Origin of the sequence: Micromonospora arida (genome assembly GCF_042873195.1) — a bacterium.
Lineage (GTDB): Bacteria > Actinomycetota > Actinomycetes > Mycobacteriales > Micromonosporaceae > Micromonospora > Micromonospora arida.
The window spans coordinates 169,210-256,797 of the sequence record NZ_JBIALC010000002.1 but is presented as its reverse complement, the minus strand read 5'-3'; the positions used below and the strand labels follow the sequence as shown (position 1 = coordinate 256,797).

The 87,588-nt window shown below is 71.2% G+C and carries 75 protein-coding genes, 1 tRNA gene and 1 pseudogene (1 of these 77 only partly in view); 49 read left to right on the top strand and 28 right to left on the bottom strand.

Annotation, left to right across the window (positions count from 1 at the left end; all coding sequences use genetic code 11):
• Positions 1-20: 20 nt before the first annotated feature.
• Together ACFYP0_RS07810 and ACFYP0_RS07805 are read left to right on the top strand one after the other, a co-directional pair.
• Complete coding sequence (locus ACFYP0_RS07810) at positions 21-581, top strand: hypothetical protein (RefSeq protein ID WP_386995484.1); 561 nt, start codon at positions 21-23, stop codon at positions 579-581.
• Between the two features lie 102 nt (positions 582-683).
• Entirely contained in the window at positions 684-2,015 is a 1,332-nt protein-coding gene (locus ACFYP0_RS07805; RefSeq protein ID WP_124857748.1) for an NAD(P)/FAD-dependent oxidoreductase, read from the top strand.
• Between the two features lie 109 nt (positions 2,016-2,124).
• Here ACFYP0_RS07805 and ACFYP0_RS07800 read toward each other — a convergent pair whose 3' ends face one another.
• Positions 2,125-3,984: a hypothetical protein gene (locus ACFYP0_RS07800; protein ID WP_124857750.1), complete on the bottom strand. Its 1,860-nt coding sequence runs from the start codon at positions 3,982-3,984 to the stop codon at positions 2,125-2,127.
• 101 nt (positions 3,985-4,085) lie between these two features.
• On the opposite strand from ACFYP0_RS07800, the gene ACFYP0_RS07795 reads away from it, so the two are divergent.
• The 4 genes from ACFYP0_RS07795 to ACFYP0_RS07780 all read left to right on the top strand — a co-directional run bounded on the left by ACFYP0_RS07795 (position 4,086) and on the right by ACFYP0_RS07780 (position 6,350).
• Positions 4,086-4,166, top strand: a tRNA-Leu gene (locus ACFYP0_RS07795).
• Positions 4,167-4,272: 106 nt separating this feature from the next.
• Positions 4,273-5,088, top strand: a complete 816-nt coding sequence (locus ACFYP0_RS07790) for a Bax inhibitor-1/YccA family protein (RefSeq protein ID WP_091394231.1) — start codon at positions 4,273-4,275, stop codon at positions 5,086-5,088.
• A 136-nt stretch (positions 5,089-5,224) separates the two neighbouring features.
• Entirely contained in the window at positions 5,225-5,983 is a 759-nt protein-coding gene (locus ACFYP0_RS07785) for a Bax inhibitor-1/YccA family protein (protein ID WP_386995052.1), read from the top strand.
• Between the two features lie 46 nt (positions 5,984-6,029).
• Entirely contained in the window at positions 6,030-6,350 is a 321-nt protein-coding gene (locus tag ACFYP0_RS07780; RefSeq protein ID WP_124857754.1) for a hypothetical protein, read from the top strand.
• A gap of 11 nt (positions 6,351-6,361) precedes the next feature.
• On the opposite strand, the gene ACFYP0_RS07775 is transcribed toward ACFYP0_RS07780, so the two are convergent.
• Complete coding sequence (locus tag ACFYP0_RS07775; RefSeq protein WP_124857756.1) at positions 6,362-7,624, bottom strand: acetyl-CoA C-acetyltransferase; 1,263 nt, start codon at positions 7,622-7,624, stop codon at positions 6,362-6,364.
• 226 nt (positions 7,625-7,850) lie between these two features.
• On the opposite strand from ACFYP0_RS07775, the gene ACFYP0_RS07770 reads away from it, so the two are divergent.
• From ACFYP0_RS07770 to ACFYP0_RS07755, 4 genes are read left to right on the top strand one after another with little or no spacing between them, the layout of a single operon-like run.
• The gene (locus tag ACFYP0_RS07770) at positions 7,851-8,774 is read left to right on the top strand and encodes a caspase family protein (protein WP_386995049.1); all 924 of its coding nucleotides are present in this window, start codon (positions 7,851-7,853) and stop codon (positions 8,772-8,774) included.
• Positions 8,743-12,699: an HD domain-containing protein gene (locus ACFYP0_RS07765; protein ID WP_386995047.1), complete on the top strand. Its 3,957-nt coding sequence runs from the start codon at positions 8,743-8,745 to the stop codon at positions 12,697-12,699. Before ACFYP0_RS07770 ends, ACFYP0_RS07765 begins: the two co-directional genes overlap by 32 nt.
• Positions 12,692-13,018: a hypothetical protein gene (locus ACFYP0_RS07760; protein ID WP_386995045.1), complete on the top strand. Its 327-nt coding sequence runs from the start codon at positions 12,692-12,694 to the stop codon at positions 13,016-13,018. Before ACFYP0_RS07765 ends, ACFYP0_RS07760 begins: the two co-directional genes overlap by 8 nt.
• On the top strand, positions 13,015-13,620 hold the full coding sequence (locus ACFYP0_RS07755; RefSeq protein WP_386995042.1) for a hypothetical protein: 606 nt from the start codon (positions 13,015-13,017) through the stop codon (positions 13,618-13,620). The genes ACFYP0_RS07760 and ACFYP0_RS07755 overlap by 4 nt, the downstream gene beginning before the upstream one ends.
• Positions 13,621-13,629: 9 nt before the next feature.
• Here the strand turns inward: ACFYP0_RS07755 and ACFYP0_RS07750 are convergent, their stop codons facing one another.
• Complete coding sequence (locus tag ACFYP0_RS07750; RefSeq protein ID WP_357003642.1) at positions 13,630-14,442, bottom strand: SGNH/GDSL hydrolase family protein; 813 nt, start codon at positions 14,440-14,442, stop codon at positions 13,630-13,632.
• Positions 14,428-15,491 (bottom strand): annotated as a pseudogene (locus tag ACFYP0_RS07745) (SGNH/GDSL hydrolase family protein); the annotation flags it as partial. The gene ACFYP0_RS07750 and the pseudogene ACFYP0_RS07745, both read right to left, overlap by 15 nt.
• A 150-nt stretch (positions 15,492-15,641) precedes the next feature.
• Here ACFYP0_RS07745 and ACFYP0_RS07740 point away from each other — a divergent pair.
• Both ACFYP0_RS07740 and ACFYP0_RS07735 read left to right on the top strand, forming a co-directional pair.
• Positions 15,642-15,998 (top strand): YkvA family protein, encoded by a 357-nt coding sequence (locus ACFYP0_RS07740; RefSeq protein WP_112582466.1) that lies wholly within the window; start codon positions 15,642-15,644, stop codon positions 15,996-15,998.
• Positions 15,999-16,071: 73 nt separating this feature from the next.
• The gene (locus ACFYP0_RS07735) at positions 16,072-17,442 is read left to right on the top strand and encodes a cystathionine beta-synthase (RefSeq protein ID WP_112679028.1); all 1,371 of its coding nucleotides are present in this window, start codon (positions 16,072-16,074) and stop codon (positions 17,440-17,442) included.
• Positions 17,443-17,615: 173 nt separating this feature from the next.
• Here the strand turns inward: ACFYP0_RS07735 and ACFYP0_RS07730 are convergent, their stop codons facing one another.
• From ACFYP0_RS07730 to ACFYP0_RS07715, 4 genes are all read right to left on the bottom strand, one after another.
• Complete coding sequence (locus tag ACFYP0_RS07730) at positions 17,616-18,125, bottom strand: GNAT family N-acetyltransferase (RefSeq protein ID WP_124854715.1); 510 nt, start codon at positions 18,123-18,125, stop codon at positions 17,616-17,618.
• On the bottom strand, positions 18,122-19,051 hold the full coding sequence (locus tag ACFYP0_RS07725; protein ID WP_124854716.1) for a ribonuclease Z: 930 nt from the start codon (positions 19,049-19,051) through the stop codon (positions 18,122-18,124). The genes ACFYP0_RS07730 and ACFYP0_RS07725 overlap by 4 nt, the downstream gene beginning before the upstream one ends.
• Positions 19,052-19,419: 368 nt before the next feature.
• A complete protein-coding gene (gene msrA / locus ACFYP0_RS07720) occupies positions 19,420-20,082 on the bottom strand; it encodes a peptide-methionine (S)-S-oxide reductase MsrA (protein WP_355494430.1) in 663 nt (220 codons plus the stop codon).
• Positions 20,083-20,153: 71 nt separating this feature from the next.
• Positions 20,154-20,579 carry an HIT family protein gene (locus ACFYP0_RS07715; protein ID WP_355494429.1) on the bottom strand — a complete coding sequence of 142 codons (426 nt, stop codon included), beginning with the start codon at positions 20,577-20,579 and terminating at the stop codon, positions 20,154-20,156.
• A gap of 169 nt (positions 20,580-20,748) precedes the next feature.
• Here ACFYP0_RS07715 and ACFYP0_RS07710 point away from each other — a divergent pair, with 169 nt between their 5' ends.
• The 3 genes from ACFYP0_RS07710 (at position 20,749) to ilvA (ending at position 24,603) form a co-directional block, all read left to right on the top strand.
• Complete coding sequence (locus ACFYP0_RS07710) at positions 20,749-21,891, top strand: cystathionine gamma-synthase (protein WP_091394199.1); 1,143 nt, start codon at positions 20,749-20,751, stop codon at positions 21,889-21,891.
• A 13-nt stretch (positions 21,892-21,904) separates the two neighbouring features.
• The gene (locus ACFYP0_RS07705; protein WP_355494428.1) at positions 21,905-23,314 is read left to right on the top strand and encodes an amidase; all 1,410 of its coding nucleotides are present in this window, start codon (positions 21,905-21,907) and stop codon (positions 23,312-23,314) included.
• Positions 23,315-23,382: 68 nt separating this feature from the next.
• A complete protein-coding gene (ilvA, locus tag ACFYP0_RS07700) occupies positions 23,383-24,603 on the top strand; it encodes a threonine ammonia-lyase (protein ID WP_355494427.1) in 1,221 nt (406 codons plus the stop codon).
• 97 nt (positions 24,604-24,700) lie between these two features.
• On the opposite strand, the gene greA is transcribed toward ilvA, so the two are convergent.
• Together greA and ACFYP0_RS07690 are read right to left on the bottom strand one after the other, a co-directional pair.
• Complete coding sequence (gene greA, locus ACFYP0_RS07695) at positions 24,701-25,198, bottom strand: transcription elongation factor GreA (protein ID WP_124854723.1); 498 nt, start codon at positions 25,196-25,198, stop codon at positions 24,701-24,703.
• Between the two features lie 156 nt (positions 25,199-25,354).
• Entirely contained in the window at positions 25,355-25,795 is a 441-nt protein-coding gene (locus ACFYP0_RS07690; RefSeq protein WP_355494426.1) for a DUF4307 domain-containing protein, read from the bottom strand.
• Between the two features lie 203 nt (positions 25,796-25,998).
• On the opposite strand from ACFYP0_RS07690, the gene mca reads away from it, so the two are divergent.
• The 6 genes from mca (at position 25,999) to purE (ending at position 33,843) form a co-directional block, all read left to right on the top strand.
• The gene (gene mca, locus ACFYP0_RS07685) at positions 25,999-26,880 is read left to right on the top strand and encodes a mycothiol conjugate amidase Mca (RefSeq protein WP_124854725.1); all 882 of its coding nucleotides are present in this window, start codon (positions 25,999-26,001) and stop codon (positions 26,878-26,880) included.
• Positions 26,881-26,928: 48 nt separating this feature from the next.
• Positions 26,929-27,222, top strand: coding sequence for a hypothetical protein (locus ACFYP0_RS07680; RefSeq protein WP_124854726.1), 294 nt, complete (start codon positions 26,929-26,931; stop codon positions 27,220-27,222).
• A 179-nt stretch (positions 27,223-27,401) separates the two neighbouring features.
• Positions 27,402-29,933 carry a putative bifunctional diguanylate cyclase/phosphodiesterase gene (locus ACFYP0_RS07675; RefSeq protein ID WP_124854727.1) on the top strand — a complete coding sequence of 844 codons (2,532 nt, stop codon included), beginning with the start codon at positions 27,402-27,404 and terminating at the stop codon, positions 29,931-29,933.
• A 52-nt stretch (positions 29,934-29,985) separates the two neighbouring features.
• Complete coding sequence (locus ACFYP0_RS07670) at positions 29,986-32,022, top strand: thioredoxin domain-containing protein (protein WP_355494425.1); 2,037 nt, start codon at positions 29,986-29,988, stop codon at positions 32,020-32,022.
• A 121-nt stretch (positions 32,023-32,143) separates the two neighbouring features.
• The gene (locus ACFYP0_RS07665) at positions 32,144-33,319 is read left to right on the top strand and encodes a 5-(carboxyamino)imidazole ribonucleotide synthase (RefSeq protein ID WP_355494424.1); all 1,176 of its coding nucleotides are present in this window, start codon (positions 32,144-32,146) and stop codon (positions 33,317-33,319) included.
• A gap of 32 nt (positions 33,320-33,351) precedes the next feature.
• On the top strand, positions 33,352-33,843 hold the full coding sequence (purE, locus tag ACFYP0_RS07660) for a 5-(carboxyamino)imidazole ribonucleotide mutase (RefSeq protein ID WP_386995034.1): 492 nt from the start codon (positions 33,352-33,354) through the stop codon (positions 33,841-33,843).
• A gap of 171 nt (positions 33,844-34,014) precedes the next feature.
• Here the strand turns inward: purE and ACFYP0_RS07655 are convergent, their stop codons facing one another.
• Together ACFYP0_RS07655 and ACFYP0_RS07650 are read right to left on the bottom strand one after the other, a co-directional pair.
• Positions 34,015-38,910 carry an SCO7613 C-terminal domain-containing membrane protein gene (locus tag ACFYP0_RS07655; RefSeq protein ID WP_355494423.1) on the bottom strand — a complete coding sequence of 1,632 codons (4,896 nt, stop codon included), beginning with the start codon at positions 38,908-38,910 and terminating at the stop codon, positions 34,015-34,017.
• Between the two features lie 151 nt (positions 38,911-39,061).
• Positions 39,062-40,489, bottom strand: coding sequence for a UDP-glucose dehydrogenase family protein (locus ACFYP0_RS07650; protein WP_124854737.1), 1,428 nt, complete (start codon positions 40,487-40,489; stop codon positions 39,062-39,064).
• A 250-nt stretch (positions 40,490-40,739) separates the two neighbouring features.
• Between ACFYP0_RS07650 and ACFYP0_RS07645 the strand changes: the two genes are divergently transcribed.
• Positions 40,740-41,909 (top strand): acyl-CoA dehydrogenase family protein, encoded by a 1,170-nt coding sequence (locus ACFYP0_RS07645; protein ID WP_355494422.1) that lies wholly within the window; start codon positions 40,740-40,742, stop codon positions 41,907-41,909.
• Between the two features lie 63 nt (positions 41,910-41,972).
• On the opposite strand, the gene ACFYP0_RS07640 is transcribed toward ACFYP0_RS07645, so the two are convergent.
• The 5 genes from ACFYP0_RS07640 to ACFYP0_RS07620 are packed head-to-tail and all read right to left on the bottom strand — an operon-like array spanning position 41,973 to position 46,155.
• On the bottom strand, positions 41,973-42,587 hold the full coding sequence (locus ACFYP0_RS07640) for a hypothetical protein (RefSeq protein WP_355494421.1): 615 nt from the start codon (positions 42,585-42,587) through the stop codon (positions 41,973-41,975).
• Positions 42,584-43,969, bottom strand: a complete 1,386-nt coding sequence (locus tag ACFYP0_RS07635) for a hypothetical protein (protein WP_355494420.1) — start codon at positions 43,967-43,969, stop codon at positions 42,584-42,586. Before ACFYP0_RS07635 ends, ACFYP0_RS07640 begins: the two co-directional genes overlap by 4 nt.
• Positions 43,966-44,766, bottom strand: a complete 801-nt coding sequence (locus ACFYP0_RS07630) for an ABC transporter ATP-binding protein (RefSeq protein ID WP_355494443.1) — start codon at positions 44,764-44,766, stop codon at positions 43,966-43,968. The genes ACFYP0_RS07635 and ACFYP0_RS07630 overlap by 4 nt, the downstream gene beginning before the upstream one ends.
• A gap of 34 nt (positions 44,767-44,800) precedes the next feature.
• A complete protein-coding gene (locus ACFYP0_RS07625) occupies positions 44,801-45,604 on the bottom strand; it encodes a zf-HC2 domain-containing protein (RefSeq protein WP_355494419.1) in 804 nt (267 codons plus the stop codon).
• A complete protein-coding gene (locus ACFYP0_RS07620) occupies positions 45,601-46,155 on the bottom strand; it encodes an RNA polymerase sigma factor (protein ID WP_355494418.1) in 555 nt (184 codons plus the stop codon). The genes ACFYP0_RS07625 and ACFYP0_RS07620 overlap by 4 nt, the downstream gene beginning before the upstream one ends.
• Positions 46,156-46,464: 309 nt before the next feature.
• Here ACFYP0_RS07620 and ACFYP0_RS07615 point away from each other — a divergent pair, with 309 nt between their 5' ends.
• Positions 46,465-47,757, top strand: coding sequence for a multidrug effflux MFS transporter (locus ACFYP0_RS07615; protein WP_355494417.1), 1,293 nt, complete (start codon positions 46,465-46,467; stop codon positions 47,755-47,757).
• Between the two features lie 49 nt (positions 47,758-47,806).
• On the opposite strand, the gene ACFYP0_RS07610 is transcribed toward ACFYP0_RS07615, so the two are convergent.
• A complete protein-coding gene (locus ACFYP0_RS07610) occupies positions 47,807-48,478 on the bottom strand; it encodes a hypothetical protein (protein ID WP_124854745.1) in 672 nt (223 codons plus the stop codon).
• Between the two features lie 23 nt (positions 48,479-48,501).
• On the opposite strand from ACFYP0_RS07610, the gene ACFYP0_RS07605 reads away from it, so the two are divergent.
• Together ACFYP0_RS07605 and ACFYP0_RS07600 are read left to right on the top strand one after the other, a co-directional pair.
• On the top strand, positions 48,502-49,020 hold the full coding sequence (locus ACFYP0_RS07605) for an acyl-CoA thioesterase (RefSeq protein ID WP_091394150.1): 519 nt from the start codon (positions 48,502-48,504) through the stop codon (positions 49,018-49,020).
• Between the two features lie 143 nt (positions 49,021-49,163).
• Positions 49,164-51,173: an acetoacetate--CoA ligase gene (locus tag ACFYP0_RS07600; RefSeq protein WP_356978012.1), complete on the top strand. Its 2,010-nt coding sequence runs from the start codon at positions 49,164-49,166 to the stop codon at positions 51,171-51,173.
• A gap of 311 nt (positions 51,174-51,484) precedes the next feature.
• On the opposite strand, the gene ACFYP0_RS07595 is transcribed toward ACFYP0_RS07600, so the two are convergent.
• Complete coding sequence (locus ACFYP0_RS07595) at positions 51,485-52,174, bottom strand: TIGR03089 family protein (RefSeq protein WP_355494415.1); 690 nt, start codon at positions 52,172-52,174, stop codon at positions 51,485-51,487.
• A 153-nt stretch (positions 52,175-52,327) separates the two neighbouring features.
• Here ACFYP0_RS07595 and ACFYP0_RS07590 point away from each other — a divergent pair, with 153 nt between their 5' ends.
• Positions 52,328-53,473, top strand: coding sequence for a glycosyltransferase family 4 protein (locus ACFYP0_RS07590; protein ID WP_124854751.1), 1,146 nt, complete (start codon positions 52,328-52,330; stop codon positions 53,471-53,473).
• A gap of 63 nt (positions 53,474-53,536) precedes the next feature.
• Positions 53,537-54,628, top strand: a complete 1,092-nt coding sequence (locus tag ACFYP0_RS07585) for a mannose-1-phosphate guanylyltransferase (protein WP_124854753.1) — start codon at positions 53,537-53,539, stop codon at positions 54,626-54,628.
• On the opposite strand, the gene ACFYP0_RS07580 is transcribed toward ACFYP0_RS07585, so the two are convergent.
• Positions 54,597-55,214, bottom strand: coding sequence for an NUDIX hydrolase (locus ACFYP0_RS07580; protein ID WP_208740952.1), 618 nt, complete (start codon positions 55,212-55,214; stop codon positions 54,597-54,599). The genes ACFYP0_RS07585 and ACFYP0_RS07580 overlap by 32 nt on opposite strands.
• Before the next feature lie 39 nt (positions 55,215-55,253).
• Between ACFYP0_RS07580 and ACFYP0_RS07575 the strand changes: the two genes are divergently transcribed.
• Together ACFYP0_RS07575 and ACFYP0_RS07570 are read left to right on the top strand one after the other, a co-directional pair.
• Positions 55,254-56,300 carry a hypothetical protein gene (locus ACFYP0_RS07575; RefSeq protein ID WP_355494414.1) on the top strand — a complete coding sequence of 349 codons (1,047 nt, stop codon included), beginning with the start codon at positions 55,254-55,256 and terminating at the stop codon, positions 56,298-56,300.
• Between the two features lie 278 nt (positions 56,301-56,578).
• Entirely contained in the window at positions 56,579-57,571 is a 993-nt protein-coding gene (locus ACFYP0_RS07570) for an ArsR/SmtB family transcription factor (RefSeq protein ID WP_355494413.1), read from the top strand.
• 49 nt (positions 57,572-57,620) lie between these two features.
• Here ACFYP0_RS07570 and ACFYP0_RS07565 read toward each other — a convergent pair whose 3' ends face one another.
• Positions 57,621-58,706 (bottom strand): coenzyme F420-0:L-glutamate ligase, encoded by a 1,086-nt coding sequence (locus ACFYP0_RS07565; RefSeq protein ID WP_355494412.1) that lies wholly within the window; start codon positions 58,704-58,706, stop codon positions 57,621-57,623.
• The gene (gene cofD / locus ACFYP0_RS07560) at positions 58,703-59,650 is read right to left on the bottom strand and encodes a 2-phospho-L-lactate transferase (protein WP_112582431.1); all 948 of its coding nucleotides are present in this window, start codon (positions 59,648-59,650) and stop codon (positions 58,703-58,705) included. The genes ACFYP0_RS07565 and cofD overlap by 4 nt, the downstream gene beginning before the upstream one ends.
• Positions 59,651-59,748: 98 nt before the next feature.
• Between cofD and ACFYP0_RS07555 the strand changes: the two genes are divergently transcribed.
• The 6 genes from ACFYP0_RS07555 to ACFYP0_RS07530 all read left to right on the top strand — a co-directional run bounded on the left by ACFYP0_RS07555 (position 59,749) and on the right by ACFYP0_RS07530 (position 66,601).
• Positions 59,749-60,717, top strand: a complete 969-nt coding sequence (locus ACFYP0_RS07555) for a hypothetical protein (RefSeq protein WP_386995024.1) — start codon at positions 59,749-59,751, stop codon at positions 60,715-60,717.
• Between the two features lie 388 nt (positions 60,718-61,105).
• Positions 61,106-63,649 (top strand): bifunctional FO biosynthesis protein CofGH, encoded by a 2,544-nt coding sequence (locus ACFYP0_RS07550; protein WP_355494410.1) that lies wholly within the window; start codon positions 61,106-61,108, stop codon positions 63,647-63,649.
• 163 nt (positions 63,650-63,812) lie between these two features.
• The gene (locus ACFYP0_RS07545; protein ID WP_124853463.1) at positions 63,813-64,091 is read left to right on the top strand and encodes a hypothetical protein; all 279 of its coding nucleotides are present in this window, start codon (positions 63,813-63,815) and stop codon (positions 64,089-64,091) included.
• Between the two features lie 51 nt (positions 64,092-64,142).
• A complete protein-coding gene (locus tag ACFYP0_RS07540; RefSeq protein ID WP_355494409.1) occupies positions 64,143-65,537 on the top strand; it encodes a DUF4331 domain-containing protein in 1,395 nt (464 codons plus the stop codon).
• An 18-nt stretch (positions 65,538-65,555) separates the two neighbouring features.
• A complete protein-coding gene (locus tag ACFYP0_RS07535) occupies positions 65,556-65,885 on the top strand; it encodes a phospholipase (protein WP_355494408.1) in 330 nt (109 codons plus the stop codon).
• A 458-nt stretch (positions 65,886-66,343) separates the two neighbouring features.
• Positions 66,344-66,601 (top strand): WhiB family transcriptional regulator, encoded by a 258-nt coding sequence (locus tag ACFYP0_RS07530; RefSeq protein ID WP_007455784.1) that lies wholly within the window; start codon positions 66,344-66,346, stop codon positions 66,599-66,601.
• A gap of 170 nt (positions 66,602-66,771) precedes the next feature.
• On the opposite strand, the gene ACFYP0_RS07525 is transcribed toward ACFYP0_RS07530, so the two are convergent.
• Positions 66,772-67,221, bottom strand: coding sequence for a metallopeptidase family protein (locus tag ACFYP0_RS07525; protein WP_074316962.1), 450 nt, complete (start codon positions 67,219-67,221; stop codon positions 66,772-66,774).
• A 153-nt stretch (positions 67,222-67,374) separates the two neighbouring features.
• Between ACFYP0_RS07525 and ACFYP0_RS07520 the strand changes: the two genes are divergently transcribed.
• Positions 67,375-67,743 (top strand): DUF3499 domain-containing protein, encoded by a 369-nt coding sequence (locus tag ACFYP0_RS07520; protein WP_091394110.1) that lies wholly within the window; start codon positions 67,375-67,377, stop codon positions 67,741-67,743.
• 110 nt (positions 67,744-67,853) lie between these two features.
• On the opposite strand, the gene ACFYP0_RS07515 is transcribed toward ACFYP0_RS07520, so the two are convergent.
• Positions 67,854-69,200: an aspartate aminotransferase family protein gene (locus ACFYP0_RS07515; protein ID WP_124857009.1), complete on the bottom strand. Its 1,347-nt coding sequence runs from the start codon at positions 69,198-69,200 to the stop codon at positions 67,854-67,856.
• 681 nt (positions 69,201-69,881) lie between these two features.
• Entirely contained in the window at positions 69,882-70,394 is a 513-nt protein-coding gene (locus tag ACFYP0_RS07510) for an Lrp/AsnC family transcriptional regulator (protein WP_091394101.1), read from the bottom strand.
• 214 nt (positions 70,395-70,608) lie between these two features.
• Between ACFYP0_RS07510 and ACFYP0_RS07505 the strand changes: the two genes are divergently transcribed.
• From ACFYP0_RS07505 to ACFYP0_RS07470, 8 genes are all read left to right on the top strand, one after another.
• Positions 70,609-71,793: a polyamine ABC transporter substrate-binding protein gene (locus ACFYP0_RS07505; protein ID WP_386995018.1), complete on the top strand. Its 1,185-nt coding sequence runs from the start codon at positions 70,609-70,611 to the stop codon at positions 71,791-71,793.
• A 5-nt stretch (positions 71,794-71,798) separates the two neighbouring features.
• Entirely contained in the window at positions 71,799-72,950 is a 1,152-nt protein-coding gene (locus ACFYP0_RS07500) for an ABC transporter ATP-binding protein (protein ID WP_124857015.1), read from the top strand.
• A complete protein-coding gene (locus tag ACFYP0_RS07495; protein ID WP_112582421.1) occupies positions 72,947-73,855 on the top strand; it encodes an ABC transporter permease in 909 nt (302 codons plus the stop codon). The genes ACFYP0_RS07500 and ACFYP0_RS07495 overlap by 4 nt, the downstream gene beginning before the upstream one ends.
• Positions 73,856-73,913: 58 nt before the next feature.
• Positions 73,914-74,750: an ABC transporter permease gene (locus ACFYP0_RS07490; protein WP_124857005.1), complete on the top strand. Its 837-nt coding sequence runs from the start codon at positions 73,914-73,916 to the stop codon at positions 74,748-74,750.
• Positions 74,751-74,832: 82 nt separating this feature from the next.
• A complete protein-coding gene (locus ACFYP0_RS07485; RefSeq protein WP_355494407.1) occupies positions 74,833-76,299 on the top strand; it encodes an NAD(P)/FAD-dependent oxidoreductase in 1,467 nt (488 codons plus the stop codon).
• Positions 76,299-77,480, top strand: coding sequence for a saccharopine dehydrogenase family protein (locus tag ACFYP0_RS07480; protein WP_355494406.1), 1,182 nt, complete (start codon positions 76,299-76,301; stop codon positions 77,478-77,480). Before ACFYP0_RS07485 ends, ACFYP0_RS07480 begins: the two co-directional genes overlap by 1 nt.
• 271 nt (positions 77,481-77,751) lie before the next feature.
• Positions 77,752-78,516 (top strand): G5 domain-containing protein, encoded by a 765-nt coding sequence (locus tag ACFYP0_RS07475; protein WP_355494442.1) that lies wholly within the window; start codon positions 77,752-77,754, stop codon positions 78,514-78,516.
• Positions 78,517-78,827: 311 nt separating this feature from the next.
• Positions 78,828-79,640 (top strand): DUF559 domain-containing protein, encoded by an 813-nt coding sequence (locus ACFYP0_RS07470; protein WP_386995014.1) that lies wholly within the window; start codon positions 78,828-78,830, stop codon positions 79,638-79,640.
• A gap of 180 nt (positions 79,641-79,820) precedes the next feature.
• Here ACFYP0_RS07470 and ACFYP0_RS07465 read toward each other — a convergent pair whose 3' ends face one another.
• From ACFYP0_RS07465 to ACFYP0_RS07455, 3 genes are read right to left on the bottom strand one after another with little or no spacing between them, the layout of a single operon-like run.
• On the bottom strand, positions 79,821-80,165 hold the full coding sequence (locus ACFYP0_RS07465; RefSeq protein ID WP_373861031.1) for a DUF779 domain-containing protein: 345 nt from the start codon (positions 80,163-80,165) through the stop codon (positions 79,821-79,823).
• Positions 80,165-81,670: an aldehyde dehydrogenase gene (adh, locus tag ACFYP0_RS07460; protein ID WP_356975917.1), complete on the bottom strand. Its 1,506-nt coding sequence runs from the start codon at positions 81,668-81,670 to the stop codon at positions 80,165-80,167. The genes ACFYP0_RS07465 and adh overlap by 1 nt, the downstream gene beginning before the upstream one ends.
• Before the next feature lie 48 nt (positions 81,671-81,718).
• Entirely contained in the window at positions 81,719-82,996 is a 1,278-nt protein-coding gene (locus ACFYP0_RS07455) for a GAF domain-containing protein (RefSeq protein ID WP_356975919.1), read from the bottom strand.
• 239 nt (positions 82,997-83,235) lie between these two features.
• On the opposite strand from ACFYP0_RS07455, the gene ACFYP0_RS07450 reads away from it, so the two are divergent.
• From ACFYP0_RS07450 to ACFYP0_RS07430, 5 genes are all read left to right on the top strand, one after another.
• A complete protein-coding gene (locus ACFYP0_RS07450) occupies positions 83,236-83,901 on the top strand; it encodes a response regulator transcription factor (protein WP_124856999.1) in 666 nt (221 codons plus the stop codon).
• Complete coding sequence (locus ACFYP0_RS07445) at positions 83,898-84,962, top strand: sensor histidine kinase (protein ID WP_244218948.1); 1,065 nt, start codon at positions 83,898-83,900, stop codon at positions 84,960-84,962. Before ACFYP0_RS07450 ends, ACFYP0_RS07445 begins: the two co-directional genes overlap by 4 nt.
• A gap of 74 nt (positions 84,963-85,036) precedes the next feature.
• Positions 85,037-86,047: a threonine ammonia-lyase gene (locus ACFYP0_RS07440; RefSeq protein ID WP_124856997.1), complete on the top strand. Its 1,011-nt coding sequence runs from the start codon at positions 85,037-85,039 to the stop codon at positions 86,045-86,047.
• On the top strand, positions 86,044-87,174 hold the full coding sequence (locus tag ACFYP0_RS07435) for a D-alanine--D-alanine ligase family protein (protein WP_124856995.1): 1,131 nt from the start codon (positions 86,044-86,046) through the stop codon (positions 87,172-87,174). Before ACFYP0_RS07440 ends, ACFYP0_RS07435 begins: the two co-directional genes overlap by 4 nt.
• A protein-coding gene (locus ACFYP0_RS07430; protein ID WP_124856993.1) for a M15 family metallopeptidase crosses the window boundary here: on the top strand, positions 87,171-87,588 show its 5' portion. Its footprint extends 260 nt past the window's final position; 418 of the gene's 678 nt are visible here — the first part of the coding sequence; it begins with the start codon at positions 87,171-87,173; the stop codon falls past the right edge of the window. The genes ACFYP0_RS07435 and ACFYP0_RS07430 overlap by 4 nt, the downstream gene beginning before the upstream one ends.

Below are 87,588 nucleotides of genomic sequence, written 5' to 3'. Positions count from 1 at the left end.
GCGAACGAGAGGCGGGTGCGGTGAGCGCTGTCGTGGAGCGGGTTCGGGCGGTGCAGTACGCCGTCGCTCGCGTCAGCGTGGCCCCGCTGCTGGTCCGGGCCGGGATCTTCGTCATCGTGTTTGCCGGGTTCGCCCTGGCGTTTCCCGCGGAGGTGCTTTCCGGCCGGCCGATCTTCTTCCTGGCGGTGGCTGCCCTGTTGCCCGCGTTCGGGCCGCGCAGGGTCTGGACGACCTTCACGGCGTTGGTCACGGTCGGCGGCTGGCTGCTCGCCACCGACGGGTACGGCCGTCCGGTCGCCCTCTGGCGGCTGCTCGCCGTCGCGGCCCTGCTCTACCTGGGTCACACCCTCTGCGCGCTGGCCGCGCTGCTGCCCTATGACGCGAGGGTGGACCCCGAGTTGATCACCCGTTGGTTGGTGCGGTCGGCCGCCGTGCTGTTGGGTTCCGCCGTGCTCGGCGTGCTGTTGTTGCAGGCGACGGGGACGGGTGGGGGCGCCGGATACCAGTGGGTGACAGTGCTGGGGCTGCTGGTGGCGGTGGGGATGTCAGTGTTGCTGGGCTGGCTGCTGCGGCGTCGGTGACCACCGCGACTTGAGGGTTACGCAGGTCACATGGGTTGTGCTCCGTCACAGATGGGGGGCGCGAGCGGGATTACCTGAGCCGGCCGGGGAAAGATAGACAACGTGAATCCGAAGCGGATCCTTGTGGTTGGTGCCGGGCACGTCGGTCTGTACGCGGCCCTGCGCCTGTCGAAGAAGCTCAGCTCCCGTGAGGCTGAGGTCATGGTGGTTGACCCCCAACCGCACATGACCTATCAGCCGTTCCTGCCCGAGGCGGCGGCGGGCAACATCTCCCCGCGGCACTCAGTGGTGCCGCTGCGGCGGGAGTTGCGCCGGTGCAAGATGGTGGCCGGCACGGTCACGCGGATCGAGCATGACCGCAAGGTGGCCACCGTGCAGCCGATCAGTGGCCCGGCCCGGGAGATCACCTACGACCACGTGATCGTGGCTCCGGGTTCGGTCTCCCGCACCCTGCCGATCCCCGGTCTGCACGAGCAGGGCATCGGGTTCAAGACCATCGGCGAGGCGATCTACCTGCGCAACCACGTGCTGGATCGGCTCGACGTGGCGGCCGCCACGCCGGATCCGGACGTCCGCCGTTCGGCGCTGACCTTCACCTTCGTCGGCGGTGGGTACGCCGGCATCGAGGCGCTCGCCGAGATGGAGGACATGGCTCGCGACGCCCTGCGTTACTACCCGGAGCTCAAGCAGGACGAGGTCCGCTGGGTGCTGGTCGAGGCCACTCAGCGGGTGCTGCCCGAGGTCGACCGGGACATGGGTGCGTACACCGTGCAGCAGTTGCTGAAGCGCAACATGGACATCCGGCTGGACACCCGCCTCGAGTCCTGCGTCGACGGGGTGGTCAAGCTCTCCGACGGTGACAGCTTCCGCTCCGACACGATCGTCTGGACGGCCGGCGTGAAGCCGTCGCCGATGCTGGACTCGACCGACTTCCCGCGCGACGACCGTCGACGGATCACCTGCCTGCCCACGCTCCAGGTGGTCGACGGTGACCAGGTGCTCGAGGGTGCCTGGAGCGCCGGGGACTGCGCCGCCGTGCCGGACCTGACCAAGGAGCCGGGCAACTTCTGCTCGCCGAGCGCTCAGCACGCGGTGCGCCAGGCCGCCCGGATGGCCGACAACATCGCGGCCGTGATCCGGGGTCGCGAGCCGGTGAACTACAAGCACAAGCACGTCGGCAGTGTGGCGAGCCTCGGCCTGCACAAGGGCGTGGCCCAGGTGTACGGGATCAAGATGACCGGTTGGCCGGCCTGGGTGATGCACCGGACGTACCACATGAGCCGGATCCCGTCGTTCAACCGGAAGGTCCGCGTGGTGGTGGACTGGTCGCTGGCGTTCTTCCTCAAGCGTGAGGTGGTCGCTCTGGGTCAGCTGCACGACCCGCGCGAGGAGTTCGTCGAGGCCTCCCAGCCGGTCGGCGCGCCCCGCGTCTGACCAGAGACCGACGCCAACCCCGTCGATCTTGCACTTTCGGATGTCGTGATGCGCCTTCTGGTGCGTTTTGTCCGGGCAGAAAGTGCAAGATCGGCGGGGTTTTTGGTGTCTAGACCCGCCACGTCCACGCGTCGGCGATGCGGGTGGGTGGGCCGTAGAGCTGCTCCAGGGTGGCGCGCAGGCTTTCCGCGTGGGGGGCGTCGTCGGTGAGCGCCACGCAGGAGGCGCCCCAGAAGTCGGCGTCGCGAACGGCCTGGCGGCGCTGCTCGTCGCCGATGGCCGGCTGGTCGCCGCGCCGTGCGACATCCGCCAGAAGCGCGGAGGTGGGCTGTTTGAAGGTGCCCATCGCCGCGGTGCCACCCCTCCCGTACGGGCCGATGAAGAAACCTTCCGGCAGCCCGAAACCGGCGCCGGCGGCGGTCGCCCAGCGCATCGGCCAGGGCTCCTTCGGGGTGGGCAGTGGCACCGGGACCAGCACCCCGCCCGGCGGTACGCACTGCCGCCAGTGGCCGCCGGTGATGAACTCCGGTACGGCGGGTCGTCCGGCGGTCGGCAGGGGGGTCGGGAAGATCGGCAGCAGCGCCACTCCGACGGCCAGGGGCACCAGCCGCCGTGCCCGACCGGAGCTGCGCAGGGCCCGGTCGACCGCGAGCACCAGCAGCGTCGCGACGATCGGCAGCAACGTCAGCGCGAATCGCATCGGCAACGCCCCGTCCACCACCGGCAGCCCTCCGATCAGGGCGTACGGGCCGGGGATCGCCGTCCTGGTGCCGCCGAGCACCACCTCGGGGCCGAGCGAGAGCGCCCCCATCACCAGGCCCGCCGCGACGCAGGCGAAGACCAGCCGGCGTCGCCCGGCCCAGATCGCGCAGACCGCGGTGACCAGCAGCAGTGGCCAGCCGAGGAACGTGTTGTATTCGGCGGGGCCGGTGGTCAGCCGGGCGGACTCGTCGCTGCCGGCCACCGACAGTGGGGAGAGCGTCCACCAACTGCTCAGGTCGGCGGAGAAGTAGGCCGGGGTGAACATCCCGTCGGCGACTCCCTGTGGCCCGGCGAACTGGAACCACAGCGGGTAGCCGAGCACCAGCAGGGCGAGCCCGGCGGCGATCGCCAAGCCGCCGGCGAACCCGGGGAGCGCCCGACGGGCCAGGTCCCGGTCTGCCACGGCGTAGCTGATCGCCATCACCAGCAGCGTGATCGCGGCGAGGAAGAGCACCTCCTCGCCGATGAAGACCTGCGCGCTGATGGCGCCGGCCAGCCCCGCCGCGGAGGTGAACAGCCGACGACGGTCCGGCCCGGTGGCTCGGGTATTGCCGGCCTGGTCAGGGGTGCCGGGCCCCGGGTCGGCCGCACGGAGCAGCCGCACCACCAGCCAGACGATCACCGGCACCAGCCACTGGGCGGTCATGTGCAGGTGGCTGTTGGTCTGCGACACCATGCCGGGTCCGAATCCGCACAGCCCGCCGCCGAGTGCGGCGGCCACCCGGCGGACGCGCAGCGTCCGGTGGAAGAGCAGGTACCAGGCGAGTGCGGTGCCGGCGAGGTTGCCGGCGGCGAGCAGCGCGAAGGTGACAGGTGCGCCCAGCAGCAGGGTGACCGGCGCGAAGAGGACGCCGAGGGCGATCACCGTGGTGTTGGCCATCAGGTTCACACCGTCGGGAGCGTTGAGCCGGTCGGTGAGCAGGTCGAAGTCTCCGAGCAGCGCGCGGGCGTCCACCGCCAGGAACCACTCGTAGAGGGTCTGGTCCTCCGGGTTGAGCGCCAGGATGCGGGCGCCCGGGTCGGGCCACAGCCCGTGGGTGAGCCAGCCGGCCAGCACCGCGAAGATCAGAGCGGCCAGAAGGTCCGCCCGGTGGCGGCGGACGGCGGCCAGCAGCCGGGTGGCCCGGGGTCGGCGGTTGACCTGATCGGCGAGGCGGAATGCCTGCTCAGGCGCGGCGTCGGGGGCCGTGGGGGCTGCGCTGCTCACGGCATCGACCCTAGTGCGGCCAGGCCGGCGGGGTACGCCGGGTCGCCGCAGACCGGCTACGGTGACACTGCACCAGGCGTGTCGGCGCGCCGGTGCCACTCGCCCGGGTGGTGGAAAGGCAGACACGGCCGCCTTAAAAGCGGCTGCCGAAAGGCGTGCGGGTTCGACCCCCGCCCCGGGCACCGGCCGACTCACACATTCTCATTCGTGATCTCCAGGACTTGGGTGTGCCGTCTACTCTTGGAGGGCACGTTCACGTGCAAACGACCCCCTGAGGGAGGCCAGACAGTGAAGACCTCGAACCCGGTGCTCGCCCGGCTCGGCCAAGCGGCCGAGCGGGAGCGCTCCGCCGGGTACGCCCCGGCCGGGCCGTACGGACAGCCCGGCATTCCCCAGCAGTACCCGTCCCAGGCCGGTTACCCGGCCGCGCCGCCGACCGTGGCGCCGATGACCGTCGACGACGTGGTCGTCAAGACGGTCGCTCTGCTCGGCATCCTCGGCATCACCGCCGCGGCCGCCTGGGTGCTCGTGCCCGACGCGCTGGTCGGTACCGCGTGGATCGGCGCGGCGGTGGTCGGCCTGGTCCTCGGCTTGATCATTTCGTTCTCCCGGATGGCCAACCCGGCGCTCGTGATCGCGTACGCGGTCGTCGAGGGTGTCTTCGTCGGCATGGTCAGCAAGGCGTTCGAGACGCGTTACGACGGCATCGTGCTCCAGGCCGCCGTGGCCAGCTTCGGCATCTTCTTCCTGATGGCGATGCTCTACAAGGCGAAGGTCATCCGGGCCACCCCGGCCTTCGTCAAGGGCATGATCGCGGTGATGGTCGGCCTCTTCGCCGTCATGATGATCAACCTGGTGCTGGCGCTGTTCGGCGTCAACACCGGTCTGCGTGACGGCAGCCCGTTGGCCATCGGCTTCAGCCTGGTCTGCATCGTGGTCGCCTCGCTGAGCTTCGTGCTCAGCTTCAAGGAGATCGAGGACGGCGTCCGGATGGGCCTGCCCCAGCGCTACTCCTGGGTGGCCGCGTTCGGCATCCTGGTCAGCCTGGTCTGGCTCTACATCGAGATCCTGCGCCTGCTGAGCTACTTCCAGGGCGACGACTGACCTCGTCCGCACTGTCGACCGGCGCCCGTCCCCACTCCGGTGGGGGCGGGCGCCGTCGTCCGCGCCGTTTGCCCGCCGCCGCCGGTCCGCCCGGGGCAGAGTGACTTCGGGGGGTACGCGGGCGAAGGAGGCGGCGGTGCGCAGCAACAACCCGGTGCTCAACCGGCTGGATGAGCCCGGCCGGGTGGAGGCACGGGTGCTCGGCGCCCGTGACGTCGAGCCGATGACCGTCGACGACGTGGTGGTCCGTACCGTCGGGTTGCTGCTCGTGACCGGCGCGGCCGCCGCGGTGTCCTGGGCGGTGATCCCCGACGCCGTGTGGCTGGGCGCCGCCCTGGCCGGCAGCGCGCTCGCCTCGATCGCGCTGGTCCTGGTCATATCGTTGCGAGCGATCACCAACCCGGTGCCGATCATCGGCTACGCGGTCCTCCAGGGCCTGCTGCTGGGGGTGGCGAGCCGCACCTTCGAGCAGGTCTACCCGGGCATCGTGGTGCAGGCGGTGGCCGGCACCTTCGGCGTCTTCCTCGGCATGGCGGCGCTCTACCGGGCCCGGGTGATCCGGGCGACGCCTCGGCTGGCCCGCCTGGTGATCGGCACCCTGCTCGGCATCGCCGTGCTCAGCGTGGTCAACCTGGTGTCGTACCTGATCAGCGGGCGACCGGGCCTGGCGGGCTACAGCGTCAGCGGGGAGGTCGGCTGGCTGCCGTACGCCATCTCGGTGGTGGCCATCATCGCCGGGGCGTTCAGTTTCATCCTCGACTTCGATCTCGTCGAGCGCTCGGTGCGCGACGGCCGAGCCCGTCGGTACGCGTGGCTGAGCGCGTTCGGCCTGCTCACCGGGTTGGTCTTCCTCTACTGGCAGTTGCTGCGGCTGCTCAGTTACCTGCGCCGCTGACCGGCCCCACCCGGCGCGGTCGGTGCCGGCCGTAGACTCGGCGGCGATGAGCGCAGCGGAGTTGGACAAGGCCGTGCAGTTGCTGGTCCGTCAGATCGCGCACTGGCAGCAGCCCCGGTGGGCGGCGGTCGCGACCGCCGGCAACGTGTCCCGCGCTGACCTGGTGCACCGCCTGGTGCAGGAGATCGCCAACCTGGCTGCCGACGCCGAGGGGGAGCCCCGCCGGGTCGTGCCCCGGCTCGACAACGACCTGGCCCTGCCCGACCAGCTGCGGGTGGTCACGGCGGACCTGCTCGCCGCCGACCCGGGGGCCGAGGCGCTGAGCCGGGCCGCCGCCGAGGTGACGGCGACCCGCAGCGCGCTCTGAGGCAGCTCGGCTCAGTTGAGCCGTTCGAGCACCATGGCCATGCCCTGGCCACCGCCCACGCACATGGTCTCCAGACCGATGGTCTTGTCGTGCCACTCGAGTGCGTTGAGCAGGGTGCCGGTGATCCGGGCGCCGGTCATGCCGAACGGGTGGCCGACCGCGATGGCACCGCCCATCACGTTCAGCTTCTCCTCCGGGATGCCCAGCTCGCGGTAGGAGGGGATGACCTGCGCGGCGAACGCCTCGTTGATCTCGACGAGGTCGACGTCGTCGATGGTCATGCCGGCTCGGCGCAGGGCCTGCCGGGACGCCTCGACCGGTCCGAGACCCATGATCTCCGGCGACAGGGCTGTCACACCGGTCGAGACGATCCGGGCCAGCGGGGTGAGCCCGAGCTCCTCGGCCCGCTGGGCGCTCATCACCACCACGGCGGCGGCGCCGTCGTTGAGCGGACAGCAGTTGCCGGCGGTGATTCGACCGTCTGGGCGGAACACCGGCTTCAGGCCGGCGACCGCGTCGAGGGTGACACCGGCCCGGGGCCCGTCGTCGGTGCTCACCACGGTGCCGTCCGGCGTGGTGACCGGGGTGATCTCCCGGGCCCAGAAACCGTCGGTGATGGCCTTCTCGGCGAGGTTCTGGCTGCGTACGCCGAACTCGTCCATGTCGGCGCGGGTGACGTCGTACACCTGGGCCAGGTTCTCTGCGGTCTGCCCCATGGTCAGGTAGATGTCGGGCAGTTCGCCGGCCTCACGCGGGTCGGTCCACACCTCGGCACCGCCCTGTGCGCGGCGCTTCGAGCGCTCATTGGCCGGCCCGAAGCGGGGGTTCTCCCAACCGCCGCCGACCAGGGCCTGCGCCTCGGGCGGCAGCCCGTCGGAGCTGCCCCGGGCGTAGCGGGAGACCATCTCCACCCCGGCGGAGACGAACACGTCGCCCTCGCCGGCACGGATCGCGTGCATCGCCATCCGGGTGGTCTGCAACGAGGAGGCGCAGTAGCGGGTCAGCGTGGCGCCGGGGACAGTGTCCAGACCGAGGAGGGTGGACACCACCCGGGCCATGTTGAAGCCCTGCTCGCCGCCGGGCAGGCCGCACCCGAGGTAGAGGTCGTCGATCGTGGTCGGATCGAGCGCGGGGATCTTGTCCAGTGCGGCCTGGACGATGGTCGCGGCGAGGTCGTCGGAGCGGACGTCGCGCAGGGACCCCTTGTGCGCCCGGCCGATGGGGGAGCGGGCGGTGGCGACGATGACGGCGTCGCGGGACGACTCAATCGGCATGGACCAACGTTAACCCGCCGGTAACATGGCGCGGAAGAAGCCGGGGTGGCGGGAAATGTCACCCGTCCTGGGGTCTGAAGGCGCGGTCCGTGGCTTGGGGTGTCCAAGACCGAAGGGCACTTCTGTCCGGACTATGACTCGCGCTTGCGTACGGCACGCGTCGTGCTCGGGCTGTGACATGATGTCGCTCCGTCGATCGGCGTCCACCCCCTCGGAGCGACTTCGTATGCCGGAACGTCACGCGCTACTCATCGGAGTGCCGGGCTGCGACGAAGACCTGCTCGGCCCGATCCCGGAAGCGGTGGTGGCCGCCGACGTGACCCGCATGCGAGACGTGCTGGTCGACTCCGACTACGAGGTGACCACGCTGGGTGTCTCACCGGAGCCGCCCGGTGGCGAACGTCGAATAGAACACTCAAGCGCGAGCTGGATCAAGGCCGAGATCAAAGAGGCGTGCCGTCGGGTGCCAGCCGGCGGCACGGTATTGGTCTATTTTTCCGGTCACGGAGTTAACCTTGGCGGTCACGACTATCTCGTACCTTCGGATGCGCGGCAGCTGAGCGGGGACGACGACTTCGATCCCGACACGCTGGTGCCGCTTGACCCCGCCCGTTACCTGGATCGTTCTCGGGCGCGGCTGGTTGTCTTCGTAGTCGATGCTTGCCGGGATAACAGGGAGTCCGGATTCGGAGGCCAGGCCCTGGCAGCGACTCGGGCCAACGTCGCCGCGCGGCCCGCCGAGGGAGCCTTCGTGCTAATCACCGGCTGCGCTCCCGGTCAGGTGTGTGGCTACGACGACCACGGGAGCTACTTCACCCAAACGCTTGGCGACATCCTCGACAAGCGGCACCGAGCGCGCACCGTTGAGGAGATCTTCCGGCACGTCCAGGAGCGGATGCGACGACGATCGCAGCGCTCGGAGGGGCCCGGACAACTGCCGGAGATGAGCGTGGCGCTCTCCGATGCCAGTCTCGACGTGCCCGCTGGTCTGCCGATCTGTTCAGGCGAACAGGTCTTCGAGGCATGGCAGGAGGCGATTCGTGAGTCTCCATTGTGGCAAATGTGCAGGGAGGAGGGGGGGCGACCGGCTGGACCGGCTTCGGATCGGTCTAGCCGAGTTGGTCGAGGATTACGCACGGCAGTGGCGTGATGCTCAGCATCAGTTGGCGCGAGCGGGCCTGACCGACGACTGGGTCGACCACGACTATCCGGTCCGGGTCACCGAGCGTGTGTGCCAACTTGTAGAGGTGACCGGCGGCGAACCGCCCAGAATTTCCATAGCGGAATTGGGGCTGCTGGTGGCGGCTCCTTTCCTCCGCGAGGCGGTGCTTGCCGAAGGGCTGGCCGAAGCAGCGATGATTCAGCCTGCTGACTTCAGCCGCAGCCATGCCGCCGGTGCACGTTCTGACCTGGAAATAACTCACTCCATCCACCAGCACACCTGCCACCGGGCGGAGGGTTTGGCCAGCCGTGGCCGGGACGCCGAGCGGGACATGCTGGCGATGTGGCTGGTGCACCGGTGGCTCGCCGGTCGTCAGGACATCTGGGAGAGCCGACGCTCCTCAGAATTGTGCAAAGGCCTCGCGGCACTGGTACTCGACGAACCGCCGACCGGTCAGGGGCTCTGGACGGCGACTCTGGCTGGCCTCCTGGTCGATGTCCTCTCCGGGCTGGGGTCGGTGCCCGGCGGTCAGACCGGGTACCCCGCCGGCTCCGAAGTGCCTGGCGTCCGGCCCGCTGCCCTCGGAGCGCTGCTCTCCCTCGCGGGCGTACTGGCGGTGGACATCCGTCGTCTTGCCCCGGTGGTCGCCGACCATATAGGCATCCGAGACGCGATTGACCTGGACGAGCTCCGGACCACCGTGACACGGCTCATTTGGGAACCGGCAATGGAGGGGGACACCCGTACGCTCGACCTGCGGACGGTCTGCGCCCATCCAGCTTCCCATGCCGCCCTGCTGGAGGTGAAAGCTCAGGCCGAGCAGGTAAGGGCCGCCGCGGCCCGGCTGGCCACTCTGTCGGATGTGGACGCCGTCTTGCTGGGCGGTCTTCCAACTGCGATCACGGCCAATGGGGTCGTCCCCGCCGGGACCGACGTACGCGGTCAGCGACGCTACGAGACGCCCCTGCTGCGCTTCCGGCTCTCGAACGACAAGATCAAAGAGCTTCTGATGGGACGCCAGCTTTACGGTGATCCGGCCCTGGCGCTACGCGAGCTGTACCAGAACGCACTCGACGCCTGCCGGTACCGGCAGATGCGGCACCGTTACCAGCAGGCGATTGGTGGCCCGCTGCCGCGCTGGCGCGGCACCATCGTGTTCAGGCAAGGGCTGGAGAATGGGCAGCCGTACATCGAATGCTCCGACAACGGCGTGGGGATGGACGCCGAGACCCTGAAGAACACCTTCGCCCAAGCGGGTCAGCGGTTCATTCACGGCGAGACGTTTCGGCAGGAGCAGGCACGCTGGCAGCGTGTCGACCCTGAGCTGCGACTCATCCCCAACAGCCAGTTCGGCATCGGTGTGTTCAGCTACTTCATGCTGGCGGATGAGATTTCCCTGCTCACCCGCCCGACTGACGAGTTCGCCGAGCCGGTGGGCGAGACGCTCAGGATCGACATCAGCAGCAGCGGCAGTCTGTTCCGCCTCCAGCGAGGGCGTGGGGTGCCTGAGGGTGGCACCACCGTACGGCTCCTGCTCACCGGCGAGGAACCCGTCTCCGTCCGTCGTACGCTCGGCGACCTGGTGTGGCTGCCGGAGTTCGACGTAGAGATCCACGAGGCGGGGCGGGGAGTTGAGCGGTGGCGCGCCAACGAGCTGCGACACCGCTCCGGGTTGCCGCCCGTCAAAGTCACCGAGCGGATTTGGTGGGTTGCCGGTGACGGCGGCCTTACCGCCGACGGCATCCGGACCGAGGAGACCGGGTACGGCTATGTTGTGGATCTCCGGGACCAGCAGCGCCCTCGATTCAGTGTGGACCGCAAGACCCTGCGGGACTGGGACCGCGCCTGGGTTGCAGAGGGCTTGAGTCGCGGCATGCCGCGACTCAAAGGGTGGCCTGGCCTGACCCTGCGATGGTTGTGGCACGTCACCGAATCCCGACCCGAGGTGGCTCAGGACATTTATGAGTGGATGACCGCGGAGGGGATGAAAATTTCTCTCGGCGGCGGGTTCGTGACTGGAGGCGTCGAGGTCGATCTGGGTGAGATGGGTTGCGTTCCTGCAGACCGGCACGTGTTGGTGGAGGAGGAGGAGTTGCAACGGTCGATCCCGATCTGGCTCCGTCGGTGGCGGCGTGCCCTTTGGGCGCAAACGGCGCAAGACGGCTATTCGAACGCGATCCAAGATGTGTCGCGTTTTCCAGTGCTGGACCCCTTCGATGGTCACCTCCTGTCAAGGCTCCCCTCGGAGGCAGAAGTCACCCTTGAGGGGTTCGCCAGCCTGGTCAGCGAGGTCGGTTGGCCGGCGGGCGTCGTCCATCGCCGGCTGCTCCGGTATGTCATGGCCGGTCTGGACCTTTCACCCCTGCGCGGGGTGCTGGCCGTCGACTTGGACAACTGTCCCGATCACCTGCTCGACGTTGTGTTAGCGGCGGCAGTCCGTCCGCCCCGGGAGGCCGAGACCGCTTCTGTTCCGATGGCCGTGAGCCTGGTCCTTGCCTCCGCGCGGGAACAGATGCCGCTTCGGGAGGTCATTGAGGAAGCGCGTCCGCTGCTGCCACCGGAACACCCACTGCTCGAAACTGATCTCGGCGTTCTCGGTGATCACATTTGCGAGCAGACGGACGCAGAAATGCTCTCTCAGGACCTGGACGGGTTCTCCCCTTGGATTGGAAGCCAAGTGTCCTTCGTGCATCTGCTGCACGTGGCCTCGCTGACTGGCCAGGTTCTTGAGGATGTGTGGGCGAATTTTGAACGGTTCCGCCCGCTGGGCTATCGGACCCCGATTCCAGCCGAGGTTGTGGCGAGTCTGACCCGAGTGGAGCGACGGGCACTGATCAACGCGGGGGCGACAGCGACGCTCAGCCCTCTCGCCCTCTTCGTCACCGCCGGCCTCGTCGGAGTGAGCACCCACGACGTCTCCCGCCAGCTGAGCCGGCTCGAGTCGCTCGGGATGTTACGCCTCCCAGACCCGTCGACTTTGCCCGACCTGATCCCGGACCCGGCCGCATCCAACTTCGTGCAGGCGATGGGCACTGCGAGCCTGGGGAGGTGGCAGACAGCCGGCGCGGTCGTCGCCTCACTCCTGCTGGAGGACGAGGATAGCGGCGCGTCAATCGGAAAAGGTGGTAAGCGGACAATCCTGGCTTTTGCCCTGCCGGACTGGACGGTGTCGGGAGCCCAGCTGATCTGGCTGGCGGCCTACACCGAGCTTCCACTGTTCGAGTGTCTTGATCGGCTTCAGGAACACCGCGGCCGGGGGGTAGTGCCCGAATCGCTAGTCGACCTCGTGAACCAGGATCCGGACCTCCGGCCACGGCGTCAGGATCTCGAACTGCTTTTCGTGAATGACGCGGCCGGGCCGGTATGGCAGCTTGTCAGTCCGGCGCAGCTGGTCCATGACGCCGTGCGATCGGGCACCACCGTTGGTGAACGGCTCAAAGTCCTTCAGCGGTACCGGCATCTCGGCGCTCTGCTCCCGCAACCACCGGCAGATCGGTTGGCCGCCCTCCACGAGCTCTTGCCGAACAGCCTGGATCTCAATCTCCTGCGAATTAAAAAGGGGGAGGATCGATTCCGAATCTCGCCGCTTACCCTGTTGCGGCGGGCCGGGAGCCTGGGGCTGAGGCTCCGGCAGGCGCAGGAGCGGTTGGACCTCTACACGCTGCTCGGCCTTGAGTTCGACTATGACCCCGCCGACGTTCCGGACGACCTCGTCGGATGGGAGGACGTGATTCTGCTCACCACGCATCTTGACGGTGCCGCGCCTGCCGTCGAGGGGCCGGTCTCAGAAGAGCATATATGTCGCGCAGCGGACCTGCTCGGGGTTTCTCGGGACTGGATTTCTGAGCGGCTCCAGCATTACGCCCCACTATTCGGGCTCTCCGTGCCGGACGGAAAGGATATCGATGGCTAACCCGATTCCCGCCCATCGTGACGTCTGCTATGCCGAGCAGGCGTATGGCCTGCTACCTGGCTTTGAGGTCCTGGTGGACGACAACGGGATTGGCGTCAGCGGCACCTGTCCCGCCTGCCAGGGGCGGACCAGCAGCGACCACGAGGTCGGTAGCCCGCAGGGTTACAAGGGGGTGTTCCCGCGTAGTCGCAACGTCGTCCCGGTCCTGCCCCCTGGCTCCTTCACGGTCATTTGCGCCTGCGGCTATCCGCACGCGGAACGCCCTGCCGAGGCCGGCGAGTCCGGATGTGGGGCGTACTGGAAGGTGAAGGTCGAGTGACCATCGCGGAGAAGCGGTGGGCGCAGTTGGCGCAGGAGGCCCAGTTCCATCAGTTGGCGACGGCCCGCAAGCAGGCGGAGGGGTGGCGGACAGGGCTGGCAGGGCTGACCGCCCTGCTGGGTGCCGTGTTGATCGTCAAGGGGCGGAGCGACATCGGCGATCTCCGTCCGGGGGTCCGCTATCTGGTCGTGGTTCTGCTGGCGGTTGCCTTCGTCCTGCTGGTCAGCGCCTCGTTGGTGGCGCTGCGGGCCGCCTCCGGCTGGCCGGACGAGCGGATCTACCTCACCGGAGAGTCGCTGCGAGCCTGGCACGGCGTGGAAAGCTGCCGGATCCAAGGGCGGGTACGCGATGCTGCCCGGCTGATGGTCGTCGGACTGCTCGTCCTCGCGGTCGCAGTCGGGACCACCTGGCTCGGGCCGGCGGAAACGAAGACCGGTGTGCCGCTGTTACGGCTTGACACCCCAAGCGGCCCGGTCTGTGGCGCGCTGGTCGGAGCTCGGGACGGGCAGATCGTGCTGACGGTACCGGCGGGCGGGAAGGGCAACGCTCGGGTTGTCCCGCTTGCAGAGATCGCGCACTTGACCGTCGTCTCGGCTTGCTGACCCGTCTGCCTAGCGCCGCGTCGTGGCCGCCGCCGCGGCGACGACGGCGGGCAGCAGCGCGTGCGCCCACACCCGGTAGCCGTCGGCGGAGGGGTGGAAGCCGTCCCGGCAGAGCGTCCCGGCGTCGGCCCGGAACACCGGCCCGGTCTCGGTGGCCAGGTCGACCACCGAGCCGCCCGCCTCCAGCACGGCCGTGGTCTGCGCGCGGGCCACCCGACGCCCGGACCAGCCGACCACCTGGCGTAGGGGAGGCGCGATGGCACGCACGGCCCCGAGGTCGGGGCAGGTGCCCACCACCACCTCGACGCGCGCCTCACGCAGGCGGTGCACCGCCGCGCCGAGATAGGCCGCCGCGTCGGAGGGTCGGCGCAGCCCGGTGGCGTCGTTCGCGCCGATCAGGATCAACGCCACGTCGGGCCGCTCACCGAGCAGGGCCCGGGCCACCTGGGTGGCGAGGTCCGTCGAGCGGGACCCGGAGACGCCGACGCTGGACAGGTGCACCCGGCGGCCGGTCGGGCCCTCGGCGAGCAGGTTGGCCAACTGCCCGCCGATGGTGTCCTCCAGACGGTCGACACCGACGCCCAGTGCCGACGAGTCGCCCAGCAACACCAGTCGCAGCGGGGCAGCGCCCGCCCGCCCGATCGTGGCGCGCAGGGCCAGACCGAGCTCCGGTTCGGCGTAGCGTCGGTGCCGGGCGATGAACGCCTCACCAGCGAGGACGGCGGCGCCTCCGACGGTGCCGGCGAACAGCGAGATCGCCGCCGCCCGACCCAGTCGGCCGGCGAGGCCGGAGGTCACGCTCCGTGCGCTGCGCTCGTTCATGCCAGTCCCTCCACTGTCGAGGTGTCCGAGGCGGACCCGTGCTGAGGCACCGCGCCGACACCGAAGAACGCCCGTCGGCGCAGCTGCGCCCACCGGCCGGCCGGCCCTCGGTCGCGGCCCCGGACCTGGACGCCACTGACCTCCGTGCCGGCGTGTCGAGCCGCCTCCTGCGCGGCCTTCGGCAGCGACCGTACGCCGTCGCCGAGCCTCAGTGTGGCCCGTCGTTCCGGCGTCGCGCCGAGGGCGGAGAGCATCGTCGGTAGGAGCGCGGCGGCGGCCATCGCGTACCCCTCGGCGGAGGGATGGAACCGGTCCCAGGCGAACATCCGGGTCGGCTCGGCCGCGAACCGGGGGCCGAGCAGGTCACCGAGGGAGACCGTCCGCCCGCCCGCCTCGACCACGGCCACCGTCTGGGCGGCGGCGAGTTGGCGGCTCCAGCGGTGCGCCAGCCAGCGCAGAGGTGGCTGGATCGGTCGGATGGCGCCCAGGTCGGGGCAGGTGCCGACGACCACCTCGCACCCCGCGTCGCGCAGGGTGTGCACCGCCTCGACCAGGTAGCGCACCGCCAGGCCGCGCGGGGTGCGGTTGGTGATGTCGTTGCCGCCGATGAGGATCACCGCGATGTCGGGTCGGCACTCCAGCGCCGCCTCCACCTGGTGGCGCAGCGCCGCCGAGATGGCGCCGACCACCGCGAAGCGGTGCAGCTGCACCGGCCGGTGCAGTCGACGGGACAGGCCGGTGGCGAGCAGCGCCCCGGGCGTCTCCCGCCGGCGGTGCACCCCGTAGCCGGCGGCGGACGAGTCACCGAGCACGACCATGGTGAGCGCCGGGCCGGGGAACTTCGCGCCGTACATCCCGTCGCAGCGGGGCGGCGGCGCCTCGGCCATCGGGATGGTCCGTCGAGCCTGGCGTGCCTGGCCGACCAGCACCCCGCCGGTCGCCACCGCCGCCGCCGCGGTGGCGCCTGTCCCGATGGCGGCCAGCCGGACGAACCGCCGGGCCTGCCGCCAGCGCTCACCACCGGGTACGACGGAATGTGCCACCCCCATACCGCGACATTATCGCGCTGGCCCGACACACCGCTGTCGTCGTGACGGCACCGGGGTGCCTGGAAACCGACGCGACGGGGTATCTGGGTTCCAGAGGCCGGCCGACTTGCGCCGACCCGCCACGCTGATCCGGCGGAGAGGAGCGCGACGATGGGTAAGACACTGAAGCGCAGCGCGGCGTTCACGGCCCTGGCGCGGGCCCTGGCGGCAGGGGCGCGCAACGGGCCGTCGATCGGCACGCGGTTGGCCGCGCTGCCCCGGATGATCCGGGCCACCACCAAGGGGGAGTACGACGGCGGCCTTCGGCTGGCCCTGATGACCGCGGCGACGGCGTACATCGTCTCGCCGATCGACCTGCTCCCGGAGATCCCGCTGGCGATCTTCGGGCTGGCCGACGACGCGGTCATGGTCACCTGGTTGGCCGGCAGCGTGCTCGCCGAGACCGACCGGTTCCTGGAGTGGGAGGCCCGCCGCAGCTCGGTCATCCCCGGGGGGCTGGTGCCCTGACGACACGTACGCTGGGCGGTGAGCAAACGTCTTCCCGGCCGCCCACCGCCGGCGCCGCAACGAAGGGCACACCGTGCAGTACTACGACAACGTCGTCGACATGATCGGAAACACCCCGCTGGTGCGTCTGCGTAACGTCACCGAGGGCATCCAGGCCACCGTGCTGGCCAAGGTGGAGTACGTCAACCCGGGCGGCTCGGTGAAGGACCGGATCGCGCTGCGGATGGTGGAGGACGCCGAGGCCGCCGGCCTGCTCAAGCCCGGCGGCACCATCGTCGAGCCGACCAGCGGCAACACCGGCGTCGGGCTGGCCCTGGTGGCCCAGCTAAAGGGCTACAAGTGCGTCTTCGTCTGCCCCGACAAGGTCAGCCAGGACAAGCAGGACGTGCTCCGGGCGTACGGCGCCGAGGTGGTGGTCTGCCCGACCGCCGTCGCGCCGGAGGACCCGCGCTCGTACTACAACGTCTCCGACCGGCTGACCCGGGAGATCCCCGGCGCCTGGAAGCCCAACCAGTACAGCAACCCGGCCAACCCGCGCTCGCACTACGAGACGACCGGCCCGGAGCTGTGGAAGCAGACCGACGGCGAGCTCACCCACTTCGTGACCGGCGTCGGCACCGGCGGCACCATCTCCGGCATCGGCCGGTACCTCAAGGAGGCGTCCGACGGGCGGGTGCGCGTCGTCGGGGCCGACCCGGAGGGCTCGGTCTACTCCGGCGGCACCGGCCGGCCGTACCTGGTGGAGGGCGTCGGCGAGGACTTCTGGCCGGAGACGTACGACCGGGGTGTCGCCGACGAGATCGTGGAGGTCTCCGACAAGGCGTCCTTCGAGATGACCCGGCGACTGGCCCGCGAGGAGGGGCTGCTGGTCGGCGGTTCCTGCGGAATGGCGGTGGTCGCCGCCCTGGAGGTCGCCCGCCGGGCCGGCCCGGACGACGTGGTGGTGGTGCTGCTGCCCGACGGCGGTCGTGGCTACCTTTCCAAGATCTTCAACGACTCGTGGATGGCCCGGTACGGCTTCCTCGACAACTCGGGCGCAGAGCCGACGGTGGCCGACGCGCTGGCCAGCAAGCCGGGCGGGCTGCCCGAGCTGGTGCACGTGCACCCGACCGAGACCGTACGCGACGCGATCGACTACATGCGCGAGTACGGCGTCTCGCAGCTGCCGGTGCTCAAGGCCGAGCCGCCCGTGGTGACCGGTGAGGTCGCCGGTTCGATCGCCGAGCGGGACCTGCTCGACGCGCTGTTCACCGGCCAGGCCCACCTGCACGACACCATCGAGCGGCACATGGGCGACCCGCTGCCGATGATCGGTGGTGGTCAGCCGGTGAGCGAGGCGGTGGGCATGCTGGAGAAGTCCGACGCCGCCCTGGTGCTGGTCGACGGCAAGCCCAAGGGTGTGCTCACCCGCCAGGACCTCCTGTCCCACCTGGGCGCCCACTAGTACCCCCACCCGCCCCGTCGCTCCCGCCCCGCCCGCCGCCGCCGCCGATCTTGCACTTACTGTCGCCTGAACGTCGCTATTGCGGCGCTTTGTCCCGACAGGAATTGCAAGATCGGCGAGGTGGGGGCGGGGTGGGGGCGGGGTGGGGACGGGGTGGGGGCGGGGTGGGGCGCTCAGAGGGGGCGGGTGTAGCGGAGTTGTCGGGTCGGTGCTGAGCCGATCGCCTCGTCTCGTTCGTCGCCGGTCGGGGTCCAGCCGCCCCGCTCGTAGAACGAACGGGCGTGGGCGTTGTCCCGCAGCACCCAGAGCACGGCACGCCGCCAGCCTTGCGCCCGCATGGCGTCCAGGGCGTCCACCATCAGGGTGCGGCCGACGCCGCGCCCCTGCTCGGCCGGGTCGAGGTGGATCGCGTTGAGCAGCCCGGTGGCGGGGTCGTCCTCGTCGTCCGGGCCCAGGTGGCTGAACCCGACCAGCGCCCCGGCCCGCTCGGCCACTGTCATCCGGTGGGTGTCCCGCTCCCAGATCCACCGCTCGACCCAGTACCGCCCCATCGCCTCCGGTGTCGGGTCGGCCAGCGCCTCGGCCGGCAGGAAGGCGGAGTACGCGGCGACCCGGGAGCGCTGGTGCAGGGCACCCACCGCCATCAGGTCGCCTTCGGTCGCTGGGCGGAGCGTGACGGTCACCCGGCCGAGGCTACCCGGCGCGGCGGGAGCTGCACCGTGGTCAGATCCTCGGCGATGATCAGATCACCGTCGAAGTGCGCGCGCGCCTCGTCGTGGAACCGGCGCGGGTCCGGGTAGCGCTGGGAGAAGTGGGTGAGCACGAGTCGGCGTACCCCGGACTCGGTCGCCACGCGCGCGGCCTGCCCCGCGGTCAGGTGGCCGACCTCGGCGGCGAGCGCGGCCTCCGACTCCAGGAACGTCGACTCGATGACCAGCAGGTCGGCGTGCTCGGCGAGGGCGTACACCCCGTCGCAGAGGCCGGTGTCCATCACGAACGCGAACCGCTGCCCCGGCCGGGGCGCGCTCACCTCGGCCCGGGTGACGCGGCGTCCGTCGAGGTCCAGGTGCCCGACGCGGATCAGCTCGCCGACGGCCGGTCCGGCGATGCCGTACGCGGCCAGCTTCTCCGGCAGCATCCGGTGCCCGTCCGGCTCGACCAGCCGGTAGCCGTACGTCTCGATGGGGTGCCGGAGCCGGCGTGCCTCCAGCGTGCCGCAGCGCAGGGCGATCCGCTGCCCGTCCGCCTCGATGGGCTCGACCCGCAGCTCGGCCGTCTCGTAGAAGGAGGTGGCGTACCGCAGCCGGGCGAAGTATTCGGCGCCGCCGGCGGGGAAGTGCACGGCGACCGGGTGCGCCACCCGGTCCAGGGAGAGTCGCTGGATGGTGCCGGGCAGGCCCAGGCAGTGGTCGCCGTGGAAGTGGGTGACGCAGATCCGGGTCAGGTCGGTGGCGGTGACCGTCGTGTGCAGGAGCTGACGTTGGCTGCCCTCACCCGGGTCGAAGAGGATCACCTCGTCGTCCCAGCGCAACACGTACCCGTTGTGGTTGCGCTGACGGGTCGGCGCCTGGCTGGCCGTCCCCAGCACCACCAGCTCGCGCATGGACATGGCCACTCCCGCGGATATGGAGCGACCCCCGGGGCGCTCCGCGCATGTGCGCGGGCCGGCTGGACTTGGCCGGCACCCCGGGGGTCGGGTGGCTGTCGTGGATTCGCCGCACCGCTGCCACACGGTCTCGACGATGGTGCTTTTTGCCCGCCTCGCGGCAGGCCGATCACTGTCGAGGACAGCGGCTAGCTGACAGCCACCTCACGAGTCCGATTGCTATACAAGTCTGGACCACCTCCTTTCACGTGTACGGCCACGTTATCGAGTTCTCGTCGGGCTCGGCAACGGATTTCGATCACAGGCCGAACGGGAATGCCCGGCACACCTCATCGGCGGCCGGGCATCACACGTGTGGTGGTACGTCGTGGTCAGCCGCCGACTCGGGCGACTCCGACCGGGCAGCTCAGCCCGTTCGGGCCGTGGTTGCAGTACCCGTTCGGGTTCTTGGTCGGCGCCAGGTACTGCTGGTGGTAGTCCTCGGCGAAGTAGTAGCTGCCGAGCGGGGCGATCTCGGTGGTGATCTCACCCTTGCCGGCCCGCGTCACGATCGGCTGGAACGCGTCCCGGGACGACTCCGCGATGGTCCGCTGCTCGTCGGTGGTCGTGTAGATCGCCGAGCGGTACTGGGTGCCGACGTCGTTGCCCTGGCGCATCCCCTGGGTCGGGTCGTGGTTCTCCCAGAAGACCTTCAGCAGATCCTCATAGTTGATCTTGCTGGGGTCGTACACCACCTGGACGACCTCGGCGTGCCCGGTCCGGCCGGAACACGTCTCCTCGTACGTGGGGTTCTTGGTGATGCCACCCGCGTAACCGGCGGAGGTGGTGTAGACGCCAGGCAGCGTCCAGAACAGCCGCTCGGCACCCCAGAAACAGCCCATGCCGAAGACCGCGACCTGAAGGCCCTCAGGGAACGGGCCCTGCAACGGGGTGCCCAGCACCTCGTGGCGGTCGGCGACCGGCATGGCGATCGGACGGCCCGGCAGGGCCTGGTCGGGCGAGACCATATCGGCGTTCATTCGGCGCAAAAACACGGTGGGATCTCCTCTCGTACCACTCCCAGCGTGTAACACCGGAGGGTCCACCTTCCTTACCCGCGTGACCGTCAGTCAGGCCCACCGGGGAGCGCCGCCGCGATCCGGTCCGCGTACGTCTGGGCCTCGGTGTCGTCGCCGTACCGGGTGCGCGGCCAGAAGAAGCCCCGCAGTCCGTCGCCCTTCGTGCGTGGGACCACGTGGGTGTGCAGGTGGGGCACCGATTGGGACACCTTGTTGTTCATCGCCACGAACGTCCCACCGGCACCGAGAGCGGTTTCCACCGCCACCGCCAGCCGCTGGACCATGGCGAAGTAGTCGGGCAGCAGGTCGGCCGGCAACTCCGCCAGGGTCACCAGGTGCACCCGGGGCACCACCAGGACATGCCCCTTGAACACCGGCCGGGTGTCCAGGAACGCCACCCCGTCCGGGGTGTCGGCCACCCGGAACGCCGGCACCTCGCCCGTCACGATCCCGCAGAACACGCAACCGCTCATCGGGCCAGGCTATGTCGGCGGCCTCGCGGGTCGCGGTGCCCCCCACGCGTCAATCGACTGTGGTACTCATCTACGTGAATGGATGAGCTCGGGCGATCCCGGCCATCGGCTCCCACCGGGAGCGCGGGTTCCGTTCCAGCCCTCGGGACGGGGCACTAGCCTCACCAGAATGAGTCACGGCTTCGAGACGCTCGCCATCCACGCCGGTCAGGACCCCGAGGCCCGCACCGGCGCGGTGATCCCACCGATCTACCAGACCAGCACGTACGCCCAGGACGCCGTCGGCGCACCTCGCCTCGGCTACGAGTACAGCCGCTCCGGCAACCCGACCCGTGATGCACTCCAGGAGTGCCTGGCGGCGCTGGAGGGCGGGCCGGTGGGGCTCGCCTTCGCCAGCGGCCTGGCGGCGGAGGACACCCTGCTGCGGGCCGTGTGCCAGCCCGGCGACCACGTGGTGATCCCGGACGACGCGTACGGCGGCACGTACCGGCTCTTCGCCCGGGTCGCCCAGCGCTGGGGCCTGGAGTTCAGCCCGGCCAAGGTGTCCGACCCGGACGCGGTCCGGGCGGCCGTGCAGCCCGGCCGCACGAAGATCGTCTGGGTGGAGACGCCGACCAACCCGCTGCTCGGCATCGCCGACATCGCCGCCCTGGCAGCCGTGGCACACGATGCGGGCGCCCTGCTGGTGGTGGACAACACCTTCGCCTCGCCGTACCTCCAGCAGCCGATCGCCTTCGGCGCGGACGTGGTGGTGCACTCCACCACCAAGTACGTCGGCGGGCACTCCGACGTGGTCGGTGGCGCTCTCGTCGTCGCCGACGCCGGGCTCGGCGAGGAGTTGCGCTACCACCAGAACGCGATGGGCGCGATCAACGGTCCGTTCGACGCCTGGCTCACCCTGCGGGGCATCAAGACCCTCGGGGTACGCATGGACCGGCACTGCGACAACGCCGAGCGGCTCGCCGCGTACCTCGACGGTCACGCCAAGGTCGCCCAGGTGCTCTATCCGGGGCTGCCCTCGCACCCCGGTCACGAGGTGGCCGCCAAGCAGATGCGCCGGTTCGGCGGCATGATCTCGTTCCGCGCCGCCGGTGGTGAGGACCACGCCGTGGACATCTGCAACCGGGCCAAGCTCTTCGTGCTCGCCGAGTCGCTGGGCGGTGTGGAATCCCTGATCGAGCACCCGGGTCGGATGACACACGCAAGTGCTGCCGGCTCGCCGCTTGAAGTTCCCGGCGATCTCGTGCGACTGTCTGTCGGCATCGAGACGGTCGACGACCTACTCGCCGATCTGGAGCAGGCGCTGGGCTGACCGCTGGGGGAGGATGGCCGTGCAGGACATCATGGCGACCTGGGTCGGAGCGACCGCAAAGCAGATTGCCCGGGGCGTACGCCGAGGTGACGTCTCGGCGACCCAGGTCGTCGCCGACCACCTCGAGTACATCTCCCGAGCCGACCGTGAGCTGGCCGCGTTCCGCGCCGTTCGCGGCGGTGAGGCGATCACCGAGGCGGAGAAGGTCGACGAGCAGGAGGACCTGGCCAACCTGCCGCTGGCCGGGGTTCCGGTGGCGGTCAAGGAGAACACCCCGGTCGCCGGCCTCCCCACCTGGAACGGGTCGGCCGCCGCCCGCACCGACGTGGCGGAGGCCGACCACGAGGTGGTGCGTCGGCTGCGTGGTGCCGGTGCGGTGATCCTCGGCGTGACCCGGATGCCCGAGCTGGGGCTGTGGGCACTGACCGACGACGACAGCGCGGTGACCCGTAACCCGTGGGACAGCACGCGTACCCCCGGTGGGTCCTCGGGTGGTGCCGCCGCCGCGGTCGCCGCCGGGCTGGTCCCGATCGCGCACGCCAACGACGGTCTCGGCTCGATCCGGATTCCCGCGGCCTGCTGCGGGCTCGTCGGGCTCAAGCCCGGTCGGGGCGTGGTCCCCTGCCAGCTCGGGGCGGACGACTGGTTCGGTCTCACCGAGCACGGCATGCTGACCAGCACCGTCGCCGACGCGGCGGTCGGCTTCTCGGTGCTCGCCGGCCGGCGTCCCGAGAAGCTGGTTCCCCCGCAGCGGCTGCGGGTGGGTGTCTCGCTGCGCTCCCCGGTGCGCGGTGTCGCACCGGACGCGCCCAACCGGGACGCGGTCGCCGCCGCCGGTCGGCTCCTCGCCGCCGCCGGGCACGACACCGTGCCGGCCGATCCGGTCTACCCGACCGCGCTCGGCCTGCAGGGCATCGCCACCTGGTTCGCCGCTGCCGCAACCGACGTCCGGGCCTCCGGTCTGGACCGGCGTGGCCTGCAACGGCGTACCCGGCGGCACGTCGCGTTCGGCGAGTGGGCGCAGCGTCGCGGCTACGTGCGGGAGGCGGACCGGGCCGCCTGGCGGCAACGGTCGGTCGACTTCTTCACCGATCACTCGGTCGACCTGCTGCTCACCCCGGCGCTGGCCAGCGCGCCACCGGAGGCGGCCCGCTGGTCGGAGCGGTCCTGGCGGGCGAACATGACAGCCAACATCCGGTACGCCCCGTACGCCGCACCCTGGAACATCGCCGGCCTGCCGGCGGTCGTCGTGCCGGTCGGCCGCCGCCCGGACGGCCTGCCGGTCGCCGTGCAGCTGGTCGGTCCGCCCGGCTCGGAGCTGCTGCTGCTCGGTGTGGCCGGTCAGTTCGAGATGGCCGCCCCGTGGACGCGCCACGCTCCCGGTTATCCCCGCGTCGAAACGGGGTCGTCGGCCACCGCGTGATCGTCTCCCGCACGCCTCGCAGCGGTGTCGCCGCAGGGTGCCCCGGGGGCGAATGGCACGATCGGGGCATGACGGAACTGGTCGGTCTCGACGACGTGCGGGCCGCACGGGAGTTGCTCGCTGGCGTCACCCGCACCACCCCACTGGAGCCCTCCCGGCCGCTCAGCGCGGCGCTGGGCGGGCCGACGTGGCTCAAGTGCGAGAACGTGCAGCGCGCCGGCTCGTACAAGGTGCGGGGCGCCTACGTGCGGATCTCCCGGTTGTCGGCGGCGGAGCGGGAGCGCGGCGTGGTCGCGGCGAGCGCGGGCAACCACGCGCAGGGAGTGGCTCTCGCCGCCGGCCTGGTCGGCACGCACGCCACCGTCTTCATGCCGGTCAACGCGCCGCTGCCGAAGGTGGCCGCCACCAAGGGGTACGGCGCGCAGGTCGAGTTGGCCGGGAACACCGTCGACGAGTCGCTGGTCGCGGCGCACACGTACGCAGAGCGCACCGGCGCGGTGCTGATCCACCCGTTCGACCACCCCGACGTGATCGCCGGGCAGGGCACGGTGGCGCTGGAGATCCTCGAACAGTGCCCGGAGGTGAAGACGATCATCACCGGGGTGGGTGGCGGCGGTCTGATCTCGGGCATGGCGGTGGCGGCGAAGGCGTTGCGCCCGGACGTCCGGATCATCGGCGTGCAGGCGGCCGGTGCGGCGGCGTTCCCGCCCTCGCTGGTGGCCGGGGAACCGGTCCGGCTGCCGGTTTTCTCCACCATCGCCGACGGCATCGCGGTCGGCCGGCCGGGCGAGATCACCTTCAATCACGTGCGCAAGCTGGTCGACGAGATCGTCACGGTCTCCGAGGAGGACATCTCCCGGGCCCTGCTGATGCTGCTGGAGCGGGGCAAGCAAGTGGTCGAGCCGGCCGGTGCGGTCGGTGTGGCCGCGCTGCTGGCCGGTGTGGTCGAGGTGGAGACGCCGGTGGTCGCGGTGCTCTCCGGCGGCAACATCGACCCGCTGCTGATGATGCGGGTGATCGAGCACGGGTTGGCCGCGGCGGGCCGCTACCTGCGGGTGACCGTGCGCTGTTCGGACCGGCCGGGGCAGCTCGCGTCGCTGCTCAGCCAGATCGCCGAGCACCGGGCCAACGTGGTGGACGTGGAACACCAGCGGGCCAACCCGCACCTCGGCCTCGGCGAGGTGGAGGTGGCGCTGTCGGTGGAGACCCGTGGTGTCGAGCATTCGGACACCCTGATCAGCGCCCTGCGGGCCAGCGGCTACCAGGTGGTCTTCGCGGCCGAGGCGTGACACCTGTGGGTGCCACGCCTCGGATGCGCAGTGTGTCGGCAGCGGGGTGCCGGCGTCGGTCGACCCGGCCAGCAGCGGGTGACGCGATCGGCGACGGTCAGCCGGAGAACGGCTCGAAGCTGACCACTGTCACCTTGATGTCGGCGCCGCTGGGCGCCGTGTAGGTGCAGGTCTGCCCGGCGCGGCCGCCCAGGATCGCCTTGCCCAGCGCGGACTCGGGGCTGTAGACGGTCAGGTCGGTGGTGGCGGCGATCTCCCGGGAACCGAGCAGGAAGGTCTCGGTGTCGTTCGTGTCGTCGTCGAAGTAGATCGTCACCACCATGCCGGGCGACACCGCGTCCGCCGTCGGCGCCGCGCCGACCTTCGCGGTGCGCAGCAGCTCCTGGAGGTAGCGGATGCGGCCCTCGGCCTTGCCCTGCTCCTCGCGGGCGGCGTGGTAGCCGCCGTTCTCCTTCAGGTCGCCCTCCTCGCGCCGAGCGTTGATCTCAGCTGCGATCGCCGGACGGTTGGCGATGTGCTCGTCGAGCTCGGCCTGGAGGCGGTCGTACGCGTCCTGCGACAGCCAGGTGGCGGGCGCCTCGTTGCCAGTGGACACAGGCGTTCTCCTCAGTTGTGCGTGGCTGGCTGACAGGTGAACTACCAAGTTACCAGTGCGGAACGACACAGCGTGTCGGCCAACACCGCCGGTGTCCGGATCCGACACCGCCGCTAGGCGCCCCGTCAGCCCCGCTCTTGGCGCTGTTCGGGCAGCTCAGGACGGTGGTAGGCAGCGCAGGACCTCGCCGATGAACGGCCGCGCGGTGGTGGCCAGGCGGTGCTGGGTCGTGACGTGCCGATCCCCGGGATCGGCGGTCACGGTGACCTGTTCGCGGCCGACCTCGGCACCGGCACGGTCCCGGGCGCGCAGCACGCAGACCGCTGATCCACCGGCCGGGACGGTCACCCGAAAGTCGACAAGCACCTGCTTGTCGGTGATGTCGGTGTACGTGATCACCTGGGCGTCGTAAACCGGGTCGCCGTACTGGTGGTAGAGCCGGACCGAAATCGCGGTCAGCGTCGCCACGAGCGCCAACAGCGCCAGCGCGGCCAGCAGCGTACGGCGGCGCTTTCCGCCCGGCGCCCGACGGCGGCCGTAGCGTCCGGCCGGGAATACCGGCGCGCCTGGTGAAATTGTGGCGTGCGTCTCGGTCACCGGCGGGTATCTCCTGGCGTTGTTGTCGGCGGCATCGGCAAGAATGACAGAGCCCCATCCTCCCACCCCGTCCAGCGGCAGGAATGGCAGGTCATGCCCGGCGCTGGTGGCCGGTGACAGGGTGCGGTGAGGAAAGATCCCGGCAGGTCAGCCGGTCGAGCCCGGTCGGGTCCACCGTCCGGCACAGACGAGGAGCGCCGAAGTTGGCAGAGCAACTGCGTCTCATGGCCGTGCACGCGCACCCGGACGACGAGTCGAGCAAGGGCGCGGCGACGACGGCGAAATATGTCGCTCAGGGGGTGGACGTCCTGGTCGTGACGTGCACCGGTGGCGAGCGCGGGAGCGTGCTCAACCCCAAGCTCGACCGACCCGACGTGTGGGCCAACATCGGCGAGATCCGGCGCGCCGAGATGGACGCCGCGCGGGCGATCCTCGGCGTCGACCAGGCCTGGCTGGGCTTCGTCGACTCGGGTCTGCCCGAGGGTGATCCGCTGCCGCCGCTGCCCGAGGGCTGTTTCGCCCTCCAGGACGTCGAGGTCGCCGCGGGCCCGCTGGTGCGGCTGATGCGCGAGTTCCGTCCGCACGTGGTGACCACGTACGACGAGGAGGGTGGCTACCCGCACCCGGACCACATCATGTGCCACAAGGTGAGCGTGGCCGCGTTCGAGGCCGCCGGTGACCCGGAGCGCTACCCGGAGCTGGGCGCGCCCTGGCAGCCGCTGAAGCTCTACTACGACATCGGCTTCTCCAAGGGCAAGATCATGGCTCTGCACGAGGGCATGCTGGCCGCCGGTCTGGAGTCGCCCTACGAGGAGTGGCTCAAGCGGTGGGAGGATCGCCCCGACAAGGGCCCGCGGATCACCACCCGGGTCGAGTGCGCCGAATACTTCCCGGTCCGCGATGACGCGCTGCGCGCCCACGCCACCCAGGTCGACCCGGACGGCTTCTGGTTCCACGTGCCGATGGAGCTCCAGAAACGCGCCTGGCCGACCGAGGATTACGAGTTGGCCCGCTCGATGGTCGACAGTCCGCTGCCCGAGTCCGATCTCTTCGCCGGGGTGCGGGAGACGGCGCACGCGCGCTGATTCCCGGCAGGGCTACCCTGGTTACCAACCGCACATCGGAGGAACGCCATGCTGACCGCTGCCCAGGTGCTCGCGGAGAACAACTTCGGGGACACCCGCACGGGTGGTCTGGCCGGGCCGATGGGCCTCTTCCTCATCCTGCTGCTGGCCACCGCGACCATCCTGCTGATCCGCAACATGAACGCTCGGCTGCGCCGTCTGCCGGACCGTTTCCCCCAGCAGTCCGGGCCGACCGACCCGACCAGGGTCGATGCGGCAGTCGTCGATCCGACAGACGGGACCGGGGGGCGTGATTCATCCCCGCCCGCTCCCGACGGGCACCAGCAGCACCTGAACGGGTAGTCCGCGCGTGAATCACGCTGAACCGGGTGGTCGCCCCCTGTTGCGGCCACCCGGTTTGGCTTAGCCTTCCGCCGGGGGGACCAAAAGTCTCCGAGCCGTGTGCGGGAGGGGGCGCCGATGACCAGCACAGCACCGGCCGCCCACCGCGACGTCGGTCGGTCGGCTGACGGGGGAGGTCGATGACCTCCGGTCCGGCCGACGACCCGTTCGATCGGCTCGGGGTGCGTGGCACACCGGGCCGGCTGCTCGTGCTCACCGCCGCCGTCACGCTGACCGCCCTGGCCGCCGCCGCGGTCGGGTTGACCCTTCCGGTCCGGCTGCCGGCCGACGACCCCCTCGGCGGTCCGGCCCGCTTCGGCATCGCCGTCGCCGTCCTGGCCCTCGCCCAGCTCGCCCGGCTGCGCTTCCGCTCGGCCGCGGGCATGGTCAGCATCACCTGGGGCGAGGCGGCCCTGATCGTCTGCCTCTACCTGACTCCAGCCGGCTGGCTCCCGTCCGCCACGCTGCTCGGCACCGGGCTGGCCTGGACGTTGCTGTCACTGCACAACGACCGCCGTCCGGCCCTGGAGATAGTCCGGATCGCCGCGTCGCTGGCCGCCGCGTCGGCACTGGCCGTCTCCGTGACCACCGCGCTCGGGCGGCCGCTGCTCTCGCCACCCACCCCGATCCTGGCGCTGGCCGTGATCGCCGGTTCGGTGACGTACCTCCTGGTGACCGCCTGGCTCGGCGGCGTGACGCTGGGCCTGCGGCACGGGCTGCCGATCGGGCCACCGCTGCTCGCCGCGCTGCGCGGCAAGCTGCTGATGTTCGTCGGCAACGTGGCGGTCGGCCTCGTTGTGGTCGCCCTGCTGGAACTCGACCCACGCTGGTTGCTGTTGCTGCCGCCGCTGCTGTGGCTGTTGCAGCAGACCTACCGTTACCGGCTGCGCTCCGATCAGGAGCGCCGCACCTGGCGTGCCTTCGCCGAGGCCACCGCGGCCCTCAACCAGCTCGACGAGCGGGGCGTGGCCAGCGCGGCGGTCACCGGGGCGCTGACGCTGTTCAACGCCGAGCTGGTGGACGTCGACGTGGCCCGGGCCGACGGCCGGTGGCACCGCTACCGGGGCGACGCCAGCGGTCAGCTGGTCGACCGGGAGACCGGCTCACCGGACCAGTCGGAGCCGGACGAGCACGAGCTCAGCCGGGCGCTGTCGGTCGGCGCCACGCCGGTCGGTCGGCTGCGGGTGCGGTTCCCCCGCTCGGCCCCGCCCACGGCCCGGGAACGTGACGCGGTGGCCGCGTTCGGCGACGCCCTCGCCGCCGCGCTGCACGACGCCGCGACCCACCACGAGCTGCGGCTGGTGACCGCCCGTTCGTCGTACGAGGCGGTGCACGACCCGCTCACCGGGCTGGCCAACCGGGCGGCGATGCTGAGCAAGGGCGACCAGTCGCTGCGACAGCTCAGCCACGACCACCCGGTGGCGCTGCTGCTGCTGGACATCAACCAGTTCAAGGAAGTCAACGACACCCTCGGCCACGCGGCGGGTGACCAGCTGCTGCGACTGACCGCGAACCGACTCAACGCGCTGGTCCGCGCCGGTGACCTGCTCGGTCGACTCGGTGGCGACGAGTTCGCCCTGCTGCTCACGGCGGTGCCGGTGCTCGGCGATCGGACCGCCCCGATGGCCCACGCGTTGCGTCAGGCCCGCGAGATCGCCGAACGGCTGGCCGCACCGACCGAGGTGGCCGGCGTGCGGATGTCCATCGAGGTCTCGGTCGGGGTGGTGGTGGCCGCCGCGGGCACTGCGGACCTGACCGAGCTGCTGCGTCGGGCCGACATCGCGATGTACCAGGCCAAGGAGGGCGGCGGCAACGTCGCCGCGTACGACGGCGCGCGCGACGCGGCCAGCACCGACCAGCTCGCCCTGCTGGCCGAGCTGCGTGAGGCGTTGAAAGTCGACGATCAGCTGGTGTTGGCGTTGCAGCCGGCGGTCGACCTGGCCACCGGTGCGCCCACCGGGGTGGAGGCGCTGATCCGCTGGCAGCACCCCCGGCGTGGGTGGCTGAACCCGGCCGACTTCATCCGGCCGGTGGAAAACAGCGAGCAGCTCGGCACCTTCACCCGCTACGTGCTGAACAAGGCGCTCAGCGTGGCCGCCAGTTGGGCCCGGGAGGGGTTGGACGTCCCGATCTCGGTCAACCTCTCGGCGCGCAGCCTGCTCGACCCCCGGTTACCGGCGGAGATCGCCGAGGCGTTGCGCCGCCACCAGGTGCCGCCGCACCGGCTCGTTCTGGAGATCACCGAGACGGTGGTGATGAGCGAGCTGGAGGTCATCGACGAGGTGCTGGCGACGCTCCGGTCGATGGGCGTGCAACTCGCGGTCGACGACTTCGGCACCGGCTTCTCGTCGCTGACCTTCCTCACCCGGATCGCGGTGGACGAGTTGAAGGTGGACCGTTCCTTCGTCATCCGGATGGCCGACTCGCCGGAGGCCGCCGCGATCGTCCGGACGACCGTCGGCCTCGCTCACGAGCTGGGGCTGCGGGTGGTCGCCGAAGGGGTGGAGACCGCCGAGCAGCGGATCGCCCTGGCCGAGCTGGGTTGCACCTCCGCGCAGGGCTACCACTTCTTCAAGCCCATGCCGGCGGACAAGATCGGCGCGGTGTTGGGGTCGCTGCGCGACTCGGCGGAGTCGAACGTGTTCCGGCTCCGCGCCGACGGCGCGTCCTGACCGTCCGGGTGGACCCCGCGCGGTCCGCGCCGAGGCTGGCTATGGTCGTCAGGTGAACCGACTCGCCGACGCCACCAGTCCGTACCTGCTCCAGCACGCCGACAACCCGGTCGACTGGTGGCCCTGGTCGGACGAGGCGTTCGCCGAGGCGAAGCGGCGGGACGTACCGGTGCTCATCTCGGTGGGCTACGCGGCCTGCCACTGGTGCCACGTCATGGCGCACGAGTCGTTCGAGAACGAGCAGGTCGGCGCTCTGATGAACGACAACTTCGTGTCGATCAAGGTGGATCGTGAGGAGCGCCCGGACGTGGACGCGGTCTACATGACCGCGACCCAGGCGATGACCGGCCAGGGCGGTTGGCCGATGACCGTCTTCGCCACCCCGGACGGCACCCCGTTCTTCTGCGGCACCTACTTCCCGCGACCCAACTTCGTCCAGTTGCTCCAGTCGGTCGCCACCGCCTGGCGGGAGCAGCGCGAGGCGGTGCTGGGCCAGGGGGCCGCCGTGGTCGAGGCGATCGGCGGCGCGCAGGCCGTGGGCGGCCCCACCGCGCCGCTGGACGCCCCGCTGCTCGACGCGGCGGCCGCAAAGCTGGCCAGCGAGTACGACGCCACGAACGGCGGGTTCGGCGGCGCCCCGAAGTTTCCGCCGCACATGAACCTGCTCTTCCTGCTGCGCCACCACCAGCGCACCGGCGAGCCGGGCAGCCTGGAGATCACCCGGCACACGGCCGAGGCGATGGCCCGGGGCGGCATCTACGACCAGCTCGCGGGCGGCTTCGCCCGGTACTCGGTGGACGCGCACTGGACGGTGCCGCACTTCGAGAAGATGCTCTACGACAACGCGCTGCTGCTGCGGGTCTACACCCAGCTGTGGCGACTCACCGGTGACCCGCTGGCCCGCCGGGTGGCCCGGGACACCGCCCGGTTCCTGGCCGACGAGCTGCACCGGCCTGGGCAGGGGTTCGCGTCCGCGCTGGACGCCGACACCGAGGGCGTCGAAGGGCTCACCTACGCCTGGACGCCCGCCCAACTCGTGGAGGCGTTGGGCGAGGAGGACGGCCGGTTCGCCGCCGACCTGTTCACCGTCACGGACGACGGCACCTTTGAGCACGGCATGAGCGTGCTCAAGCTCGCCCGGGACGTGGACGATGCCGCGCCCGAGGTGCGTGCCCGCTGGCAGCAGGTGGTCGGGCGGCTGCTCGCCGCCCGGGACACCCGCCCCCAGCCGGCCCTCGACGACAAGGTGGTGGCCGCCTGGAACGGTCTGGCGATCACCGCCATCGCCGAGTTCCAGCAGGTCGCCGCCGTGTACGTGTCCCCGCAGGACGAGGACGCCAACCTGATGGACGGCGTCACCATCGTCGCCGACGGGGCGATGCACCAGGCCGCCGAGCACCTGGCCACCGTGCACCTGGTGGACGGCCGGCTGCGCCGGGTCTCCCGGGACGGCAAGGTCGGCGAGCCGGCCGGTGTACTGGAGGACTACGGCTGTGTTGCCGAGGCCTTCTGCGCGCTGCACCAGCTCACCGGTGAGGGCCGCTGGCTGACCCTGGCCGGCGAACTGCTGGACACCGCACTGGCGCACTTCGCCGCGCCCGGCGGCGCCTTCTACGACACCGCCGACGACGCGGAGCGGCTCGTCGCCCGGCCGGCCGACCCGACCGACAACGCCACCCCGTCCGGCCGGTCGGCGTTGATCGCCGGGCTGGTGGCGTACTCGGCGCTGACCGGGGAGACGCGCTACCGGGAGGCCGCCGAAGCGGCCCTCGGCACTGTCGCGCCGATCGTCGGCAAGCACCCCCGGTTCACCGGGTACGCGGCCGCCGTCGGGGAGGCGTTGCTCTCCGGGCCGTACGAGATCGCCGTGGTCACCGACAACCCGGCCGGCGACCCCCTGGTGGCCGCCGCCCGCCGGCACGCGCCGCCCGGAGCTGTGGTCGTCGCGGGGCGTCCGGACCAGCCGGGTGTGCCGCTGCTCGCCGACCGTCCGCTCGTCGAGGGGCAGTCCGCCGCGTACGTCTGCCGGGGTTTCGTCTGCCAGCGGCCGGTCACCTCGGTCGAGGAGCTGGTCGCCGAGCTGGGCTGAGCGCACGGCCACGCCCGGTAGTCGCCCGCGTCGCCCGTCGGGTGGTCCCGCCAGCGCAACCGATGCGGGTCGCCGGCCCTCCCGGTGGGCCCGTCGGCGGCCCGGATAGGCTGGCCGCGCTATGGATTCCCGTACCGGTCTGCCAGTTGTCGGAATGGTGGGTGGCGGCCAGTTGGCCCGGATGACCCACCAGGCCGCGATCGCCCTCGGCCAGTCACTGCGTGTGCTCGCGACCGCCCCCGACGACGGCGCGGCGCTGGTCGCCGCCGACGTCCAGTACGGCGACCACACCGACCTGGCCGCGCTGCGCACCTTCGCCAAGGGCTGTGACGTCGTCACCTTCGACCACGAGCACGTGCCCTCCGAGCACATCCGCACGCTGGCGGCCGAAGGGGTGTCCCTCTACCCGCCGGCGGACGCGCTGCTGCACGCCCAGGACAAGCAGGTCATGCGGGAACGCCTGACCGAGCTGGGTGCGCCCAACCCGGCCTGGCGGCCGGTCGGGGAGCCCGCCGACCTCGTCGGCTTCGGCGAGCAGGTCGGCTGGCCGGTGGTGCTCAAGGCGGCCCGCGGTGGGTACGACGGTCGGGGCGTCTGGATGGTCGACGACGCCGCCCAGGCCACCGAGTTGGCGACCACACTGCTCGCCGGCGGCACCCGGCTGATCGTCGAGGAGCGGGTGCCGCTGCGGCGGGAGTTGGCCGTGCAGGTGGCCCGTTCGCCGTTCGGTCAGGTGGCCGCGTACCCGGTGGTCGAGACCGTGCAGCGCGACGGCATCAACGTGGAGGTTCTGGCCCCGGCGCCCGGCCTGGACGAGGAGTTGGCGGTCGCCGCTCAGCAGCTCGCCATCGACCTGGCCACCGCGCTCGGTGTGATCGGCCTGCTGGCCGTGGAGTTGTTCGAGGTGCGCGACGACGCCGGCCGGCCCGCGATCGTGGTCAACGAGCTGGCGATGCGTCCGCACAACTCCGGGCACTGGACCATCGAGGGTGCCCGGACCTCGCAGTTCGAACAGCACCTGCGGGCCGTGCTGGACTACCCGATGGGTGACACCGCGCTGACCGCCCCCGTGGTGGTGTCGGCGAACGTGCTCGGCGGTGAGCCGGGCGGAATGTCGATCGACGAGCGGTTGCACCACCTCTTCGCCGCCGAGCCGGGTGCCAAGGTGCACCTGTACGGCAAGCAGGTGCGACCCGGCCGCAAGATCGGGCACGTCACGGTGCTCGGTGACGATCTGGACGACCTGCGGGCGCGGGCCGCGCGGGCCGCGCGCTGGCTGCGCGAGGGCCACGAGTGAGTCACGGTTTCGGGAACGAGGAGAGGGCCGCAGTGAGCACGGTTGGCTTGATCATGGGCAGCGACTCGGACTGGCCGACCATGCGGGCCGCGGCCGAGGTGCTCGACGACTTCGGTGTGACGTACGAGGTCCGGGTGATCTCGGCGCACCGGACTCCGGTCGCGATGATCGAGTACGGGCGCGACGCCGCCCACCGGGGCCTCAAGGTGATCATCGCGGGGGCCGGGGGTGCCGCCGCGCTGCCCGGCATGGTCGCGTCGGTGACGCCGCTGCCGGTGATCGGTGTGCCCGTGCCGCTGAAGCACCTCGACGGCATGGACTCGCTGCTGTCCATCGTGCAGATGCCGGCCGGGATCCCGGTCGCCACCGTGTCGATCGGCAACGCCCGCAACGCCGGCCTGCTCGCCGTACGGATCCTCGGTGCCGGCGACGAGGCCCTGCGCGCCAAGATGACGACCTACCAGCAGGACCTTGAGAAGCTGGTGGCAACCAAGGAAGCCGCCCTCCAAGCAACCCTCCCGTAGCCTTCCCGCGCACCCCATCGCATCCGCGATCTTGCACTTTCGGTCGATGCTTCGCGGCTTTTACCCCTAGTGTCGCAACAGAAAGTGCAAGATCGCGCGAGAGGGACGCGGGTGACGCGAGCCCGGCCCACTCACCGCGCCCACTCACTCAGACCGCCGTGACCCTCCGATTCATCTCATGCCGCGCAGGGCGGTCTGTAGGCGTTCCTGGGCGCGGCGGCGGCGCTCGTTGCTCGCGCCGAGCACCAGCAGCAGGATGCCCACCGGGATCAGCGCCAGCCAAGGGCCCAGGCTGAACAGGGCGTGGATCGCCGTGATCGCGGTGACCGACGCGCCGACGATCACCGGGGCCTGCTGCTGGCTGGACGAGCCGAAGATCAGCACCGCTACCGCGCCGAGCAGCAGCAGCATCTGCCGCAGCGTGCTGGACTCGGTGGCCAGCACGATGGCCAGCGTCGGCACGAAGGCCGCGACCAGCGCCGGCCCGTACGCCACCCAGCTGCTCATGTCGGGTCGGTGGCGCAGCTCCAGGACTCCGACGAGGAGGGCCAACACGGCGAACGGCAGCGTGTACGCCTCGGGCAACGCCACGTCGGCGACTCGCATCAGGATCCACCATGCGGTGATCTCACACACCACCACGGCCCAGAACAGGATCCGGCGTTCCACCGGCCGGCGACCGGGTCGGGTCGCCGCCACCCCGAGGACAGCCCCCCAGGCAGCCAGCAGGGCGGCGATGTGGCGGGGCGAGTCGAAGGCGAGGGCCAACGCGATCAGCGCGGCAGCGTACCCGGTCCACTCCACAGTGGAGGCCTCACGCTGCGCCTCGGGGCGACGCAGCCGGGGCAGGGTCGCGGCGAGCACCTGTAGGACCGCGCCGACGGCGAGCACCCCGAACGCGGACCAGACCGCTGCCAGCCCGGCGACCAGGCCGGCGGTGAGCACGAAGAGCTGCGCCATGAGTGAGGCGAAGAGCCAGCCGAGGATGCGCGCCCGCTGGGTGGTGCCGAACAACGCCGCCACCGCGCCCACCCCGACCGCGCTGCCGAGGGTGAACAGGGTCATCTGCCGGTCGGCCAGGCTGCCGGCGAGCCCGGCGCTGCCACCGGCCAGACCGATGGCGAACACCAGCACCCGGGCCAGCCGCAGTGAGCGGGCCCGCTCGACCAGCGGCGGCGGTGGGGTCAGTGCGAGACCGAGCATCGCGATGGTGAAGACGGAGAGTGCGGCAACGGTGCTGGCGGGCCAGCCCTGGCCCAGCGCGATGGGTGCGATCAGCAGCGTGACGGCCGCCCCGGGCAGCACCACCGGCACGGCCCGGGACCGTCGCCCACCGCTGAACCCGGTGGCGGCCAGCGCGGCGGTCGCGGTGAGCAGCAACGCCGTCAGCACGTGGGTCGGGTTGACCACGTCCGACGGTGGGGTGAGCAGCTCCGGCGGCGGGCCCTGCCAGATCCGGGTCAGTGTGCGGTGCGGCTCGACCAGGGCGGTGACCAGCGCGGGTGCGATCGAGGCGAGCGCCAGGGCGGTCGGCAGCGCCGCCGCGCCCAGCGCGCCCGCGGCCGGGTTGACCCGCCACCGTCGGCGCTCCGGGTCGTCCGGCAACCGCCGTAGGGCGCCGTCGAGTCGTACCGCCCAGCGCCGGACCGGCTGGGCCGCGCCGGTGGGCGGCACGGTGGCCGCGCGGATCAGCTCGGCCAGTACGCCGAGCAGGGCGGCGGCGGCCGCGTAGACGCCGGCGGCGAGGCCGGTGGGGATGGCGGCGAGGGCGCTGATGGTGGCCCCGCCGACCACCGCCACGCTGACCCAGGGCAGATATTGCGGCACCAGCCGGCGGACCGCGGCCACGGCGGCCAGACCGAGGCTGGTCGCGGCCAGCGCGGCGGTCAGCACCACCTGCGCCGAGTGCTCGAACTCGGCGGACAGTGCCGCCACCGCACCGGGGAGGGCCAGCAGGGCGGCACCGATCGCCGCGCCGCCGATCTGCGCCAGGTGCGGCGGCATCCCCTCGGTTTCGATGTCGGCGACCTGTGGACCGGCGAGGACGCGGGCCAGCGTGGCCACCACCACGCCGATCAGGGCGATGCTGCCCAGCGCCAGGGCCGTGGTCCACGGGCGGACCAGTCCGGCTCCCGCGGCATGCAGCGCGACGACCCCGGCCACGGTGGCCCGGGACAGCCCGGCGCGCGCCTCCTCCGTGGCCACCGCGGCCATGCCGAACACGGTGGCGACCATTCCGCCGACCAGGACCGGTGACCACCAGGCCAGATCGAATGCGGCCGGCGCGCCGATCGTGGCGAGCACCACCGCCACGCCGGACACGTCCCAGCGCCACGGCGGCGGGAGCAGGATGCCGGCGGCGAGTGCCAGCAGCGCCAGCGCGACGGGCGCCTGCCAGGTGGCACCGCCGACGGGGGCGGCTGGCCAGCCGCTCAGGTCGCCCTTCCAGATCGGGCCGGGGGTGGCCAGCACGCCGACCCCACCGCGGATCGCCGACCAGCCGGCGAGGACGCCGATCAGGGCACCGCCGACGGTGAGACCGAGGATCGGACCGCGTCGCCACTCCTCCGGCATGCTGCGGGCACCCACGGCGACAACCAGGAGCAGGGCGGAGGCCACCGCCAGCTGCCCACCCGGGGCGAGTACCGCCCCGATCCGTACCAGCGTGGCGATCAGGGCGGTGGTGACCGCCGCGGCGGCCAGGTCCGAGCCGTCGAGGGTGAGATCGGCTCGACGGCCGGCGTCGATGGAGGGGGCCAGGAAGAGCAGCACCGCCGCGACCAGCAGGAGCGCGCCCACCCAGGCATCGGCGACGGTAGCGCCGGGCGCCCCGAACGCGGCGGCGGTGACCATCAGCGCGCCCAGCCCGGTGCCGACCGACAGCGGGGCGGGGATGTGGCGCTGGGAGACCTGCACGACGGCGGCGTAGCCCAGGGTCACGCAGACCGCCAGGAAGCTGGCCGCCAGGATCGGGACGGTCACCTCGCGGAGGCTCGCCGGAGTGAGGGTCGGGTCCTTCGGCATGGTCGCGGCCACGAACGCCGCCACCGCCCCGGGCAGCGCGAACGCGGCGCCACCGGCGGCCCAGGCGGTGACCGTGTCGGAGGCGGCCGAGGCGATCCGGATCCGGGGCGCCAGTGTGACCAGCGTGCCGGCCACGAACAGGGTGATCAGGACCGCGGCGGTGAGGGTGGGGCTGGCCAGGCTGGCCCCCGCGCCGAACAGGCCGACCACGGCCGCCCCGATGGCGTGGGCCACCGCGGCTCGACCGGTGCGGGCGGAGAGCCCGATGACCCCGATGCCGATCGCGGCGATCACCATTGGCCAGGGTGCCGTCGCCCAGCCGAGACCGAACGAGGCCGGGACGGCGAGCGCGGTCAGCGCAGCGCCGGCGACCGCGAACTCCCGGCGGATCTCGGTGGGCAGGGCCAGCACCGCCGCGATGGTGAGCAGGAACGCGGCCGCCGCGAGCTGCCAGGTGGTCGGCCCGACGGCGGCGGCCAACTCGCCCGGGTATCGGCTGAGGTCGGGGTTCCAGGCGGGCAGTGCCGCCCGGACCGGTGCCACCCCGGCGCGTAGCGCGCCGCCGGCCACCACCAGACCACTGACTGTCAGCGCCACCGCGGAGGCCAACTGTGGGCCACGTCGGGCCGCCTCCGGGACCGCGCGCACCGCCAGCCCGGTCACCGTGATGACCGCCGCGATCAGCAGCAGCGCCCGACCGGGGAGTGCCACCGAGGCGATTCGGCTGAGCGAGCCGATCACCGCCAGGGTGACGATGCCGGCCGCGACGTCCGGCAGCGGCGGGCGACGCAGCACCAACGCGCCGGCCAGCCCGATCATGGCGGCCAGCAGCAGCACCACCCCGGCGCCGGTCGCGGTCGGCACGGTCTGGGCCCGCAGCAGGGCGGTGACCGCGTACGCCAGGGAGACGGCGACCGCCAGGGCGTGCAGCAACCAGGTCAGCTCACGCAGGCCGGGCACCGGCCGGGTCGGCCGCGGGTCAGTGGCGCCGGCGCTGGCGTCGATCAGCTCGGCGGCCTCCTCCGGGTCGCCCTCCGGTCGGCTCTCCGCGTCGCGTTGGCGAGGCGCGGACGGCGTGCCCGGCGATGGCAGGTCCTGCCGGACGGGGCGTTCGACGGTCACGCCGGAGCGGGCCAGGCCGAGGTCGACGAGGGCGACGAGGGCCAGCACCAGGGCCCAGCCGCCCGGGCCGGTGATCTGGTCGTACGCGAGCAGAGGCAGGACCGGCTGCGCGGCGAGCACGGTGGCGAAGCGGGGCGCGCGCAGACCGGTCCAACCGGCGTACCCGAACGCGACGGCGGCGGTGACCGCGAAGATCACCCCGGCGAAGACCGTGCCGGAGCCGCTACCGGCGCCGATCCGGTCCACGGCCCAGAGGGCGTTGCCGGCGAGCGGCACCAGCAGCAGGCCGACCGCGGCGATGGTCTCGGCGGTCGAGGTGAGCCCGCGCCGGGCCAGGGCCGGTGGGGCGAGCAGCATCAGCACGGTGGCCAGGAGCAGGATGCCGAGCCGGGCCAGCGCGTCCATCGAGCTGGTGGCCACCGCGGCGAAGACCACCGCGGCCACGCCGAGCAGCAGCGCGCCCAGCCCGAGCGGGATGTTCTGCACCTCGCGCGAGGACGCCTCCGGCGGGTGCTCCGGGTCGTCCACGTCCAGCCAGACGCCCCGGGGCGGGGGCGGCGGCGGATCCTCCGGGGCGGACGGAGTGCCCTGGCGGGGCACCCGGGGCGGCGTTCCCATGGTGGCCGTCGGTGGCCGCCGGCCGGGGCGGCGACGCAGCACCCGGCGCGGCCGGGTGGCCTGCTTGATCCGCTCCTCGCCGGCGTGGGCGAGGATGTCCCGCTGGAAGAGCGCGGCCTGCATCTTGGCGGCGATCTGCCGTTGCTCGCGGGCGATGGCGGCGTCGCGCGCCTTCATCTCCGCGATCGAACGCTCAATGTCGGCCAGGTGCTCGACCCACTGTGGTTGATCTGCCCCACAGTGCGGGCATCGGACGGCCGGCTTGATCTCCCGGCCGCACGAGGAGCATTGAAAGGTCGCCACGACACCCCTCCACCCGCACTGTGGACTCCCACTGTCGCAGCATGCCCAAAGCTGGCGCGGATTTCGACTCTTGTCGGCGGGTCCGGGGCAAACAACGACACCGGCCGACCACCGAGATGCTCGATGGCCGGCCGGTGGTGCGTCGGTGGGATCAGGGGCGACCCATGCCCCGGTACTCCCAGCCCGCCTGGGCCCACAGTGCCGGGTCGAGGCAGTTGCGGCCGTCGACGACCTTGCGACCCTTGACCAAGTCGCCGAGGGCGACGGGATCAGCGTTGCGGAAGTCGGCCCACTCGGTGAGGACGCAGACCAGGTCGGCGTCGTTGACCGCCTCGTTGATGCTGTTCTCGTAGGTCAAATCGGGAACCGCACGGCGGGCGTTCTCGGTGCCCTGCGGGTCGTACACGTGCACGTCGGCGCCGGCCTTGTGCAGCAGTGCGGCGACGGCGAGCGCCGGGGCGTCGCGGACGTCGTCGGTGTTGGGCTTGAAGGTGGCACCGAGCACGGCGATCCGGGTGCCGGAGAAGTCCGGGCCGGCCGGGCCGGAGCGGCGGCCGAGCAGGTCCGCGGCGAGCTGGAGGACCCGGGTACGACGGCGGAGGTTGATCAGGTCGACCTCGTGAAGGAAGCGCAGCGCCTCGCCTGCGCCCAACTCCTGGGCACGGGCCTGGAAGGCCCGGATGTCCTTGGGCAGGCAGGCGCCTCCGAAACCGAGACCGGCCTGGAGGAACCGGTTGCCGATCCGCGGGTCGTAGCCGATCGCGCGGGCCAGTTGGGTGACGTCGCCACCGGAGGCCTCGCAGACCTCGGCCATCGCGTTGATGAAGGAGATCTTGGTGGCCAGGAAGGCGTTCGCGGCGACCTTGACCAGCTCGGCGGTGGAGAAGTCGGTGACCACCAGGGGCACCTCGCGGTCCTCCGTGGCGGCCAGGTCGAACACGCCCTTGTGCGCGGCGTAGAGCATGCCGTTGGCCCACTCGCTCTTGACGCCGACCACGATCCGGTTGGGCCGCAGGACGTCGTCGACGGCGAAGCCCTCCTGGAGGAACTCGGGGCTCCACGCCACCTCGACGTCCAGGTCGTTCGGGGTGTGCTTGCCGACGAGCTGCTCGACCCACTCGGCGGTGCCGACCGGCACGGTGGACTTGCCGACGATCAACGCCTTGCGGGTCAGGTGCTGCGCGAGACGGGTGACCGACGCCTCGACGTACGACAGGTCGGCGCCCATGCCGTCGGCCCGCTGCGGGGTGCCGACGCAGATGAAGTGCACGTCACCGAACTCGGCCGTTTCGGCGATGTCGGTGCTGAACCGGAGGCGGCCGGCGGCGAGGTTGCGCCGGAGCAGCTCGTCCAGGCCGGGCTCGTGGATCGGCACCTGACCGGCGTTCAGCATCGCGATCTTGTCGGCGTCGACGTCGAACCCGAGAACCTCGTAGCCCAGTTCGGCGTAGCAGATGGCGTACGTCGCACCGAGGTAACCAGTCCCTAGGAACGTCACCCGCGGCCGGGGTGCGCCCGAGGGCGGGGTCACCGCGGCGATGGCGGGGGTCGGCTGGATGGTGGGGTAGGGGATCGTCACGCCTGTCTTCTCCGCTCGCGCTGGCGCCGCGTCGTCGCGTCGCATTCTGCTGCGGCGCCTGGGCGGGGGCACCGGAGGTGGCTCACTGTCTCAATCTCCATCATCGCTGAGCGCGTTAGGTGCACCGTCCTGCCCATGCCTACGCGCCGGTAACATCACCTGAACTGCAGTCGCTAGTCTTCAGTCTGCGCGGTCGGCGGTCAGGAGTCGTCACAGACTGCGCATGATAGTGGTGAAGGGGAGGGCCGAGATGGCCGCAGGGGAGTCGTTCGACGTCTACCGGTTGCCCGAGGAGCACCAGGCGATCCGGGAAGCCGTGCGGGAGGTCTGCGCCGCGAAGGTGGCTCCGCACGCCGCGGAGGCCGACGAGACGGGGGAGTTCCCCAAGGCGTCCTACGACGCGCTGCGCGCGGCCGACTTCCACGCACCGCACATTCCCGAGGAGTACGGCGGCGCGAGCGCGGACGCGCTGGCCACCGCCATCGTGATCGAGGAGGTGGCCCGTGCCTGCGCGTCCTCCTCGCTGATCCCGGCGGTGAACAAACTCGGCACCATGCCGCTGCTGTTGTCCGGTTCCGCCGACCTCAAGAGTCGTTACCTGACGCCGGTCGCGGCCGGTGACGCGATGTTCTCGTACTGCCTCTCCGAACCGGAGGCGGGCAGTGACGCGGCCTCGATGACCACCAGGGCCGTACGTGACGGGGATCACTGGGTGCTCAACGGTGTGAAGCGCTGGATCACCAACGCCGGGGTGTCCGAGTTCTACACCGTCTTCGCCGTCACCGACCCGTCCGCCCGGTCCCGGGGCATCTCAGCCTTCGTGGTCGAGAAGTCCGATGTCGGGGTGAGTTTCGGCGCGCCGGAGAAGAAGCTCGGCATCAAGGGCTCGCCCACCCGCGAGGTCTACCTCGACAACGTGCGGATCCCGGCCGACCGGATGATCGGTGCGGAGGGCACCGGCTTCGCGACCGCGATGAAGACCCTGGACCACACCCGGGTCACCATCGCCGCGCAGGCCGTCGGGATCGCGCAGGGCGCGCTCGACTACGCGAAGGGGTACGTGGCCGAGCGTCGCCAGTTCGGCAAGGCGGTCGCCGAGTTCCAGGGGATCCAGTTCATGCTGGCCGACATGGGCATGAAGCTCGAGGCGGCCCGGCAGCTCACGTACGCGGCTGCTGGCAAGTCGGAGCGTGGCGACGCGGATCTCACCTACTTCGGCGCGGCGGCGAAGTGCTTCGCCTCCGACGCCGCCATGGAGATCACCACCGACGCGGTGCAGTTGCTCGGTGGCTACGGCTACACGCGGGACTACCCGGTCGAGCGAATGATGCGGGATGCCAAGATCACCCAGATCTACGAGGGCACCAACCAGGTGCAGCGCATCGTCATGGCCCGACAGTTGCTGGCCGACGTCGTCTAGGGGCGCGGTGCCGCCGGTGGTCCGGTGCGCCGACAACGGCGTTCCGGACCACCGGCGGTGTCGTCACCGGTCGGGGGCCGTCTCGGTGGCGGGTCGCAGCGGGCCGCCACGCAGCGCGTACGCGAGCAGACCGGTCACCGCCAGTACGGTGGCGCAGGCGGTGGCGGCGGTGGTGCCGGCGGGCTGGGTCAGCCAGCTGGCGACCTGTACCCGCACGTCGGTGCTGGGCCCCAGGAACGGCAGAACCGCGATGAGGGTCCAGGTGAGCGGGGCGATCCAGGACAGCGCGGCACCGACCACTGCGGCGCCGAGCGCGGTCAGCCCGAGCAGGCCGGCGGTGTTGCGCAGCACGAGGGCGAACGGCTCGTAGCGCGCGTCGGTGAGCGTGCTGAGCGACAGCAGGGCGGTGATCGCGGCAGTGGCGAGGAGCAGGTGTCCGGCACGTCGCAGCGGCCAGTTGACCGACGCGGTGTGGTCCAGGGCGTCGTCCGCGCCGCTGAGTGTGGTGCCGAACGCGACCACCGCCAGCATGATGGTGAGACTCGCCGTCCGAACGTTGATGGTGGTCGACTCCGTGTAGACCAGCGACAACACCCAGGCCAGCGTGATCAACGCCGCCGCGCTGCTGACCGCGAGGGGAACCCGGCGCGACCGCAGGTGGAGCCGGAACCATCTCACGGCTTTTCCGCCAGGATCGCCAGGAGGCCGTCGCTGCGACAGTCCAGCACCGCCTCGCGTGCCGCCGCCATCCGATCCCGTTGCTCGGCCTGCGGCAGGCTCACCAGCGCCTGGTAGGCGCCCTGCGCCCGCTCGACATCAGCGGGTTTCCACCAGCTCTGCGGGATCGGTGGCTGACCGCTCAGCCAGGCTGTGGCGATGGTCCGAGCCAGGAATTCCTCGTCGCCCCCCGACTGGTCGCCGCAGTCCTGCAGCCAGGCGGCCTCGAGCAGGGATGGCAGGAAGTGGCCGTCGGACAGGTCGGCGCGGCCGGCGGGGTCGATCGCGGGAGCGTCGAAGACGATCGTGTCGTCGGCGTGCCGGGTCGGTGCCGCGCTCACGCCCAGCCGTCCCCAGTAGGCGATCTGTCGGGACTGCACCGCCCGGACGGGTGCGTTGGGCAGCTTCGCCGCCATCATTCCGAGTGCCTGGCGGGCGGGGCCGACGACGTCGGGCAGCAACGTGGCGTGCGCCCGTGCCATGCAGACCTGCGGGCCGTCGTCGTCGCAGACCAGCTCGATGGCGACCGGGTCGACGACCGCCGCTCCGCGGGTTCCGCCGACGGGCAGGAGCGGTACGGCGACCGCGCCGCCGAGCACCGCCGGAAGCACGGCGAACGCGATGGCGCGGCGGCGGACCGCGCCGAGCAGCAGCAGCCCGGTCGCGGCGAGGGACACCAGCCACAGCGTCTGGAGCAGACTGACCCGGGTCGCGATCGTCTGGAAGTCGTCCAGGCCGTTGAAGGTCGGTACGAGCAGCAGCGCCGACGGCTCCCGCCCGACTCTGGTGAGACTCGCGTCGATGTGGGCCATCGTGACGAAATCCGGGACCAACCCCACCAGGAAGAAGCCGACCACGGCGAGGATGGGTGCGGTGACCACCCGGGGCACGGCGCGGCCGGCGGCCATGCCGAGCCAACCGGCGGCGACCAGCGCCGGGACGCCCACCGCGGCGACGACGATGGCGCTGGCCGGGAAGTATCCCGCCGTCGGCACCACCCATCCGGCCGCGATGAGGAACACCAGGACGTACGCGGTCGCGACCGCGACGGCCAGCGCGCTGGCGGTCGGGACGACGCGCTGCCAGCGCGGCCGGAGGGTGCTGGCGAACAACTCGTTGACCCGGTAACGCGCGTCGCGCTGACCCAGCCACGCTCCGCCGGCCAGCGCGAAGGGCAGCGACACCATGAGCATCGACCGCGAGAAGATCGCCAGTTGCATCCACCGCCCGACGAAGGACTGGGTGGCCGTGAGCAGCAGCACCGCGCCGATCACCAACGACAGCAGGCCGATGCTCAGCGCAGCCGAACGGCGCAGCTCGATGCGGAGGATTCGCCCGGTCATGCCGACACCCGGCCACGGTGGGCGCGCAGCAGCGACGAGTAACCGCGTTCGGTGGCGCTGTCACCGGCGTCGTCGGTGCCGCCCTGCTGGGCCAGTTCGCCGGCGCTGCCCTGCCACACCAGCCGACCCTCACTGATCAACACCACGTCGGTGCAGGCCACCGCGACGTCCTCGACCAGGTGGGTGGAGACGAGTACGCAGCTGTCCAGACCGATGTCGCGCAACAGCTCGCGGAAGTCGAGGCGCTGCTCGGGGTCCAGGCCGACCGTCGGCTCGTCGAGCAGCAGCACCGCCGGATCGTTGACGATCGCCTGGGCGATGCCGGCGCGGCGCAGCATCCCGCCGGACAGCGTCTTCATCCGGGAGTCGGCGCGGTCCGCCAGGCCCACCCGCTCGACGGCCCGCTGCACCGCGCCAGGGATGACGGCCTTCGGCATCTCCTTGAGCCAGGCGATGTACTCGACGAACTCCCGGACGGTGAAGCGCGGGTAGAAGCCGAAGTGCTGCGGCAGGTAGCCCAGGCCGCGGCGTACCTGGCGGAGGTCGGCCCTCCCGGTCACCTCGCCACCGAGCAGGGTCAGTCGCCCCCCGGCCGGCTTCAACACCGTCGCCAGGGCCCGCATCAACGTCGTCTTCCCGGCGCCGTTCGGGCCGAGCAGCCCGTGCACACCGGTGCCCAACCTCAGGTCGAGCTCGTTGACCGCGAGGTGTCGGCCGGCCCGGACCTGTAACTTCTCGGCGTGCACCGCCCACGGGTAGGTGGACGGAGCGGTCTCCGCCACGCTGACCGTACGCATCATGATCTCTCCATTCGGGCCCGACTCGACGTCGTCATCGGTGCAGCAGGTTCTGGTGCGGTTCGTCTGGCCGTCGCCGGGCCTGACCAAGGACGACGGCCGTCAACGCCACTGTGGCGAGCGCCCACCCCGGCAGGCTGCTGCCGGTGAGGATCGCCGGGAGTTGGCCGTCGGCGAGGCTCGGTACGACCACACCGGCGGACCAGGCGACGGTCAACGCGAGTGCGGCGCGCTCGACCCCCACCACCGGGCCCAGCGCCAACGCGCCGGCGGTGAACCCCAGGACGGGCAGCAACCAGAGCCCGGGGGAGTGCCCGGTGAACCAGCCCGCCACGGCCAGCACCGGTAGGACCGCCGACAGCACCCCCAACGTGCGGCGCATCAGCAGCGGCAGGCCGGTACGGGGCATGGTGGCCGTCAGTTCCCAGGCCGGGTCCAAGCGTCGGCTCCAGACCGCCGCCACCGGCAGCAGCGGCGCCACCGGCGCGATCAGCAGCACCAGCGACGGCAGGCTGTCGAACGTCCACTCGAACAGGGCCGCGGCCAGCATCAGCCCGGTGGCGGTGACCAGCCAGGGCAGCACCCGTGCGGCGACCCCGGTGCGCAGCTGCCGGCGACGGCGTACCGGACGCGGGCCGGTGGCGATCCCGGTGGCGATTCCGTCCGCCACCCGGTCCAACAGCTCCTGCGTGCCCGGGTCGACGGCGTCCGTCAGCACCGCCCGGCAGGCGGCGCAGGTCTCCAGGTGCGCCTCGACCGCCCAGACGGTCGCGTCGTCGACGCCGGCGCCAGCGGAGGCGTACTGGGAGATGAGGGTGGGAGTCGGGTGAGTGGTCATGACAGCGCCTCCCGGAGTGCGATTCGGGCCCGTCTCGCGCGGGTTTTCACGGTCCCCTCCGGCATGCCGAGCAGCAGAGCGGTCTCGCGCGCGGTCAACCCGTCGAGGACCATCGAACGCAGCACCTGACGAAGTTCCGCCGGTAGTTCGTGCAGGGCACGCTCCAGGTTGGCGTCCATCCCGCCGGCCAGCGCCTCCTCCTCGGCGGCCGGGGCCACCGTTTCGAAGGTCTGCACCGCCGGGATCCGCTCGCGCCGGGCCCGGTGGCGGAACGCGTCGATCAACCGGTGCGCGGCGATCGTCCACAGCCAGCCCACCGCGCTGCCGGAGGCCCCTGACGACTGCGCCTGACTGCCGGCGGACCGCCAGACGGCCAGGTACGTCTCCTGCAACACCTCGGCCACCACGTCCTCGTCGGCGCAGCGCCGGCGCAGTCGCGCGGTCAACCACGGGGCGGTACGCCGGTACAGCGCGTCGAACGCGCGCCGGTCGCCCCGAGCGACGCGGCGAAGGAGTTCACCCTCGTCGAGCCCGTCCAGACTTCGTTTCACACCAGGCAAGACGACGCGTACCCCGGTCCCGGTTCTGATCCTATTGTGACCCCGGTCACAGTGGGCGCGGCCGGGTGGGGCGGGGTGACTCCCCACACACCGGGAACGTCACCCGCCGCCGAGGTGTTGCCGACCGACAGAATCACCCTTGGATCATCGCCGACCCGGCCGTCCCCGCCGCGACCCCTGCCTCGTCACATACACGCAGCCCACCGCCGAGCACCGCACACCGTGCCGCCTCCGCGCGGTCCCGGTGACGCCCCGCGCCGCCGCTCGTGACGACGCATCAGCTTCCGCAGAGAGATCGAGATGATGAAGCAGTTGGTGGAGAAGACCGAACGCGATTCCACCGTCGCGCGAGAGGTGCTGCCCGGCGACGCGATGACCAACCGTCAGCGGGCGCAGCTCGTCCTCGTGCTGGGCGCGTTGATCGCGATCGGGCCGTTGACCATCGACATGTACCTGCCCGCGCTACCAGCCATCACGGCGGGACTGCAGACCACCGAGACCGCTGTGCAGTTGACACTGACCGGCACGCTGGTCGGCCTCGCGTTGGGCCAGTTGCTGATCGGGCCGCTCTCCGACGTGGTCGGACGGCGGGTGCCGCTGCTGGCTGGGCTGGCCACGCACATCGTGGCCTCCGTCCTGTGCGTCTTCGCACCCAACATCGCGGTGCTCGGCGGCCTGCGCGTACTCCAGGGTCTCGGCGTCGCCGCCGCCACGGTGGTCGCGACGGCCGTGGTCCGCGACCTGTTCAGCGGCGCCTCCTTCGCCCGGATCTTCTCCCGGCTGATGCTCGTCATGGGCCTGGCGCCCATCCTCGCGCCGACCTTGGGCAGCGGCCTGCTGAGCTGGACCGACTGGCGGGGCGTCTTCGCGGCCCTGGCGGTGCTGGGCGCGCTGCTGATCGTCGTGGCCGCTCTCCGGCTCCCGGAGACCCTTCCGGTGACGCGTCGGCGGCACGGCGGGGTGCGCGCCACCCTGCGCGACTACCGGGGGTTGGTCAACGACCGGGCGTTCGTCGGCCTGGTGCTGGTCGCCGGGCTGGCGATGGCGGCACTGTTCGCGTACGTCTCGGGTTCGTCGTTCGTGCTCCAGCAGGAGTACGGCCTCGACGAGCAGCAGTTCGGCATCGCCTTCGGTGCCGGCGCGGTGGGCCTGATCGGGGCCACCCAGTTCAACGTGCGGCTGCTGCGCCGCTACACCCCGCAGCAGATCCTGGTCGCCGCCCTGATCGCCGGCACGGCCGCAGGACTGCTGCTGGTCATGTTCGCGGTGACCGGCTTCGGTGGCCTGGCCACCCTGCTCGCGTCACTGTGGCTGGTCCTGGCCGCCGCCGGCCTCGCCCTTCCGAACGCGCCGGCGCTGGCCATGAGCCGGCACAGCGAGGCCGCTGGCACCGCCGCGGCGCTGCTCGGCGCGGTGCAGTTCGGCATCGGCGCGGTGTCGGCGCCACTGGCCGGTCTGTTCGGCACCGGGAGCGTACCGATGGCGATCGTCATCGCGGGCGGCATGGCCGCCGCGCTGATCGTCATGCTCCTCGTGGTGCCCCGCGCCAGCCTCGGCACCGTCGACCCGGATCTGGCGGTCGCGCTGCACTAGCTCGAAAGAGACGAAAGGGGCGGGCCGGTCCCCCGGCCCGCCCCGACGATCAGCGGATCTCGGTGGTGTCCTCGGGGCGCGGCTGGCCACGCGGTGGGGCGGACCAGGGTGATTCGCCGCCCACCCGTCGGGGCAGCGGATCGGTCGCTGTCGGGTCGGCCGGGTAACCCAGAGTGAGGGGCGCGGTGTCGCGCTCCGCAGGCGCGGGGGCCGGCCAGTCGGTCAACGTGAAGTCGTCCTTACGGGGGCCTCCGTCCGGTGCGGGGGTGGGTGCAGTGGCCGGTTCGGTCGCCGGGCTCGGCCACTGCCGCCAACGCTGTTGGCTGAAGGTCGCCATCAGCAGCAGCAGGCCGAGCAGGAAGAGCGTGCCGTTCTCCACGGGCAGTCGCAGCGGCAGAGGATCGCCGAACACCTTCCACTCGTGCGGGATCGCGTCCCGCACCGAGAAGGGCGCCACGAACATCCCGATGTACGGGGTGACCAGCAGCGCACCGGCCACCATCGGGCCCAGCGGTGAGAAGCGCAGCGTGCCGAGCAGGCCCAGCAGAACACCGCCGACACCGAGGTACACGGCCGGCTCGATCAGGTTGGCGGTGTTGAACGTGCCGATCTCCACCCAACGGTCAACCGTCCGGCTCGACCCGTCCTGCCCCAGTGTGACCAGCACCCAGGTGATGGGCGCCACCACCAGCCCGGCGAGGAAGCTCCAGAGATGTCGCATCCGCGCACCGTACCGTTTTCGACATGACTGAGCACCTCTCCGCCGCTCCAACCGGCAAGCCGACGTCGTACTCGCGCGTCACTCTCAGCAAGATCATGACCGCGGTGGACGTCAACCTCTACGGCACCGTGCACGGCGGGGTTCTGATGAAGTTCGTCGACGACGTGGCCGGGGCGGCTGCCGCCCGACACAGCGGCGGGACCGCGGTGACCGCGGCGATCGACGAGATCGTCTTCTCCGAGGCGGTCCGGGTCGGCGATCTGGTGCACGCGCACGCCCAGGTGAACTGGACCGGCCAGACCTCCATGGAGGTGGGCGTGCGGGTGGTCGCCGAACGGTGGGACTCGGCCGAGGATGCGCCGGTCCGGGTGGCCACCGCGTACCTGGTGTTCGTCGGCGTGGACGTGGGTGGGGCGCCGCGGGCGGTCCGCCCGGTGCTGCCGGAGACGGCGGAGGACGAGCGCCGGTACAAGGAGGCGGAGATCCGCCGTGCGCACCGGCTGGCCCGCCGCCGCGCCATCCAGGCCCACCGCGCCGGCTGACCCACATGAGGTGGCAGGTTGGAGTGTGGGACGGGCACGCGTCGGTTGGCCTACCCGGTGCGCAGAATGGCGCTTCGAGGTAGGGCAAGATGGCGCCACGGCCCAGTCACAGTGTCGTGTCGGGCCAGGGGGAGGGTGGAGCAGTGGGTGACATGCTGTGGACGCCGCCGGCGGACGTACGTGAGCGGTCCCGGATCGGTGCCTACCTGCGCTGGCTGCGGGAGCACCGCGGGTTGGACTTCGCCGACTACGACGCGCTGTGGCGCTGGTCCACCACCGATCTGGACGGGTTCTGGCGCTCGATCTGGGACCACTTCGAGGTGATCGCGCACACCCCGCCGACCGCCACCCTGGCCGAGCGGGGGATGCCCGGCGCCCGTTGGTTCCCCGACGCCACGCTCAACTACGCGGAGAACGTGCTGCGGATGCCGGGGCGGGCCGACGACGACCCGGTGGTGATCTCTCACGGGCAGACCCGCCCGCCGGTCACGTTGACCGCCGGTGAGCTGCGCGAGCAGGTCCGCCGGGTGTCGGCCGGGCTGCGCCGGCTCGGCGTCACCGCCGGTGACCGGGTGGCGGCGTACGCCCCGAACATCACCGAGACGTACGTCCTGCTGCTGGCCACCGCAAGCCTGGGCGCGATCTTCTCGTCCTGCGCGCCGGAGTTCGGCACCCGTAGCGTCACCGACCGCTGGCAGCAGATCGAACCGACCGTCCTGGTCGCCGTGGACGGCTACCGGTACGGCGACAAGCCGGTGGACCGGCGTGCCGAGGTCGCCGCGATCCGAGCCGCCCTGCCGTCGTTGCGGCACACCGTCAGCATCGGCTACCTCGACCCGACGGGCCCCGCGCCCGAGGGCGCGCTGGGCTGGGCCGAGCTGGCCGCACCCACCGACGAGCCGTTGACGTTCACGCCAGTGCCGTTCGACCACCCGCTCTACGTGCTGTACTCCTCGGGCACCACCGGGCTGCCGAAGCCGATCGTGCACGGCCACGGCGGCATCCTGCTGGAGCATCTCAAGATGCTCGCCCTGCACCACGATCTGGGCCCGGCCGACCGGTTCTTCTGGTTCACCACCACCGGCTGGATGATGTGGAACTTCCTGGTCTCCGGCCCGGCGGTGGGGGCGGCCATCGTGCTCTTCGACGGCAACCCGGGGGTCCGGGCGGAGCCCGGCCGGCCGGCCGAGCCTGACCTCGGCGGGCTGTGGCGGCTGGCGGCGGAGACCGGCACCACGTACTTCGGCACCTCCGCGCCGTACCTGCTGGCCTGCCGTAAGGCCGGGTTGGTCCCCCGGGAGGTCGCCGACCTGTCGGCGCTGCGCGGCGTGGGTTCCACCGGTGCGCCGCTGCCCGCCGAGGGCTTCCGCTGGGTGTACGAGACCGTCGGCGACCACGTCCAGCTCCAGTCGCTCTCCGGTGGCACCGACGTGTGCACCGGTTTCGTCGGCGGGGTGCCGCTGCTGCCGGTGTACGCCGGTGAGATCGCCTGCCGGGCGTTGGGCGCCAAGGTGGAGGCCCGTTCCGCAGACGGCACGCCGGTCATCGGCGAGCTCGGCGAGCTGGTGATCACCGAACCGATGCCGAGCATGCCGGTGGGCTTCTGGAACGACCCGGACGGCACCCGCTACTCGGAGGCGTACTTCGACGTCTACCCGGGCGTCTGGCGGCACGGCGACTGGATCACCATCAACGAGCGGGGTGGTTGCGTGATCACCGGCCGCTCCGACGCCACCCTCAACCGCGGTGGGGTGCGCCTCGGCACCGCCGAGTTCTACTCGGTCGTGGAAGGGCTCGACGAGGTGCTCGACTCGGTCGTCGTGCACCTGGAGGACGACGAGGGCGGTGCCGGTGAGCTGCTGCTCTTCGTGGTGCTGGCCGAGGGTCTGGAGCTGGACGACCCGATGCGCGCGAAGATCTGCCGTGAACTGCGCACGGCGCTCTCACCCCGACACGTGCCCGACGAGATCCACCAGGTGCGTTCGGTGCCCCGCACCCTCTCGGCGAAGAAGCTGGAGGTGCCGGTCAAGAAGATCCTCACCGGCACCCCGATCGACCAGGCCGCGGCGAAGGGCGCCCTGGTCAACCCCGAGTCCCTGACCGCCTTCGCCGCCCTGGCCCAAAGCCGAGCCACCGACAGCACCCCCGCCTGAGATCTCCCGCGCTGGGCTCAGGCGGTCCCGTCCCCGCCCTGTTCCGCGTCCGCGTCCGCGTCCGCGTCCGTCGGGCGACCGCGGACCTGACCCAGGATGGATTCGGCCTTTGCTCTGCTGCCGCCGATGCGCCAGTCGGAGTCCCGCACTGGCCTGTGGCCGCCGGTGCGGCCGGCGCATCGGGGGCAGCAGAGCAAAGGAAGGGTCGGTGCGTGGCGGCTGGCGCATCGGGGGCAGCAGAGCAAAGGCAGCATCAGCACCTACTCAACCCACTCGCGGGCCTCACATGTCGGACGTCCCGCAGGGCACGGCTACCGGACGGGGTGCGTGACTCTCTCGGTGGTCAGCCTGTCGGCCAGCCGGGCGGGGTCCTGATTGGCGCAGAGGACCACGGTGGCGGCCCGGGTCAGCGGGGCCAGGAGCCAGTCGACCGGGTCGGGGTGCCGGGCGGCGTCGATGAGGACCCGAGCACCGGGAAGGATGCCCAACTCGGTGGCGCGGGCCTCGGCGCGACCCAGCAGGTGCGCGTCCGTGGGGCCCGGACCCGATTGCGGCGTGAAGTGGTCACCGTGTCCGCGTACCTCGACGACGTAGTCGGCGAACCCGGGCGGCAGCTGCCGAAGCGGGGCGGCGAGCGGGGCCAGCCCGAGGGCGTACCGCTCGTCGGCGGACCAGGACTGCGCCTCGTCGAACTGGTCGGCGGCGGCGAAGAGCACCCCCACGTCGCCCGGCGTGTCGACGACGCTCAGCTTGGCCGACCAGCAGGCCAGCAGCACCGCCGCGGTCTGCCAGTGTGGCGGCAGCAGCACGCCGGCCGGGGTGCCCGGCGCGAGGCCGACCTCGTCGACGAGGAGGTTGGCGGTCTTCGCCACCCAGTTCGCCAAGGTGACGCCGGAGAGTTCGGTGCGGTCGCCGGTGGCGTCGTCGTACCAGGTGAGCAGCGGTCGGGTCGGGTCGGTCGCGATCGCGTCGGCGAACACCCGGGCAATGTTGTCGGCCATCGGCGCGAACGATACGCCCCTGCGGGCCGTACTCGATGACGATGACAAGTCGGCGTACCGTCGGGTCGCAGTCAGCGTCGGCCCCGCGCCCCGGCGTAGGCTTTACCCCCGGAGTGTTGTTCCCCACAGCCCGCCAGTACAAGGAGTCGCCCCGTGACCGCCGGTCGCCCGCCCCGCGTGCTCATCGACGCCACGAGTGTCCCCGCCGACCGTGGTGGTGTCGGTCGATACGTCGACGGTCTGCTCGGTGCCCTCGGCAAGGTGTGCGGGTCGGGGGTGGAGCTGGCGGTGGTCAGTCTCCGCACCGATCTGGAGCGTTACACCCGCATGCTGCCCGGCGCGGAGATCATCCCGGCCCCGGCCGCCGTGGCGCACCGCCCGGCCCGGCTCGCCTGGGAGCAGACCGGCCTGCCGCTGCTCGCTCAGCAGGTGGGCGCAGAGGTGCTGCACTCGCCCTTCTACACCTGCCCGCTGCGCGCCGGGTGTCCGGTCACGGTCACCGTGCACGACGCGACGTTCTTCACCGAGCCGGAGCATTACGACAAGTCGCGCCGCACGTTCTTCCGCAGCGCCATCAAGACCTCGTTGCGCCGCGCCGCCCGGGTGATCGTGCCCAGCAAGGCCACCCGGGACGAGCTGATCCGTCTGCTCGACGCCGACCCGACGCGGATCGACGTGGCCTACCACGGCGTCGACCAGGCTGCCTTCCACGCTCCCACCGAGGAGGAGAAGGCCCGGGTACGTGCGCGTCTGGGGCTGGGCAACAGCAGCTACGTCGCCTTCCTCGGTGCCAAGGAGCCTCGCAAGAACGTGCCCAACCTGATCCGTGGGTGGGCGCGGGCGGTGGCTGACCGGGTCGACCCGCCGGCCCTGGTGATCGCCGGTGGGCAGGGGCACGACGAAGACATCGACCGGGCGGTGGCCGAGGTGCCGTCGCACCTGCGTCTGCTGCGCCCCGGCTACCTGCGCTACGGCGACCTGCCAGGTTTCCTCGGCGGCGCCCTGGTCGCCGCGTACCCGTCCTACGGCGAGGGGTTCGGTCTGCCGATCCTGGAGGCGATGGCCTGCGCCGCCCCGGTGCTGACCACGCCCCGGCTCTCGCTGCCCGAGGTGGGCGGCGACGCGGTCGCGTACACCTCGGAGGACCCGGAGCAGATCGGCACCGACCTGGCCGCCCTGCTCGACGACGAGCAGCGGCGGTTGTCGCTGGCAAAGGCGGGGTTCGACCGGGCCAAGGAGTTCACCTGGGAGTCCAGCGCCGAGGTGCACATCGCGGCGTGGAGTCGCGCCCGTTCCTGATCCTCCGCGCCGCTGCGGGTGACCCGTGCCACTTTGGGCAGGTACGTCGGGCATGATGTGCGGATGCTCTATGCGGTCATTCCGGCAGGTGGCAGTGGCACGAGGTTGTGGCCGTTGTCCCGCGCCGGCCATCCCAAGTTCCTGCACCCGCTGACCGGCACCAGCGCCTCGCTGCTCCAGGCGACCGTGGAACGGCTCGCGCCGCTGACCACACCGGATCGGACCCTTGTGGTCACCGGTGCCGCGCACGTCGCGGCGGTGGCACGGCAGCTGACCGTGCTACCGGAGGAGAACATCCTGGTCGAGCCCTCCCCCCGGGATTCCTGCGCGGCGATCGCGTTGGCCGCCGCGGTGATCGCGGCGCGTGACCCGAACGCGGTGATGGGCAGCTTCGCGGCCGACCACCTGATCCGCGACACGGACAGCTGGGTCTGCACGGTCCAGGAAGCGGTCCGCGGGGCCGAGCAGGGCCTGCTGATGACCGTCGGGATCACTCCGACCCGTGCGGAGACCGGCTACGGCTACCTGGAGACCGGCGACCCGACCGAGGGTGTGCCGTGGCGGCCGGTGGCCGAGTTCAAGGAGAAGCCGGCCGCCGAGGTCGCCGAGGCGTACGTCCGTTCGGGCCGGCACCTGTGGAACGCGAGCATGTTCGTGTGGCGGGTGGATGTCTTCCTCGCCGAGCTGGCCCGCCAGCAGCCGGCGCTGCACGCCGGCGTCGCCGCGATCGCCGCCGCCTGGGGCACCCCGGAGCAGGACGACGTCCTGGGCGCGATCTGGCCGACCCTGCCGAAGATCTCCGTCGACTACGCGGTGATGGAGGGTGCGGCCACGGCGGGTCGGGTCGCGACGGTACCGGGCGACTTCGGCTGGAACGACGTCGGTGACTTCCACACCCTGGGCGACGTGCTGCCGACCGACGACGCCGGCAACGTGGTGCTCGGCACGGAGGCCAAGCCGGGCGTGCTGCTGCGGGACAGCAGCAACCTCGTGGTCGTGCCACAGTCGGGTCGGTTGGTGGCCGTCCTCGGCCTGCGCGACCTGATCGTGGTGGACACCCCGGACGCGGTGCTGGTCTGCCCGCGCGACCGGGCGCAGGACGTCAAGACCCTGGTCGACGAGCTCAAGGAGCGAGGCGAAGAGGGCTACGTCTGAGGGCGGCGAGGGCCGGTGCGACCAGTTGGACGGTCCCGCCGGCCAGCGGCTCGGGCAGCTGGTCCGGTGGGAACCAGCCCAGCTCCTCGGCCTCGTCGCTGACCTGCTCCACCGCCGAGGGCGGGGCGATCACCGCGAACCGGACGTCGTGGTGCGCCGAGCCGCCCTGACACTGCACCTGGTGCACGTCCACGTCGATCGGCACCGGGTCGATGCGCAGGCCGGCGATCCCGGACTCCTCGGTGGCCTCCCGCAGCGCGGCGGCGACCAGGGTCTGATCGGTCGGCTCGCAGTGCCCGCCGAGCTGCACCCAACGCCCGAACTTGACGTGCAGGCAGAGCAGCACCCGGGAGCCGGTGGAGTCCAGCACCAACGCGCTGGCGGTGACGTGCCCCGGGCGGTGCTGTCGGCTCATCGCGACCGGGCCGGCGGCGAGCAGCGCAAGGGTCCGGTCCCGCGCGCTGGCCGCGTCCGGGCTGGTGGGCTGCCAGCCCTCCAGCAACGCGGTGGCGTCGGCGTGCAGCGCCCTGTACGTCTCGGGGTCGGTCGTCTGGGCGGTCGGGCCGGTAATCACGGTGTCGGGCACCCCGCCACTGTACGAGCGTGTGCTCCGTACGCTGGCTCGGTGACCCTGCGACTCGTCGAATTCGTGGTGGCCGGTAACGAGGCCAGCGATCTGCTGCCGGTGCGGTCGGCGGCGCTGCTGCGCGCGTACGGTGCCCGGCGGGGCTTCTGGACCGTGCTGGACGAGGGGCCGGTGGAGCGCTGCCTCGCGCTGCTGCTGGAGCGCGACGACGGGGAGTGGACGGCCCTGCACGTGTTGGCGGACGCCGGTGTGGAGAACGGGCGGACCGAGGACGGTGAGGCGCTCGCCCACCACGACGGCTGGGTGTACGTCTTCGGCTCCCACTTCGGCTCGAAGGCTGGCCCGCTGCGACCTCGACGCGCCTTCGTGGCCCGGTTCCGCGAGGACGACGCGGCGGTCGGACCGGTGCCGGTGCACGTGGTGCGCAACTCGTTTCGACTGCACCGGGCGGTGAACGATGCTCTCGCCGCAGCGCCGCTGACCCTCCTGCCGGCGGGGGAGCGGGTGCGGGAGCGGTTCATCGTGGAGACGCTGGCGCGGGGGACCGTCCGGGAGAAGAGCTGGGTGAGCCGGTTGGCCCCGGACGACCTGCCGTTGAACGTGGAGGCGGCGGCGTTCACCCCGGCCGGGACGGTGCTGCTCGGGCTGCGTTTCCCGGTCACCGATGCCGGTGAGCCGATCCTGGTCGAGGTGGCCGGTGTGCCGGGCATGTTCACCGCCGAGCGGGCGTGGCCGCGGGCGCTGGGCGCGTACGTGTTGACCGCTGTCACTCCGCCGGGGCAGCTGACCGGCTTCCGCGCGATCACCCCGACGGTGGACGGCGGGTACGCGGCCGTGATCGGGTCGATCGACGCGTTGGGCAAGGGGTCGGTCCTGCTCGACGACCATCCGGGTGGGGGTGCGGTCACCTCCCGGCACGTCCGCTTCCGGCTCACCGGTGGCGAGGCGGGCGACGGGCGGCGGATCGTCGGGGAGCAGGTGGCGGACCTGGCCCCGTTCCACCACGTCGAGGGGGTGGCGGAGCTGGACGGACGGTCGTTCTACGTCACGGACGAGGACCATCGGGTCGCGCTCTGGGTCGGCTGAGCCGGCGCGGGGGCGGGATGACCGGACGGCACCTCCGCGGAGCAAGGGCCGCAGACCCTCGTGGTGCCGTCCGATCACCGGGGCCTCCCCGGTCCCGGTGCCCCGGCAGCACGGGCGTCAAGGACGCGCGGGGCCGTGTTCGGGCATGGGAAGCATGCCCAACCGGCCCCGGAAGCGTCGAGGTTTTTCATTCCAGGCTTAAAGATGGAGATTACTGCCGGCCAGGTAGAGTCGAACGGTCAACCGGCATCCCCCTGCCGGCGACACGGGAGTGCTCCATGCTGAAGATCCACTTTTCTGGGGAGGACATCCTCCGGACCCGGGTGGCACCGGCGGCGGACCCGGTCTGGGAGATGGTCCTCAGCCTGCACGTGCTGCGCGGTCGCACCCGCGACCCGCTGACGGCCAACTGGCGGCGCAGTGTGGCCCGGGATCTGCGCCAGGACTCCGGCTCCGAGCAGCTCCGGCTGCTCTTCGCGTTGAACCCGCCGCGTGGCTACTTCCCCGACTTCCTCACCCCGTACGCCAGTGTCGAGGGCTTCGAGGCCGGGCTGGACGCGCTCCGCAGTACCCCCGTCGAGTTGCTGCAACGGGACCTGAGCGTCCTGGCCGCCGAGAATCAGCTGCCCTCCTCGGCGGCCGCGCTCGCTCGGGGTGAGGTGTCGGCGCTGCACCACCTGGCCGAGTCGATGGAGCAGTACCGGTTGCTGGCGATCAGCCCGTACTGGAGCCGGATCCAGGCCGCGGTCGCGGCGGACCGCGCGCGACGGGCGCGGGCGCTGCTCGACGGCGGCGTCGAGGGCCTGCTCACCAGCCTCCGGCCGGCAATGCGCTGGGAGAGCGGGGTGCTGGAGGTCCGCAGCTACCCGCACAGCCGGGAGCTGCACCTGGACGGCCGTGGGCTGCTGCTGGTGCCGTCGTTCTTCTGCGCGGCCACCCCGGTCGCACTGCTCGACCCGGCGCTGCCACCGGTGCTGGTCTACCCGGTGGACCGGCTGGGCGCGCTGGTCTCCGCCGACGCCAGCGCCGCGTCCGGTGCTGCCCGCGAATCACTCTCCGCGCTGCTGGGCCGCACCAGGGCGGCGGTGTTGCAGGCCAGCGACGAGGGCTGCACCACCGGGGAAGTCGCCCGCCAGCTCAACATCTCACCGGCGGCGGCGAGCCAGCACGCCACGGTGCTGCGCAACGCTGGCCTGCTGGTCAGCCACCGCGAACGCAACAGCGTGCTGCACACGTTGACCCCGCTGGGCCGGGCCATGCTGGACACGTGACCCGGCCGTTCGCACAGGCCGAGGACGGCGCTACACGCTGAGGACGGCGCTACAGGGCGAGCGCGGCGCTCGCCGGGCTGCCGGGCGGTGGCGGCAACAGGGTCGACCCGACGCCCTGGGCGGCCAGGGCGACGCGCAGCCGGTGCAGGTCGGCGCCGAAGCGGACCAGACCGAGCGGCTCGACGGGCGTCGGGGCCGAGCCGAGCAGCAGGTCGGCGCCGTCCGGCCACCCGGGCATCTCGGCGACCAGACCGGCGCGTACCTCGGCCTCGTCGACCAGGGTGAAGACCGTGCCGGGGGCGACCACCCCGGCGACCGCGTCGATCGCCCGTCGTACCGCGGTCAGGTCGGCCGGTGTCGGGCCGGGACCGTCGGTCAGGGTGGCGGCGTCGGAGAGCCCGGCGGCGCGGGCCTCGGCGGTACCGAGCGAGAACAGGTCCTGCGCCGCGTCACGGATCAGCGCCCGCGCGCCACCGGCGTCGTCCGGGGTGGTGGCCGGCAGGTAGCCCCGCACCACCGCGACGGGGACCTGGTCGCACTTGCCCTTGATCAGCTCGCCGGCACCCGCCAGCTCGTCCACCACGGCCATCTGGGTCAACTGCAACTCGTTGCCGTACGGGTCGACCTCGCCCCGGTGGTCGCGGATGGCCGGCATCCCGGCCACCCCGAGCGCCACGTCGGTGAGCCCGTTGCGCCAGGGCCGGCCCATCGTGTCGCTGATGATCACGGCCAGGTCCAGGTCGTAGCGCTCCCGCAGCGCGTCCCGCAGAGCCCGCGCCGAGGCGTCCGGGTCGACCGGCAGCAGCACCAGCCGGGTCTTGTCCACGTTCGACGCGTCGATCCCGGCCGAGGCCATGACGAAGCCGTGGTGGGTCTGCACGATCCGGGTCGCTCCCCGGCTGGCGACCACCCGGGCGGTCTCACCGGCCAGGACCTCGTCCCGGGCGGCCAGCCGTTCCGGCCCGTCCGCCGGCACGTCGACGAGCCGCCCCTCCGCCTTGGAAACGATCTTGCTGGTAACCACCAGCACGTCGCCGTTGCGCAGCCACGGCGCGGCGGTCGCGATCACCGCGGCCAGGTCGTCACCCTCGGTCACGTGACCGATGCCGAGCACCGGCAGAATCTCCAGCCTCACGTCAACTCCACCGCGGCGCGGACCATAGCCGCCGTCGCCGCCTCGTCGGTCATCCGCAGCGGCACCGCGCGGACCGTCACCTCGGGCACCACCGTGCCCGCGTCCTCCTCGGCCACCAGCCAACCGTCGAGCAGGCCACCGCTCGCCCGGCCGCCGTAGAGCCGACCCACCCCCGCCGCGCTGCACTCCACACCGAGCACGGCCAGGCAACGGTCGGCCATCCCCCGCACCGGCGCGCCGCCGATGATCGGGGAGACACCCACCACTGGCGCCGGGCCGTCCGCCACCGCCGCACGCAGCCCCGGTACGGCCAGCACCGGCGCGACGCTCACCACCGGATTGCTCGGCGCGATCAGCACCAGGTCGGCCGAGGCGATCGCGTCCAGCACCCCGGGGGCCGGCTTCGCCGTCTCCGCGCCGACGAACACGAAACGGTGCGTGAGGATGTCGGCCCGGTACCGCACCCACCACTCCTGGAAGTGGATCGCGCGCTGACCCTGGTCGTCCTCCACCACGGCATGGGTCTCCAGGCGGTCGTCCGTCGCCGGCAACAGGCGTACGCCCGGCTCCCAGCGACTGGCCAGCGCCTCGGTGACCGCGCTCAACGGGTAACCGCCGTTGAGCATGGTGCTGCGGACCAGGTGGGTGGCGATGTCCTTGTCGCCGAGGCCGAACCAGGTCGGCTCCGCCCCGTACGCGGCCAACTCCTGTTTGACCGTCCAACTCTCGCCGACCCGACCCCAGCCCCGTTCCGGGTCGGCGCCCCCGCCGAGCGTGTACATGACGCTGTCCAGATCGGGGCAGATCTTCAACCCGTGCAACCACAGGTCGTCGCCGACGTTGACCACGGCGGTCACCTCCGCGCCGACGTCACGGGCGTACGCCCGGACCCCGAGCAGGAACCGAGCGCCGCCGATGCCGCCGGCCAGAACCACGATGCGCATGTCGACCATCCTCGCGCACGTGACGCCTCCGATCGGTGGGTGGCCCGGGAGACTAGGCTCACGTGCGCCCTGTCCGTTCATGCCCTGAGGGGGAGCTCGTGACCAGCCCCGCTGAGCCCGCGTCCGCTGACGCTTCGCAGGCCCGCCAGCTGACCAAGCCGCTACGGGAGCTCGCCGCGCTCGCGCTGCTTGGTGCCAACGCCGTGTTCCTCTTCGTGGGCCTGCTCCGGCTCATCGCGCCGAACGACTACAGCTCCTTCACCGACCGGGCGGGCAGCGCCTTCTACGCGTTCGTCGGGCTGGAGGCGGTGGGTCTCCCACTGCTGGCGGTGCTGCTGGCCACGCACATCTCGCCGGTGCTGGCGAAGGCGAAGCTGATCACGCAGGCAGCTGTCGTCGAGTACGCGGTCAGCGCCCTGTTCGGCACGCTGACCATGCTGATCTGGACAGTGGGCCGGCTGGCCGAGGCCGAGGTGCTCGATGCGCTGCTCGGTGTGCTCACCCGGTTCGCCTGGATGGTGATCTTCGCGATCGCCGCCTGGGTGGTCTACACCATCTGGCGCGCCCACTACTACGTGCCGCGCCCCAAGCCCCAGCCGGGCGTCTACGGCCAGCCGCAAGCGGGCTGGCCGCAGCAGCAGGGCGGTTGGCCGGCCCCGGGTCAGCCCGGCGGCCAGCCCGGCGGCCAGCCGCAGGGTGGCTGGCCCGCCCCCGGTCAGCCCGGCGGATACCCGCAGGCCGGTCAGCCGGGTGGTTACCCGCAGGCCGGCCAGTACGGCCAGCAGTCGCCGCCGTTCCAGGCCCAGCAGTCGGCCCCGCCGTTCCCGCAGTCGGCCCCGCCGTTCCAGGCACCGCAGTCCGCGCCGCCGGCGAACCCCGCTCCCCAGTCGGCGCCGCCGTCCCCGGCCGCGCCGCCGCCGTTCGGGCAGCCGCCGTCGGCCGACCCCACTCAGGCGATTCCGCGCCAGTCCGCCGACCCGACCGAGGTCATCTCCCACCCCGTCGACCCGGACACCGACCGCACCCAACACATCAGGCCCAACGACCACCCCGACCAGCCCCGCTGACCCGAAGACCGCGCCGATCTTGGACTTTCGGTAGTCGAAACGAGTGAGATGTCCCCTAAGTCGGGACACAAACTGCAAGATCGCGGACCTCCGGCACCACAACTCCTTGATCGACGCGGCGAGGCGTGGGGCGAGGCATGAGGGCGGGGCATGAGGGCGGGGCGGGACGCGGTAATCGCCGGGGTGCGGTGCAGGTAAGCGGGGATGGGCGGGAGCCGTCGCCGACCACGACTTCCACGATCGACGGGGTCGCGTGGTTGACAGAGGGCCGCCAGCGGGTTCAGCTTCTGCCTGTCGCGGCAGGCGTTGCCGTGATCGTTCAGTGCCGTTTCCCACGGTGCGGGCTGGGAATGGTCGGGTGGCGTCGGGCTGCGCATAGGGTGAGTGGATGGTTGATCGCACCCACTCCGGCCCGAGCGATGCGAGCGTGCGGCGGGCCCTGGGCCGGGCCGCGAACGGGCGGGCGCTGGATGTCGACGAGGCGACCGCGCTGCTGTCCGCTCGTGGCGACGCGCTCGACGAACTGCTCCGGCTCGCCGGTGGAATCCGCGACGCCGGGCTGCGGGACGCCGGGCGGCCGGGCGCGGTCACGTACTCCAAGAAGGTTTTCATTCCGCTGACCCGACTCTGCCGGGACCGCTGCCACTACTGCACCTTCGCGACAGTGCCGCACCGGTTGCCGGCGCCGTTCCTGGACCGCGACGAGGTCCTCGCGATCGCCCGGGCCGGTGCCGCGCAGGGTTGCAAGGAGGCGCTGTTCACCCTGGGTGACCGGCCGGAGGAACGCTGGCCGGCGGCACGGACCTGGTTGGACGAACGCGGTTACGACTCGACCCTGGACTACCTGCGCGCCTGTGCGGTGGCGGTGCTGGAGGAGACCGGTCTGCTGCCGCACCTCAACCCCGGGGTGCTGTCCTGGTCGGAGCTGCAACGGCTCAAGCCGGTCGCGCCGAGCATGGGCATGATGCTGGAGACGACCGCGACGCGGCTCTGGTCCGAGCCGGGTGGCCCGCACTTCGGCTCACCGGACAAGGAGCCGGCGGTCCGGTTGCGGGTGCTCGAAGACGCGGGGCGGGTCGGGGTGCCGTTCACCACCGGCATCCTGATCGGAATCGGGGAGACCCCGGCGGAGCGGGTGGACGCGCTCTTCGCGATCCGCCGCGCCCACCGGGAGTACGGGCACCTCCAGGAGGTGATCGTGCAGAACTTCCGCGCCAAGCCGGACACGGCGATGCGCGGCATGCCGGACGCGGAGCTGCACGACCTGGCCGCCACGGTGGCGGTGGCCCGGCTGCTGCTCGGCCCGAAGGCCCGGATCCAGGCCCCGCCGAACCTCATCGCCGGCGAGTACGACCTGCTGTTGCGCGCCGGCATCGACGACTGGGGTGGCGTCTCACCGCTCACCCCCGACCACGTCAACCCGGAGCGCCCCTGGCCGCAGATCGACGAGTTGGCCCGGCACACCGAGCTGGCCGGGTTCACGCTGCGGGAGCGGTTGACGATCTACCCGGAGTACGTGCGCGCGGGTGATCCGTGGCTCGATCCGCGGCTGCTGCCGCACGTCGGTGCCCTGGCCGATCCGTCGACGGGCATGGCGGTCGAGTCGGCGATGCCGCAGGGACGACCGTGGCAGGAGCCGGAGGAGGTGTTCGGCGGGCGGGTCGACCTGCACGCCACCATCGACACCACCGGCCGCACCGATGACCGGCGCGGCGACTTCGACAGCGTCTACGGCGACTGGTCCGAGGTCGCTGGCAAGGTCACCCCGGAGGCGACGGCCCGCCGGGAGGGCGTACCCGTGGCACCGGCCGGGAGTGGTGCGGACCGTGACCTGGCGGCCGGCCTGCGGCTTGCCGCCGACGACCCGGCGGCGCTGCTCGACCCCGGGCACACCGATGCCGCGCTGGCGCTGTTCGGCGCGGACGGGCCGGCGCTCGACGAGCTGTGCCGCCTCGCCGACGACGTGCGCCGCGCGACGGTCGGCGACGACGTCACCTACGTGGTCAACCGCAACATCAACTTCAGCAACGTCTGCTATGTGGGCTGCCGGTTCTGTGCGTTCGCGCAGCGTGAGCGGGACGCCGACGCGTACCGGCTCTCCGTCGAACAGGTCGCGGACCGGGCCGAGCAGGCGTGGACCCTCGGCGCCAGCGAGGTGTGCCTCCAGGGCGGCATCGACCCGAAGATGCCGGTCACCGGGTACGCCGACATCGTGCGCGCGATCAAGGCCCGGGTGCCCGAGATGCACGTGCACGCGTTCTCGCCCATGGAGATCGTCACCGCCGCCGCGAAGGCCGGGGTGCCGGTCCGTGAGTGGCTGCTCCAGCTGCGCGAGGCCGGGTTGGACACCATCCCGGGCACCGCCGCCGAGATCCTCGACGACGACGTGCGTTGGGTGCTGACCAAGGGCAAACTCCCGGCCGCCGCCTGGGTCGAGGTGGTCAGCACCGCCCACGAGCTGGGCATCCGGTCCAGCTCCACGATGATGTACGGCCACGTCGACCACCCCGGGCAGTGGCTGGCGCACTTCCGGGTGCTGGCCGGGGTGCAGGACCGCACCGGCGGGTTCACCGAGTTCGTGGCGCTGCCGTTCGTGCACACGAATGCTCCGATCTATCTGGCGGGTATCGCCCGACCCGGCCCGACCTGGCGGGAGAACCGGGTGGTGCACGCCATGTCCCGGCTGCTGCTGCACGGCCGGATCGACAACATCCAGTGCTCCTGGGTGAAGCTCGGTGACGAGGGCACTCTCGCGATGCTCCAGGGCGGCTGCAACGACCTCGGCGGCACGCTGATGGAGGAGACCATCTCCCGGATGGCCGGCTCCGACAACGGTTCGGCGCGTACCGAGGAGCAGTTGCGGGCCATCGCGAAGGCCGCCGGTCGCCCGGCGCGCAAGCGGTCGACTGCGTACGGTCACGCCCGGCCCTGACGTCGAACCTTTCCCCGCCACCGGCCGTACCACGCGATGCCGGTGGCGGTCGCGGCGAGGACTGCCGCCGGTGTCCCCCTCAGGGGCCCGGCGGCGTCGCGAGACGGCACCGGACCCGTCCGTCTCCGCGGGCGCGCTCGCGCCACCGCCGGAAAGGTTGCCCATGACCAGTGATCAGCGGAAGCGGCAGTGGCCGCGACTGACCCGCCGGCAGACGTTGACCGCCGCGGCCAGCGCCACCCTCGGCGCCGCCGCGCTCACCGTGCCGGGCCTGTCGGCCGCGCAGAACGCCCCCGGCGCGGCCGGACGAGCCGACGAACCGATCATCGTGCACCTGCGTGACGCCGGCTCCGGAACGATGGACGTCTTCGTCGGTGAGACGCGCATCGAGGTACGCGACCGCGGCCTGGCGGACCGGCTGCGGCGCGCCGCCCGGCGCTGACCCGACCCTCCGCCCCGACATCCTGTCCCCGCCCAGTGAGGTTGGTCCGTCATGTCTTCCCACCGCGAGGCCCCGGAGATAGCCAAGGATCCGGTCGCCGACAGCTCCGACCTGTACGCGTTCGTCAGCCCCGACAAACGCGACACGGTCACGTTGATCGCCAACTACGTGCCGTTGCAGCTTCCCTCCGGGGGCCCGAACTTCTTCGAGTTCGGCGACGACGTGCGGTACGAGATCCATATCGACAACGACGGCGACGGTCGTCCGGATGTCACCTACCGGTTCGAATTCACCACCGAGATCACCAACCCGAACAGTTTTCTCTACAACACCGGTCCGATCGATTCACTGGACAGCAAGAACTGGAACCGGCGGCAGTTCTACAGCCTGACCCGGGTGGCCGACGGCCGCGAGCACCGGCTGGCGCACAAGCTGCCCTGCCCGCCGTGCAACGTCGGCCCGCTGTCCACCCCGAAGTACGCCGACCTGGTGCGGCAGGCCACCTACTCGCTCTCCACGGGGGAGCGGGTCTTCGCCGGGCAACGCGCCGACGGGTTCTTCGTCGACCTCGGGGCGATCTTCGACCTCGGCACGCTGCGGCCGTTCCAGCAACTGCACGTCGCCGGGAAGAAGATCTTCAAGGCCGAGGGGGAGCCGGTCAACGCCACCGACCGGATGAACGTGCACAGCATCGCGGTGCAGGTGCCGCTGGAGCGGGTGCGTCGGCGCGCCAACCGGTACGGTGCCGCCGATCGGGCGTCGGTGATCGGGGTGTGGACGTCGGCGTCGCGCCGACAGGTGCGGGTGCTCGGCGACCGGGGCGGGGCGGACACCAGCACCGGCCCGTTCACCCAGGTCTCGCGGTTGGGCAATCCACTGTTCAACGAGGTCATCGTGCCGATGTCCAAGAAGGACCTGTGGAACTCGCTGCCGCCGTCGGAGGACAAGCGGTTCGCCCAGTTCGTCGAGCAGCCGGAGCTGGCCGCGTTGCTGCCGGCGCTCTACCCGGATGTCTTCCCCAACCTGGACAAGCTCACCAAGGCGAAGAAGGCCCGAGCGGACCTGGTGGCGATCCTGCTCACCGGGGTGCCGGCCGGGCTGATCGATGGCTTCACCAACGCCACCGGTGAGGTGCAGGCCGACATGCTGCGACTGAACACGGCGATCCCGCCGACCAGGCGTCCGGACCGGTTCGGGGTGCTCGGTGGCGACCTGGCCGGGTTCCCGAACGGGCGGCGGGTCGGCGACGACGTGGTCAGCATCGCGCTGCGGGCCATCGCCGGGGTCACCGTCCCGCTGGTGGACAAGACGTTCCAACCGGACGCCGCGGCCGCCGCGGTCACCCCGGGGCTGAGCGCCGCCGACGTGACCGCGCCGTTCCTCGGAAACTTCCCCTACCTGGGTACGCCGTACGACGGGTTCAACAACCCGCCGGCGGCGTCCTGATCGGGGCGGGGCGAGCGGATGCACGAGCACGCGTACGGGCCGTCGGAGACCGGGACCGTCGTCCTCGATCTGGGCGGCGACACCGGCGCCCTGATCGTCTACACGGGTCGGGATCTGCACGGCCGTGAAATCGAGATCAGTCGCGACGACGAACGGCGGGTCCACTCGGCGGTGCGTGAGCGTCGGGTGCGGGACGGCTCGTTCCACAGTGCGGTCTATCCCGATCTGCCGAGCGGAATTTATACCGTCTGGTGGGACGATCGTACGCCCGCCGGTACGATTTCTGTCCATGGTGGAGAGATAGCCGAGTTCGCCTGGCCCAGCAGCGGTTTCGGGGCCGCTGGCTGACCCCGCAGCAACGGTTTCACCACCGCGCCTCGTCCACAATGTGGACGAGGCGCGAGTGCTGTCCGCAGCTCGACGGGCGGTCTGCGCCGCACCGCGTTAACCTGTCCCCCACCAAGATCAGCTTAGGGGTGGAGGTCTCTGGTGCCGTCCGATCGGCGCCTCGTCGGAGAAGCGCCACGGCAGAAAAGTCGGGCAACTCGCCGGAGAGGGCGTTACTCGGCCGGGGTCTGAATCGATAGGGCAGGTTGCGAGGCTGGACGGCCCGAGTGGCCGACCGGGGGTGTCGGGAGGGCGACTCCATTATCAAGTTTGGCTTGACGGCGCACGCATTACACGCGTGTAATTTGAATGGGGTTGTTCGCACGGAACGCAACAAAACGGGACCGGACGGACAAGCACGCCTTTCGCGTGGGGGGTTGCAGCGGCGATGACGCCGGTGCGCGACAAGGAGGCATTTGATGGACGGCCAGCTTGAGGTGGCCGACCTGCTCGGAAACGCGCCGGAGTGGCAGGAGCGGGCGTTGTGCTCGCAGACCGACCCCGAGGCGTTCTTTCCCGAGAAGGGCGGCTCGACCCGTGAGGCGAAGCGGATCTGCTCGCGTTGCGAGGTCAAGACCGAGTGCCTCGAATACGCACTCGGTCACGACGAGCGGTTCGGCATCTGGGGTGGGCTCTCCGAGCGGGAGCGGCGCAAGTTGAAGCGGCGGGCCGCCTGAGCGGTGCGCGGGGCTGCCTGCGCGTCGTGAGGGGCCGCCTGCGTGGTTCGAGGGTCGAGGCGAGGGCTGCCTCAGCGGTGTGAGGGTCGGGGCGGGGCTGCCGGGGGGCGGCCTGAGGTCGGGGTGGCGGGGGCCGCCCCACTCTCCGCGCGCTCGGCTGTCGGGCCGGCTCAGGCGAGCTCGTCCGGGTCCACCCCGAGAAGGTTCGCGACCTGTTCGATGATCACGTCATGGACGAGATCGGCGAGGTCCTCACGGTCCATTGCCCGGAACTCCAGGGGCCGTCGGTACAGCACGATCCGCGGCGGCACCTCCTGCCGGCCTGGGCGGCCGGGCAGCAGCCGGGCCAACGGGACCTCGCCGTCCTCCAGCACGTCCGAGTCGTAGACGTTCAGGTCAGGCGGGACATCTTCGACCGCGAACTCGACCCCGGCCAGCTCCTTGGCGAACCGACGCTCCAGCGTCTCGACGGTGTCCAGGACCAGGTCGTCGAAGACCTCGGCCTTGGTCCGCGCCAGCGGTACGGTGGCCGGAACCAGCCGTCCGCGCAGGCCGCGCCCGTGCCGGTCACGATGCGCACGCCGGCCGGAGCCGGGGCGGCGGTGTTCCGGGCTCGTCATGAGGCAAAGGGTAGCGCCCGTCTCGGGCTGGTCAGCGGCAGCGCCGCTCCCGTGGCGCGGCGCGCCCAGGACGGTCGACTGTGATCACCATGACGGGCGTGTCGCAACGCGAAGCGATGCGCCGGACCCGGTAATGGAGATACCCTGCCGCACGTGAGGTCACCACGGCGCTGCTCCCGTAACGGCTGCCCCCGGCAAGCGGTCGCCACATTGACCTATGTCTACAACGAGTCGACAGCGGTGGTGGGGCCGCTCGCGGCGTTCGCCGAGCCACACACGTACGACCTGTGCGAGCCGCACGCCCGCAGCCTGACCGCGCCGCGGGGCTGGGACGTCGTCCGGCACGAGGGCGAGTTCGAGCCGCCGCCGCCCACCACGGACGACCTGGTCGCGCTGGCCGAAGCGGTCCGCGAGGCCGCCCGCCCGGCCCCCCGCCCCCCGGAGCCGGACCAGAACCGTCCCGAGAACCCCCACCAGACCGGCCGCCGAGGCCACCTCCGAGTAATCCCCCCGAACCACTAACCCCGCGCCCCTTCTCTGCGTTGATCAAGAGGTTTCGGTCATCAGCCGGCGCGTTTTTGACGCAAACCTCTTGATCAACACCAGTGGGTGGGGTGGGTGGGGTGGGGGGGTTAGAGCTTGGTCCAGGCTTGGGTCAGGACTGTGCGGAGGGTTTGCTCGATCTCGTCGAAGTGTTGCTGCTCGGCGATCAGGGGTGGGGCCAGCTGGATGACCGGGTCGCCCCGGTCGTCGGCCCGGCAGTAGAGGCCCGCCTGGAACAGGGCGGTGGAGAGGAAGCCGCGCAGCAGACGCTCCGACTCGGCCTCGGTGAAGGTCTCCCGGGTGGTCTTGTCCTTGACCAGTTCAATGCCGTAGAAGTAGCCGTCGCCGCGGACGTCGCCGACGATCGGCAGGTCGTACAGCTTCTCCAGGGTGGCGCGGAAGGCGTCCTCGTTGGCGCGTACGTGCCCGACCAGGTCCTCGCGGGCGAACACCTCCAGGTTGGCCAGGGCCACCGCGCAGGAGACCGGATGGCCACCGAAGGTCACCCCGTGGGCGAACATGCCGGTCTCGGTGAGGAACGGTTCCATCAGCCGGTCGCTGGCGATCATCGCGCCGAGCGGGGCGTAACCGGAGGTGATGCCCTTGGCGGTGGTGATGATGTCCGGCTGGTAGCCGTAGCGCACCGCGCCGAAGTACTCGCCCAACCGCCCCCACGAGCAGATCACCTCGTCCGAGACGAGCAGCACGTCGTACGCGTCGCAGATCTCCCGTACCCGCTCGAAGTAGCCGGGCGGCGGGGGAAAGCACCCGCCGGAGTTCTGCACCGGCTCGAGGAAGACCGCGGCGACCGTGTCCGGCCCTTCGCGCTCGATGGCCCGTCCGATCTCGTCGGCGGCCCAGCGGCCGAACGCCTCGGGGTCGTCGCCGTGCTCGGGCGCCCGGTAGAAGTTCGTGTTCGGCACCTTGATCGCGCCCGGCACCAGTGGCTCGAAGTCGCTCTTGATGCCGGGCAGGCCGGTGATCGACAGGGCGCCCATGGAGGTGCCGTGGTAGGCGATGTACCTGCTGATCACCTTGTACTTGTTGGGCTTCCCGGTGCGCTTGAAGTACGCGCGGGCCAGCTTCCACGCCGCCTCCACCGCCTCGGAGCCGCCGGTGGTGAAGAAGATCCGGTTGAGGTCGCCGGGGGTGAGTGCGGCAATCCTCTCGGCCAGCTCGATGGCCTTCGGGTGCGCGTACGACCAGAGCGGGAAGTAGGCCAGCTCGCCGGCCTGCTTGGCGGCGGCCTCGGCCAGTTCGGTGCGGCCGTGGCCGGCGTTGACCACGAAGAGCCCAGCGAGCCCGTCCAGGTAGCGGCGACCCTGCGCGTCCCACACGTACGCTCCCTCGCCGCGCACGATGGTCGGCACCTCACCGGCGGAGTAGCTCGCCATCCGGGTGAAGTGCATCCAGAGGTGGTCGGTGGCGTTGGCCATGTCAGCCCCATCGGTCGTCGGGCCGGTCAAAGGGGTGAGGCCGGCCGCTCTGCCAACGGTTATCGCACAGTCTCAACCTCCGAAGCAAGTGTTATCGGCGGTATCACGGTCGGTTGGCGACGGATTTAGCGCAGGCCCGTCACAGATGCAACGGAATCCGCACCGCTGTTGGTCGGTCGGTCGATCGGCGGTCGGGAGGAGTCGGAGGTGTGCCGGTGGCTGCCTTTGGAGCTGAATCGTTTGCGACATCACGGCCGCCCTGTCGGGGCCGCGCCACGTGCCCCTCCCGGATTCGCGCCGGCCGGCCCGGTAGGCAGGCCGGCCCGTCGCCGGGGGGCCCGGTAGGCAGGCCGGCTCGTCGCCGGGGGGCCCGGTAGGCAGGCCGGCTCGTCGCCGGGGGCCCGGGTAGGCAGGCCGGCTCGTCGCCGGGGGCCCGGGTAGGCAGGCCGGCTCGTCGCCGGGTTCCGGCGTCCCGCCGATTCGTTTGCGGCATCAGCTCCAAAGGGCCCGCTTGGTGACAGCGCCTCCCTCGGCCGCCGGCTCGATCCACTCCGTTTCGTTGAGATCGCGGTGCCCGGGCGTGGTTGATACCGCGACATTGGTGAAGCCGAGTGGATCAAGCGGCGAGCCGGCCGAGCGCCGAGTGGGCCGAAGCGGCGGGCGGATCAAAAGGGCCAAGCGTCAGGCCGTACCCCAGGTGTAGGTCTGCTTGCGCAGCTTGAGATAGACGAACGCCTCGGTGGAGAGCACCCCGGGCACCGCGCGCAGTCGTTGCAGGATCTCCAGCAGGTGGTCGTCGTTGCGGCAGACCACCTCGGTGAGCAGGTCGAACGACCCGGCGGTGATCACCACGTAGTCGACCTCGTCCAACTCGGCCAGCCGGTCAGCGACCGCTTCCAGGTCGCCGTCGGTACGTAGGCCGATCATCGCCTGCCGGTTGAAGCCGAGCTGGAGCGGATCGGTCACCGCCACGATCTGCATCACGCCGGAGTCGAGCAGCCGCTGCACCCGCTGCCGGACCGCCGCCTCGGACAGCCCCACCGCCTTGCCGATCGTCGCGTACGGGCGGCGGCCGTCCTCTTGGAGCTGCTCGATGATCTGCTTGGCCACGTCATCCAGCAGAGCGTGATTGGCACCGTCACGGACAGCGACGCGTCGACCGCCATTGCTGTTCTCGTGCTGCCGGTTTGTCATTGCCCGCTCCCCATGTCCCGAATCGTGATGTCGCGCGTGTATCCCCGCGTAGTCTGGCGTATTTCGTCGTGCATCGCTATTCCGGCAACGGAATCCCTTGTAAGGGAGGTCACCTCATGTCAGGATCAGTCGTCCATGGCACTTGACCCTCCCGACATTCCCGCCGGCGTGCCTCCCCGTCCCGCCCGCCGACGATGACCCCCTAGGAGTCGTCATGCGTACTCCCCTCCGGCCCCTCTCCCGGCGTGGACTGCTCACCGGCACTCTCGGTTCGGCCGCCCTGCTCACCATGGGTGGCAGCCTCGCGGGCTGCGGCACCAAGGGCGCGCAACAGACCGAAGCTGGCTGCGTCAGCGAGGACCTCTCCGGCACCGAGAAGAAACTGGCCTTCGCCAACTGGCCGCAGTACATGGATGTGGACGACAAGGACGAGTCCAAGCGGCCGAGCCTCGACGAGTTCATCACGAAGACCGGCATTCAGGTGACCTACACCGAGGACATCAACGACAACAACGAATTCTTCGGCAAGGTGCAGAACCAGCTCGCCGCCTGCCAGAGCACCGACCGGGACATCATCGTGCTGACCGACTGGATGGCGGCCCGGATGATCCGGCTCGGCTGGATCCAGAAGCTGGACCCGGCGAAGATCCCGAACGTGCAGGCCAACCTGCTTCCGTCGCTGCTCAACCGCCCCTTCGACGCCGAAAACCGGATCTCCATTCCGTGGCAGTCCGGCCTGGCTGGCCTTGCCTACAACGGCAACGTCACGAAGGAACTGCGGACGGTCGACGAACTGCTCACCCGCCCCGACCTCAAGGGCAAGGTGACCGCGCTCAGCGAGATGCGCGACACCATGGGCCTGCTGCTCGGGTCGAACGGGCACGACCCGGCGAACTTCACCGCCGCCCAGTTCGACGACGCCCTCAACAAGCTCAAGAAGGCCGTCGACTCCGGGCAGATCCGCAAGTTCACCGGCAACGACTACGCGCCCGACCTGGCCAAGGGCGACATCGCCGCGTGCATCGGCTGGTCCGGTGACGTCATCCAACTGTCCGGTGAGGACGAGAAGGTGCGGTTCGTCGCGCCGGACTCGGGCGTGATGCTCTACAGCGACAACATGATGGTCCCCAACAAGGCGACCCACAAAGGCAACGCCGAAGCGCTGATCAACTACTACTACGAGCCGGCGGTCGCGGCGAAGCTCGCCGCGTACGTCAACTACATCTGCCCGGTCAAGGGCGCTCAGGCCGAGATGGAGAAGATCGACCCCGAGCTGGCCACCAACCCGCTGATCTTCCCGGACGAGGCGCTGCTGTCGAAGTCCAAGGTGTTCATGGCCCTGGACGAGAAGCAGGAGAAGGAGTACGAGGGCAAGTTCCAACAGGTCATCGGGGCGTGACGAGAATGGCGCGCGAGACACCCGCCGGCGACCTGCGCCTGGCCGACCTCACCAAACGGTTCGGCGTCTTCACCGCGGTCGACGACCTGAGCCTGACCATCGAGCAGGGCTCGTTCTTCGCGCTGCTCGGCGCGTCCGGCTGCGGCAAGACCACCACGTTGCGGATGATCGCCGGCCTGGAGGAGCCGACCAGCGGCCAGGTGCTGCTCGGTGACACCGACATCGCCCGGCTGCGGCCGTACAAGCGGCCGGTCAACACCGTCTTCCAGAGCTATGCGCTCTTCCCGCACCTCGACATCTTCGAGAACGTGGCCTTCGGGCTGCGCCGACGCGGCATCCGCTCGGTCGACGACGAGGTCGCCCGGATGCTGTCGCTGGTGCAACTCGACGGGTACGGCAGCCGCCGCCCCGCCCAGCTCTCCGGGGGTCAGCAGCAGCGGGTCGCGCTGGCCCGCGCCCTGATCAACCGGCCGCAGGTGCTGCTGCTCGACGAGCCGCTGGGCGCACTCGACCTCAAGCTGCGCCGACAGATGCAGATCGAGCTGAAGCGCATCCAGACCGAGGTCGGCATCACCTTCGTGCACGTCACCCACGACCAGGAGGAGGCCATGACCATGGCCGACACCGTCGCGGTGATGAACGCCGGCCGGATCGAGCAGTTGGGTGCCCCGGCCGACATCTACGAGTTTCCCGCCACCGCCTTCGTGGCGAACTTCCTCGGCCAGTCCAACCTGCTCGCCGGCGAGGCCACCGGCGCCAGCGGCGGCGACGTCGCGTTGACGGCGCACGGCACGCGCTTCTCGGTGCCCGCCGGCCGGTCGCGGGCCGACCACGGCCCGGTGCACCTGGGGGTACGCCCCGAGAAGCTGATTCTGGTCGGCTCCGCCGACCAGGTGCCCGCCGGGCATCAGCACGTCACCGGAGTCGTCACCGACGCCTCCTACGTGGGAGTCAGCACGCAGTACCTGCTGCGCACCGGCTGGGGCACCGAGTTGTCGGTCTTCGCCGCCAACAGCGGGACGTCGACGCCAGTGGCGGTCGGCAGCGAGGCCGTGGCGTACTGGGATCCGCGGCACGCGTTCCTGCTGCCCCGCGACGCCGCCGACACCGACCGGACGTCGCCGGTGCTGGACGAGCCGGTGGGTGCGTCGTCGTGACCCTGCTGGCCCCCACCAGGGCGGGGCACCCGCCACCCGCGCCACCGGCAGCCCGATCCGGGCGACGCCGACTCCTGCCGTACCTCCTGTTGTTGCCCGGTGCGGCCTGGCTGCTCATCTTCTTCGGTGTGCCGCTGGTGCAGTTGGCGGCAGCCAGCCTGTACGACCCCAGCGGCTCGCTCTCCACCGGGTACGCGATGACCTGGGCGGTCAGCAACTACCCGGACGTGCTACAGGCGTACTGGCCGCAGTTCCTGCGCTCGTTCGGCTACGCCGGGCTGGCCCTGGTGCTGGCGTTGCTGCTGGGCTATCCACTGGCGTACGCCATCGCGCAGAAGGCCGGCCGCTGGAAGAACCTGCTGCTGGTCTGCGTCGTCGCGCCGATGTTCACCAGCTTCCTGGTCCGTACGCTGGCCTGGAAGACGATCCTGTCGGACAACGGCGCGCTCGTCGGTCTGCTGCGCGACGTGCACCTGCTCGCCCCGGACGGTCGGCTGCTGGCCACCCCGTTCGCTGTGGTGCTCGGCCTGACGTACAACTTCCTGCCGTTTTTGGTGCTGCCGCTGTACGCGAGCCTGGAGCGGCTGGACCCCCGGTTGCTGGAGGCGGCCACCGACCTGTACGCGAGCCCGGTGCAGGCGTTCCGTCGGGTCACGCTGCCGCTGTCCATGCCCGGTCTGGTCGCCGGCACGCTGCTCTTCTTCATCCCGGCCAGCGGCGACTACATCAACGCCGAACTGCTCGGCACCCCGAACGAATACATGATCGGTAACGTCATCGACTCGGCGTTCCTGGTCCGGCTGGACTACCCGCAGGGCGCCGCGCTGTCGTTCCTGCTGATGGCGGCGATCCTCGCGGTGGTCTTCGGCTACCTCCGTCGAGCCGGCACGGAGGAGGTCCTCTGATGAGCGCGAGGAGTGCAGCGCAGCGGAGCCCCGCAGTCGCGATTGAAAGGCGGCTCCGATGAGGGTTTCCCGTTGGTTGGCGGACCGCTGGGTGATGATCGTGGCGTTGCTGGTGCTCGGCTACCTGGCGCTGCCGATCCTGGTGGTGGCCGCGCTGTCGTTCAACCGGCCGTCGAGCCGGCTGTCGTACGACTTCAACGAGTTCACACTGGACAACTGGCGGCAGCCGTGCGCCACCTCGGACATGTGCGACGCGGTGGTCCGCAGCGTGCAGATCGGTTTTATCGCCACCGTGGTCGCCACGGTGCTCGGCACCCTGATGGCGTTCGCGCTGGTCCGGCACCGCTTCCGTGGCCGATCCGGGATCAACGTGCTGATCTTCCTGCCGATGGCCACCCCGGAGCTGGTGATGGGCACGTCGTTGCTGGCCCTGTTCGTGTCGGCGGGCGTACCGCAGGGTTTCTGGACCATCGTGATCGCGCACGTGATGTTCTGCGTGTCGTTCGTGGTGGTCACCGTGAAGGCGCGGCTCGCCGGGATGGACCGGCGGCTGGAGGAGGCCGCCATGGACCTCTACGCCAACGAGTGGCAGACCTTCCGGCGGATCACCCTGCCGCTGGTGCTGCCCGGCATCGTGGCCGCCGCGTTGCTCGCTTTCTCGTTGAGCTTCGACGACTTCATCATCACGAACTTCAACGCCGGCACCACGGTCACGTTCCCGATGTACGTCTGGGGCGCTGCCCAGCGTGGCATCCCACCGCAGGTCAACGTAATCGGCACCGCGATGTTCGCGGTCGCGCTGCTGCTCGTGGGGCTCAGCTCGCTGCGCGGTCGGCGGGCCCGCCGCGCCAACCTGCTGGCCGGGCCGTCGGGTCACCTGCGTCGGTCGTCATGACTCTCCGGGATGCGGTTCGGCCTCCGGATCGTCCGACCGGTGTCACCGCGCTGACCCGGCATCGCGCTGACCCGGTGCCGTCATGACGCTCCCGCATACCGGCCGGGCGTTGGCCGACGCGGCACCCGTGCCGTACTGGCTCGATCGTCCGGACCGCCCCGACCCGCTGCCACCACTGGCTGGTCGGCACTCCGCCGACCTGTTGGTGATCGGCGGTGGTTACAGCGGACTGTGGGCCGCCTTGTTGGCGAAACAGGCGGACCCGGACCGGGACGTGCTGCTCGTCGACGCCGGGACCTGCGGTTGGGCCGCGTCCGGGCGCAACGGCGGGTTCTGCGCCGCCTCGCTGACCCACGGCCTCGCCAACGGTGTCGACCGGTTCCCCGAGGAAGTCGGCGAGTTGGAACGCCTCGGCCGGGACAACCTGGACGCCATCGCCGCCACCGTCGCGAAGTACGACATCGACTGCGACTTCGAGCGCACCGGTGAGCTGGCCGTCGCCGTCGAGCCGTACCAACTAGACGGGCTGGCGGCCGACGCGGACCTGGCCCGCCGGTACGGCCACCGGGTGCGGTTGCTCGACCGGGACGAGGTGCGCGCCGAGGTGCACTCACCGACGTACCTGGGTGGAATGTTCGACGCCGACCGGGTGGCCATGGTGGACCCGGCGAAGCTGGCCTGGGGGCTTCGCCGCGCCTGCCTCGACCTCGGCGTACGCGTGCACGAGCACACCCGGGTCACCGGCCTGCGCGCCGACAGTGCCGCGCTGCACGCCAGCACCCTGGGCACCGGTCCCGCAGCCCAATCGGCCGACACTGGCCGGGTCGACACCCCGGCCGCCGGCCTGCCCGGCTCGATACGGGCGCGCCGGGTCGTGCTGGCCACCAACGCGTTCCCGCCGCTGCTGCGCCGGCTGCGGGCGTACCTGGTGCCGGTCTACGACCACGTGCTGATGACCGAGCCGCTCACCCCGGCCCAGCGCGACGCCATCGGTTGGCGCAACCGGCAGGGGCTCGCCGACACCGCCAATCAGTTCCACTACTACCGGATCACCACCGACGGGCGGATCCTCTTCGGCGGCTACGACGCCGTCTACCACTACGGCAACCGGGTCGCGCCCGAGTTGGAGCAACGACCGGCCACCTTCACCACCCTCGCCCGCCACTTCTTCACCACGTTTCCGCAGCTCGCCGACGTGCGGTTCAGCCACCGCTGGGGCGGGGTCATCGACACCTGCACCCGGTTCTGCCCGTTCTTCGGCACCGCCTACGGCGGTCGGCTGGCGTACGCGGCCGGCTACACCGGCCTCGGCGTCGGGGCCACACGTTTCGGGGCCCGGGTGCTGCTCGACCTGCTCGACGGCGGGAACACACCGCTGACCCGGCTCGACCTGGTTCGCCGCAAGCCACTGCCGTTCCCGCCGGAACCCGTCCGCGCGGTCGGCATCAATCTCACCCGCTGGTCACTGGCCCGCGCCGACGCGCGCGAGGGTCGGCGCGACCTCTGGCTCCGTACTCTCGATCGTTTCGGTTTGGGGTTTGATTCCTGATGCGTGTCCTCCTCGTCGGCGCCGGTGGCGTCGGCTCCGCCGCCGTAGCCATCGCCGCCCGACGGACCTTCTTCGAGACCATGGTGGTCGCCGACCACGACCCCGTTCGGGCCGAGCGGGCGGTCGCCGGACACGGTGACCGGTTCGTCGCCGCCCAGGTGGACGCCGCCTCGGCCGATGCGGTCACCGCGCTGTGCCGGGAGCACCGGATCACGCACGTGCTGAACGCCGTCGACCCGCGGTTCGTCATGCCGATCTTCGACGGCGCGTTCGCGGCCGGCGCGGACTACCTGGACATGGCGATGTCGCTGTCGCACGCCGAGACCGGCGTGAAGCTCGGCGACGAACAGTTCGCGCTGGCCGACACCTGGTCGGCGGCCGGCCGGCTGGCGCTGTGCGGCATCGGGGTCGAGCCCGGCCTGTCGGACGTGTTCGCCCGTTACGCCGCCGACGAACTGTTCAGCGAGATCGACGAGATCGGGGTCCGGGACGGGGCGAACCTCACCGTCGACGGGTACGACTTCGCGCCCTCGTTCTCCATCTGGACCACCATCGAGGAATGCCTCAACCCGCCGGTCGTCTGGGAAAGGGACCGGGGCTGGTTCACCACCGAACCGTTCTCCGAGCCGGAGGTCTTCCACTTTCCGGAGGGGATCGGGCCCGTCGAGTGCGTCAACGTCGAGCACGAGGAGGTGCTGCTCATCCCGCGCTGGGTCAAGGCCCGGCGGGTCACCTTCAAGTACGGCCTTGGCGACGAGTTCATCGAGGTGCTCAAGACGCTGCACAAGCTCGGTCTGGACGCGGTCTCCCCGGTGCGGGTACGTGGCGTCGAGGTCTCCCCGCGTGACGTGGTGGCCGCGAGCCTGCCGGACCCGGCCACGCTCGGTGCCCGGATGCGCGGCAAGACCTGCGCCGGCACCTGGGTACGCGGCCTCGGCCCGGACGGTCGACCCCGCGAGGTCTACCTGTACCACGTGGTCGACAACGAGTGGTCGATGCGGGAGTACGGGCACCAGGCGGTGGTCTGGCAGACCGCAGTCAACCCGGTCGTCGCACTGGAGTTGCTTGCCGGCGGCGGGTGGGCCGGTGTCGGGGTGCTCGGGCCGGAGGCGCTGCCCCCGATGCCCTTCCTCGACCTGCTGAACGGTTACGGGTCGCCGTGGGCGATGGAGGAGCGGTGAGCCCGCCCCGTTGACGGCATCGCGACAGTTCCGTCGTCGCCGTTCGGCATCCGACCCGTTGTCGATTCAGTGCGTGGTGATCTGCGGCTTTTGTTGGTGCTGACACCCGCACGATCGGCCCTGCTCTGCCGACCTGGGGGTCTGCCGCACCTGCCGACTCGTCGCCCGCGAGCGCGCCCACGGATCTTTCCCGCGAGGCGAAAGGCGCAGGTGACGAACGCGACGGGGGATATTGCAGGGTGTGTTTGCGACGACACTCATCGCCGTGACGATGCAACCACCACAGAACCCGGGGCCGCCGTACCCGCCGTCGTTCGACCAGACGCCCCGACCGAACTGGTTCCGCCGGGCCACTCCCGCCGGCCGGGTCGCCGTGATCCTCGGCTCGGTGACGCTGTCGCTCCTGCTGCTCTGCTGCACCGGCACCGCCATCGTCGGCGCGTTGACCGGCGAACCGGAACCGACCAAGACCGGCACTGCCGCCGAGCAGCCGCAGCAGCCGATCCTGGCCGCACCCGGCGAGCCGGCCCAGGAGGAGTCGCCGACAGCCGCGCCCTCGACCGCGCCCCCGACCGCGCCCTCGTCGGCGCCCGCCACCGCGCCCTCGTCGGCGGCAGCCGTGCCGGTGGTGCAGGTGACGACCGTGACGGAGCAGGCCACCATCCGGTACGGCGAGCGGACCGTCAAGGATTCGTCGCTGGCCGAGGGCAAGCGGGTCGTCCGGACCAAGGGCGTGAACGGCGTCCGGACCCTGACCTACGAGGTGACCACCACCGACGGTGTGCGGACGGCCAAGAAGCTGGTCAAATCCGCCGTGACGAAGCAGCCGGTGACCCAGGTCGTGGCCGTCGGCACCAAGAAGCAGCAGTCGTCGAAGTGCGACCCGAACTACAGCGGCTGCGTCCCGATCGCCAGCGACGTCGACTGCGCGGGTGGCAGTGGCAACGGCCCCGCCTACGTCAGCGGGCCGATCAGGGTGATCGGCGACGACATCTACGACCTGGACAGAGACGGCGACGGCATCGCCTGCGACTAACCCCGCCCTCGCCCTCGCCCTCGCCCCCGCCCCCGCCCCCGCCCCCGCCCCCGCCCCCGCGATCTTGCACTTTCTGTGCTCGCCTTTCGTGTCTTATCGGGCATGTCGACGACACAAAGTGCAAGATCGCGGGGGTGGAGATTCCGGGTGGAGTCTCCGGAGTGTGGGGCGCTAGCACGGCTGGGGGTGGGGTTGGGGGTCGTCCACAAGGGGGACGGTTTTCCACAGGTAGTCATCGCGGGATTTCGCTGAGGTGCCGGGTTGGTCAGTCTGCTGCCATGGCTACTCAGTTGTGGCGTACTGACGCACTGATGCGGCAACTCACCGTTGGGCGGATCCGCAGTCGGCTCGACCGGGAGGAATTGCACCGCGTGCGCAGAGGGGTGTACGCCGACCAACCCTGCAGCGACGATGACGAGCTGCGTGCACTGATGCTCCGGCTGCCCGATGGGGCGATGTTGGCGAGGCAGAGTGCCGCCCGCCGACACGGCTTCGGGGTGCTGCGCGATGATCTGATCCACGTACATCTGCCCGCCGAGGTGCCGAAGCCCCGACTACCCGGGGTGGTCGTTCACCGAACGGTTCTACCCACTCGGCCGGTCTTCGTCGACGGTCTGCCCTGTGTGCCGGCGGCTCGCTGTGCAGTCGACCTGGCTCGCGCCGTTCGGCGGCTCGACGCACTCCCGGTAATCGATGCTGCGCTCCGGTCGGGCTTGGTCACCCAGGATGACCTGCTGGCCGAGGTCGCAGCCCACAATGCGCTGCGTGGTGTTCGCCAAGCCCGGCAACTCATACCGCTGGCCGACGGCAGGGCGGAGTGCCGACAGGAAAGTCAGCTGCGACTGATCCTGATCGATGGAGGGTTGCCTCCGCCGGAGCCGCAAATATGGGTGGCCGACCGCTACGGCATTCCTCTGTACCGGCTCGATCTGGGCTACCGCGAACGCCGGATCGGCATCGAGTACGACGGACTGTCGCACCTAAACCGTGACAGGCTCAGGTACGACAGGGAACGGGTCAACTGGCTGGACGCGGCGGGTTGGCGGATGCGCTATTTCACCGATCGTGACCTCTACCGCCGCCCCCAACACATCAAAGACAGCATCCGGGCCGCCCTCTCCTAACCACCCCCACCCACCCCCACTCACCCACCCCCCACCCACCCACCCCCCACCCCGCCCCGTCACCCCCGCCGATCTTGCACTTTCGGCCCCGGCAAATCACCTGTATGGGGCATCGCGGCAACACAAAGTGCAAGATCGGCGGGGGTGGGGGTGGGGGTGGGGGTGGGGTGGGGTGGGGGGTCAGGGGGCTAGGTGGGAGCGGATGAGGAAACGGACGCCTTCGGGGGCCTCCAGGGAGAAGCCGCTGCCTCTGCCGGGGACCACGTCGACGGTCAGCGTGGTGTGTTTCCACAACTCCCACTGGGACTTCGACATCCAGAACTCGACCGGCTCGGTCACCCCGTCGACCGCGAGGGAGGCGAGCAGCACGTCGGACGAACCGGTGCGGAACTCGCCCGCCGGGAAGCACATCGGGGCGCTGCCGTCGCAACAGCCACCGGACTGGTGGAACATCAGCGGACCGTGCCGGCCCCGCAGCGACCGGATCAACTCGGCCGCGGCGGGGGTGACGGAAACGACCGGCATCAGAAGAAGCCGAGCTTCTTGGTCGAGTAGCTGACCAGCAGGTTCTTGGTCTGCTGGTAGTGCTCCAGCATCATCTTGTGGTTCTCCCGACCGATGCCGGACTGCTTGTACCCGCCGAACGCGGCGTGCGCCGGGTACGCGTGGTAGCAGTTGGTCCACACCCGACCGGCCTGGATGGCCCGCCCGGCCCGGTACGCGGTGTTCATGTCCCGACTCCACACACCCGCGCCCAGCCCGTACAGGGTGTCGTTGGCGATCTTCACGGCGTCATCGAGGTCGGCGAAGGAGGTCACCGAGACGACCGGCCCGAAGATTTCCTCCTGGAAGATCCGCATCGAGTTGTCGCCCTCGAAGATGGTTGGCTCGACGTAGTATCCGCCCGACAGGTCGCCGCCCAGATCCGCGCGTGACCCGCCGGTCAGCACCTTGGCGCCCTCTTTCCGGCCGATGTCGAGATAGGACAGGATCTTCTCCAACTGGTCGTTGGAAGCCTGCGCCCCGATCATCGTGTCGGTGTCCAGGGGATGCCCCTGCACGATCTGCTCGGTGCGGGACACCGCCGCGGCCAGGAAGTCGCTGTAGTGGCCCTGCTGGATCAGCGCCCGCGACGGGCAGGTGCAGACCTCGCCCTGGTTGAGCGCGAACATGGTGAAGCCTTCCAGGGCCTTGTCCAGGAAGTCGTCGGTGTGAGCGCTGACGTCGTCGAAGAAGATGTTCGGGCTCTTGCCGCCCAGCTCCAGCGTGACCGGCTTGATGTTCTCACTGGCGTACTGCATGATCAGCCGCCCGGTGGTCGTCTCGCCGGTGAAGGCCACCTTCGCGACCCGGGCCGAGGACGCCAGCGGTTTGCCGGCCTCCACACCGAAACCGTTGACGATGTTCAGCACTCCCGGCGGCAGCAGGTCCGCCACCAGCGACAGCCAGTAGTGGATGGACGCCGGTGTCTGCTCGGCGGGTTTGAGCACCACGGCGTTGCCGGCGGCCAGCGCGGGCGCGAGCTTCCAGGTCGCCATCAGGATCGGGAAGTTCCACGGGATGATCTGCCCGACCACGCCGAGCGGCTCGTGGAAGTGGTACGCCACGGTGTCGTCGTCGAGCTCGCCCAGGGAGCCCTCCTGGGCCCGGATCGCCCCGGCGAAGTAACGGAAGTGGTCGATGGCGAGCGGGATGTCGGCGGCGAGGGTCTCCCGGACCGGCTTGCCGTTCTCCCAGCTCTCGGCCACGGCCAGGGATTCCAGGTTCTCCTGCATCCGGTCGGCGATGCGGTTGAGGATCAGCGCCCGTTCAGCCACCGAGGTGCGGCCCCAGGCGTCGGCGGCGCCATGGGCGGCGTCGAGGGCCTTCTCCACGTCGGGTGCGGTGCCCCGGGCGACCTCGGTGAAGGTCTGCCCGGTGACCGGTGTCGGGTTCTCGAAGTAGGCGCCGCCGTGCGGCTTGACGTACTCGCCGCCGATGTAGTGGTCGTAACGGGACTGCCAGTGGGTGGGCGCGTCGTAGCGCGTCATGGTTACCTCCGCCGTCGTTGTGCGGGTGTGCCGACGGCGACGGTAGTTTCAGCGACGTTGCAGCCACGTTGCGCGCGGAAGGTCGTACTCCCCGGCGAGCTGGTCGATGCGCGCGAGGGCGAGGGGCCGACGCGGCGCGCCCACCGGCAGCGCCTGCGCCAGGGCCTGCCAGGCGGCCAGGTCGTCGGCACCGGCCGGCGTCGCGGTCCAGGCCGCGAGCAGCGCCGGGTCCGCGGCGGCCAGCACGGCCGCGCGGAGGTGGCCGTCGATCAGCCGGCGCAGTCGCGCCACTCCCGGCGCGTCCGAGCCGGGCAGCAACGACCCTGGGTACGCGTCGAGCGCGCCCGCCGGATCGCCCTGGTCCAGCCGGTCGGCGACGGTGGTGAAGTCGGCGCGGACGGTCCCGCGTAGCCGGTACGGCCGGGAATCGAGCAGCTCTGGGCCGAGCACCCGGCGCAACCGGGACAGCTCGGCACGCAGGGTGACCGGGTGCAGTCGGTCGTCGCCGTACAGGTCGAGGCCGAGCTGAACGCCCGTGCGCCCCTCGGGGTGCTGGAGCAGCAGCACCAGCAGTTCGCTGTGCCGTCGACCCAGCCGGATCCGTCGGCCCTCGAACCGCAGCTCCGCTTCGTCCCGGCCGAGCGCGGTCACGGTGGCGACGCCGGGTTCCGGCGGTCGGTCGGCGGCGAGTTGCGATTCGGCGGCCCGGGCGGTGGCCCGGACCAGCGCCAGGCTCTGCGGATTCGCCAGATGGTCCCCGCCGGTGATGTCGATCGCGCCGAGCAGCCGCCCGGTGGCCGGGTCGTGGATCGGCGCGGCGGCGCAGGTCCACCGCTGGACCGGGCGACTGAAGTGCTCGGTGGCGAAGATCTGCACGCTGTGGTCCACGGCCAGCGCGGTGCCGGGGGCGTTGGTGCCGGCGTGCGTCTCGTCCCAACGGGCGCCGGGCATGAAGTTCATCCGCTCGGCGTGCCGCAGCACACCCGGATGCCCCTCGACCCAGAGCAGTCGTCCGTGCGCGTCGCAGACCGCCATCAGGTGCGCGCCGTCCTGGGCGATGCCGCCGAGCAGGTCCCGGAACAGCGGCAGCACCCGGGCCAACGGGTGAACCGCCCGGTACGCGGCCAGAACGTCGTCAGCCAGGTCGACCGGCGGGGTGGCCTCCGGGTCGAGCCGTGCCGAACGCTCCCAGGAGCGGCGGACCACCTCCCGCACCCGGTGCGGCGCCGCGCCGGCGGTCAGGAAGGCTTCGTGGGCGGCACCGACCTGCGCGATCCGCTCCGCCGGATCGACGCCGAACTCCAGGGCGAGCCACGGGTCAGCCATCGGGCGACCTCCTCGGCCCCCATCGTGACGCAGCTCACCCCCACACGCCAACCGCCGGGGCCTTCGGGGACGGACGACCCAGATGACGTGACACGGGCACGAAGTCGACCGGGACTGGCTTGCGGTGGTTTGCCCGCTGGACACCCACGTGGAGGATGGCTGCGGCGGGTGCTTACAGAACCCTTAACCCGGGCCTGCGACGGTATGCCGGGCAAGCCGAACTGGGGGAGCGGAAAAACGTGCGGGTGCTGGTGGCGGACGACGAGCGGTTGTTGGCGGACACGGTGGCCGAAGGGCTGCGCCGCCTCTCGATGGCCGTCGACGTCTGCTACGACGGGGACGGTGCGCTGGAGCGGGTCGGGGTGAACCGGTACGACGTCGCGGTGCTGGACCGGGACATGCCCGGACACACCGGCGACGAGGTGTGCCGGAGTATCGCCGACTCACAGGTCGGCACCCGGGTGCTGCTGCTCACCGCGGCGGCCGGCATCCGGGACCGGGTGGAGGGCCTCGGCCTCGGCGCGGACGACTACCTGACCAAGCCGTTCGCCTTCGCCGAACTGGTGGCCCGGGTGCAGGCCCTCGGGCGACGGTCAACGCCGGCGCTGCCACCGGTGCTCGCCCAGGACGGCCTGGCACTGGACGTGGGCCGGCACCTGGCCACCCGGGACGGCCGCCCCCTCGCGTTGAGCCCGAAGGAGTTCGCGGTGCTGCACGTGCTGCTACGCGCGGACGGCCAGGTGGTCAGCGCCGAGGAGTTGCTGGAGCAGGCCTGGGACGAGTTCGCCGACCCGTTCACCAACGCCGTACGGGTCACCGTGATGACCCTGCGCAAGAAGCTCGGCGATCCCGCGATCATCCACACCGTTCCGAAGGCCGGCTACCGCATCGGCGGCGCGGCGTGAGCTGGACGCCCCGACGACGGGTGCTGCTGGTGGGGCTGCTGGCGCTGCTGGCCGGCCCGATACTGCCGGCGATGGGCAAGTGGCTGTCGGGGATGACCTGGACCTGGGGGCAGCAGTTCTGCGACCTGCCCATGCCCGGGTTGTCGACGGTGTGCGGCAACGTACGGCCCGGGGCGTTCATGCTGCCCCTGGTGGCCGTCCTGCTCGTGACCCTGGCCGTCCTGGTGGGGCTCTGGTTCGCCGCGGTGTGGTGCCTGCGCCCGGTCGCTGACCTGGCCGGGCCGATCGGGCACCTCGGCCCGCAGAACCTCGGTCACCGGATCCGGCCCCGGGGCAGCGACGAGTTGGCCCGGCTGTCCCGGGCGATCGACGAGATGATGGAACGCGTCTCCGCCGGGTACGAGGGGCAGCGGCGGTTCGCCGCGAACGCCTCGCACGAGCTGCGGACGCCCCTCGCCGTGCAGCGGACGCTCATCGAGGTCGGCATGGCCAGGGCGCTCAGCGGCGAACAGTTGGAGCTGCTGACCAGTCAGCTGCTGGAGACCAACGAGCGCAACGAACGACTGATCGAGGGCCTGCTCGCGCTCAGCGAGAGCGACCAGGGCCTCCGATCGCGGATACCGCAGCGGTTGGACACGATCGTCGAGGCGGTGCTGGCCGGATACCGGGACCGGGCCCGGGAGGCCGGGGTCACCGTGGAGACCCATCTCGTACCCCGGGTCGTCGTCGGCGAGCGGGTGTTGCTGGAACGCCTGGTCACCAACCTGGTGGAGAACGGGATCAAGTACAACCGGCCGGGCGGCTCACTGACTGTCGTGGTGAGCGGCGTGCCCGCGCTGTCCGTGGTCAACACCGGTCAGCCCGTGCCGGCCGAGGCGGTGGCCGGTCTGTTCGAGCCGTTCCGCCGGCTCGCCCGGGACCGGACCTCGCAGGGCGGCGGGGCCGGCCTGGGCCTGGCCATCGCCCGCTCGATCACCCAGGCCCACGACGGCATCATCGCGGCCCGGCCCGCCGAGTACGGCGGCCTGCGGGTCGACGTCCAGCTACCCACCTTGAACTGACACTTCCACCCACAGTCACCGGGGTCCACGTACCGCTGGACCCCGCCTGTGGTGTGCCCGAAAAAGGAGAGACGATGACACGCACCGTTGGCCAGGTCCGGGCCGATGTCGAGGAGGCCAGCCGCTGGCTTGCCGGCCGCGTGGTCCGTACCCCCGTGCTGCGGTCCCCGGTGATCGACGGGCTTGCCGGGGCACGGGTCCTGCTCAAGGCGGAGAACCTCCAGCACGGCGGCTCGTACAAGATGCGGGGCGCGCTGCGCGCGGTTGGCCGCCTCGCGGCGGCCGGCCACACCGGGGTGATCGCGCAGAGCACCGGCAACCACGCGGTGGCGGTGGCGCTGGCGGCCGGGCAGCACGGGCTCGCGGCGACAGTGGTGCTGCCGGTCGACGCGGCATCGACGAAGGTCGACCGGGCGCGCGCGGCGGGAGCGCGGGTGGTGTTCGCCGGCACCAGCGTCGAGGAGCGGGTGGCGGTGGCCAACGGGCTCAGCGACGAGAGCGGTCACCCCGTCGTCGACGCGTACGACCACCCGGACGTGATCGCCGGGCAGGGCACCGCGAGCCTGGAGCTGATCGAGGACGCCGAGCGCGTGGGGACGCCGTTGGACGTGTTGGTCGTACCGGTGGGTGGTGGTGGCGGGGTGGCCGGCGCGTGCCTGGCCGCCGCCGGCTCCGGCATCGAGGTGTACGGCGTGGAGCCGGTGGGCTGCGACTCGCTCGCCCGCAGTCTGGCGGCAGGTGTACGCGTGCCGGTCGCACCGGCGCCCACCATCGCTGACGGGCTGCGGCCGTCCTGCGTGGGGGAGCTGCCGTTCGCCATCGTGCGGGACACGCTGCGCGGGGTCGTCCGGGTCGACGACGACGAGATCGCGGCGGCGTTTCGGCTGATCCTGACGGAGCTCAAGGTGCTCGCCGAGCCGTCGGGGGCGGCGGGCCTGGCCGGCGCTCTCCGGCTTCCACCGGACGGGGACCGGCAGCGGACGGTCGGCGTGGTGCTGACCGGCGGAAACGTGGAGGCGGCGTTGGTGGCCCGGTTGATGGCCCCGCGATCCGCCGACCTGGCTGCGGAAGGGGCGGCGGCGTGAGCGCGCCAGTTCGGATCGGAATCCTGTTCGGTGGACCGTCGGCGGAGCACGAGGTCTCCTGTGCCTCCGCGCTCGGGGTGGCCCGGGCGCTCGCCGGTGGCGGCTACCGCACTGTCGCCATCGGTGTCACCCGCAGCGGCGGGTTCCGGCTGATGCCCGACGCGCTGCTGGCCGGGTTGCGCGATCGGCCGGCCGGCGAGCGGGCCATCGACGACCAGTTGGTGGTGACCGGGCCGGCCGTCGAGTTGCGGGCCGGTCGGCGTCCGGGTGTCGTGCAGGTGTCCGCCGGCAACGCCCCCGGCGCGGTGCACGCCGAGCTGGACGTGGTCTTCCCCGTGCTGCACGGTCCGTACGGCGAGGACGGGGTGGTGCAGGGGCTGCTGGAGTCACTGAACGTGCCGTACGTCGGGTGCGGCATCCTCGCCTCGGCGGTCGGCATGAACAAGGTGGCGATGAAGCGGGCGCTGCGCGCCGAGGGCATCCCCGTCACCCCGTACGTGTCGTTCGACGCGCACGCCTACCGGGCGGTCGACGACCCGGAGAAGTTGGTGACCGGGCTGAACCGGCCACTCTTCGTCAAGCCGGCCAGCATGGGTTCGTCGATCGGCATCTCCCGCGTCGGCGAGGGTGACGACCTGGTCGCCGCCGTGGAGGAGGCGCTTCGCCACGACCAACTCGTCATGGTCGAGCAGGGAATCGCCGGCCGGGAGTTGGAGTGCGCGGTGCTCGGTGGCTGGCGTCCCGAGGCGTCGGCGGTGGGCGAGGTGCAGGTCAGCGGCGGCTGGTTCGACTACCAGCAGAAGTACTTCGGCGACGCCGACCCGATGATCGTCCCCGCCGTGCTGGCGGACGAGGTGACCGCGCGGGTCCGCGAGCTGTCGCTGCGCGCGTTCGCCGCGATCGGCGGTTGGGGTCTGGCCCGGGTCGACTTCTTCTACGACGAGACGTCCGGTGAGCTGTACGTCAACGAGCTGAACACGATGCCCGGCTTCACCGCGCACTCGATGTACCCGAAGGTGTGGGCCGCCGTCGGGGTCAGCTACCGGGAGGTGGTGGACCGCCTCGTCGAGTTGGCCCGGCTCCGGCACGCGGAACGGCCCGCGAGCACGGCGGGGAGCGTCCGATGATCCTGCTCTCCGACCCCCGGGTGGCGGCGGTGCCCAGCGCCGACGACGGCGAGGAGTTCGTGGACCTGCGTGAGCTGCCGGAGTTGCGGCTCGACGGCCGGGCGGCCGACCCGGCCGGGGCGTACGCCCGGTTGCGCGCCGGTGTCGTGGACCGCCTGCTGGCCGCGCAGCGTGCCCTGCCCGGTGGGCTGCGCCTGCTGGTGGTCGAGGGCTACCGGCCGTACCAGGCGCAACTGGCCATCTTCACCGGCTACCGCGACGAGCTGCGCCGACGGCACCCGGACTGGTCGCCGCAGCGGCTGCACCGGGAGACCACGAAGTTCGTCGCACCGGTCGAGGTGGCCCCGCACAGCACGGGTGGCGCGGTGGACCTGACGCTCTGCACCGACGACGGCGTGGAACTGGACCTGGGCA

Excerpts from the sequence above, each read along its gene's own strand:
- ACFYP0_RS07780 (WP_124857754.1), top strand. The coding sequence starts at position 6,030 with ATGAGCGCAGCGGAGTTGGACAAGGCCGTGCAGTTGCTGGTCCGTCAG.
- ACFYP0_RS07775 (WP_124857756.1), bottom strand. The coding sequence starts at position 7,624 with ATGCCGATTGAGTCGTCCCGCGACGCCGTCATCGTCGCCACCGCCCGC.
- ACFYP0_RS07770 (WP_386995049.1), top strand. The coding sequence starts at position 7,851 with ATGCCGGAACGTCACGCGCTACTCATCGGAGTGCCGGGCTGCGACGAA.
- ACFYP0_RS07760 (WP_386995045.1), top strand. The coding sequence starts at position 12,692 with ATGGCTAACCCGATTCCCGCCCATCGTGACGTCTGCTATGCCGAGCAG.
- ACFYP0_RS07750 (WP_357003642.1), bottom strand. The coding sequence starts at position 14,442 with ATGAACGAGCGCAGCGCACGGAGCGTGACCTCCGGCCTCGCCGGCCGA.
- ACFYP0_RS07740 (WP_112582466.1), top strand. The coding sequence starts at position 15,642 with ATGGGTAAGACACTGAAGCGCAGCGCGGCGTTCACGGCCCTGGCGCGG.
- ACFYP0_RS07725 (WP_124854716.1), bottom strand. The coding sequence starts at position 19,051 with ATGTCCATGCGCGAGCTGGTGGTGCTGGGGACGGCCAGCCAGGCGCCG.
- ACFYP0_RS07715 (WP_355494429.1), bottom strand. The coding sequence starts at position 20,579 with ATGAGCGGTTGCGTGTTCTGCGGGATCGTGACGGGCGAGGTGCCGGCG.
- ACFYP0_RS07710 (WP_091394199.1), top strand. The coding sequence starts at position 20,749 with ATGAGTCACGGCTTCGAGACGCTCGCCATCCACGCCGGTCAGGACCCC.
- ACFYP0_RS07705 (WP_355494428.1), top strand. The coding sequence starts at position 21,905 with ATGGCCGTGCAGGACATCATGGCGACCTGGGTCGGAGCGACCGCAAAG.
- ilvA (WP_355494427.1), top strand. The coding sequence starts at position 23,383 with ATGACGGAACTGGTCGGTCTCGACGACGTGCGGGCCGCACGGGAGTTG.
- ACFYP0_RS07680 (WP_124854726.1), top strand. The coding sequence starts at position 26,929 with ATGCTGACCGCTGCCCAGGTGCTCGCGGAGAACAACTTCGGGGACACC.
- ACFYP0_RS07675 (WP_124854727.1), top strand. The coding sequence starts at position 27,402 with ATGACCTCCGGTCCGGCCGACGACCCGTTCGATCGGCTCGGGGTGCGT.
- ACFYP0_RS07665 (WP_355494424.1), top strand. The coding sequence starts at position 32,144 with ATGGATTCCCGTACCGGTCTGCCAGTTGTCGGAATGGTGGGTGGCGGC.
- ACFYP0_RS07645 (WP_355494422.1), top strand. The coding sequence starts at position 40,740 with ATGGCCGCAGGGGAGTCGTTCGACGTCTACCGGTTGCCCGAGGAGCAC.
- ACFYP0_RS07635 (WP_355494420.1), bottom strand. The coding sequence starts at position 43,969 with ATGACCGGGCGAATCCTCCGCATCGAGCTGCGCCGTTCGGCTGCGCTG.
- ACFYP0_RS07630 (WP_355494443.1), bottom strand. The coding sequence starts at position 44,766 with ATGCGTACGGTCAGCGTGGCGGAGACCGCTCCGTCCACCTACCCGTGG.
- ACFYP0_RS07625 (WP_355494419.1), bottom strand. The coding sequence starts at position 45,604 with ATGACCACTCACCCGACTCCCACCCTCATCTCCCAGTACGCCTCCGCT.
- ACFYP0_RS07615 (WP_355494417.1), top strand. The coding sequence starts at position 46,465 with ATGATGAAGCAGTTGGTGGAGAAGACCGAACGCGATTCCACCGTCGCG.
- ACFYP0_RS07610 (WP_124854745.1), bottom strand. The coding sequence starts at position 48,478 with ATGCGACATCTCTGGAGCTTCCTCGCCGGGCTGGTGGTGGCGCCCATC.
- ACFYP0_RS07605 (WP_091394150.1), top strand. The coding sequence starts at position 48,502 with ATGACTGAGCACCTCTCCGCCGCTCCAACCGGCAAGCCGACGTCGTAC.
- ACFYP0_RS07595 (WP_355494415.1), bottom strand. The coding sequence starts at position 52,174 with ATGGCCGACAACATTGCCCGGGTGTTCGCCGACGCGATCGCGACCGAC.
- ACFYP0_RS07585 (WP_124854753.1), top strand. The coding sequence starts at position 53,537 with ATGCTCTATGCGGTCATTCCGGCAGGTGGCAGTGGCACGAGGTTGTGG.
- ACFYP0_RS07570 (WP_355494413.1), top strand. The coding sequence starts at position 56,579 with ATGCTGAAGATCCACTTTTCTGGGGAGGACATCCTCCGGACCCGGGTG.
- cofD (WP_112582431.1), bottom strand. The coding sequence starts at position 59,650 with ATGCGCATCGTGGTTCTGGCCGGCGGCATCGGCGGCGCTCGGTTCCTG.
- ACFYP0_RS07550 (WP_355494410.1), top strand. The coding sequence starts at position 61,106 with ATGGTTGATCGCACCCACTCCGGCCCGAGCGATGCGAGCGTGCGGCGG.
- ACFYP0_RS07545 (WP_124853463.1), top strand. The coding sequence starts at position 63,813 with ATGACCAGTGATCAGCGGAAGCGGCAGTGGCCGCGACTGACCCGCCGG.
- ACFYP0_RS07540 (WP_355494409.1), top strand. The coding sequence starts at position 64,143 with ATGTCTTCCCACCGCGAGGCCCCGGAGATAGCCAAGGATCCGGTCGCC.
- ACFYP0_RS07535 (WP_355494408.1), top strand. The coding sequence starts at position 65,556 with ATGCACGAGCACGCGTACGGGCCGTCGGAGACCGGGACCGTCGTCCTC.
- ACFYP0_RS07530 (WP_007455784.1), top strand. The coding sequence starts at position 66,344 with ATGGACGGCCAGCTTGAGGTGGCCGACCTGCTCGGAAACGCGCCGGAG.
- ACFYP0_RS07525 (WP_074316962.1), bottom strand. The coding sequence starts at position 67,221 with ATGACGAGCCCGGAACACCGCCGCCCCGGCTCCGGCCGGCGTGCGCAT.
- ACFYP0_RS07515 (WP_124857009.1), bottom strand. The coding sequence starts at position 69,200 with ATGGCCAACGCCACCGACCACCTCTGGATGCACTTCACCCGGATGGCG.
- ACFYP0_RS07510 (WP_091394101.1), bottom strand. The coding sequence starts at position 70,394 with ATGACAAACCGGCAGCACGAGAACAGCAATGGCGGTCGACGCGTCGCT.
- ACFYP0_RS07505 (WP_386995018.1), top strand. The coding sequence starts at position 70,609 with ATGCGTACTCCCCTCCGGCCCCTCTCCCGGCGTGGACTGCTCACCGGC.
- ACFYP0_RS07500 (WP_124857015.1), top strand. The coding sequence starts at position 71,799 with ATGGCGCGCGAGACACCCGCCGGCGACCTGCGCCTGGCCGACCTCACC.
- ACFYP0_RS07490 (WP_124857005.1), top strand. The coding sequence starts at position 73,914 with ATGAGGGTTTCCCGTTGGTTGGCGGACCGCTGGGTGATGATCGTGGCG.
- ACFYP0_RS07485 (WP_355494407.1), top strand. The coding sequence starts at position 74,833 with ATGACGCTCCCGCATACCGGCCGGGCGTTGGCCGACGCGGCACCCGTG.
- ACFYP0_RS07480 (WP_355494406.1), top strand. The coding sequence starts at position 76,299 with ATGCGTGTCCTCCTCGTCGGCGCCGGTGGCGTCGGCTCCGCCGCCGTA.
- ACFYP0_RS07475 (WP_355494442.1), top strand. The coding sequence starts at position 77,752 with ATGCAACCACCACAGAACCCGGGGCCGCCGTACCCGCCGTCGTTCGAC.
- ACFYP0_RS07470 (WP_386995014.1), top strand. The coding sequence starts at position 78,828 with ATGCGGCAACTCACCGTTGGGCGGATCCGCAGTCGGCTCGACCGGGAG.
- ACFYP0_RS07465 (WP_373861031.1), bottom strand. The coding sequence starts at position 80,165 with ATGCCGGTCGTTTCCGTCACCCCCGCCGCGGCCGAGTTGATCCGGTCG.
- adh (WP_356975917.1), bottom strand. The coding sequence starts at position 81,670 with ATGACGCGCTACGACGCGCCCACCCACTGGCAGTCCCGTTACGACCAC.
- ACFYP0_RS07455 (WP_356975919.1), bottom strand. The coding sequence starts at position 82,996 with ATGGCTGACCCGTGGCTCGCCCTGGAGTTCGGCGTCGATCCGGCGGAG.
- ACFYP0_RS07440 (WP_124856997.1), top strand. The coding sequence starts at position 85,037 with ATGACACGCACCGTTGGCCAGGTCCGGGCCGATGTCGAGGAGGCCAGC.